General features: G+C 52.6%; 95 protein-coding genes and 1 tRNA gene (1 of these 96 cut by a window edge). 38 read left to right on the top strand and 58 right to left on the bottom strand.

Translation table 11 applies throughout. From position 1 onward, the window contains the following. Positions 1-1,775 carry the 5' portion of a DNA polymerase domain-containing protein gene (locus tag IE065_RS07860; RefSeq protein ID WP_200163166.1) on the bottom strand. It extends 394 nt beyond the left edge of the window, so 1,775 of the gene's 2,169 nt are visible here — the first part of the coding sequence; its start codon is at positions 1,773-1,775; its stop codon lies off the left edge, out of view. Positions 1,776-1,867: 92 nt separating this feature from the next. On the opposite strand from IE065_RS07860, the gene dapF reads away from it, so the two are divergent. From dapF to trxA (IE065_RS07880), 4 genes are read left to right on the top strand one after another with little or no spacing between them, the layout of a single operon-like run. Then, complete coding sequence (gene dapF / locus IE065_RS07865; protein WP_189513636.1) at positions 1,868-2,722, top strand: diaminopimelate epimerase; 855 nt, start codon at positions 1,868-1,870, stop codon at positions 2,720-2,722. A gap of 51 nt (positions 2,723-2,773) precedes the next feature. Then, on the top strand, positions 2,774-3,022 hold the full coding sequence (locus tag IE065_RS07870; RefSeq protein ID WP_189513638.1) for a hypothetical protein: 249 nt from the start codon (positions 2,774-2,776) through the stop codon (positions 3,020-3,022). A 58-nt stretch (positions 3,023-3,080) separates the two neighbouring features. Next, a complete protein-coding gene (locus IE065_RS18200; protein WP_189513641.1) occupies positions 3,081-4,076 on the top strand; it encodes a hypothetical protein in 996 nt (331 codons plus the stop codon). Positions 4,077-4,106: 30 nt separating this feature from the next. Next, entirely contained in the window at positions 4,107-4,439 is a 333-nt protein-coding gene (trxA, locus tag IE065_RS07880; RefSeq protein ID WP_189513643.1) for a thioredoxin, read from the top strand. A 60-nt stretch (positions 4,440-4,499) separates the two neighbouring features. Here trxA (IE065_RS07880) and IE065_RS07885 read toward each other — a convergent pair whose 3' ends face one another. The 7 genes from IE065_RS07885 to ilvE form a co-directional block, all read right to left on the bottom strand. After that, a complete protein-coding gene (locus tag IE065_RS07885; RefSeq protein WP_189513645.1) occupies positions 4,500-5,372 on the bottom strand; it encodes a 1,4-dihydroxy-2-naphthoate polyprenyltransferase in 873 nt (290 codons plus the stop codon). A gap of 18 nt (positions 5,373-5,390) precedes the next feature. Beyond that, complete coding sequence (locus IE065_RS07890; protein WP_189513647.1) at positions 5,391-6,341, bottom strand: PulJ/GspJ family protein; 951 nt, start codon at positions 6,339-6,341, stop codon at positions 5,391-5,393. Between the two features lie 8 nt (positions 6,342-6,349). Then, a complete protein-coding gene (locus tag IE065_RS07895; RefSeq protein WP_189513649.1) occupies positions 6,350-6,961 on the bottom strand; it encodes a type IV pilus modification PilV family protein in 612 nt (203 codons plus the stop codon). Positions 6,962-6,969: 8 nt separating this feature from the next. Then, positions 6,970-7,707, bottom strand: coding sequence for a prepilin-type N-terminal cleavage/methylation domain-containing protein (locus IE065_RS07900; protein ID WP_189513650.1), 738 nt, complete (start codon positions 7,705-7,707; stop codon positions 6,970-6,972). Next, positions 7,679-8,275, bottom strand: coding sequence for a type II secretion system protein (locus IE065_RS07905; RefSeq protein ID WP_189513652.1), 597 nt, complete (start codon positions 8,273-8,275; stop codon positions 7,679-7,681). Before IE065_RS07905 ends, IE065_RS07900 begins: the two co-directional genes overlap by 29 nt. Positions 8,276-8,281: 6 nt before the next feature. Then, positions 8,282-8,890, bottom strand: coding sequence for a prepilin-type N-terminal cleavage/methylation domain-containing protein (locus IE065_RS07910; RefSeq protein WP_189513654.1), 609 nt, complete (start codon positions 8,888-8,890; stop codon positions 8,282-8,284). A gap of 108 nt (positions 8,891-8,998) precedes the next feature. Beyond that, on the bottom strand, positions 8,999-9,865 hold the full coding sequence (gene ilvE, locus IE065_RS07915) for a branched-chain-amino-acid transaminase (protein WP_189513656.1): 867 nt from the start codon (positions 9,863-9,865) through the stop codon (positions 8,999-9,001). Between the two features lie 124 nt (positions 9,866-9,989). On the opposite strand from ilvE, the gene IE065_RS07920 reads away from it, so the two are divergent. Then, the gene (locus IE065_RS07920) at positions 9,990-10,424 is read left to right on the top strand and encodes a hypothetical protein (RefSeq protein WP_189513658.1); all 435 of its coding nucleotides are present in this window, start codon (positions 9,990-9,992) and stop codon (positions 10,422-10,424) included. 22 nt (positions 10,425-10,446) lie between these two features. On the opposite strand, the gene IE065_RS07925 is transcribed toward IE065_RS07920, so the two are convergent. Continuing rightward, positions 10,447-11,103, bottom strand: a complete 657-nt coding sequence (locus IE065_RS07925; RefSeq protein WP_189513660.1) for a GOLPH3/VPS74 family protein — start codon at positions 11,101-11,103, stop codon at positions 10,447-10,449. Between the two features lie 181 nt (positions 11,104-11,284). Between IE065_RS07925 and IE065_RS07930 the strand changes: the two genes are divergently transcribed. The 7 genes from IE065_RS07930 (at position 11,285) to gap (ending at position 17,829) form a co-directional block, all read left to right on the top strand. After that, the gene (locus IE065_RS07930) at positions 11,285-12,481 is read left to right on the top strand and encodes a saccharopine dehydrogenase family protein (RefSeq protein ID WP_189513923.1); all 1,197 of its coding nucleotides are present in this window, start codon (positions 11,285-11,287) and stop codon (positions 12,479-12,481) included. A 12-nt stretch (positions 12,482-12,493) separates the two neighbouring features. After that, positions 12,494-13,132, top strand: a complete 639-nt coding sequence (locus IE065_RS07935; RefSeq protein ID WP_189513662.1) for a DUF1499 domain-containing protein — start codon at positions 12,494-12,496, stop codon at positions 13,130-13,132. Positions 13,133-13,239: 107 nt separating this feature from the next. Continuing rightward, positions 13,240-14,457 (top strand): carboxynorspermidine decarboxylase, encoded by a 1,218-nt coding sequence (gene nspC / locus IE065_RS07940; RefSeq protein WP_189513664.1) that lies wholly within the window; start codon positions 13,240-13,242, stop codon positions 14,455-14,457. Positions 14,458-14,509: 52 nt separating this feature from the next. Beyond that, on the top strand, positions 14,510-15,022 hold the full coding sequence (locus IE065_RS07945; RefSeq protein WP_189513667.1) for a superoxide dismutase [Ni]: 513 nt from the start codon (positions 14,510-14,512) through the stop codon (positions 15,020-15,022). 70 nt (positions 15,023-15,092) lie between these two features. After that, positions 15,093-16,016, top strand: a complete 924-nt coding sequence (locus IE065_RS07950; protein ID WP_189513669.1) for a tetratricopeptide repeat protein — start codon at positions 15,093-15,095, stop codon at positions 16,014-16,016. 111 nt (positions 16,017-16,127) lie between these two features. Next, entirely contained in the window at positions 16,128-16,589 is a 462-nt protein-coding gene (locus IE065_RS07955) for a hypothetical protein (RefSeq protein WP_189513672.1), read from the top strand. 214 nt (positions 16,590-16,803) lie between these two features. After that, positions 16,804-17,829: a type I glyceraldehyde-3-phosphate dehydrogenase gene (gene gap / locus IE065_RS07960; protein WP_189513675.1), complete on the top strand. Its 1,026-nt coding sequence runs from the start codon at positions 16,804-16,806 to the stop codon at positions 17,827-17,829. Positions 17,830-17,984: 155 nt separating this feature from the next. On the opposite strand, the gene hemB is transcribed toward gap, so the two are convergent. Further along, positions 17,985-18,995, bottom strand: a complete 1,011-nt coding sequence (gene hemB / locus IE065_RS07965; protein WP_189513678.1) for a porphobilinogen synthase — start codon at positions 18,993-18,995, stop codon at positions 17,985-17,987. Between the two features lie 91 nt (positions 18,996-19,086). Further along, positions 19,087-20,502: a glycoside hydrolase family 16 protein gene (locus IE065_RS07970; RefSeq protein ID WP_189513680.1), complete on the bottom strand. Its 1,416-nt coding sequence runs from the start codon at positions 20,500-20,502 to the stop codon at positions 19,087-19,089. A 301-nt stretch (positions 20,503-20,803) separates the two neighbouring features. Between IE065_RS07970 and cysS the strand changes: the two genes are divergently transcribed. Continuing rightward, complete coding sequence (cysS, locus tag IE065_RS07975) at positions 20,804-22,297, top strand: cysteine--tRNA ligase (protein ID WP_189513682.1); 1,494 nt, start codon at positions 20,804-20,806, stop codon at positions 22,295-22,297. 125 nt (positions 22,298-22,422) lie between these two features. Then, a complete protein-coding gene (locus IE065_RS07980; protein ID WP_189513684.1) occupies positions 22,423-23,214 on the top strand; it encodes a cyclic nucleotide-binding domain-containing protein in 792 nt (263 codons plus the stop codon). A 92-nt stretch (positions 23,215-23,306) separates the two neighbouring features. On the opposite strand, the gene IE065_RS07985 is transcribed toward IE065_RS07980, so the two are convergent. The 19 genes from IE065_RS07985 to IE065_RS08075 all read right to left on the bottom strand — a co-directional run bounded on the left by IE065_RS07985 (position 23,307) and on the right by IE065_RS08075 (position 39,008). Then, complete coding sequence (locus IE065_RS07985) at positions 23,307-23,900, bottom strand: histidine phosphatase family protein (RefSeq protein WP_200163169.1); 594 nt, start codon at positions 23,898-23,900, stop codon at positions 23,307-23,309. Between the two features lie 80 nt (positions 23,901-23,980). Beyond that, positions 23,981-25,759 carry an ABC transporter ATP-binding protein gene (locus IE065_RS07990; protein ID WP_189513686.1) on the bottom strand — a complete coding sequence of 593 codons (1,779 nt, stop codon included), beginning with the start codon at positions 25,757-25,759 and terminating at the stop codon, positions 23,981-23,983. A gap of 52 nt (positions 25,760-25,811) precedes the next feature. Continuing rightward, positions 25,812-26,747 carry a glycosyltransferase family 9 protein gene (locus tag IE065_RS07995; RefSeq protein WP_189513688.1) on the bottom strand — a complete coding sequence of 312 codons (936 nt, stop codon included), beginning with the start codon at positions 26,745-26,747 and terminating at the stop codon, positions 25,812-25,814. A 5-nt stretch (positions 26,748-26,752) separates the two neighbouring features. Beyond that, positions 26,753-27,910, bottom strand: a complete 1,158-nt coding sequence (dprA, locus tag IE065_RS08000) for a DNA-processing protein DprA (protein ID WP_189513690.1) — start codon at positions 27,908-27,910, stop codon at positions 26,753-26,755. Positions 27,911-27,916: 6 nt separating this feature from the next. Next, positions 27,917-28,309: an META domain-containing protein gene (locus tag IE065_RS08005; RefSeq protein WP_189513692.1), complete on the bottom strand. Its 393-nt coding sequence runs from the start codon at positions 28,307-28,309 to the stop codon at positions 27,917-27,919. Positions 28,310-28,335: 26 nt separating this feature from the next. Next, entirely contained in the window at positions 28,336-29,883 is a 1,548-nt protein-coding gene (locus IE065_RS08010) for an NAD(P)H-hydrate dehydratase (protein ID WP_189513694.1), read from the bottom strand. A 1-nt stretch (position 29,884) separates the two neighbouring features. After that, complete coding sequence (acpS, locus tag IE065_RS08015; RefSeq protein ID WP_189513696.1) at positions 29,885-30,298, bottom strand: holo-ACP synthase; 414 nt, start codon at positions 30,296-30,298, stop codon at positions 29,885-29,887. After that, complete coding sequence (locus tag IE065_RS08020) at positions 30,295-31,059, bottom strand: pyridoxine 5'-phosphate synthase (protein ID WP_189513698.1); 765 nt, start codon at positions 31,057-31,059, stop codon at positions 30,295-30,297. Before IE065_RS08020 ends, acpS begins: the two co-directional genes overlap by 4 nt. 57 nt (positions 31,060-31,116) lie before the next feature. After that, positions 31,117-31,869 carry a ribonuclease HII gene (locus IE065_RS08025; RefSeq protein WP_189513700.1) on the bottom strand — a complete coding sequence of 251 codons (753 nt, stop codon included), beginning with the start codon at positions 31,867-31,869 and terminating at the stop codon, positions 31,117-31,119. Between the two features lie 16 nt (positions 31,870-31,885). After that, complete coding sequence (locus IE065_RS08030; RefSeq protein WP_189513702.1) at positions 31,886-32,644, bottom strand: sulfite exporter TauE/SafE family protein; 759 nt, start codon at positions 32,642-32,644, stop codon at positions 31,886-31,888. Positions 32,645-32,660: 16 nt separating this feature from the next. Continuing rightward, positions 32,661-33,734 carry a GTP 3',8-cyclase MoaA gene (moaA, locus tag IE065_RS08035; RefSeq protein ID WP_189513704.1) on the bottom strand — a complete coding sequence of 358 codons (1,074 nt, stop codon included), beginning with the start codon at positions 33,732-33,734 and terminating at the stop codon, positions 32,661-32,663. Next, positions 33,731-34,189 carry a molybdenum cofactor biosynthesis protein MoaE gene (locus tag IE065_RS08040; protein ID WP_189513706.1) on the bottom strand — a complete coding sequence of 153 codons (459 nt, stop codon included), beginning with the start codon at positions 34,187-34,189 and terminating at the stop codon, positions 33,731-33,733. The genes moaA and IE065_RS08040 overlap by 4 nt, the downstream gene beginning before the upstream one ends. Before the next feature lie 2 nt (positions 34,190-34,191). Next, complete coding sequence (locus IE065_RS08045) at positions 34,192-34,434, bottom strand: MoaD/ThiS family protein (RefSeq protein WP_189513708.1); 243 nt, start codon at positions 34,432-34,434, stop codon at positions 34,192-34,194. Further along, positions 34,431-35,054, bottom strand: a complete 624-nt coding sequence (mobA, locus tag IE065_RS08050) for a molybdenum cofactor guanylyltransferase (protein ID WP_189513710.1) — start codon at positions 35,052-35,054, stop codon at positions 34,431-34,433. Before mobA ends, IE065_RS08045 begins: the two co-directional genes overlap by 4 nt. After that, positions 35,051-35,533, bottom strand: a complete 483-nt coding sequence (gene moaC, locus IE065_RS08055; protein WP_200163171.1) for a cyclic pyranopterin monophosphate synthase MoaC — start codon at positions 35,531-35,533, stop codon at positions 35,051-35,053. Before moaC ends, mobA begins: the two co-directional genes overlap by 4 nt. Further along, on the bottom strand, positions 35,530-36,732 hold the full coding sequence (locus tag IE065_RS08060) for a molybdopterin molybdotransferase MoeA (RefSeq protein ID WP_189513714.1): 1,203 nt from the start codon (positions 36,730-36,732) through the stop codon (positions 35,530-35,532). The genes moaC and IE065_RS08060 overlap by 4 nt, the downstream gene beginning before the upstream one ends. Next, entirely contained in the window at positions 36,729-37,229 is a 501-nt protein-coding gene (locus IE065_RS08065) for an MOSC domain-containing protein (RefSeq protein WP_189513716.1), read from the bottom strand. Before IE065_RS08065 ends, IE065_RS08060 begins: the two co-directional genes overlap by 4 nt. Before the next feature lie 204 nt (positions 37,230-37,433). Further along, complete coding sequence (locus IE065_RS08070; RefSeq protein WP_189513719.1) at positions 37,434-38,762, bottom strand: alginate export family protein; 1,329 nt, start codon at positions 38,760-38,762, stop codon at positions 37,434-37,436. A 102-nt stretch (positions 38,763-38,864) separates the two neighbouring features. Next, positions 38,865-39,008: a hypothetical protein gene (locus IE065_RS08075; protein WP_189513721.1), complete on the bottom strand. Its 144-nt coding sequence runs from the start codon at positions 39,006-39,008 to the stop codon at positions 38,865-38,867. A 115-nt stretch (positions 39,009-39,123) separates the two neighbouring features. Between IE065_RS08075 and IE065_RS08080 the strand changes: the two genes are divergently transcribed. Then, positions 39,124-39,879, top strand: a complete 756-nt coding sequence (locus IE065_RS08080; protein ID WP_189513929.1) for an exodeoxyribonuclease III — start codon at positions 39,124-39,126, stop codon at positions 39,877-39,879. Positions 39,880-39,908: 29 nt separating this feature from the next. On the opposite strand, the gene IE065_RS08085 is transcribed toward IE065_RS08080, so the two are convergent. Genes IE065_RS08085 through IE065_RS08095 form a run of 3 tightly spaced genes read right to left on the bottom strand, consistent with a single transcriptional unit; the run spans position 39,909 to position 42,395 of the window. Continuing rightward, positions 39,909-40,553, bottom strand: coding sequence for a PqiC family protein (locus IE065_RS08085; RefSeq protein ID WP_189513722.1), 645 nt, complete (start codon positions 40,551-40,553; stop codon positions 39,909-39,911). Between the two features lie 2 nt (positions 40,554-40,555). Then, positions 40,556-41,560 carry an MlaD family protein gene (locus IE065_RS08090; protein ID WP_189513724.1) on the bottom strand — a complete coding sequence of 335 codons (1,005 nt, stop codon included), beginning with the start codon at positions 41,558-41,560 and terminating at the stop codon, positions 40,556-40,558. A 58-nt stretch (positions 41,561-41,618) separates the two neighbouring features. Further along, a complete protein-coding gene (locus tag IE065_RS08095) occupies positions 41,619-42,395 on the bottom strand; it encodes an ABC transporter ATP-binding protein (RefSeq protein WP_189513726.1) in 777 nt (258 codons plus the stop codon). A gap of 131 nt (positions 42,396-42,526) precedes the next feature. Between IE065_RS08095 and IE065_RS08100 the strand changes: the two genes are divergently transcribed. The 9 genes from IE065_RS08100 to IE065_RS08140 all read left to right on the top strand — a co-directional run bounded on the left by IE065_RS08100 (position 42,527) and on the right by IE065_RS08140 (position 50,382). After that, positions 42,527-42,880 (top strand): lycopene cyclase domain-containing protein, encoded by a 354-nt coding sequence (locus IE065_RS08100; RefSeq protein ID WP_189513728.1) that lies wholly within the window; start codon positions 42,527-42,529, stop codon positions 42,878-42,880. A 62-nt stretch (positions 42,881-42,942) separates the two neighbouring features. Next, entirely contained in the window at positions 42,943-43,410 is a 468-nt protein-coding gene (locus IE065_RS08105) for a hypothetical protein (RefSeq protein ID WP_194500015.1), read from the top strand. Positions 43,411-43,539: 129 nt separating this feature from the next. Next, positions 43,540-43,959: a DUF5069 domain-containing protein gene (locus IE065_RS08110; protein WP_189513734.1), complete on the top strand. Its 420-nt coding sequence runs from the start codon at positions 43,540-43,542 to the stop codon at positions 43,957-43,959. Continuing rightward, positions 43,956-44,606 (top strand): lipoyl(octanoyl) transferase LipB, encoded by a 651-nt coding sequence (lipB, locus tag IE065_RS08115; protein WP_189513736.1) that lies wholly within the window; start codon positions 43,956-43,958, stop codon positions 44,604-44,606. Before IE065_RS08110 ends, lipB begins: the two co-directional genes overlap by 4 nt. 677 nt (positions 44,607-45,283) lie before the next feature. After that, the gene (locus IE065_RS08120) at positions 45,284-46,732 is read left to right on the top strand and encodes an efflux RND transporter periplasmic adaptor subunit (protein WP_189513738.1); all 1,449 of its coding nucleotides are present in this window, start codon (positions 45,284-45,286) and stop codon (positions 46,730-46,732) included. Positions 46,733-46,743: 11 nt separating this feature from the next. Beyond that, complete coding sequence (locus IE065_RS08125; RefSeq protein ID WP_189513740.1) at positions 46,744-47,499, top strand: ABC transporter ATP-binding protein; 756 nt, start codon at positions 46,744-46,746, stop codon at positions 47,497-47,499. Between the two features lie 4 nt (positions 47,500-47,503). Next, the gene (locus tag IE065_RS08130; RefSeq protein ID WP_189513742.1) at positions 47,504-48,652 is read left to right on the top strand and encodes an ABC transporter permease; all 1,149 of its coding nucleotides are present in this window, start codon (positions 47,504-47,506) and stop codon (positions 48,650-48,652) included. Between the two features lie 6 nt (positions 48,653-48,658). After that, positions 48,659-49,807, top strand: a complete 1,149-nt coding sequence (locus tag IE065_RS08135) for an ABC transporter permease (RefSeq protein ID WP_189513744.1) — start codon at positions 48,659-48,661, stop codon at positions 49,805-49,807. Next, positions 49,804-50,382, top strand: coding sequence for a hypothetical protein (locus IE065_RS08140; protein ID WP_189513746.1), 579 nt, complete (start codon positions 49,804-49,806; stop codon positions 50,380-50,382). Before IE065_RS08135 ends, IE065_RS08140 begins: the two co-directional genes overlap by 4 nt. Positions 50,383-50,444: 62 nt before the next feature. On the opposite strand, the gene IE065_RS08145 is transcribed toward IE065_RS08140, so the two are convergent. The 4 genes from IE065_RS08145 to IE065_RS08160 all read right to left on the bottom strand — a co-directional run bounded on the left by IE065_RS08145 (position 50,445) and on the right by IE065_RS08160 (position 55,198). After that, a tRNA-His gene (locus tag IE065_RS08145) sits at positions 50,445-50,521 on the bottom strand. Positions 50,522-50,718: 197 nt separating this feature from the next. Further along, a complete protein-coding gene (locus IE065_RS08150) occupies positions 50,719-51,888 on the bottom strand; it encodes an endo-1,3-alpha-glucanase family glycosylhydrolase (protein ID WP_189513747.1) in 1,170 nt (389 codons plus the stop codon). A gap of 162 nt (positions 51,889-52,050) precedes the next feature. Continuing rightward, the gene (locus IE065_RS08155; RefSeq protein WP_189513749.1) at positions 52,051-52,617 is read right to left on the bottom strand and encodes a hypothetical protein; all 567 of its coding nucleotides are present in this window, start codon (positions 52,615-52,617) and stop codon (positions 52,051-52,053) included. 82 nt (positions 52,618-52,699) lie between these two features. After that, a complete protein-coding gene (locus tag IE065_RS08160; RefSeq protein ID WP_189513751.1) occupies positions 52,700-55,198 on the bottom strand; it encodes a beta-mannosidase in 2,499 nt (832 codons plus the stop codon). Between the two features lie 164 nt (positions 55,199-55,362). Here IE065_RS08160 and IE065_RS08165 point away from each other — a divergent pair, with 164 nt between their 5' ends. Further along, a complete protein-coding gene (locus IE065_RS08165; RefSeq protein ID WP_189513753.1) occupies positions 55,363-56,421 on the top strand; it encodes a LacI family DNA-binding transcriptional regulator in 1,059 nt (352 codons plus the stop codon). Positions 56,422-56,588: 167 nt separating this feature from the next. Beyond that, positions 56,589-58,970, top strand: a complete 2,382-nt coding sequence (locus tag IE065_RS08170; protein WP_189513755.1) for a glycoside hydrolase family 31 protein — start codon at positions 56,589-56,591, stop codon at positions 58,968-58,970. Positions 58,971-59,033: 63 nt separating this feature from the next. Here the strand turns inward: IE065_RS08170 and IE065_RS08175 are convergent, their stop codons facing one another. The 5 genes from IE065_RS08175 to metK form a co-directional block, all read right to left on the bottom strand. Continuing rightward, complete coding sequence (locus IE065_RS08175) at positions 59,034-59,816, bottom strand: endonuclease/exonuclease/phosphatase family protein (protein WP_189513758.1); 783 nt, start codon at positions 59,814-59,816, stop codon at positions 59,034-59,036. 118 nt (positions 59,817-59,934) lie between these two features. Next, positions 59,935-60,789 (bottom strand): HAD family hydrolase, encoded by an 855-nt coding sequence (locus tag IE065_RS08180; protein ID WP_189513760.1) that lies wholly within the window; start codon positions 60,787-60,789, stop codon positions 59,935-59,937. Positions 60,790-60,922: 133 nt separating this feature from the next. Continuing rightward, the gene (locus IE065_RS08185; protein ID WP_189513762.1) at positions 60,923-62,110 is read right to left on the bottom strand and encodes a DUF3095 family protein; all 1,188 of its coding nucleotides are present in this window, start codon (positions 62,108-62,110) and stop codon (positions 60,923-60,925) included. A 197-nt stretch (positions 62,111-62,307) separates the two neighbouring features. Then, positions 62,308-63,747, bottom strand: coding sequence for an adenosylhomocysteinase (ahcY, locus tag IE065_RS08190; protein WP_189513764.1), 1,440 nt, complete (start codon positions 63,745-63,747; stop codon positions 62,308-62,310). Between the two features lie 52 nt (positions 63,748-63,799). Beyond that, positions 63,800-64,972, bottom strand: coding sequence for a methionine adenosyltransferase (gene metK / locus IE065_RS08195; protein WP_189513766.1), 1,173 nt, complete (start codon positions 64,970-64,972; stop codon positions 63,800-63,802). A 427-nt stretch (positions 64,973-65,399) separates the two neighbouring features. Here metK and ispG point away from each other — a divergent pair, with 427 nt between their 5' ends. Beyond that, positions 65,400-67,445, top strand: a complete 2,046-nt coding sequence (gene ispG, locus IE065_RS08200; RefSeq protein WP_189513769.1) for a (E)-4-hydroxy-3-methylbut-2-enyl-diphosphate synthase — start codon at positions 65,400-65,402, stop codon at positions 67,443-67,445. Positions 67,446-67,836: 391 nt separating this feature from the next. Here the strand turns inward: ispG and IE065_RS08205 are convergent, their stop codons facing one another. Next, a complete protein-coding gene (locus IE065_RS08205; RefSeq protein ID WP_189513772.1) occupies positions 67,837-68,211 on the bottom strand; it encodes an NADH-quinone oxidoreductase subunit A in 375 nt (124 codons plus the stop codon). Positions 68,212-68,304: 93 nt separating this feature from the next. Between IE065_RS08205 and tmk the strand changes: the two genes are divergently transcribed. After that, on the top strand, positions 68,305-68,946 hold the full coding sequence (gene tmk / locus IE065_RS08210; RefSeq protein WP_189513775.1) for a dTMP kinase: 642 nt from the start codon (positions 68,305-68,307) through the stop codon (positions 68,944-68,946). 27 nt (positions 68,947-68,973) lie between these two features. Here the strand turns inward: tmk and IE065_RS08215 are convergent, their stop codons facing one another. From IE065_RS08215 to IE065_RS18265, 8 genes are all read right to left on the bottom strand, one after another. Beyond that, complete coding sequence (locus tag IE065_RS08215) at positions 68,974-69,987, bottom strand: calcium/sodium antiporter (protein ID WP_189513778.1); 1,014 nt, start codon at positions 69,985-69,987, stop codon at positions 68,974-68,976. 158 nt (positions 69,988-70,145) lie between these two features. Then, positions 70,146-71,303, bottom strand: a complete 1,158-nt coding sequence (locus IE065_RS08220) for a cysteine desulfurase family protein (protein WP_189513780.1) — start codon at positions 71,301-71,303, stop codon at positions 70,146-70,148. Continuing rightward, positions 71,304-72,086 carry a Cell division protein CpoB gene (locus tag IE065_RS08225; RefSeq protein ID WP_189513783.1) on the bottom strand — a complete coding sequence of 261 codons (783 nt, stop codon included), beginning with the start codon at positions 72,084-72,086 and terminating at the stop codon, positions 71,304-71,306. Positions 72,087-72,167: 81 nt separating this feature from the next. Further along, the gene (locus tag IE065_RS08230) at positions 72,168-74,456 is read right to left on the bottom strand and encodes a monovalent cation:proton antiporter family protein (protein ID WP_189513786.1); all 2,289 of its coding nucleotides are present in this window, start codon (positions 74,454-74,456) and stop codon (positions 72,168-72,170) included. 464 nt (positions 74,457-74,920) lie between these two features. Further along, entirely contained in the window at positions 74,921-75,247 is a 327-nt protein-coding gene (gene trxA / locus IE065_RS08235; protein WP_189513789.1) for a thioredoxin, read from the bottom strand. Positions 75,248-75,408: 161 nt separating this feature from the next. After that, a complete protein-coding gene (locus tag IE065_RS08240) occupies positions 75,409-76,203 on the bottom strand; it encodes an enoyl-ACP reductase FabI (protein ID WP_189513792.1) in 795 nt (264 codons plus the stop codon). A gap of 10 nt (positions 76,204-76,213) precedes the next feature. Further along, positions 76,214-76,633 (bottom strand): ATP-binding protein, encoded by a 420-nt coding sequence (locus IE065_RS08245; RefSeq protein ID WP_189513795.1) that lies wholly within the window; start codon positions 76,631-76,633, stop codon positions 76,214-76,216. Positions 76,634-76,672: 39 nt separating this feature from the next. Further along, positions 76,673-77,842, bottom strand: a complete 1,170-nt coding sequence (locus IE065_RS18265) for a fused response regulator/phosphatase (protein WP_189513798.1) — start codon at positions 77,840-77,842, stop codon at positions 76,673-76,675. 319 nt (positions 77,843-78,161) lie between these two features. Here IE065_RS18265 and IE065_RS08255 point away from each other — a divergent pair, with 319 nt between their 5' ends. Further along, complete coding sequence (locus tag IE065_RS08255; protein WP_189513800.1) at positions 78,162-78,527, top strand: hypothetical protein; 366 nt, start codon at positions 78,162-78,164, stop codon at positions 78,525-78,527. A gap of 68 nt (positions 78,528-78,595) precedes the next feature. Here the strand turns inward: IE065_RS08255 and trxC are convergent, their stop codons facing one another. Together trxC and IE065_RS08265 are read right to left on the bottom strand one after the other, a co-directional pair. Beyond that, positions 78,596-79,051 (bottom strand): thioredoxin TrxC, encoded by a 456-nt coding sequence (gene trxC / locus IE065_RS08260; protein WP_189513802.1) that lies wholly within the window; start codon positions 79,049-79,051, stop codon positions 78,596-78,598. 81 nt (positions 79,052-79,132) lie between these two features. Further along, positions 79,133-79,633, bottom strand: a complete 501-nt coding sequence (locus IE065_RS08265) for an NYN domain-containing protein (protein ID WP_189513804.1) — start codon at positions 79,631-79,633, stop codon at positions 79,133-79,135. Positions 79,634-79,723: 90 nt separating this feature from the next. Here IE065_RS08265 and IE065_RS08270 point away from each other — a divergent pair, with 90 nt between their 5' ends. The 7 genes from IE065_RS08270 to IE065_RS08300 all read left to right on the top strand — a co-directional run bounded on the left by IE065_RS08270 (position 79,724) and on the right by IE065_RS08300 (position 85,856). Continuing rightward, on the top strand, positions 79,724-80,260 hold the full coding sequence (locus IE065_RS08270; protein WP_189513806.1) for a bifunctional pyr operon transcriptional regulator/uracil phosphoribosyltransferase PyrR: 537 nt from the start codon (positions 79,724-79,726) through the stop codon (positions 80,258-80,260). Beyond that, positions 80,257-81,210: an aspartate carbamoyltransferase catalytic subunit gene (locus IE065_RS08275; protein ID WP_189513810.1), complete on the top strand. Its 954-nt coding sequence runs from the start codon at positions 80,257-80,259 to the stop codon at positions 81,208-81,210. Before IE065_RS08270 ends, IE065_RS08275 begins: the two co-directional genes overlap by 4 nt. Then, entirely contained in the window at positions 81,207-82,490 is a 1,284-nt protein-coding gene (locus IE065_RS08280) for a dihydroorotase (protein ID WP_189513814.1), read from the top strand. Before IE065_RS08275 ends, IE065_RS08280 begins: the two co-directional genes overlap by 4 nt. 26 nt (positions 82,491-82,516) lie before the next feature. Next, the gene (locus tag IE065_RS08285) at positions 82,517-83,377 is read left to right on the top strand and encodes a CPBP family intramembrane glutamic endopeptidase (protein WP_189513817.1); all 861 of its coding nucleotides are present in this window, start codon (positions 82,517-82,519) and stop codon (positions 83,375-83,377) included. Between the two features lie 6 nt (positions 83,378-83,383). After that, on the top strand, positions 83,384-84,361 hold the full coding sequence (gene thiL, locus IE065_RS08290; protein WP_189513820.1) for a thiamine-phosphate kinase: 978 nt from the start codon (positions 83,384-83,386) through the stop codon (positions 84,359-84,361). Positions 84,362-84,411: 50 nt separating this feature from the next. Further along, the gene (locus IE065_RS08295; protein WP_189513823.1) at positions 84,412-85,065 is read left to right on the top strand and encodes an HAD family hydrolase; all 654 of its coding nucleotides are present in this window, start codon (positions 84,412-84,414) and stop codon (positions 85,063-85,065) included. A 113-nt stretch (positions 85,066-85,178) separates the two neighbouring features. Further along, positions 85,179-85,856, top strand: coding sequence for an FKBP-type peptidyl-prolyl cis-trans isomerase (locus tag IE065_RS08300; RefSeq protein ID WP_189513826.1), 678 nt, complete (start codon positions 85,179-85,181; stop codon positions 85,854-85,856). An 87-nt stretch (positions 85,857-85,943) separates the two neighbouring features. Here the strand turns inward: IE065_RS08300 and IE065_RS08305 are convergent, their stop codons facing one another. From IE065_RS08305 to IE065_RS08325, 5 genes are all read right to left on the bottom strand, one after another. Next, a complete protein-coding gene (locus IE065_RS08305; protein WP_189513829.1) occupies positions 85,944-86,681 on the bottom strand; it encodes a PP2C family protein-serine/threonine phosphatase in 738 nt (245 codons plus the stop codon). A 123-nt stretch (positions 86,682-86,804) separates the two neighbouring features. After that, positions 86,805-88,877, bottom strand: coding sequence for an ATP-dependent DNA helicase (locus IE065_RS08310; protein WP_189513832.1), 2,073 nt, complete (start codon positions 88,875-88,877; stop codon positions 86,805-86,807). An 88-nt stretch (positions 88,878-88,965) separates the two neighbouring features. Beyond that, the gene (locus IE065_RS08315; protein WP_189513835.1) at positions 88,966-89,925 is read right to left on the bottom strand and encodes a hypothetical protein; all 960 of its coding nucleotides are present in this window, start codon (positions 89,923-89,925) and stop codon (positions 88,966-88,968) included. Positions 89,926-89,968: 43 nt separating this feature from the next. Continuing rightward, positions 89,969-91,423, bottom strand: coding sequence for an MBOAT family O-acyltransferase (locus IE065_RS08320; RefSeq protein WP_189513838.1), 1,455 nt, complete (start codon positions 91,421-91,423; stop codon positions 89,969-89,971). A 126-nt stretch (positions 91,424-91,549) separates the two neighbouring features. After that, positions 91,550-92,551 carry a hypothetical protein gene (locus IE065_RS08325; RefSeq protein WP_189513843.1) on the bottom strand — a complete coding sequence of 334 codons (1,002 nt, stop codon included), beginning with the start codon at positions 92,549-92,551 and terminating at the stop codon, positions 91,550-91,552. A 177-nt stretch (positions 92,552-92,728) separates the two neighbouring features. Here IE065_RS08325 and IE065_RS08330 point away from each other — a divergent pair, with 177 nt between their 5' ends. Next, on the top strand, positions 92,729-94,693 hold the full coding sequence (locus IE065_RS08330) for an NAD(+) synthase (protein WP_189513846.1): 1,965 nt from the start codon (positions 92,729-92,731) through the stop codon (positions 94,691-94,693). Positions 94,694-95,239: 546 nt separating this feature from the next. Next, the coding region (locus IE065_RS18360) for a hypothetical protein (RefSeq protein ID WP_425491891.1) at positions 95,240-95,349 on the top strand (110 nt) is incomplete at its 3' end.

The raw sequence follows: 95,349 nt of genomic DNA on the forward strand, positions 1-95,349 counted from the left end.
TCCTCATCGGCCCCCAACCGAGCGTAGATCAAGCTGTTCGTCAGCTGCTTAAGATAGGGTTCCATACCGCGTGAGCGCAGCGCAGACCCTGCAATGCTGACCTTCTTGCCGTCGTAAAGTGCGTAGTTCTTCGCTTTGTAGCAGAACATGGCCTCATAGCGGCCATCAAACTCCAGTTCGATCCCCTCTGGCAGCACACGGCTCACTTTGCCTAGCAAAACATCCGGCTCGTTCCAGTCTGATTCCGAGGATAGATAAATGCCGTCCGTATCGGCCTCTAATACCACACAGCCTAAACGCTCGAATTCGGCGATCAGGATCTGCATCAAGTCTCGTCCCTGCTTAGTGACTTCTGCGGCGAGGTCGCCATCGGCAAAACGTGCACCGCCAAAGCCCAGATAGCCATAGAAAGAATTGATCAGGATCTTATAGCTGGCTTGCCGTGCGGAGTATTCCTGACGGAGAACCGGGTCCGTTTCTTCGCGGGACAATTTCTTGTAGCGGAGGCGGTAATCGCGCAGCTCGGTCAGCAGCGGAATGAAGACGCCCAGCGAATCGTTTTTTGGATTTCGGTTGAGGTGCAGGAGCAGGCTCGGGTAAAGCGAAGCCACGTCGAAATGCAGCACATGGTGGTAAACACCCTGCACAAAACTGCGGCTGAAAGCGCCGGCGTAGGGCTTGACCTCGGGCGGCGCAGGGATCGCGTGTCCGGCGTGGTAGTATTTCTCCAGAAAAAGCAAGTCGACCTTGGCGCCAGTGCCTCGAAGACAGGCCTCTTGCAGGGTCATCGGAAACACCTGCACCTGCGCAATGTAGGTCGGCAATAGAAGCTCTGCGATGCCCTTCGTCTCGCGTAAGTCGTCCAACAGGTAACTGCGGAAGAGTTCGCGATCCTCGTTGAACATTACTTGAATTTTCTCCGGGGCTAAATAGGTTCGTTCGTCGGCGTCAGTTGTCACCGACAGGTAACGTGCGGCGGCCTTAAGCGTATAGGACGGCAGGTCGCGAGTGGAGACGTCAAAAAGTTGGATGGCCAGAAAGGTGTCGAATACCGTCCGCCCAGGCAGATCACAGCGTGTGAAATCGATCCAGCGTTCGGCAATGCGTATTCGGCTGTTGCGGAAAATCGCCTCTTGGCCAAAGCGCCCCCAGGCACATGGCACCTTGAAACGGCGACTGCGCGTCTTCAGGTAGTCTAAGTCGAACTTGAAGATATTGTGCCCTTCAATGACGTCTGGATCGAGCTCAGCCAGTGCGTCGTTTAGCGTCACCAACAGCGCCCGCTCGGCGTCATCATCAAAGGATTCCAGCTCAAGCAAGCGTGTTTCTTCGCCGAATCGCAGCCCAATCGCGATGACGCGGTCGTTCTTTTTACGGGCATTCGGGAACACGCCTGGCTCCTCACTGTGGGTTTCGATATCCAGTTGCAGACGCCGAACCTGACTGAACGTCATCCCATGGAAGAGCCGCTTCCCGCTGGCCAAGAGATATTGGTGTTCCAAAGGCCTCAGCCACTCAGCCTTCATTTCGCTCCGGTTCGCTTTAACGAACTCCGTTAACTCACTCGGCAGGGAGAACGTTTTTCGCCAAGCGAAGGCCCCGTCTCCGTCCAAGGTCTCTGCACCTGGTGCATCGGCGCTAAGCCAGAGATAAGGTGAAAAAGTTTCGGCGTTGTCTTGGCGCGGGCCATTACCATCCGCCATCGCAGCATGGGCTTGGCCATCGGCAGCCACCCAGACACCGGTCACAGGAATTTGCTTTTGCGGATCGCTCACACAGCAACCAAAGTCCAGCAAGACGTGCGCGTCCAGCGGATAAGTTTGACAGACGCATCATTGCGACCTGAATTTTCCGATTTTCGCGATCCATGAAATTTCACAAATACCACGCACTCGGCAACGACTACCTGGTCCTCGACCCAGCAGACGGTGCCCCTCTCCCCCCCCCCCAGCAAATCGTTGCGATCTGCCATCGTAATTTTGGGCTCGGCTCCGATGGCATCCTTTATGGCCCCCTCCCCACAGATCGAGCCGATTTCGGCCTCCAAATCTGGAACCCGGACGGCTCCGAGGCAGAAAAGAGCGGCAACGGCCTGCGCATTTTCTCCAAGTATCTATTTGACCAAGGAAAAGTCGGCGAACAGCCCTTTACCATCGATACGCTAGGCGGCGTGGTCACTGTCGAGATACATCAAGGCGGCAACTCAATCGAAGTCGAGATGGGCAAAGTCTCCTTTCACAGTGAGAAAATCCCGGTTACTGGCCCCCCTCGCGAGGTTCTCAACGAAGAAGTCGAAATCAATGGCCAAGTCTATCGCTACTACGCAGCTACGATCGGCAACCCTCATGTGGTGCTCCCCATAGACAGTCATTCTCCAAAACTCGCTTGTGAGCTGGGCCCAGTGCTCGAAAAAATGACTGCGCGCTTTCCCAACCGCACGAATGTCCAGCTCCTGCAAATAGTCGATCGAAATAACATCAAAATCGAAATCTGGGAGCGAGGCGCTGGCTACACACTGGCCTCGGGATCCAGTAGCAGCGCCGCGGCTGCTGTTGCCCATAAAATGGGTGCCTGTGATGAGAGCATACTCGTTCATTGCCCTGGGGGAGACATCCAGATCAATATTGGCGAGGATTATGCCGTTACCATGACTGGGCCCGCCACCCGAGTCGGCGAATTTTTGATGGACGACGAAGTTATGAACCAAGTCATTCCCAGCTAAGAGCTTGCGTAAATCATCAGATGACACATGATTAATGTATAGAACATCGCCATGAAACCAATTTCAGACACCAAGAAGAAAGCTGCAATCCTCGGCGTAGGCCTCGATGCAAAGGACGGCCATAAGCGTATTACACAGGCTGAAAAGTTCGCTGTCGTCGGCGGTTCTGAGGAAACCCATGACCGCATGACCGAAACTCTGGTTAAAACTTTTGAAGACTTGAAGCGCCGTGGCCGTGAGCTCGAAAACGCCCCATCAAGCGAAGTTGCGGAACTAATTCATAAAAACACCCCACGCTGAGCGTTTATGCACCCTCCAAGCGCTTGACAAGCGCCTAACACTTTGAAAATGTTTGCCCATGAGTGACTCCAACCCGGATAAGCCTACCCCTGAATCGGATAAAGAACGCCTAGCAAAAATCGCTGCGAGCCTACCCGGTGAGGTCGTTTCTCGAGAAGCTGCCTTCCCGAAAAAGCGTCAGCGCCCTAAGGCACGCCTACCCGAATCAGTCCGTGCCAAGATTGAAACTGAAGCCACAGAAGAGGCCGCGAAGGACAAAGAGTCCGATGGTCCTAAGGCACCCGCTGAAAAACCCAAATTTAAGGTAACACGCTCCCCCTTTGCTCCCCGCATCGATCAGGTCGCGAAATCAACCTCTCCCATGGGAGACTCATGGGGTGACGAAGAAGAAGCCGACGAGCCAAAATCCGCTTCCAAACCTCAGCCTGAAGTTGCTAAGAAAGCAGAACCGGCAGTTGAGAAAAAGCCAGAGCCTATTGTTCAGAAGAAAGCGGAGCCAGAAGCAGCTAAGCCAGAGCTCAAGCCTCTCCCTCGCCCCATGCCGACCAAGCTGGAGGTGACACGGGCACCAATCAAGCCTGAAGCTCAGGACGAGCCCAAGCCAACGGCTGCTAAGAAAGAAGGCACCAAGCTCACGCCACTAGGCGCTCCGGCTCAATTGACTCCTGCGGCAAAGAAAGAAGAAGCCACCAAGCCAGCTCCAGTTGTCGAAAAGCCTGCAGCAAAGTCTGCGGAGCCAGTCAAATTACCCACAACTGTAAAGCAGGCTGGACCAACCAAATTGCCTGTAGCCGTACAGCCAGCAGCCAAGAAAGTCGAGCCAGTAGCCGGTTCACAAAAACCAACCCCCTTACCTTCACCTTCCTCTCCTAAGCTATCAGGCGGCCCTTCCCGCACAGCACCACGCCCCAAGGCTGCACCCGCTCCGGGTCGCCAAGTCGTGGTCGAGGAAGAAACAGAAAGCGTCAGCATTATCTGGGTGGCATTTGACGCTGTTGCCGCCGTTGCTTCACTCGCATTCGCAGCCCTCGTATTTATGAATATGGGCGGGTAAGGAATCCGGCGAAACCTCGACAAACATTCCATGGCAACATCAGAAAAAGTTAAAGAACTCACTACAGACACGTTTGAAAGCGTCGTCCTAAAATCAAGCACACCTGTGCTCGTCGATTTCTGGGCACCTTGGTGCGGTCCCTGCAAAATGCTGGCTCCCATCCTCGAGGAAATTGCCTCCGAGATGGCTGATCGTATCCAAATCGCCAAAGTCGATGTGGAAGAGAACACCGATGTAGCGGCCCAATATCAGGTCAACCGTCTGCCAACCATGCTCTTCTTCAAAGATGGCAAAGTGGTTGATCAAATTATCGGTTGGTCCAGCAAGCCCGAGCTAAGCGCTCGCTTGGAGGCTTTGATTTAATTCAACGAGTCCTATTTCACTAAGTCCCGCTAACCAATTTGGTTTGCGGGATTTTTTTGATTATAAAACAAGACCGATTGAAAGTAATCCGCTATAAAAGAGCAGCATCTTGGCCGTCTGAGCCAACACCAACTGAAAATCAGCGCGGGTTTTAGAGCGTTTGAGCAGAAGACAGAGGAAGACCCCGAGTGGTGTCATCGCCAGCGGTAGGAGCACAGTCCAGGCATATCCAGCGATCACCAACATGGCTGGCACAGCCATTGCCAAAAGGACACTGACAACATATTGCCACCATGCTGCGGAACGGCCCCATCGCACGACAAGGGTGCGTTTTCCTGCAGCGCGGTCTGTTTCCACATCTCGGTAATTATTGATTACTAATAGATTAGTTGAAAGAGCGCCGACACCTGCACCAAGCATCCACGCAACGCTCGAGAAAGCACCAGCTTGCACATAATAGGTAAAACCCACAGCTACTAGGCCAAAGAAAATGAATACGAATACATCGCCCAAGCCATTATAGCCTAATGGGTACGGTCCGCCAGTATAGGTAATTGCGCAAAAGATACTAACGAGCCCAACAAGGACCAACCAAGCCCCCCCCCAGTAGACAAGGAACATGCCAACAAGAAAAGCGAGCGTGAGCACCACAATGGTTGCATACCGCATCGCCTTGGGAGAAATTAAACCAGCAGCAACTGCGCGAGTTGGCCCAATCCGTTGTTCATTGTCTGCGCCCTGAACAAAATCAAAATAGTCGTTTGCGAAATTAGTGCCAATCTGAATCAGGAGGGCAAAGGCCAAACAAATAAATGCTGGAGTGGCTGCAAACTGACCGTCGTGGGCAGCTAATGCAGTGCCCACCAACACAGGAGCAATGGCAGCCGGCAAAGTCTTAGGGCGCGCCGCCAGTATCCAGACACCAATCTTCATTCAGATAAGTAAATCCGCTTAAAGCGGCTTAGCCATAATCTGGATCCGGCGGGAAAAAGTTGTGCCGTATTGAGCCACGAGTTCATTCCATTCTGTGGCATCCGTTGATTGGCTTTCAACAATAGCCAACCCCTCGGGAGACATCACTGTGATTGCAATGTCCACATATTCCAATGGACCAATCGCAGTTGGGGCATCTGGAACATTTAAACGATCTGTATAAGTAAAACTCAGTGGATCGCCATCGGCTTCACCATTGCTGGTAATAGCTCTGGGCGCATTTGTAACCGAATTATAATACCAGAAAACAATATCCAAATCGACAACGTTGGCAGAAAGGAAATTCTCTGATTTTCCAATTACCTTTTCAATGCCATCCGCATTGACTGCGACTTCAATTCCAGCTTCATTCCAGTATTTGGATTCATTCATTAAGGAACGTAAATCATCTGCTGAACCAGTGTTATCGGGGCTCATAACATCATTGAAAGTATGTTGAGAATCGATTACGAACCGATATAGGCCAAACAGTGGAAATGCCTCATCATCTGGATCTACTGGATTCTGATAAAGGACGCGGTAACTGACAGCACAAATATCCCCATAGATTGGAGTATTAGAACTCGTATAGCGCGGTCTGTCTTCTACCCTCGCCATGAAATACATCTCTGGCATTGCAGGAAGAGCCCCAGTGTAGTCGCTTAAGTCCTTCTCGTCAGGTTTATTATAATCGACCTTCACCCAACAAAAGGGACGATTTCTTAAGACCATAGTCTCAAAGTCGTTAGCCAGAAGGTCCAACGCCACACGGGCCTCATAATTTGAGTTAAGCTTGCCAGTGGAGCGATTCCAGACGCTTAGCACATTAGTGGTGAGGCTCAAAACGACCAAGATGACCACCGACATAATTGCAGTGGCGGCCAGTACTTCGATCAGTGTAAAACCGCGGGCTATTTTCGAGTGTTTCATAAGTGGAATCAACGAAGCTTGGCGGTTGTGTAGATGAAGAGTGGGTCGACCGTATTGACCATGGTCTTAAATTCTTCTATCGATTTATTCTCCAAATCAGAGGCGGGAACAGCATATATTGAAACTAGAATCGGAAAATGTCCCTGATTACTAACGTCGCTAAAGTCGTATGTTGAGGTGCCGCCTTGCATCCCCTGCTCCAGTGCTACAACAAACGCAGAACCTTCTGACAAAGTGATATCGAAATCATTTAAATTTTCTTTAAACGTCGGAATTAACGGCGAATTGACATCCTTACGCTCATTCCAAAAAAACAGTAAGCTTGGTGTATTGGCCGTAGGTGGCGTAAGCGTGGCAGCAAACTCACCAAAGCGGGTTGCTGGGTCACTCAGCCCTGCATATGCATCATAAATCTCATCAGTCATGAGTGCAGTGTTGAGGCGCGTACGAACACCATTGGCCTCATTACTGTCTACAACGTCACGAACAGAAGACATCGTAGGCCCAAACAAACCAAGCAGGGCTAGGATGGAAACTGATAGCACGCCCACAGCCAACACGACTTCAAAAAGTGAAAATCCTGGGGTGTGAGCTCGACTGGTATTGGGGCAAAACTTCATTTGGGCGTTTAGTTTGAAAGAGCGGTTTTTATTTGGTCATAATCGCTGAGAGGCAATACGCCACCGATTCTACGAATAACAAAACCCGCAGTGGAAAATTCATTCTCAATAACGATATTGGGAGTATCTCCCGAAGGAGGTCCAGGTCGACCGGAAGCAACGACGAATGTCAGACCAGCAAAGCTCTGTCCAGTATCACTTCTAGCAGAGCCGCTACTGTCGAATGAGTAATAATACCAAGTGTCTTTGTCTCCACTGCTCACAGGGTATGCAATGGATTCCTTTGGCGCGTCTTCACTCTCCATAATTGGCCCAGATACGGCATCGCCTTTAGTTACCATCGAACCAACCGCGCCATCAGGGATGTAATAGGTACCAGCAGGCAGATAAACGCCCGAATTGGCTCCAACCCACTCACTGTTTTCTTCGTCCCAATAAACAACGCCCATGTAGCGTAAATATTTGGCTTCTTGGTCTGCGCCATCGCCACCAGCGTAGATAATAACCCGTGCTTCGGTCCGACGCATCGAGGCCACGGTACGAGCAGCTTGGAAAACACCCGTTGCGGCGCTTTGTGCAGCACGTAAAGATGAGCCTTCGTTCGGCTTCAAGCTTACACCAATAATGGCGGCCATAATGCCGATAATTGCAACAACCGCTAAAAGCTCAACGAGGGAAAAGCCGCTTCGGCGGATAATTTTGCCATTAAAACTCATATTATTGCCAGCTCCAGATCGTTTCGCCATCTTCAACGCCATCTTCCTGCACCCAGATTGCGACTTTCGCGCGAAGATCACCACCATTAGTAGGCTTTGCTTGCTCAGGGAAACTCCCAGAATCAATCATCCCATCACCGTCATGGTCGACCATAATGTAAATTTCTGGATTATCAAACGCGTCAACCAAGAGGTCAGGATCATCTACTTTAAATTCCGCCTCACCAAATGAATAAAAACCAATATTTTTACGGTTATAGGTACTACGATCATTACCAGTCAAGCGGGCACCATCCTTGTCTCTTCCTGAGAGCGCCTTGATGAATTCATCGGTATAACTATCAACGGTAATTGGGCCACCATCACTATTAAGAGAGCCTAATTCTGGATAGTAGCCATATTCGGCCTTGTAAGCTTCAAGAGCAGTTGCCCAGCCATTGAACTGTGCACGTGATTGAGCTTTGAGAGCTGATTTTTTTGCGCCGCCAACGACCGGAATCAGGATACCTGCCAAGATACCAATAATGGCGATCACGGTTAAAAGTTCGACAAGGGTAAAGCCGGGGTGACGGTGGAGAGGGGTGAGTTGCTTCTTCATAATGTTTTAAAATTCAAATCCGAAGACCATATTATCGACATTCTTTTCTTCGGCGTCTTCAAAGTAATCCTGAGATATATTTCCTTCGCTTAGACCTGTCGAGCTATCGGCACCATCAGCACCAACGGAGAGGAGGATGAAGCCAGTGTATGCCCAATTTCCACCACCTGACGGCTTATAATAGTATTCATAGGGCTGGCCCCAAGGATCGGAGAAATACTCAGCACCATCCCCGTCTTTCATGACGGTAAGTTTGGACGCATCGATGAATGGAATCTCGCTGCCTGGCTCATCAACTTTGGCTTTACCCGCTTCACTACCTGGCACCATTTTTAATTCACCGACTAGGTGCTTGTAGAGTTCAGTGCCACCTGTGTCAGCGCCCAGCCATGGATAATCACCGAGCTTCATTCGGTAATTTTCGAGCGCCAAGCCAAGCGTTTGAAGCTCGGACTGGGCTTTTGAGCGCGCCTGCTTAACTGCAATGCCTCGGCTCAATCCAAAAACGAACCCGGAAAGAATCAGTATGATTGCGAGCACAACCAGTAACTCCACGAGAGTGAAGCCATTACGGGTTGTTGGACGATGCTGGGGAACGGGGCGGTTATAAAGCATGGTTGATCAACTAGGTTGCGTAGCTAGAGCGCAAGTGTCAAATCTAACTACGTGTACTCATATATCACGCATGGTGCAGGATTGCACCGTTGGTGCCTGAGGGGTGGGCTAGATCTTGGTCCCGTCAACTGACACCCGCGCTTTGAAAGCGTTGAGAACCTGATGGGTTATTTCGCCTGGCTTACCATCACCAATTTCGCGACCGTCAATTTCCACCACGGGAACCACTTCAGCGGCCGTTCCAGTCAAGAAACATTCCTTTGAAATCCATAAGTCATAGCGCGTCAAATTTGTCTCAACCAATTGAAGTCCAAGCTCTTGTGATATTTCAAACACGGCTTGGCGCGTAATTCCGGTGAGTGATCCAGAGCTAACTGGGGGCGTAAAGAGCTTACCATGCTGGACAATGAACACGTTGTCGCCAGTGCACTCGGCCACATAGCCTTGGTCGTTGAGCATAAACGCCTCCACGTAGCCCAAATGGCCCGCTTCGATCTTGGCTAGAATATTGTTCAAGTAGTTCAGGCTCTTGATCATCGGCGGCAGTGCGGCTGGCCCTAGACGCCGGGTCGCCACCGTGATAACCTTCAGTCCTTCAGTATAGAACTCCTTGGGGTACAACTGGATCTGATCCGCTATAATGATCAATTGAGGACGTTCGCAGCTTTTGGGCGACAAGCCTAAGGAACCTACGCCGCGAGAAACAATCAGGCGGATGTAGCCATTGGTCAGGCCATTGACACGACAAGACTCGCAGACCGCTTCCGCGATCTCAGCCCGTGACCAGGGCATCGTTAGCATGATCGCACGCGCAGAAAACTCCAGACGCTCCAAATGTTCGTCTAGCTTGAAGATATTGCCATTGTATAGGCGAATACCCTCAAAAATGCCGTCCCCGTAAAGGAAACCGTGATCAAAAACAGAAACCTTGGCGTCAGCCTGGTCTACAAATTCACCGTTGATGTATACTTTCATCGCAAAGAAGGCAGTCGATAGCGTGTCCAACGAGCTTTGTCTAGAATTTCCCGTAATATCGCGAATAATTCCTCATTCTCGCCTTGATTGCCAAGCCATCCTTTTAATATACTGTGTTTCTAGTATGCGAAAAGGGATTTACTGGTTTTTAACAATGGCTGGCGCGGTGATGATCGCGCCATCGGCATTACATGCTCAGGTAGCAGAAGCTGCTAGCGTTGTTGATTACAACCCCAACATTCGCCTTCAGGCCTTTTTCGAGGCATTGCCAAGCGAAATGCAAGAGCGCATCAGCAATTATCGAATCAAGGCAACCGAGGTAGAAGCCGAGGTCGCCGAGTACAATGAGCGTCCTCTCACTGGGTTGCCTCCATCGTCCTTTAAGTCGGCCCAGCGCAAGCGCATGAAAATTGAAGCACAAATGGCTGGCCTTCGCTTAGAGCAAAAAGCAATTGCTAAGGATTACTACGACCTCCTTGCTGGTGGTTGGGAACCACCAAATAATTCAAACATCGTCCGCCTTCTCGTCGCATCGTCCGATGAGCATCCAACTGGCTAAACGATTGGCGGAGGCGTCTGCCTCACATGCCTGAATAAGCCATCACCTCAAGCAAGGCTTGCTGGATTTTATTAACCGCCTGGCTCAACGCTTGGCCCACAAAGTCCATCTTGGCAATCGTTTCGATTCGGGCGCGGTGCTGCTCCAGTTCGTGTTCAGAGAACACGACGCTGCTCAGGTCACAAGCATTCATCAGGCAAATAACAACGACATCACGCGGATCGGGTATGGCCTCATGATCAAGCACAACCTCACGGATGCGCAATTTGACCTCCTGTTCCTCCCGATCATCAATAACCGGGTAGCGGCGCTCCTTGAGCACAAAAAGGAACCGGTGCTCCTCCTGCTGAAGAATGCCACGCTCTTTGAGCTCGTCAAACAAACGAGATTTCCAGGTATCAATATCCGCCGTTACAGCATTTAGTGCACGCTGGATGCTCAACGGACTTTCTTCGGGGATTTTCGCCAAGACATCGTCGAGCAATTGATCGCCCATTTTCTCACGTGAAAGCACCTGCAAGCTCTTGTCGTCAGTATCAATTACATTGCTGAAAGCCAACTCCATGATCAAGCCACCGGCAATTGCCAGATTCAGTGAACCTTCGGGCAGCGCATGGAGTTTGCCGGACTTGTCGTCCAAGGCGAGCAACAGAATTTCTTCGGCGAATCGTAGAGACATGCAATCAGCATGAGCAACTTTACCCTTGGGCGGAAGCTCAAAACACGGCCAGAGTCGAAGTTATCTGAAAGCGGTCTGGTACCATTCATCAACTGCATAAGCGCAATACTAAGATTATTACTCGTAGAAACTCCGGTCAGATTTTCTTGTGCCCAGCGGAAAAATCTCCCTCACTGACGGCATGGCAAAAGTCATTATTGTAGGAGCAGGCGGCGTAGGTAACGTCGTCGCCCATAAATGCGCGCAAGCGTCCGACGTTTTCACCGAAATCGTGCTGGCCTCCCGCACCCTTTCCAAATGCGAAGCCATTGCGGCAGATATCCTAGCCAAGCAGGGTCGTTCCATCCGCGTGGCCAAGATTGACGCCGACGATGTGGCCGCAACAACGCAGTTTCTACTCGATGAGAAGCCAGATTTGCTGCTGAACATCGCCCTGCCCTATCAGGATTTACCACTCATGGACGCCTGTCTCGCTGCTGGTGTGGACTATCTGGACACCGCCAACTACGAACCGCCAGAAGAAGCGAAGTTTGAGTATAAATGGCAATGGGCCTACCGCGAGAAATTCGAGCAAGCCGGGCGCATGGCGCTCCTCGGCAGCGGCTTCGACCCCGGCGTCACCAACGTATTCTGTGCCTACGCGCAAAAACATTACTTCGACGAGATCGAGACAATCGACATCCTCGACGCCAATGCGGGCAACCACGGCTACCATTTTGCGACGAACTTCAACCCGGAAATCAATATCCGCGAGATCACGCAGAATGGTCGTTATTGGGAGGAAGGCCAGTGGAAGGAAATCGAGGCCATGAGCGTACACCAGACTTACGATTTTCCCGTCGTCGGCCAACAAGAGGCATATCTGCTTTACCACGAGGAGCTTGAGTCGCTCTGCCAGAATATTAAAGGTCTCAAGCGCATCCGCTTCTGGATGACTTTTTCTGAAAAATACCTGACACACCTGAAGGTGCTGGAGAACGTTGGTATGACCTCCATTGAGCCGATTGATTTCAATGGCCAACAAATTGCGCCGATTGAATTCCTCCGCGCAGTTCTGCCCGACCCAGCGTCTCTCGGTCCTCGCACCAAAGGCAAAACCTGCATCGGCTGCGACATCGTCGGCATGAAGGACGGCAAAAAGAAGCGCATCTTCATCTACAATGTCTGCGACCACGAGGAATGCTTCGCCGAAGTATCCAGCCAAGCCATTAGCTACACAACCGGTGTTCCAGCCATGATCGGCGGCATGATGATCCTTTCCGGAAAATGGCGTCAGGACGGCGTGTGGAATATGGAACAGCTTGATCCTGATCCCTTTATGGAACAACTGAACCTGCGTGGCCTTCCCTGGCAGGTGCAGGAGCTTCCACTGGGGTGATAGCTGTTCCCCGTGGAACCATCTCGCAGCAAAGGTAAGAAGCGTAAACGAAGCAAAAGTTCGCGCTCTGATAAGCGTCCCCTCACCAAAGAGGCGAAGGTACGGCATGTCAGTGTACATTCTGCGCTGTTGAGCCGACTGACCCCAAGTGGAAAGGTACGGCCGCTTACTTTCTTGGAAAGGACGCTGCTCTATCTGTTCGGCATTATTTGTCTGGCCGCTATCATCGTGACACTACTTGTCTGGAAATCACGCAGCACCCCACAGCTTGAGTGGGCTGACCTCGGTAACCTGCCTACCATCGAAGACCATGCACTTGGCGTAAGTAGTGAAGTCAGCCCCGATGATCCTGCCTACATTGAGCCACTTCTCTGCCGCGGGCATGCGAATTACGCATTGGAGAAAATTGAAGAAATTCTCAGCACTGACAAAGCCTTCCTTAATGTCCGTCGCAATGAAACACAGTTGCAAGCCATCGCTATTTCGCCGTGGTTAGGTCTCCAAGACGACATACTGTTTCAAGCAAGGACGGACCCTGAGCGCCTGGAAATCTACGCGGCTTCACGCGCTGGCCCAATGGACCTCGGGGCCAATCGAAAAAGAATTGAAGAACTGCGCGAACTCTTGCGCCAATTGCACGTCGTAAAATAGCATGACCTTCCCGCATATAAGTTAATGCTCAAATGGAATCAACTGGTTGATTTAATTCTTTAACCACGCTAACGCCTTAAATCACCCAATTTGCCCCCCCCCTCTCTATGTCGCAAGATCCTACACCGCCACTCACGCCTGAACGCCTGCAAGCCCTGCGAGATATTCCTGTCGCCGAGACTCCGTCGCCGTGCTTTGTCATCAACCTCGACCGACTGGAGGACAACTGCCGCATCCTCGCCAGTGTCCGCGAACGCACGGACGCAAAAGTCCTGCTCGCACAAAAGGGCTTCTCCATGCACGCGACTTATCCTCTGCTCGCACGCTACCTCGACGGCTCCACCGCTAGTGGCCTGCACGAAGCGCTACTTGCCAAAGAATACTTTGGCAAAGAGGTCCACGTTTATTCAGCAGCCTTTAAGGAAAATGAGATCGCTGCATTGGGCCGTTTCGCGCATACGCTCGTCTTTAATTCCGTCCGCCAATGGCGACGCCACCAGCCAGCATTGGATGCATTGCAACGCAAAGTCGAACTCGGCCTCCGCGTTAATCCTGAGCATTCTGAAGTCGAAACCGACCTCTACAACCCAGCCTCGCCGTGCTCTCGCCTTGGCATCACTCGCGCCGAACTTGACCGCCAAATGGCGGAAGCTGGCCTTGCCGATTTAAGCGGCCTCGATGGCCTGCATTTTCACGCTCTTTGTGAGCAGGACGCCGACGCGCTGGAAGGTGTCGCCCACGCCTTCGCGGACAAATTTGGCGACTTGATTGAATCAACGAAATTGAAATGGCTGAACTTCGGCGGCGGACATCACATCACCCGTCCTGGCTATGACCTCGACCGCCTCTGCCGCGTCGTCACGGAGTTCAAGGAACGTTACGGCCTAGACATTTATCTAGAACCCGGCGAAGCCGTTGCCCTGCATACTGGCGTGCTCATTGCGACTGTGCTGGACGTCCTAGAGGCCAATGGCGTACAAAATGCGATCCTTGATGTCTCCGCGACTTGCCACATGCCCGACGTCTTGGAGATGCCTTACCGGCCCAATATCTTAGATGCCGGCCTCCCCCAAGAGCGCACGCACACCTATCGCTTGGGCGGCCCCAGTTGCCTCGCAGGAGATGTCATTGGGGACTATAGTTTCGATGCGCCGCTTGAGATAGGCCAGCGCCTTGTTTTCCTCGACATGGCCCACTACACAATGGTCAAGACCTCAACTTTCAACGGTGTCCCCTTGCCTTCTCTCGCCACTTATAGCGAGCGTGACGGGCTGCGAGTCGTCCGAAAATTCGGCTACCGCGATTTTGCCGAGCGACTGAGTTGAAAATGCTGAAAGCATTTTGACTTTCCACGGAGTCTGATTGAAACTCGTTGGCATGAAGACAAACACCATCGCTCAATCATTCCTTTCCATATTCGTCGTTGCCGCGGCGTTGTTGTTCGCACCTGCGAACGCATCAGCACATTGCCAGATCCCATGCGGGATATACGACGACAGCGCAGAACTCAACAGGATGCTACTTGATGCAACCACGATTAAAAAATCCGTAACTGAGATCAACAATCTGGCTGGCAAAACCGACCCGCAATCCGTCAATCAGCTTGTGCGCTGGGTCAACAACAAGGACGCACATGCCGATAAGGTGATCGACTCGATCAGCAATTATTTTCTCTGCCAGCGAGTGAAGACCTCGCAAGACGATTACACCGAGCGCTTGATCAAACACCACGCCGTGATGGTCGCGGCAATGCAGGCTAAGCAAAACGCCGACCAAGCACACGCCGAAGCCCTCGAAAAAGCAATCATGGCGCTGCGCGTGTATTATCCTGAGCACGACCACGCAGCGGAGAAGAGCACAGCACACGACCATGCTGGCCACTCACACTAAACATCTATCTAAAGCAGGAAGTTCGGTAAGGCAGGAAAGCCTGTGGTAAGCATATCGTCCTTACTTTGTCTTGCAACCGGAGCAGGTCTCAGGCTTCGCTGAGGGGATGGATTTTTCGCGCGCAAAGTCGCAACTGCCGCTGGCTGCGTTTTTCTGGCTGATCTCAGCAAGCTTTTATGAGTTCTGGCAAGCTGGTTCGCCGGTGGAAAGCACCCTGCTCCCCCCGTTGGCGATGGGCGAACGCGTGTTGCTGGCACCATACCTGATGCTAGAACAGCTTGGGTTTTGGCTATGGCCGATGGCACGCGAGCCGCTAACCTTTACCCTCGTGCCCAGCGCAATTCTCCGCGAAGGGCTGTTTTACTGGCTGATTCTAGTACTGGTGATCCGGTTCAGTTGGCGGCTCCGACGGATTGAGCCGTGGATATTTTTCGGGATCGTTATTTCGCTCGTGGCGCTGATTCCTTTTAGCGGCGTTGTCCCGGGCTGGTTGCAGCCGTTTAGCTTCACGCCACTGATTGGCTGCGGTGTAGGCATGTCGATGCTCTTTGCCACATTGATGATCAGGGGTGCTCAGTCTTGGGGCCAGCCCGCAGAAAAACAAAATGTTCGTTCTCAAATGCATCAGCACCTCTGGCGTTTGGTCGGCCTGCTGGTAGTCATCTGGACCGGTGCAATGACCTTGAACCTGATCAACGTGGCCGGACGGACTTGGGAAGCGCGCATTGCAGCGCAACACACCGAGCGGCCCGATGTATACGTTGCCGTAGAAATTGCGCGTCAGCTAGGCGTGGCCGGACAATCTGCCAAAGCTGAGGCTTTGATCCTACGTTGCGGTCAGGCTGCACCCTGGTATGCCGAAATTCCAGTGGTCAAAGCCGAGCTACTCCTAGCACAAGACGAGACCGCCGCCGCCCGCGTCCATCTGGAAAAAGCGATGGTGCTGAACCCCGGACATCAGCACGCTGCGGAATTGTTGAACGCCGTGCAGTAAGTCTGTCGCCAAGATGAGCGCGATCACGAAAGCTTCCGGCCAAAATATTGATTTGCCGCAAACGAACTGGATAGCGAATATAGGAATCCTCATTCCAAACAGTCACATCAGATGAAATATCTAAGCTTACTCGCTTTACTCGCCTTTGCCGTACCGCTCTTCGCACAAGACGATAAGGACACTGAGGACAGTCTCGCCATGATACTGCCTGAAGGGCGTTATCTGCTGACCTACTCAGACGCCAAGCCTGACTTGGAGAATTGGACCACTTCACCATCGATAAATTACGTCGATGTTATCCACGGGCCTAATGGGATTAATATAAATTTCTACAACCAAACAGTCCCTGTTCAGTATTATAAATCCAATTCGAGTAGCAGAGTTGTAAGCAGCAGCATCAGTTTTATCTCTTTGCCTACGGGGGATAGCGTAGTTCCAGTTACTACGGTCTACTCAGGAAAGCCATTGGGAAACCATTCTGGCACTGTTTTGGGACGCGCATGGCGAATCATCGGAGGCCGACCAGCCACCGCCAGTGAATTGATTTTCCGACTGGAGAAAATTAAGGAATGAACATCTTAGGACCAAAGTTACTTTAATTTTTCTAATACAAGTATTGACTTATATTAGATTCCTTAAATCATTCATTCTATAAGCTTCTGGCTGGGTTCATTCAGTAACCAAATCCGAATAACGCTTGCCACGGAGCGATTTCGGGCTTTCCTTCCCCCTTTGCTCACCACAGGGCTATTCTTTCTTTCAATCAGAACCAACAAAAACAGACATCATGGCAGTAAAAGTAGGTATCAACGGCTTCGGCCGTATCGGACGCTTGGTATTCCGCGCACTGGCCGACAAGGGATTGCTCGGCACAGAATTTGAAGTCGTTGCAATCAACGACCTCGTCCCCGCGGACAATCTGGCTTACCTCCTCAAGTACGACTCCATTCAGGGCCGTTTCAATGGCACCGTGGAAGCGCCCGACGCAGACACGCTCATCGTCAATGGTATGACGATCAAGAGCCTTTCCGTTCGCGAAGGCCCAGCCGCCCTCCCTTGGAAAGAACTTGGCGTAGACATCGTCATCGAATCGACCGGTTTGTTCGTTGAGGACAAGAAGGCCCAAGGCCACCTCGATGCAGGTGCCAAGAAGGTCATCATTTCCGCGCCTGGTAAGGGTGACGGCGTGAAGACTGTCGTTCTCGGTGTTAACTGCGACACGCTGACCGCCGCTGACAACATCATTTCCAACGCCAGTTGCACGACTAATTGCTTGGCTCCAATCACCAAGGTGATCTTGGACAACTTCGGCATCGTCGAAGGTCTGATGACCACTGTCCACAGCTACACCGCAACTCAGAAGACAGTTGACGGCCCAAGCATGAAGGACTGGAAGGGTGGCCGCAGCGCTGCAATCAACATCATCCCATCGACTACTGGTGCTGCCAAGGCTGTTGGCCTCGTGCTTCCAGAAGTTAAGGGTAAGTTGACTGGTATGGCCTTCCGCGTTCCGACTCCAACCGTATCGGTTGTCGACCTGACCGTGAAGACTGCCAAGAAGACCTCTTACGAGGAAATCTGCAAGAAGATGAAGGAAGCTTCCGAAGGCAGCCTCAAGGGCATCTTGGGCTACACCGAAGACGAAGTGGTCTCGAGCGACTTTATCCACTGCGATCTGTCGTCGATCTTCGACGCTGGCAGCGGCCTCGGTCTCTCGGACGACTTCTTCAAGCTCGTCTCCTGGTATGACAACGAGTGGGGGTACTCCAACCGTTGCGTTGAACTCCTCCAGAAGGTCTCCGGCCTGCTTTAATTAAGCATCCAGCAATTTCAAAAGCCGCTCCCATTTGGGGGGCGGTTTTTTTGTGCCCAAAGCATCAAACAGAAATCATTACATAGGACATTGTATCTCCATTTCAATGCCCCCCCCGCATGGTAGGCTTTCCCCTATTAACTTTGGCAACTACTCTATTTCCCGGCGGCGATTTCTTTAGCGAAGTATGTCAAAATCATATCCGCGCCAGCACGTTTGATACCGAGTAGGCTTTCGTCGCGGGTACGCTTATAATCAAGCCAGCCAAGCTGGGCAGCGGCATGAATCTGGGAATACTCACCAGACACCTGATAGGCGGCTACCGGTAGCGATGTGCGCTGACGGAGCTCACGAATAATGTCCAAATACGCCCCAGCAGGCTTAACCATGAGCACGTCTGCGCCCTCAGCTTCGTCTAGCTCGGTTTCGATGATGGCGGCGCGTCGATTGGCCGGATCGCATTGGTATGTCTGCTTACCAAGCAAATTCGTACCCGCCGCCTGCGCACTGCCCACCGCGTCGCGAAACGGACCATAGTAGGCAGAATTAAACTTTGCCGAGTAGGCCATGATTGCGGTGTCGGTGAGGCCCGCCTCGTCGAGTGCCACGCGAATTGCCCCAATCCGGCCATCCATCATGTCAGACGGGGCCACAAAGTCCGCACCTGCCTCAGCGTTGAGTTTTGCCATCTCACATAGGATCGCGACCGTCTCGTCGTTAGCGACATCCTGCCCGTCAGCCGTTAACACACCGTCGTGACCGTGGTTGGTGTAGGGATCGAGCGCGACGTCGGTAATAATAGCCAGCTCTGGAACAGCAGCTTTGACCGACCTTACTGCACGCAGCACCAATGTGTCCGGATTCAACGCCCCCCCCCCCTCTGCGGTCTTCAGAGAGGAATCTAGTTTCGGGAAAATTGCCACGCCTGGTATGCCTAAATCTCGCAGCGCCAAGCACTCATCAATGAGCCCTTTGATCGTTAGCCGTGATTGGCCTGGCATTGAGGCAATAGGCTCGGGCTCGCCGTTCCCATCAATTACGAACAGGGGGTGGATCAAATTGCTGGGGCGCACTACAGTTTCCCGCACGAGGCGGCGGATGGCATCCGTCCGTCGAAGGCGACGCGGGCGATAGGTCAAATTGAGACGGGCTTCGGATTCGCTCATATTCGCGCATGCTAGGCACTCATGCAGGGGCGGCGAGTCATTATTTATTGGGTTTTCTGATGTCAGGGTCGAAAAGTGCGCATTATGAATGCTACTCAGCTCGCCACACTTTGATGGACTGAATAGTCATATCACCAGAACCGTCCTCGTATGGAGAATCGATCTTTGCCTTAACGGCGACATTCGTGAGTGGATACCAATTCTCGCCCTTGAAGGGATTGGCGTAACTCATCGTTTCAACGTCATCGACAAACATGGTGATCCATTCTTCGTCCACCGTGACCGCAAATCGGTGGAACTCGCTGTCCAGCGTGTTCGGTAGACCAAAGACGCCCATAGACATCCGCATGGCGGGGCGCGTAAATGTGCGCCTCAGATGCTCACCGCCATGAAGATTGGAGGATAGATCGGATGCAAATTTCCATTCCCCGTTGTAGCCAAAGCCTTCGTAAACATCAATCTCTGGCGGCCATCCACCAGTCGGCAAAAGCCATAATGCGGGCCAGGAACCAAAGCGGTTCGGCATTTTGACCACCCACTCGACGCTCCCATATTTGAATTGCGATTCCGGCGTGCGGTGTCCCGAGAGCATGACCGCAAGAAAGGGATACTCAACCGCTGGCGTGCCAACCTTAACTGGTTCCTCAAGACGCCTTGAGGAGAGAACCAAACCGTCCTCAGTGCGTTGGAAACCGCCATACTCGATTTCGCCGTAATAGCCAGTCTCTCCATTACCCACTTGCGTCCGGCCATGCGCCAGCGCAGTGGAAAAGCTGTTCGCACCTCCACGGTCGTCAAACTGCAAAGTCTCACCGGTCTCGGAATAGCAAAGCTCGCCCAAAGGCTTGAATTTTTCACCTTTGCGCCCTCCTTCGATCGGCTCATTGACGGCATCCACAGCAGCTGTAATGAGGATACCGCCGCCAGCGCGGTAGGCACCATCAGGAACCGATGGTTGCACGGCGCGTACATTGTTGCCCTCGCTCATCTCTCGAACGTTAAAACTCACTGTTTTTGTCAGCGGGTCGCCCGGGTAAAATATAACGGATTTCGTTTTGTCAGGATTCGCGCGCCCCCCCTGACCATCGTACACTCGGACATAGGCGATAACAGTATTCGGGCTTTCCCGGTCAAGCGTCACCGGCACATGCACTTCCTTGGCATTGACGGGCACTTCGAAACTCTTGATCTCAACCTTTGCTGCTGTCGGGTATTTTTTGCCATTCTGGTAAATATCTTCAGGCTCCTGAATCACACCGATATATTGATCGAGCTGACTACTGATACGTCCCACGGCGCGATTTGCCTCCGATACGTCTTGTTGAATCTCCGGCGTTGGTCCATTTTCGATAACACGACCAAGGGATTTTTCGGCAATTTCTGCATCATTGCGGAGCGCCTGTGCTTGCTCAAGCGTCATCTGCTGAGCGGCAAGATTCTGAGTGAGGCTTATAATCGAAAACAGTATGAGAACCGCGATCTGCTTGGTATGGGAATTTTTCTTCATTTTGATTTTTTAGGGGGCAACGTGAACTTCACGCGTCTAAACCTTAACACATTTATCTTAAAGCGTTAGGTCTAGATCTGATCGCATCATTGGCAATTACAGACAAGTCGCCTCAGATGAGCAGCGTCACCGGCATTCCCTGATCTCGAAAGGCGCATTTATATTCCTCGGGGCAATGCACAATGGACCGCCCCCCCCCCATCGGTTGGCTACGACAGCGGTTTCGGCTCCACCCCGAGAGAGCAAAGCTACTATTTCGGGATTGAATCAACGGGAGAATTCCATGTTTTAGACGCTTCACATGGCCATAGAACTACACGATACACTCACCCGCACCCGGAAAACGCTCGTCCCCTCGGACGGTCAGACCTACCGGTTTTATTGCTGCGGACCCACAGTCTATGGCCCGGCGCACATCGGAAACTTCCGTGCCTTCGTTGCACAGGATGTGCTACGCCGCGTGCTGGAAACAGATTTTCTGGCCCATACAGCCGCAGACGCTCCTCCAATCGTGCTTAAGCACGTGCGTAATATAACCGACGTCGACGATAAGACCATCCGTACCAGTCAGGAACGCGGCGAAACATTGACCGCGTTTACCCAGCGCTGGACGGAAAAATTCCACACCGACTGCGCCGCACTGAATTGCTTAACGCCTGACGTCGAGCCACGCGCGACCGCGCATATTCCGCAGCAAGTCGCGCTCGTGGAAAATCTGCTAGCAGGCGGTTTTGCCTACGTTGGCGGCGATGGATCGGTGTATTTTAAGGTGTCCGCTTGCTCGCACTATGGCGAACTGTCTCATCTCGACCGCGATCAGCTCCAAACACAGACCGAGAACAGCGCGGGCCAAGCCAACGATGCTGACGAATACGACCGTGAATCCGTGAGTGACTTTGCTCTATGGAAGGCGCACAAACCCGAGGACGGTGACAACCAATGGCCCGGACCAAAGAATCCTGCCACCGGTGAGTCAATCAATGGACGCCCTGGCTGGCACCTCGAATGTTCTGCAATGAGCACGGCCTATCTTGGGGAATCTTTCGATCTGCATGGGGGGGGGGTAGACTTGTGCTTTCCGCACCACGAAAACGAGATTGCCCAGAGCGAATCCGCCAGTGGACAACGTCCGTTTTGCCATCATTGGTTCCACAACGCACACTTGATGGTCGAGGGCAAAAAGATGTCCAAGAGTCTTGGAAACCTCTACACACTTGAGGAGCTCGACGCACAGGGTTACAGCGCACAGGCGGTCCGCTATGTGCTGATCAACGGCCACTATCGCTCGCAGCTCAACTTTACCTTCAACGGACTAACCGCCGCCGCGAGCGCCTTGGCCAAGCTCGAAAAGGCACTTAAGCCTATCTTGGACATTATTGGTATGACGCCCGAGGAGTTCCGTGAACTGTGCGGCAAGCCCAGTGCAATGACAGTAACAGGCATGTTTGTTCGCGCATGGGAGCACCTAAGCGACGACCTGAACGTCCCTGGTGCCTTGGGTGACATCTTTAGCTGCGTAGGTGACCTCAACGACCCCAGCTACAGCAAGAGCGCCATCGTCGGCCAACTTCGTTCCCTCGCAGGGCTACTCTACTGCCTTGGGCTGGAGTTGTATACGACCCCGGAAGCGCCGATTGTCGAAGCGCCGGAGCACGTCATCCAGCTTGCTGCACAGCGTTGGGAGGCCAAACAAAGTCGTGACTTCACAGCTGCAGACGCCCTGCGCGCCGAAATCCAAGCAGCCGGATGGATTGTCCTTGATCGCAAAGATGGCTACGATCTTTCGCCAGCATAACGGCGAGGGGGGGCATAATTGCCTGCCAAATAGTTAAAATAGTTAATATCTGAGGCTTAATCTAGGGTCAAAAAGACCTAGGACGGGATTGCACCCTGCATTGCGATAATGATAAAACGTGCTCAATGGAAAGGAGACGCTACGTTGCAGGGTCAGTCATCTTTCGCCAAGGCGATGAATCACAGGATGTTTACCGGATCGTCACTGGCACGGTACAAGTAGGCATTACCCAACAAAGTGGCGGTAACCTCATTTTGGCCACCTTGTCCGAAGAAGACATTTTCGGTGAAATGGCGATGATCGATGAAAGCCCGCGGTCAGCGACCGTCACGGCACTGGAGGACTGCGATGTCGAAGTCATGGCACCAGCTGATTTTACGGCCAACTTTTTCAATAACCCCGTGGTCATGGCACCCTATTTATCGTGCCTCATTGATCGCGTTCGCACGAGTAACGAAAAAATCTACGATCTGTCGCAAAAACTCGCAGAGCGATCGCAGTCCATGCGCCCGACGATTCCCCAGCGCAGCCAGAGCTCACTCTTTGGTACCGGTCTGGCCCTTCTACCAAAAACACCATTGGCGCAGCGAACGTTACCAAAGCCACGCGTGCCGATCAGTAAATTCCCCTACCGTATTGGACGCTCGGGCACAACCGGACCGGACATTCTCCAGAAAAACGACCTTTCGCTCGTCAATGTTGATCCCAGCCAAGTAGCCAAAAGCCATATCTCTATTGAGCAAGAAGACGGCGCGATTTGGGTTCGAGACCGTAAAACACGCCGTGGCACTATCGTCAATGGCAAGCGACTCCACCTTGACAATGGATCACTCGTTTGCCGCCTCTCGCGTAAGACCAATGAAATCATTTTGGGCGACGAGAAAAGCCCTGCGGTCTATGAGTTACGGATGCTTTAGCTGAGTAAAAACAGAGGCGAATCCTCAATTCACCTGATCGACACTACGTCTGAGTGGCTAACCAGCATTCCACCGCGTCAACAGTGAATCACTTAGAAACGGATGCACGGCTCGTTTAGATTGTGCTCATATCCCAAGACCACCACCGCGGCGGTAGAAAGCACAAAAAACGATCCCGAATGAACGGGCTGGCCGAGCCAACGCGCCATCACTACGCGCAAGAAATGACCATGTGAAAAAACAAATGCCTCTGGCGCTGATAACGCCCGAAGCCGAGTAATGACACGGTCGGCACGAGCCTCGACATCTACAATAGATTCTCCGCCCGGCGAGCCATCATTAAAAATGTTCCAATCTGGCCGTGACGCTTGGATTTCTTTGGTAGTCAGGCCTTCGTAGTCACCGTAATCCCACTCCATCAGATCATCAAGGAGCGTAATCCGCTCGCTGCCAGTGGCAATTTCGCAGGTTTCGTGAGCGCGCTTGAGCGGACTGCTAAAAACATGCTCTGGCATCGGGCAACTACCGGAACCAACCGTGCGATCAGCCAGCCGCTGGCGCACATGCTCGGCTTCGGTTCGGCCGCCATCGGTTAGTGGCAAGTCAGTCCGACCAGTGTGTTGCCGACTAATCGTCCACGCTGTCTCACCGTGCCGCGCCAAGTATATTCGTGGGGAATCGCTCACAATGCGGACACTGACGATTTGCCGAAAAAGTTGAAAGGAAAAAGAAACGCCCGCCTATACGAACAAATGAAGCCAGTTCGTTATCTGTCGGCGACTTTTTCGCGCGTAAATTCCTCGTCCTCGTATTCCTGAATGACGTCAACTTGGTGGAGCCAAAGATTGGCGTAGCGACCATTGTTGAGCAGCAATTCGTCGTGAGTACCTTGCTCTAGGATTCCGCCATTCTCAAGGACGACGATTTGGTCTGCCTTGCGAATGGTTGATAACCGGTGGGCGATAACAAGCACCGTACGCTCACTCATCAGATTCTCCAAAGCGTGCTGAATTTGCCGCTCGGTAATGGTGTCCACACTCGCTGTTGCCTCGTCTAAAATGACCATCGGCGGATTCTTGAGCAACACGCGTGCAATCGTCAGCCGCTGTTTCTCACCTTGCGACAGGCGAATACCTTTTTCCCCGATATTGGTGTCCACTCCGTCAGGCATCTTTTGCACAAAGTCCCACGCGGATGAGCCTCTCAGCGCACGCTCAATTTCGTCAGCAGTCGCGTCTTCTTTGGCGAGTAAAAGGTTTTCGCGGACAGTTCCTTCGAACAAAAACGGGTCCTGCGCCACATGGCCAATCTGCTGATGCAAGTCATGCAGTGAGAATTCGCGAATGTCAGCACCATTGATCGTTACCACGCCTTTGGTTGTGTCATAGGATCGCATCGCCAGATTGGCGATGGTGCTCTTACCCGCTCCGGTGTGGCCAACCAAAGCCGTCACCTTGCCCGGTGCAAGCGTCAGATTGAAGTCCTGCAACACGGGTGGGCGTTCTGGGTATTGGAAGGTAACATTGCGAAAATCAAACTCCAACAAGCCCTCGGGGAATGCCTTGGGGTGGGCTGGATCTTCCACGTCGATCTTGGCGTCTAGTACCTCGAAAACACGCTCACCACTCGCCTTTCCAGCGACAATCAAATGATTCAATTGATGCAATTGGCCGATCGGCATGTAGATCATATTGGCTAGCATCAAAAAGGCGACCATGGCTGGAAAACCGAAGTCCGATGCATCGTTCAGAATCAGATACCCGCCGACGCCGATAACGCTCACCGTGCCCAAGTTGGTCAAGAAATTGGTGCCTGGGTTATACACGGCCCATCGATACATAGCTGCGAGCATTCGATTGCGCAGTGTATCGGCCCGTTGATAAAAACGAGCGCTCTCTCGTTTCTGCAAGCCAAAGGTCTGTATCAGTCGATTACCCTGAATATCTTCAACAAGGAGACTATTGAGGTCGCCGGAAGCCACACGAACTTTCTTCCAATATTTTCGTCCATGCTTCGCATAAAAGTAACCTAAAACAAGCAAGATGGGCACAGGTAAGAATACAAACCAGGCCAGAAATGCGTTTTTGGAAAATAACACAATAGTCACACCAATCAGCATGACCAAGGCGCGCGTGCCGATCTCGGTCCCATCTAATAAAGCACGCTCCACATTGTTGACGTCTTCGATGACTCGAGAGGAAATTTCACCGCTTTTCCGCTGATCATAGAAAGAGACCGGTAGTTGAAGGAGTTTGGCGTGAATCTCGCCTCGCATATCCATCAACACCTTCTGCTCCAGAGTATTGTTCAGAATAACTCGAAGTCCGTTTGCCATTTCGCTACCAAAATACAAAAGCGCGATTGTCCCAATGCCCATCCAGAGCTTGCTGATCGCTGCACTGTCCTGTACACCTTCCAGAATAGACTGGATTTGATTCGGGATCCAAATCTGAAGCCCAGTCATAGCAATTGCCAAGGCAAGTGTCCCAAAAAAGAGCCCGGGATAGCGGAAAAGATACTTAGATACGCGCCAGATAACATTCATCGACCAACAACTTGAGGCGCGTTTCGCCAAAGCGCAAGCGAGGAGGTAATTATCAGGCGAACGACAATAATGCGTCGATTTCAGCCAAGACCGCAGCCGGCGTCAATGCGCTCAGTATGCCTTCAGGAGCCTCAATAACAGCATTTGTCGGCGCATCCAGTGGATAAGGCCCGAAGCGCGTGGCCAAGGTTGGCCCGAAAATGCCCAAGACCGGCTGTCCCATTGCCGCCGCCAAATGCATCGGCCCGCTGTCGTTGCAAACCGTGAGCCGGGCACCGGAAATAAGCTGCGGCAGAGCGTCTAGTGCCGTCTGACCCGTTAGATTGAGGAAACGCTCAGACGGCCAATTCTCCAAACCAGCCGTTTCCACATCCCCACCCCACACGACCGCCGGACCGCCACGCGCAATCAAAGCATCCGTCAGCTCAATGAATCTAGGCCACTCCTTTTCTGCGCGACGACTGCCAGGGAAAAAAAGCAAGTAATCGGATGGCAATGCAGGCATGGGCTTCTCCGGCAGAGCGAATGTCAATTGGCCCTTTAGCTCGTTGCCCAGGCCCAGAACGGGCAGAAATTCACGCAGAATATCGACTGCATGTGCCTCTTCGTACGGCGGAAACTTGACCAATTTCCCGCAAGCTAAGTGGCTTCCCTCGCGTGCATCTTGGCGGCCAATCCGACGTTTTCGCGGCGTTTTGGAAAAATAAGCGATCACCCCACTGCGGGCCAGCCCTTGCATGTCAAGAACCCAATCATACGGCTCGTCTCGAATATCCTGAATGAGCTGTCCAAAGGCACCCAGACCCGCCCCACGATAGAACGGCAGCACACGCTCGACCGTGTCGCACGCCCGAACCAGTGGCGCAAAAATGTCCCGCGCGATCCAGTCAATCTGCACCCCAATCATCTGTTGGCGAATAGACTCCGCGACCAGTAAACCATGGATGATGTCTCCCAAAGAAGACGGCTTAATGACCAGAATTCTCATCAACTTCACATCCGACGTTCGTAGGCACCATCTGCCCGCTTACCCACGCGACGTTTTAATTCGAGCATGAGAAGCGTGGCGGAAACCGCATGCGCTGGTAACCCGGTTCGAGCAATGAGAGCATCGCGGGTCAGCGCATCACCATCAACGAGCGGGGTAAACACTGTGCGTTCGTCTTCATTCAAATCCTTGAGCTGGTTGTCTCGTTGCTCATCACTCATTGTCATACTGACGCCAGAATCGTCTTCGAGCATAAGCTCCTGCTGCTGAGTGCCACCGTAGGCCAGCTCACTGATCAAATCATCAATACTGGTCAGCAAAATGGCACCGTCTCGGATCAACTGATGACACCCTGCGCTGCTCGGCTGGTCAATGCGACCTGGCACAGCAAACAGCGGGCGGTTCTGCTCCATCGTAAAACGCGCAGTGATCATGCTGCCACCGGAAGTATCCGATTCCACCACAATCGTGGCCGCTGCCATGCCAGCAATTAAGCGGTTGCGCATGGGAAAGGTTGTCTTGCTGGCACGAGTGCCAAATGGCAGTTCGCTAATTAGCACGCCACGTTCGGCAATGGCCTTGTAGAGCTCGATATTTTCGGGCGGATAAACGATGTCCACCCCGCAACCTAGAACCGCTGCGGTGTCGCCTCCAACGTCAACGACGCCTTGGTGAGCATCTGTGTCAATGCCACGCGCCAGCCCACTGACCACACAAAATCCGATGCGAACGAGATCCTGGGCCAACCGTTTCGCAATGCTTCGCCCATAGAGCGTCGTCCGACGACTGCCCACAATGGCCACGGTTTTGATCGCCGGGCGCAGAGGCCCGATCATGTAAAGGCCCAGCGGCGGATCGTAGATTTTTTTGAGCGGCTTCGGGTAGTCGCTATCCGTTACCGCAACGAAGCTGGCACCCGCCTTGGCCAAACGCTCTTCTTCGCGGGCCAGATTAAAATGCTTCTCCCAGTTGCGAATGATGTCCGCCGTATCTTCGCCAATGCGCTCCACACGTCTCAATGCAGAAGTACTGGCATTCAGAATCGCATTGGGGTCATTGTTAAATTCATCCAGCAAACGCCGCAGCGTGACCGGGCCCAAGCGTGGCAAGCCATTCAGTGCTAAGAGTGCCTGAGTATTCGTCAAGGGCGCAGAAAGGCTCATAAAAGGCTATTTTCCGCTTGGCTTAAAGGTAACCACCATATCCCCCTTGGTGAACACCAAAGTGTTGCCATCTTCCGTCATCGTGGAGCCCTCCAAGGACTTGACCAACTTGGATTCAAAATCCATTTCATGCTCTGGGCCACCACGTCGTGTAACAATCATCGGACCAACTTTGCCGAATTGCACAGAAGCTTGCCAGAGATTGATTGGCCCCGCTCCATAAATGTCCTTATCCGTTAAAGTCAGCGTCACTTCTCCGATCTCAGGAGCGGCTCCATTGATGCTGATCAGAACATATTCGCCACGGCTCACGCCCTTGCTACTCGCGCAGCCAGAGGTGAACAGCAAACCCAGAAATGCTAAAAACAGTAAAGTCGTAAAGTGACGTTGATGTTTCATTTGATGTATCATTTTTAAATCTTTCTTTATGCCAAACGTAAAACAGGAGATAAATACTGCAACAGATCTGTGGTAGCAACTGAAACCGCGCCACGCTCTCGGGCCATCAAGTTTGCCGCCATCCCGTGCCAGACTACGCCAGCCCCTGCCGCTCGGAAGGCATCATCTGGCCATTGCGCCAGTAAACCACCCATTAAGCCGCCGAGTAAATCTCCACTACCACCGCGCGCCAACACCGGCCCACCAAAAGTCGAGGCATGCACGAATTTGCCGTCGGTAACACGTGTCAACGGCCCTTTCAGCACGGTGATTACGTTGTGTTTGTGGGCAAACCAAGTCAGCGCCTCACGGTCGTAGACGGCTGAATCTCGCCCGCTTAGCCGCATAAATTCGCCTGCGTGCGGAGTGATGATTACCGGTCCTTTATTGCTACCCCTCTCGGACACAACATCCAACACCGACGGGAACAGTGCGTCGGCGTCTAACACTATGGGCAAGGAGACCTCGGCCACGATTTCTTCGATCAAAGTGCGAGACTCTCGCTCATGTCCGAAACCGGAGCCGCAAAGTAGCGCAGTAGCACGGGGTAATTTCTCTCGTAGCAGGTACCAACCCTCTAGTGCCAAACCGCCATCCGGCGTCTCCGGCCACGGCGTCCACATAACCTCAGGTAGTTGTGCCGCTAACTGCGGCGCAATGCTCTCCGGGGCAAAAGCGGTCACTAGCCCGACACCGCTACGTACCGCAGCCATGGCGTTCATCAACAAAGCACCGGGCATATTTCGCGACCCGGCGACAATGAACAGATGCCCGAACTTTCGCTTGTCGGATGCTGCGGGACGCCAATCGCGCAAGGCGCTCAATACTTCGTGGGTGAGCACGTCTTCGCAGCTTGCTTGCGGCCCGAGATAAAGCTCCTCGAAAAAGCCAATATCCAGATACTTCAGTCGGCCCACACGATCAGCTTGTTTGGGATCGATGGCTGGTGTCTTGAGTATGCCCGTTGCGTAAGTAAAGTCCGCCCGAAAAGCATTCTCATCTCCTAGTCCACTGGGTAAATCCACCGCCACCCGAAAGCGAATGCTTCGATGCTGGTTGACCATGCTCAGCAGTTGTTGAGCATTCTCACGAAGCGGCGGCCTAAACTGCATACCCAGCAGGCCATCGAGGCAGAATTCAAAATCCAGATTCGCTATCTTCAGTATAGAAATTGTCTGCGTGTGGTCGCGTTGCTCCAATAAATCCCAAGCCCTGCGCGTCAACGTACGGCATTCCTTTTTATCAATCAATGGCAGGATAAAAATTTCCGCCTCTGGGCGTAGGTGGGCAATTTCATCCGCCGCCAGTAGCGCATCGCCTCCGTTGTGGCCCTTGCCCACCAACACCAACACCCGGGGCTTGCGATGCGCGTGCGAATGCATGTGCGCGATTTCGCAAAAGTCATCCAACGCCGCTCGCCCAAGCGAACGCCCGGCTTTATTCATTGCGGTCCACTCCGCTTCCTTGCCAGCCAACAAGGATTTCTCCCAAGCCAGAGCTTCTTCGCAGGTTAATATTGGATGCGCGTACAGCATATTAATGTGGATTGTGGACGACCACCGCAAAGGCCATCGCTTGGTTAGCCGTGTGCGACAGCGAAAGTAACACATCAGTTCCGCCCAGCTTTTTCAGTAATGCGCGACCTTGTTCGTCGAGCTCGGCAATCGGCTCCCCTTGCTCGCCCTTGACGACGCTGAGGGATTGTAGGCCGAACTCACGCCCAATACCTGTGCCAAAGGCCTTGGAGACGGCTTCCTTCGCCGCAAATCGAGCCGCCAGCGACGGATAGGGATTCTTCATCGCCATGCAATAGCTACGCTCCACCGCCGTATAAATACGGTCCAGGCAGCGTTCGCCGTGGCGTTCGTGCATCTGCTTAATGCGCTCGATGTCGACGAGATCACAGCCGATGCCCAGCACGGCACCTTGGATGCGCGTGGGATCGATCATCGAATAATATTATTCATCCGCGCCTTCATCTCACGGACGGCTTCCTCCACGCCAACGAACAGCGAGCGGCTAACAATGCTGTGCCCGATGTTCATCTCGTGTAACCATGGAATTTCCCGTGCGTGGCGAACATTGGTGTAGTTAATGCCATGGCCAGCGTTCACCTTGATGCCAGCATCATGGGCGCGGACGGCACCGTGTTTGAGCTTGGTCAACTCAGCCTCCATATTTGAGCCATAATAGGCGTTGGCAAAGGAGCCCGTGTGCAATTCCACGTATTCGGCACCCAATTCGGCAGCCATGTCAATCTGCGCTGGCTCGGGATCAATAAAAAGGCTCGTAGCAATGCCGTTTTCCTTCATCGCCGCAATAACTGTCTCCACTCGGTTACGATGCGCGACGACGTCTAAACCGCCTTCGGTGGTGACCTCTTCACGACTTTCGGGCACGAGCAGCACGACGGCGGGCTTTACCTCGATTGCAACGCGTGTCATCTCGTCATTGGCAGCCATTTCCAAGTTCATCGGGACCTGAATCATCTCAATCATACGATAGACATCGCTGTCTTGGATATGGCGACGATCCTCGCGCAAATGCAGGGTAATCGCGTCGGCACCAGCGCGTTGAGCGGCTAGAGCGAAGTCCACGGGATCGGGTTCCACCATCAGTCCGCGATCCAGTGAATTCTCGCGATAACGTGCTTGGCGAACGGTGGCGCTGTGGTCGATATTAACGCCCAATAAAACGTGCTTTGTGCTCATGTAAGTCAGGGTTTTGAAACGCAATAACCTACGCCAAGGTCAGCCCGTTCGCAAAGATTAAAACAACTCTGCCTGATCGTTTTGTGCGGGCAGCACCAACTTGCGTAAGAAGAGGCTTCGATGATGTGGTGAAGGACCATGCGCCCGTAGGGCCTCCAAGTGCCGAGGAGCGCCGTAGCCCTTGTGTTGATCATAGCCAAACCGCCCATCTTCCTCGTGAAGTTGAACCATCAGTCGGTCACGCGTCACCTTGGCCACCACCGACGCCATGGCAATGGCCAAGCTTTTGCCATCACCGCCCACCACTGCGGTATGTTGCCATGGAAAGGGCTTCAGCGGACGGCCATCCACTAAAACCAGCGGATACGTCGCCGAATTACTTGCTGGCTTCAGTAAATCCCCCCCCCCCTGCCCGGCCACGAGCAGCTCAATTTCCAACGCCGCCAAGGCGCGCTGCATGGCAAGGCGCGTGGCACCCAGGATATTTAGTGCGGCAATTTCCTCTACACTTGCCACACCAGGCGCAGCGACGATCCATCTATCGGCACGCCACTGTTCAATAAGTAAAAATTGTTCCTCGCGCTCCGCTGCTTTCAGTTGTTTCGAATCATTGATCGTGCGGCTGTTGCGGCGAAATGAGCTAATCGTGTAAGACGCAGCGGGAATATGCGCCACCGCCGCGACCACTGGGCCTGCTAAAGCACCCCGTCCCGCCTCGTCCACCCCAACCACGCCCGGACATGCCGATTCGCGCAAATGCCGCTGATCGAATTGCCATAGTGGGTGTCCACGGGTGGATTTTCTGGCCATACATTGACCCTATGTTTCAAGCTCTCAACAGCAAGCGTAACCACAGCCTGATTGCCACCAAAAGCACAACGAGGGCCGTGATCATGCGGATTTTCTCTGCGGGCAATTTCTTTACTAAATGTTGGGTTCCCAAACGCCCGCCCACCAGCACCGCCAAAGGGCAAAGCCATAGCAGATAGGTTGGCATTTGTTCCAGTCCGGCCACGCCCTTTGTCAATTGCCCCGCCAACCCAGTCGCACTGTTTAGAGCAATGAAGACCGCGGCCGCCGAACAAATCGCACGCGCCTTTTCCCAACGTAGCAAATGTAGCGCAGGCGACAAAAAGATACCACCGCCAATGCCTGATAGTCCAGACACCAGCCCTAGACCAACACCGAGCAAAAACAACTTCACCTTGGGCCAATGCGCCGGAGTTGAGCTTTCCTCTGTTGACTTCGGTTGATAAAAAAGCGCGAGACCAGCAACAGTCAAAGTGAGCGTCAAAACCCAGAGAAATGCCGTTCCTGAAAGCCGCCAAGCTCCGCCAATAAACGCCGCGGGCATAGAACCAACCAATAGTGGCGCGAGCATGGTCCAACGCACATGCTTCGCTCGATGTAACAACCAAGCCCCCTGCCCCGACACAATCAGATTGCAACTGAGTGAAATGACCGGAATCACTGTCAGCGGCAGACCAACAATCGCAAGTAGTGCGATGTAAGTTGAGCCGCCGCCGAAACCAGCTAACGCATAAAGAAACGCGACCCCGAGAAATGCAATGGGTAACCAGAACATTATTTACCAGTGACGTTTAACCGCCCAAGCGCCACATTTCCTCGGGCGCATTACTAGAGCCAGCCCCATGGGGATGTGCTGTGCGCGTTTCAGAATACTGGTCATCGCGGTGCAACCACAGATTCCGGAGCATCGGGCCAATGTCTTCCTCGCTAGCCAGCAGCGGCTTTAGGTCAACGCCCTTGCTCGCAAAGAGGCAGGTAAATAATTCACCTTCCGCAGAAACTCGCGCCCGCGTACAACTGCCACAAAATGGTGCGCTAACCGACTCAATAAAGCCGACCTCCACGTCCGTCCCGACATAGCGATATCGCCGCGCAACTTCGCCGAAAACCTTTGCTGGAAGAGGCTCCAGCTCACCCAATTCACGAAGCTGCTCACGAATTTCAGCACCGCTCATGACATCTTCGCGCCGCCAGCCATTTGTCGTTCCCACATCCATGTATTCGATGTAGCGCAAGCTGAACCCTCGTTCAAAACTGGCTCTCGCCAAAGGTAAAATCTCCGATTCATTGACGCCACGCTTGATTACGGCATTCAGCTTTACGCCCAAGCCTGCCTCCCGTGCGGCTTCCGCCGCCAGTAGCACTCTTTGCGGGCTAAAAGCACGGCCCGCCATGCGTTCGGCCACAGCAGCATCCAACGCATCCAAGCTGATATTCACGCGATCGAGCCCAGCTTCATGCAGTGCGGAAGCCATCGCTTCAAGGCGAAGCCCATTCGTCGTCAACGCTAGGTCAATCGTCGGGTGTGCTGCACGTAGTTGGGCAATAAATCCATCCAGACCTGGCCGTAACAAGGGCTCACCGCCGGTCAATCGGACCTTTTCCACACCGAAACTGACGAAGCCATCGACGATGCGTGCCAACTGCTCGTAGCTAAGCAATTCATCGATGCGCCGGAAATGAAAATCTTCGCCAAACAACTCCTTCGGCAGACAATACTGACAACGCAAATTACAACGATCGATAATCGACAAACGTAGATCGCGAAGAAAACGCCCACGTCGATCAGCTACGTCAGTCGCTTTCGATACTTTGTCTGGCAACGTTTCCTTGTCCTGCAAAGCAAATGTCGAATCCGAGATCATGTCTGCACTTCAGTTTCCGCAACGTGGCGATGATCACAATGGCAGGCGGTCGGATCTACCCATTCATTGCTTCTGTCGGTGTAGAACTCATGCTTCCAAATTGGGACCGTGGCCTTGATTTCGTCGATGATGAAACGACAGGCTTCAAAAGCTTGGTCGCGGTGCACCGAACAGACGCCAACCCAAACAGCGAGCTCACCGGGCACGAGCTCGCCAATGCGGTGCTCAGCTCTTACGCCCAACAAATCGAACTGCTCCTGCGCCGCATCGAGAACGGCAGCGCCTTGCGTCAATGCCAGCTTAGCATAGGCCTCATATTCCAAACGCTCCACTCCGCGCCCCAAATGATGATTGCGCACCCAACCTTCAAAACTACAAAAGCCGCCTGCATCCAGACGCAATAGTGACTGGCGTAACGGCTCTACGGCGATTGCTTTGTGTGACAAAGTAAACATAATCAACCTCCAGACATCGGGGGCATGATCGCCAACACATCGCCATCATCAAACGATTCATCAGCAGCACAAAATGCGTCGTTACGTGCGAAACGCACCTTATTCAGGGATAATGTCCATGTATGCTGTTGCTTGAGTTCTGCAAAAAGTTCCTGCAGTGAGCTTACATCCGTTTCCCAACGTTCTTCGGCGCATCCGGCCTGTGCAGACAACTGCGCGAAATAAAGCATCGTCACACTTTTCATGCCTGAGCCTCCGCACGCCGTAGCGCATAAAGCCGCTCAAATTCCTCCGGCGTGTTAGCGTTTTCTAGCGCGATTGGATTTAGCAATTTCAGCAAACGCACGTCATCCCCCCCCTCAATAAGCACCTTGCGTGGACACCGCCGATTCGCCGCCAAGCTGGCTTCGAATTCCTTCTGGGCAGCAGGCTCATAAATGGCACAAAGCGGTTCCGGCAGACCATCATTCGCGCTAGTGTAAGCAGTCGCCCAATATCCGTCGTCACGCTGATCAAGCAGTGATTGCAAAGTGGCGACATCCAGCATCGGTAGATCGCACGCAACGATGAGAAGCGCGTGATCGGGAAACTGCCGCCAAGCGCTCAGGAAACCTGATAGCGGCCCTACATCGGCAATTTGATCACGGATGAGCAAAAACTCGCCTGTAATAAAGTCGGGGAGTTTCTGGTCGACTCTCACGGAAATCGCCACATCTAGGCCAAGCCCGCGTAATAACTCCGCCTGGCAACGCCAGAGCGACTGGCCGCCCCACCGAAGACTGGCTTTATCCTGCCCCATACGGCGACTCTGACCGCCAGCCAAGACGACGGCGATTAAGGGCGGACTCTGTGGTACAGCACTCATTCCGCAAGGTAATCCTGTTTGCCACCGGTCTTACTAATCAGACGCGTGCGCTGAATTTCAATACCGTGACCAAGGGCCTTCGTCATATCGTATATGGTCAAAGCTGCGGCAGTAACACCGGTCAATGCCTCCATTTCAACTCCAGTACGAGCAGTCGTTTTCACACTGCAGCGGACGACTAACTGAGGTAAATCAGGACTCGGCGTGATCTCAAACGAACAACCGTCAATGGGCAGCGGATGGCAAAATGGGACCCATTGGCTGGTTTGCTTGACCCCCATCGTTCCAGCCACGCGGGCGACATCGAGCAAGGCCCCCTTTTTCGTCGTGAAACCGTTGTCCACCAGATGCACCCATGCATCTCTCGGAAAGACGACTACGGCTTCGGCCACGGCGACGCGAGTGGTGATTGCTTTTTCCGCAATATCGACCATACGAGGGCGGGCGGATTCGTCGAGATGTGTGAGACCTTCGTTCATGATGACCATCGATAGAATGGAGCTTCGAAACCCGCTGTCCACTCCGAACAATCCGCGGATAATTCGATAAAACCGTCGGTTCCACAGAGGCGTGCATAATCGCCTGAATTATTCACGGGCATAGGAAAAGCCAAACGGTCGGACTCCAGCCTAACCGATAAGAACCAAGTCAGCGGTGGCGCAAACGAAACGGCTTGCCCAAGCGAGACATGTGGCACTGATTTCGGCGCACCACCCTCGCGCTGCCTTAAATAAGGTAGCACATAGCGGTGCAAGCCGACCAATGCCGAAACGGGGTTACCGGGCAGCGCAAAAATCACTCTCCCGTCAGACGTCAACCAGACCCCCATCGGTTTACCAGGGCGTTGATACACACCGTGAAAAATACATTCGGCAACCTCGTCCAGTGCTGTGGGAATCCAATCCCGCTGGCCTTTGGAAACGGCACCAGCAATCACCACGACATCCGAACGGGACAGCACAACGCGAAGACGTTCACGACCATGCACGGCATCATCGGGCCAGTGATCAATATCACCAACGTGATACTTAGCCAATGCAAGTGCCGATTCCAATGTCGTCGCATTCGAAGCACGAATTTGGTGTGGCAACGGTGTCTGATCGACGGCAACCAGCTCATCGCCCGTGCCGACCACGGTAATGCGCGGGCGCGGGCTGACTAAGACTTCGGTGTAGCCACAAGACGCTGCAACCCCCATTTCGACTGGCCCGAGAAGCGATCCAGCGCCGACTAGCTTACTTTTAGCCGCAAAGTCTGAACCCAGCCGATGTATAAACTCACCAAGCTCAACCTCATCGCTGGCCAACAGCTTCAATACGTCGCCATTGCGCTCGGTGTCTTCGTAAGGGACAATCGTATCGGCCCCCAATGGCAAAGGTGCGCCAGTCATGATTTCCATGGCAGCGTTGGATGCCGCACCTAATTTCCCCGTTGCTTCGCCAGCAAACGTTTGTCCGCAGATTTGAAATTCGCCGCCGCATTCAGCAATCGCTTTGTATCGTATTGCATAGCCGTCCATCATAACGCGATCAAAGGGTGGGAGCGGTCGATCTGCCAAAACATCTTCACGTAGCACGCGCCCAGCTGCCTTGCTAAGCGGGCATTTAATTGCCGGAGCGAGTTGAACAATTGCCGCAATACGGGCATCTGCTTCGGCCACGCTGATGAGTTCGGTCATGGCAACACCTCCAGTTCGCATACGCCAAGTTGAAGCGTTCCGGATTCGATGATGCGGCAACGTAAGCCCCCCCGCCCTTTCAGCCACTCAAAGGTACCAGGTACAACGGCTTCGTCCATCCAATAGCATGGGGTACACTCTTCACTCCCGGAAAAAGTCACTTCGCCGATTCGGAACTTTTTGCCAATGAGTGCATTAAGATCGACGTTCTTGATCAAAACATTGCGGCGAAAACTGGAGCGATCCAGTGAAGGCAAGTTAAAGGCTAGCTTCAACCCATCCGCTACTGAGCCATCGAAAAAAGTGATCTGCCCCTTAAAGTCCTCTTTATAGTCGTAGTAGCGATCATCCGCGATGCCATGGCCAGCGTGGCACTCAATCGCGTTCTGCGGTGCCATACCGTTGTCGAGACGTCCTAGGCCATGGCGGCCCTTGAAGTCGTGCCCCGGTGATATCCAGATACCGGTGACCTCAACAGTGATGCGTTCTACGTGCATGAAAGAAAAAAAAGTGATCAGGGAAGAAGTAAGACGCATCAGTAAGATAGTTTTACTCAATATGCAAATATTGCCGTAAGACGATGCGCGGCCTTTTTCGTTATGGGGTAGTGAAGCATTTTTAGAAAAAAGCTGCCGACAGTAATCTGTCGGCAGCCCTCTCTAACCAAAGACCATTGATCATGATGGCCTAACAAACCAATACTAGAGTTTGAAATCGAGTTGCACCCAAACCTTGGTGACGTCCGAGCCTAGGAGACCGTTGGCGGTTGGACCGCCATGACCATCGTAGTAAGCAAACTTGACCAAGGCAGTCAGATTTTCGGTGATCGGGCGCTTGAGTCCAACGTCGAATTCCTGACCATAGTTTCGGCCGGTATTAGCAGCGGTGAAGTAGTGGTAAGCCCCGTTTAAACCGAACTTGTACGGGAGTTTGAAGTTAAAGTAGGCGTAATAGTCCTGTAGTCCCCCCCCGGTCCCCGTAGAAGGCGTGGTCAGGAATACATCGGCCCAACCGTTAAACTTATGCAACGTGGCCAGAGGCGTCTGGAAAGCACGGGTGCTGTTGCCGCCAAGGTTTTCAAAGCCGAAGCCGACTTCGTAGCCATCGTAATTGATGCCCAGAATTGCATGCCAATAGTTAAACCAAAAGTCGACATTACCCGCTGCTGATGAGCCAGAGTTGTCCGTTTGGAAGGCGTATTCCGCCCGAATCGGCATCGTCAGCTTATCGGCGAGTGGGATCTTACCATCGTAAAACAATCCTGCCGTGCTGCCAGAAAGCGCTGGTGCCCCATCAAGGTCGATGTAGTAAAAATAAGCGCCGAGCTGCCCGTATGGGATTCCATCGTAATGTAAATTCACGAAGTGATTATTGGCTAGAAAACGCTCCTGATTTTGCACAGGGGCATAGACGCCGAAGATTCGATTTACGCGCCAGTCCCAGGCGTAGGAAATCCAAGTGTCTTCGATAATTTCCGTGGTGAAGCGGACCGCGTCAAAGGTCTGCTCATTCTGGCGCCAAGCCACCGCACCAACGTAACGCTGATTGTCGATATTGATCTCCTGACGCCCACCCTTGACCTCGCTATTAAAGGCCTTGAAGCCGATAAATAGCTGGTTGAGTTCGTTATTGCGCGGGTCCGCGATGACAGTCTTGGCCGCAGGAAACTGTGGGACAGGAAACGCTCGGTAATCCTGATAATTGATGGCCCAAGTGTTCTCAAACTCGCCAACGAAATAGAGTCCGTAAAGCTTTGGTGTCTCATATCCAATGCGCGTGCGCAGCGTGAAAGCATTGGAATTCTCCAAGCCTTCCTGTGAGGCAAATTCGTAGCGGAGGCGTTGATTATACAGCAAACGGCCCTGCAAGGCTGGCTCGCCAGCAAAACCGAGAACTTCCCGCCCGAGTTCAGTGTTTGGCTTAGCGTTTTCCCATTCAGGCGGCGCTTCGCCAAAATCAAAGAAATCGGCCGAGAGCATGTTCGCGCTGATCAGGGCCAGCGTCGTAATTAACTTTAATTGATGTTTCATGAGTCAGTTAGCATTTAGAATCAGTTGAACAAAGATGAACGAACGACGCCAATTCAGCCTTGCTCATGCCAACCGGTGCCAATGAAGCAATTAACACAGTGATTAAAAGTCATTCCACCCATGAAGCAAATTCATGTAAAAATCCGCCAGCGAAATGAAAACCTGCTCGCCAACCGTAAATTGGCTTTCCAATACGATATTTAGCATCGATGAAACAAAGCCCCAGCTTTCATCAGAATTGCTCATGCCGTCGATGAATCACATTTGGAGAATAATTTGACCCGCCAGCTTACTTAATCTTTTGTGGAACTTAGAATTACAGATCAGATTGAAGCAATAATTGACCAATATGAGCCAACGCATCGAAATCATCTCCTGGAATGTGAACGGCCTCCGGGCGGTCCTCAAAAAGGGATTCCTAGACTTCCTCAATCAACGTAAGCCCGACGTCCTGTGCTTGCAGGAAATCAAGGCCAACGAAGACCAAATACCCAAATTGGAATTGCCCTATGAGCGGCAATGCTATCATAGCGCAGACAAAGCTGGCTACTCGGGCACTGCTACATTTTCCACCGTCAGCATGGTTGGCCACTCAACGGGACTGCCGGAGCATCCTCCTGAAGGGCGCATTTTGACAATCGAATACGACGCATTCTATCTCGTGAACGTTTACGTGCCCAATTCGCAGGATGAGCTACGTCGCCTAGATTACCGGACCAAGCAGTTTGACCCAGAATTTCGCCAGTATCTCAAGGCACTCGATGCAGTGAAACCAGTGATCGTTTGCGGTGACTTTAATGTAGCCCATGAAGATATCGACATTGCCCGGCCCAAACAAAATCGGAAATCAGCTGGTTTTACTGATGAGGAACGAGAGCAATTCACCCATCATTTAGACGCTGGGCTTGTCGATGTATTCCGTCTTCAGCACCCTGATGAAGCAGAGCATTACACTTGGTGGAGCTATCGGGGGGGTGCCCGCGGCCGCAATGTCGGATGGCGGATTGATTACTTCCTCGTTTCCGAACGGCTCGTGCCGCATGTCGAAAAAGCCGAGATCCTCAGCGAGGTCATGGGCAGCGACCACTGCCCCATATCCCTTACGCTAACAATATAAAGTTGTGAGCAGAAATTAAACGGAGCTGGTTATTTCCCGGCTTCGGCTTTCACCTTTTGGTCAACCTCAGCGATGTCCTTGGCAGCAGCTCGAGAAAACTGCGCCAGCGTGTCACTCATCGCAACAACCGCATTGTCAGGTGTCAACGACTTGCCGCTGGAGTCCTTAAAGCATGCTTCTTGGATCATGTATGTGGTCTGATTCTTCGAGTCAGCAATCCGATAAATGATGCAAAGCTCCGCGACGTTGTCTTTGCCAGCGGCAAAATCAGTTACCACAGCGCTCACCATGTATTTACGCGGAAATGGCTGCATCCATGGAAAAGAGGTCACTTTTCCCGAACCAAGCAATTCGGTTAAATTCTGGCGCACGACACGCGTAACGCCAGCACTGATCGGCTCAGCCCAACGGGCAAATTCATTATAAGTCACTTCGTTAGTGTTCACCCGAAAAGTTAATTGCGGGCGATCCAGAAAGCCTGGGATTTCCACTTGAGAAACGCCCACGTTCGGCGGATCATTTTCAAACACGGGGAGTGGTTCAGTGCTCATCGGCATCGCCGTCAGAACATAAAATTTGGACGGCGTGGACTTTTGGGCGATGGTGCAACCGCTAAGCAGCAGCAGGCAGGCTGCTAGTAGAGGTAAGAAAATGTTTAAGGTCGTGGCTCTCATTATTATTGTTCCTGCTTGCCAGTAAGAAGCGCACTGGGATTCCGCTCAAGGTAATCCGCCAACACTCGCATGGAGCGCATAGCCCCGGCGAGTTCGGACAGCGCACTAGTCAATTCATAGCGTAGTGGTGAATCTGGGGCGACCATGTTGTCTGCATCTGCCGCCAACATACTGAACTTATCGAGCGTATCTCGCGCGCTGACTAGTGTAAGGTTAACATTCTCCACAAGCACGCCCATGTCACCGTCTAGATTATTGATGAGGCCCTGAAGGTCGTCCAATGTCTTGTCCAAATTCGCGAATGCTTTTTTGAGGTCTTCGTTAGTGGCAAGCTCTTCAATCGACTTCAAAGTCTGCTTCGCCTGATCGCTCAACCCTTTAAAGTCTACTTGGCCAATGCCCTTATCGAGCTTTGCTAAGGTGTCATTAAGTCTCCTCCCCATCGAGGCAAAATCGATCTGCGAAATCTGGTTAACCATTTTCGACACCTTCTTAATTATTTCCGTGAGCCCCGATTGCAGCGTCGGGATTTCCAAATATTCTGGGCTATCATTTTGGATCTGGTGAAAAACCGGTGGCGGTGCAGGCGTCACGTAATTCAATTCCACAAAGAGCAGACCCGTCACAAAACTGGCTTGCTGCAATGTCGCCCGCAAACCAGCGTTTATTTGCTCAGTCAATACATTGGAGTCATCCAGTTCAATATCTACGCCCAGAGTCGTCCGCAACCGCGTGAGGTCAATTTCGATGATAACGGGAATGCTGGACGAGTCTTCCTCCTGATTAAAGCGGATCAGGATTTCTTTCACTTGGCCGATGGGCACTCCCTTAAACTTGACTGGGGCACCAGTGGCGAGGCCGTTGACCGAATCTTCGAAGTAGAGAACAAACTCCCCCTGTTGCTTCAGAAAACTGCCGGAGCCAAAAACAACGAGTGCTGCGGTGGCCAAAACAATGGCTACCATTACAAAACTCCCAATAACTGCAGGATTAGCTTTCTTGCTCATAGACAACTGGCTGCGAAATTAATATCCATCGTTCACTTGGCAAAGGTTTTCCCAAAAATTATCCAACTGCCACAGGGGCAGCATTCTCACCTCGCAAAAGGAAAGTGCGAACGGCCTCAAAGTCGCTGTGATCACGCATCTTAAGCGGATTGTCGACTTCCAACTGATAACGCGTTTTGGCGTCTAGGAAGATCGCGCGGTCGGCAATGGCGAAGATGCTCGCCAGCTCATGTGTGACCACCACAAACGTCGCCCCGAGTGAGTCCCGCAGCTCCAAAATGAGGTCGTCCAGCAGTCGTGAGCTTATGGGGTCCAGACCGGCAGAAGGTTCGTCAAAGAACAAAACATCGGGGTCCAACGCCATGGCGCGCGCCAAACCAGCACGCTTGCACATGCCGCCGGAAATCTCAGCCGGGTAAAAATCTTCAAATCCACGCAGACCAACCAAAGAGAGCTTATAGCTGGCCACTTCACGGATTTCTTTTTGTGAAAGCGTTGTAAACTCGCCCAGTGGCAGGCCTACGTTTTCTGCCAGCGTCATTGAGCTCCAAAGCGCCCCCCCCTGATAGGTGACGCCAAAGCCCTGAAGCATCTTCTTCTTCACATCGTCATCGGCCTGGGTAAAATTTTCGCCGTCGTAATAAATTTCTCCCTTCGCTGGCTCAATAATACCAATCAAGTGCTTGAGCAGCGTGCTCTTCCCGCAACCTGATCCCCCCATAATCACGAAAACTTCGCCCTTACGCACCTCGAAATTAAGGTCGTTCATGACCACGAAGTTGCCGTAGGCCATGTCCAAATGTTCAACGCGTATTTTCGGTTCCTCGCTTGCCATAGCAATAGTAGGCGGCCAACATCACTTTTAACCTCCTGCAAGGCAAGGCTTTTGATAAGGTAATTGACTTAATGGAAGCCCCTGCTGCTCTCGTTAATCCGCCAACAAGCTAGAATCCAAGAACACCCACCGTGACCTATTGGGGCTACCATCTGATCTTCACCCTGCCGCTGCTGACCGCGCTGCTGGTGTGGAACCGTGACCGCCTGCGCCGCGCGCATTGGGTCTGTATGGCCATCGTATGCGCAATCGCCTTTATCTTCACGACACCGTGGGATAACTACGCCGTATGGCTCGGCATTTGGGGCTTTGGCGACAACGTTAGCCTCGGCTATCCAGCCGCTGGGCTGGCCACCTCTCCCACCAACCCCGATGGCCTTACCTGGCTCGGCCATATTCCGTTCGAGGAGTATTCATTCTTCCTCATTGAGTCGATCATGGTCTGCTTGCTAGCCATCCGTTTTTTGCCCAAATCAAAGGTATGACTTGCCATTCAGCTAGTCACTCACAGGCTTTTCGCCTTTAACCAATCTCCACTCTGTGAATTATGGGACTATTCGATAAAGTAAAATCCATGAAGGACGCCGTTACCGGTGGTGCCGCCAAGGTCTATGTCCAGGCCGACGCCCCTTCCCTCAGCCAACCCTTCACCGTGACTATCCGCGCCAGTTCCACCGGCGGAGATGTCAAATTCAGCCGCGTCTATCTTGAAGTCAAAGGCGTCGAACTAATCGACCTGCGCGACAGCGTGAGCTTCCATCACAACGGCGAGCGGCACAATGAGTCGGTACACATTAAAAAGTCCTCCACTACATTTTCGCAGGAGTACAATGTGGCACCCGAAGGCGTCATTTCCGGTGGCGAAAGCGAAGGCTGGACTTTCGACGTCACCCTCCCCGCTGGTGCCATGCCGACTTTTCGCGGAAAGTTTTCTCGTCACTACTACAGCGTCCGCGCCGGCCTTGACTGTTTCGGCAATGACCCCGACTCGGGCTGGATCGAGCTGCACATGTAGCCCCCCCTCTGCATCACGGGGTTAGGTCTTGCGCTATTGGAGCTATTCGTTTGAAAACGGCGAGTAACTAAGAAAACTGCTGCCAAAGTAGATTAATTGGACTCTGACTGGCTTAAACTGAACCCGCCAATGAACCTCCCCGCCCCACGCGACACACTCTTCGGCTGCATGTGGCTGCCGCGCATCCGCGCCAAAGCCCAGCAATATAAGACGGGCAAATTGCCTGAAATATACGCCCGTCCGTTTTGCATCCCACCAGCTGTCGATGGTCAGTTCCTCGCGCACTTTCAGCTCGATAAAGACGCCATCCTCGACGCCTGCGATCTGCCCGACGCCGACTTCGAGGCTTGGTTCCGCGCCCTCCCCAACAACAGCGACGCCCATATCGCCAAGTGGAACGAAATCGCAGTCAACCTCGGACGCCCAGGCTACCCAATGGCCGAGCGACTCCCTTGGGCCATAAGCGAGTACTACCAGCACATCGCTCACCTCAACCCACAAACCGTCTTTGCGACGCTTGAAGCTGACGAAGGAATCGCGCACTCATGACCATTGCCCTCCAAGATTGGGGACGCACGCGTTATCGTGAAGCCTATGACAAACAGCTCACGCTCGTTCAGCAGCGACGAGACAATCTTATTGGCGATACATTGGTCTTCACCGAGCATGAACCCGTCTATACCATTGGCCGACGCCGCGATGCCCGCCAAAATCTACTCCTCGACGCGCAGGCCCTTGCCGAACGCGGCATTGACCTAGTCGAAACCACCCGCGGCGGCGACATTACTTACCACGGCCCAGGCCAACTCGTCGGCTACGCAATTATTTCGCTTGATCACCGTCGTGACCTTCATCAATTCCTCCGTGACATCGAGCAAGCCCTGATCAACGCCCTCGGCACGCTCGGCTTGGCGGCAGATCGGCGTAAGGGCCTCACTGGCATCTGGCTGGAGCAGCGCAAAATTGCCGCCATCGGCATCGCTGTGTCCCGTTGGGTTAGCTACCACGGCTTCGCGCTCAACGTGGATCCCAACTTAGCAGATTTCGGCGGTATCATTCCGTGCGGCATCACCTCCACCGAGGGCAGCGTCACGAGTCTCTCTGCCGAGCTAAACGACCTCTATCCATCCATGAACGAGGTCAAGTCCGTCGTCTTCGCCGAGTTCAAAAAGACCTTCGTCGAAGTTTCAGATTAAACACATAGCGCTTCCTTCTGGCCCAGACTAACCTACTCCCGTCAAAGCGAGCCACCGTAGTGTCCGTATTTTTTTGTCTGAGAATGATCAAATCACGAGGAATAACAAAAGATGAAAAAAGCCACGTCGTGCATCAATGAGGTGAACGACTCTGGCCAATTATCTTGACAATACCACCCCTTCAGAAGCTTTACTCATGCCGTGCATTTAAAGCATTGGATACTGGCATTCATGTTCACTTTCGCCGTTCTTGCAGGCGAAGGCATGAGCGTATGCATGGCTAGTACATCCTGCGAAGTAACGGTCTCCTTGGCCAATCATAGAGGCTGTTGCAATCAGCCCCCCCCCATAGAGGCCAGCGAATGCTGCGTTAAAATCGAGCAATCGCTTCCAGATGCTTTACCATCTGTTTCGATTACGAATATTTCGCAGAACAATGTGTATGTTTACTTGGCACCTTGCCAATGGCTGGGAATGCATAGGCCTGTTTTCCGCAATTTAGTTGTAGCTCGACCACCGCCTAAAATCAAAGTCAAGTCAGTCGGGACGGCTCCGCCAATGAGACAAGTATGGCTCTTGTGATTCGATAACGTAAAACCGCGCAGCACCCTCTGCAGTTTTTTACATGCCCAGTTCCAAGCAGATCGGGCACTACTATCGAATCAAAACAACAGAGCATGTCACTCAATACATTGGCTTCAACTCAAGGTCCGGACGATTCCGAGCCTCCAAAATCATCACCTGCAAGTGTGCATCGAGATCGCCTACTGGCCTGGCTTCCCTTGTACATCATACTCGCCTTTCTAGGTTTGGGCTGGATTCTATTTGGCGAGCTCATCACACCGGCACGCTCCGTGCAAATCGTTACAGTAGTAACGCAAGCGGCAGAGCAAACCACTGGCACCGATGCGTATTCATCCACAACGTCCGATGCCTCCGCAGATCCTTACGCGGGCGAACGTCTGTTCCAAGCTTCCGGTTGGATTGAGGCAGCCCCATTACCAACCCGTGCAACCGCTTTGTTAGATGGTATCGTCGACGAGGTCTTCGTGCTTGAGGGGGATCGTGTCAGCAAAGATCAACTACTGGCCACACTGATATCCGAGGACGCTGAAATTGAATTACTGGAGGCTCAAGCCCTTCTAGCCGAAGCAGAGGCAGACGTGAAACGTGAAAATGCCCTGTTGGGTCAGTCGAAAGCAGAACTCAATACCCACTCGCTTGAAGTTGCAGCCTCAGAGGCGAAGCTCAAGGAGTTACGGGATGACGAACAGAGGTTTCTGCAGGCAGGCAAACAGGCATTCTCAGCCCGGGATATTGATCACGCCACCTTGCGAGTTCAAACTCGCGAGGCAGAAATCGTAGCACTTGAAGCACAACAATCGGAATTATCCACAGAAGTAGAAGCGCAAGCACTTGCAGTAGAAACAGCTAAACATCGCGTTAAAGCAGCACAGGCGGCACTTCAGCGTGCCGAGTTGGACTGTAGCCGTACGGAAATCCGTAGTCCAATAGATGGTGTGGTTCAGAAATTATTCGTGGCTCCAGGACAAAAGCGCCTCATCGGTATGGATGACCCCGAATCGGCAACCATCGCCATCCTTTATCAACCCGAACACCTGCAAGCGCGAATCGATGTCCCGTTGGATAAAGCCGCGCTGTTGTCTTTAAATCAGCCAGTTATTCTCAGAAGCAATCTGCTGCCCAACCGCGAGTTTCAAGGGGTTCTGACCCGTATTGCAGGCATGGCAGATATCCAGCGCAATACCCTCCAAACCAAAGTTGCGATACACAACCCCGACCCGCTGCTGCGACCCGACATGCTTTGCCGTACGGAATTTTTGTCTATTCCGCGTTCCGGCCAAAAACAAATCAACACTCGAAACGGGCCCATTATCCTCTTTGTTCCGGAGAATGCCTTAATGAATCGCAATGACATGGAGGCCGAAGTGTGGACGCTGGATTCCAACGGTGAAAATGCTCAAAAACGCACGGTACGTCTGGGCACAATAACGCGAGATAAATTCGTACAAATCACAGAGGGCTTGAATCCTGGCGACCCTGTAATCCTGTCTGCACCGACCGACCTTGAGGCAGGTGAGCGCGTGAGAGTATCCAATCCCTAATTACAAATTCAATGACAGTTTTCAATCCACCCACAAGCAGTGATCCACACGGGAAAGAGGTCTTCATTCGCTGCCGAAATGTGTCGAAATCCTATCGTAAAGGCAAAACAATCGTCACACCGCTAGAAGCTCTGGATCTGGATGTCGGGCGTGGAGAATTCCTCGCTCTAATGGGCCCCTCTGGGTCAGGTAAAACAACTCTGTTGAACCTCATCGCAGGCATAGACTCCCCTACAACTGGTGAACTGTGGGTGGATAAGCAGAATCTTGCTTCTCTTAAGCGTGGTCAACTGACCGCCTGGCGGGCCAAGCATTGCGGCTATATTTTCCAGCTTTACCATTTGGTTCCCATCTTGACGGCCTTTGAGAATGTGGAGCTTCCCCTCCTCCTTGATCGCTCTCTTTCGCGCAAAGAACGACATAGTAAAGTCGCCGCTGCGCTTGACCTAGTCGGCCTAGCCAATCGCGCTGATCATCGCCCAACCGAACTATCAGGAGGCCAAGAGCAGCGCGTCGCCATTGCGCGAGCTATTGTAACCAATCCCGGGCTGCTTGTGGCAGACGAGCCCACAGGCGACTTGGACCGAAAATCAGCGACCCAAGTTCTGGATTTGCTGCGCGAATTCTCATCGGAGTACCGGAAAACGATTGTCATGGTCACACATGACGCTGTCGCAGCCAATGCCGCCCAACGCACTCTGCATCTGGAAAAGGGACAACTCGTCGAGCAGGTGCAAATAACTACGAGTGAACCAACTGAAGTCTAATAGTATGAAGTGGTTAGCTTTGCCAGGAATCTCTCTCAAGCAAATTACGCGCCATCGATTTCGTAGTGCGCTAACCGTTGCCGGGGTTGCCACAGGAATGTTCCTCTACACGGCAGTACAAACGATGCAACACTCTCTGGCCGCCGTAACGCAGTCCGGGGCCGATGACAACACGCTGATAGTCTATCGTGAAAACCGTTTTTGCCCGACCACATCCCGCTTACCCGAACACTATCTTTTAGACATTCAACGAATCGAAGGCGTCTCGGAAGTCATCCCCATACAGGTAGCCGTAAACAACTGCGGGGCCAGCCTAGATGTGATTACTTTTCGCGGCGTACCACCCGAAAGCTTGGCAGAGTATAACCCCGCTCTGACGGTTGCTGAAGGTTCTTTCGAACAATGGAGGGGCCGCACAGATGGCGCACTGGTCGGGGAAAACTTTGCACGTCGACGTGGTTTGTCTCCTGGAGACACCTTCGAGGCTGTCGGCGTCCGAGTGTATGTCGCGGGAATCGTGCATTCCCCCCTAACACAGGATAATAACGTCGCCTACGTCCATCTATCCTTCCTGCAACAATCCTCTAGAGTCGGCTTGGGTGTCGTCACACAGTTTAACGTCCGCGTGGACAACCCCGAACTCCTGCATAGTGTGGCTCGCCGAATCGATGAGTTGTTCGCCTCCGATGCAGCCCCAACCAACACACGCCCCGAAAAAGCTTTTTTTGCCCAGACTGCCCGAGACTTAATTGAGATGATTGCCTTTACCCGTTGGCTTGGGCTTGGAGCCGTATTGGCAGTGCTTGGACTGGTGGCAAATGCACTTTTACTCGCCGCGAGAGGTCGTATCAAAGAAGGTGCGATCTTGCAAACACTGGGCTTTCCACGGATCGCAGTCGGCCTGATCATGATATGGGAGGGAGCAATTCTTGGACTTCTCGGCGGAATGGCTGGGTGCCTCAGCGCTGTCTGTTTTTTTCGCTTCAAGAGTTTTACGCTGGGGAACGAAGGACTAACCCTCGCGCTGGTACCCAATTGGAATGTGACTGTGAGTGGTTTGGTTCTGGCGATCACGCTTGGCCTTATCGCTTCAGTATGGCCTGCCATCGTAGCTTCCACCAAGCCTGTTGTGAGTTCACTACGCCAAGGCTGATTCATTATGTTACCCATTTCCTACGCAATTCGTAATCTCCTCCGTGACCCGGGGCGTCTCCTCCAGAAAGTTGGAGGCGCGGGTATTGTCGTCTTTCTCGTATTTGCTGCCGGAGCATTCAACCAAGGTATGCATCGCATTTTGAGTGCCAGCGGATCTCCGCAAAATGTAATTTTACTCGGGGCAGGTTCCGAAGAAAGTGTCGAGCGTAGCGAGGTCCCGATACAAGCGGAAACATTGGCTGCTGCTGGCATCCAAGACATCACCACCCGTCTGGGTGTGTCGGCAGTCTCCGGTGAAGTTCATTACATGGCTGAAGTCATATTTCCAACGGGCCATAAGGCACAGGCACTTCTGCGCGGCGTTACACCCACTGCGTTTGAAGTACACCGTTCCGTCCGAATCCTCAAAGGCAAATATCCCAAACCCGGTGAAGTACTGGTGGGCAAATTGGCCCACCATAATCTGGGAGTCTCAGCTGAGATGTTGAGCCCCGGTCAAACGATCAAATTTGAAGGACAATCATTTACGGTCGCAGGCATTTTTACTGCTCCCGGCACCGTAATGGAGTCAGAGCTATGGTTTGATCGTAATGACCTCATGACCTTAACACAACGTGAGCAGCTATCCTGTGTAGTCGTCCGGCTGGAATCTCCAGAATCTTACGCCTCCGCCGACCTGTTCAGTAAACAACGCCTCGATTTGGAACTTTCGGCCATTCGCGAATCTGACTATTATGCAAAACTATCCGCTTTCTACGCCCCCATACGTACAATGACTTGGCTGACAGCTGCCTTGATAGCAGCCGGGGCTATTTTTGGAGGCTTGAATATGCAATACGCCGCTTTTGCTTCCCGCATTCGTGAGTTGGCTACTTTGCAAGCAATTGGCTATTCACGCCCAGCGATATATCTCTCCCTTGTCGAAGAAAGCCTACTCGCCACTTTACTGGGCACCTTACTGGCCGTGGCCATGGTGCTAATTTTCCTTGAAGGCCAAACCCTAAACTTCTCCATGGGCGTCTTTCGACTCACCCTTTCGGGCGAAATTGCCCTAGCTGGGCTGCTCACAGGTCTACTGCTAGGTATCATCGGCTCTATCACTCCCGCAATCCGCTGTCTCGGAACTTCTCTCCCTTCTGCTTTACGATCTTGAACCCAACTATCGAACTTATGATAACAAAAAATACATTATTCAACGTGACGACGTTTATTCTGGTCTCACTATTCTTAACGGCTTGTGGAAAGCAGGAGGAAAGCACGAATGCAGGTTTGCAAAATAACGGGGCCGAGGAAACCGCGACATTAATTCGATTGGCCACAGTTCCAAGCTCAGCGATTAGTGTTGGGCAAGCACGTAAGACTGCCCATCCCGGCCAAAAAATTGCTGTTAGTGGTCAAATAGGTGGTACGCGGAGCCCCATTGCCGAAGAGTACGCTTCCTTTGTCATCACCGATTCTGTCATTCTGTTCTGCAATGAAATCGGTGATGAAGGTTGCGAAACACCTTGGGATGCCTGTTGTGAAGATGCCGACAAATTGGCAGAACATCGAGCCAGCGTGCTTTTCCTGAACGACAATGGACAACCGCTGAATTTGAACATGAAACAACAGCCCGGCCTTTCAGAACTCGATTATGTCACCGTCACTGGCATTGTAGCTCCGGGATCGACGCCAGATAATTTAATTATCCACGCCAACGGACTTTATACAGAGCCAACTAAGCTGTAATCCAGTTCTGCACTTGAGCAACTCTGGTTCTGACGGTCATTGGTTTGGACCGTAATTGAAATTGGGGTGGAAGACGGGACTCGAACCCGCGACCCTCGGCACCACAAGCCGATGCTCTAACCAACTGAGCTACGTCCACCAATAAAGAGAGACAAAGGAACCTGTTAATTGAGGTATGTCAACTCTGGTTTATGGATTTTTTGAGTTTATTTCCAACCCAGTTCAAGCGTTCAACTCTAGGATCGGTTTTTGATTACCAATGGACTTACAGCGTTACCAAAAAACGCCTTCAAAACAGAATTGTCAGCTCCTCAAAGCTACAGGTATTTTTGGCGACTACTGTTTAGGATAGCCATCATAGCTCTCTGCTTCCGTGAGCATTTCGTCTAATTGTGCGCTACTGGCGTTTTTGAGATATTCTTTAAGCGGCAGTCGGTTATCACTCAAGTCCACCACTCTCCCAGTTCGCTCGCCGATCCAAGTTTCCAGCGAATCAAGATAAAGATAGCCTTCATCCAGTGATGGCTCAATCGCGGTCCCTTCGTTAAAGTCATTCCAAGTGACTACTTGGATAATCTCAGGGTTTCCTTCAAATGCCATATCGAATGTCTTTTTCAGAATTGAGTCGCCGTCACGAGGAGTAACCCGCGGGCCATGCCCCCACCCGTTTACGCCACTATCATCAAATCCAGGCGCAACCATGGTCATGAAGAACCCCAACCGATCAGCATCCACCAAATCACGTGAATACTCTGAAAAATCTTTAACGTAAGACTCATCAGGAGTCCACCAGACGTAGGCCCCCTCAATATCTGGGTGATACTCAGGATTCAAGTTTTGGCGGGCATAAGTGACTGGTTGGCGCAATGCGCCAAAGATCTCATTCCATTCATCTGGCAGTATATTCTGTTTACCCAACTCCCCTTCACCCCAGAAATTAAATTGATAAATAAACGGCTTTTTCCCGCGATGTAAATAAGCTGGGTGGTCTGCGTATTTTTCTAAGATGTAATTGAGATCATCCTTGGCTGAGTTAACGATATCGTTCCGATTTTTGGGATTTCGATATGGTGGCCAGTTAAGCTTTTCCTCATAGCAAATCGCGAGCTTGAGTCCCGCATTTTGGGCCTCTTCCAAGAGCATCGGAACGAGTTCGTCCGTATCGCTCCCCGGACCGTACCAAATAATAAATACGATATCAATGCCGGCAGCTTTCGCCGTTTGAAAATGATATCGGACGACCTCTTCATTATCAGAGCTATAGGCTCCAATGAGCGGGTATTGGACAGCTGCAATATCGCGTCTCCGCTCGGAATCACGTATTTCAGGATCACGCTTAACCTCGCTGCCTGACCATGCCCAATGAGACCACTTGGGATTCGACCGCTGACTACTATGCGGGTTATTAAACCAAGGCATGTAGTGCATTGCAATGAGCGGAGTTTCATTGCCAGGCTCCCAAATGCAAACCTGGTCTAATGAAGAACGCGAGGCGCTGTCTGGCATTGCGTAATCGTTGCCGTCAACAAGATCTTCTCTTCCACAACCTAACAGGCTCAGTGAAATTGAGCATACCAATAGGATGTGGGCGTTGATAGCCACATGATGAAACATTAAAACGTCGCGGGCAACAATTTGCCTACTATTATAAGCCGGATTGGATCGTTTTTAAGCGTGTAGCCGACGACGCCAGATTACGATGGCTCCCATCAGAAATCCACCAAAGAGTGCGTAGTGTGATGGCTCTGGAACTGCGGCAAATTCGCTAAATTCAAAGCCGCTGGCCGTCTCACCCTGCAAACGCACGCGCAATTGGTAGGTGGCCGCTGTCGGGAATCCTTCGGAAATTGCAAAATCAGCAATATTTGCCGAAGTGAAAGACGTGCTGTCGCTAAATCCGAAGAGTGTCCGTTCTGCTTGGAATACACCTCCGCCATCAAAGAATAAAATAAAGGCGCTCCATTGACCGTCTGTGATCGCCGCATTTGGGGTAATTTCCAAAACGCTCTGCGCATCACCGAAGTCCAAAGAAAAACGAGTCGTGCCATCGATCAACCAGTCCAAGCCTGCGTCGCCGACTGAATCGGTGCGGCTAAGGGTAAGGATATTACTACTGGTGGCAATGGACGCATTGCCAAAGACATTTAAATTGTTGGTGTTGGCAAAGTCGTCAGTAAACGGAGAGCCAAAGCTTACATGAGCGACTGCAAGTGCAGCAAGTAGGGTTATTTTCATAGTATTTATAGGGATATATTAGAGTTATTTGTTCGTTTTAAACATACACTAAAAAATTCGAAAATCTATCCTTTTTATTCAATTAGTGATCATAGGTGTCAAAATAGGATAAACTTTCTAAAGCGCTTGTAAAATCATGCTCCAACTCATCGCTGCAAACTTCGATAATCACCGACTTTTCCTCGCCTGGAAATAGATCGAATGCATTGTCTGAGGCTCTGAAATCATGGCCACTACTCAGCTTGAAAAACACCTGATAGGCAATCACGTCACAAGAAACAGTCACTTCGACGCGACGGCCATCGAGCTGCTTCATGTTTAACGTAAGCTCTGGTCGCTTGAACTCTAGACGACGTGGCGCACTGAAGAAAGTCGTATTCTCACTGGCTTCATAACCTAGCGCCGATAGCCGGGTGCGCAAAACCAGGTCATCTCGACCATAGCTCTTGATTTGCTCACTCGCATCGATTGTGTCAACCACACTGGGATGTCCGGGAGTGAGGGTGAGCGACTGCGTTCCACTAAGCAGAACTCTGTTTTGACTGACACTCCAGAGAGTCCATTCAAGTACTCCCTTGGTCTCTTTAGGACCATCAAACACCGCGTGGATTTCCATCTTGTCGATGGTACTGTTGCGGTAGTTATTACTGACGTAGACCGACTCTTCGCCAAGGCGTTTTACTGAAACCAACAGAGGCGCAAAGAAACGACGGGCAGCATAATGAAGCACCTTCCAGCGTCCCCCAAAATCTAAACTCGACCAGGAAGCCACCGGCCAACAATCATTCAGTTGCCAATAAAGTGCGCCCATCGTCCGCGGCATATTGCGGCGCATATGCTCAATCCCAAAACGCAGGCAGTAGGCCTGATTCAACTGAGAGAGATAAACCTGTGACGGATAATCCTTGGGGAATCGATATAACGTGGACAGGTAATGGAAAATCGTCTCGTTGCCGCCACCGTTCTTCTGGTGGTTATCCATCTCTGGACTGTAGAGGTTGGTGCTCTTCGTAAAAGTCGCGGCGGTTTCCGGCCACGGATACGACTGCATCCCAAACTCGGAGAAGAAGCGGTGCTCCAGCTTTTCGTATGCTTCAACGGGTTGGCGTGCATGCCAGACTCCCCAATAATGAGTGTCACCAGACTCTGGATTATCCGGAAAACCCATGGGATCTTGAGGGTTCCAACCAGAGGTCGGCCAGTAAGCTAGATTAGGCGCATGTTTCTCAACCACCTTGGGCAACAGATCATGGAACAGGGCCTCGTAATCCTCTGTTAATTGAGGATCATCGCGCATGCGTTCCCAGTGCATTTGCACGATTTCGTTATTCCCGCATAGCAGGACCAAATTGCTGAAATTCCTTAATCGGCGCACTTGTGCCGTTGCCTCATCTTCCACGGTCTCGAGAAAATTTTCGTCGCCCGGATAGGTCCAACAAGCGAACATGAAGTCCTGCCAAACCATTAACCCAAGCTTCAAGCACTGCTCGTAAAAGGCGTCGTCTTCATATATCCCGCCGCCCCATACGCGGATCATGTTCATGTTGGCGGCTTTGGCCGACTCCAGCGCATCCATTGCCAAATCCTTGCCCTCATTGACAAAGCTGTGGGCTGGAATCCAATTCGCACCCTTGGCAAAAACCGGAATCCCATTAACTACAAACTGAAAACTCTCGCCCCATTCGTCATCATGGCGGTCAAGCCTTGCATCGCAAAGTCCCAACAATTGATTGCGCTCTTCGATGACATCGCCACGGCTCAGTAGCTCGATTTTGAGCGTGTAAACTGGCTGATCTCCATGTCCGTTCGGAAACCAGATTTTCGGGTCATCAACTGAGAGTTCGAGAGGCTCACCGGCAGTCGCGGAGATCTCAACCACGGTTTCTCCCTCGTAAGCCAACTGTGCTCGCACGGAACAGTTTTCAATCGAGCCCGCCAGTTCGGGTTCAATCGTAACCACAACCTTATCATCCTTATGCATTTGCGAAACCCGATGCCCATCAAGGCGGCAGTCCTCCCAAGCTTCAATACGAATTGGACGCCATATGCCGCTCGTAGCGAATCGTGGGCCCCAATCCCAGCCAAATGAACATTGCTGCTTGCGGATGTACTGCCTGCCCCCAATGGGATCACATGCCACAGGTGTCAGGGCCCCACCTTCACAGGCTCGCAGATAGATCATTGGATTACGGAAGTGAATCAGTAATTCGTTCTGACCAGCCTTGAGGAGCGATTTTACGTCACATCGAATCGGGACAAACATATTCTGAGTTTCTGCAATGATAACACCGTTCAGAGAGACGGTCGCCAATGTATCAAGCCCCTCCGCAAACAGATCCACATGTTGTGATGCGAGTAACTCTTCGGAAATATGAAAATCTAGCGCATACTCCCAATCTTCTTCTTCAATCCACTGCAATCTTGCCTCATTGGTGCCCCAGAATGGATCAGGAATCAGTCCGTTTCGGTAAAGGTCGGTATGCACACAACCTGGAATCGCTGCGTCGAAGAACTGATCTTCTCCGACTTTTCGAAAACGCCACCCTGATTCCAATGGAATTTGGGCTGATCGCAGAGTCATTGGATTAAGCACAGACTGCATAGGGCATTGGGTAAAAGAGAATAGGGAAGTGTTTTGGTCGTTAGAAAACAGGCTACACTTAAAGCTCATTTTTTAAAGCCGCTGCTTACTTTACGTAAACTGGGACATTGCACTTTGGCGGAAAATGTCGTTTACTCAGATCAATGAGTAAAAAGCCCAGCATGCAGGACATCGCCAAGCTGCTCAACGTGTCAAAAATGACCGTCTCGCTGGCACTGCGCAACCATCCCAGTATTCCAGAGGCCACTCGCACACTCGTCGAAGATAAAGCCAATGAACTTGGCTATCAACGAAACCAGGAGCTTTCCAAGTATATGGCGGCGATGAGACGGGACCGCTCAGAGTCTAATAAACTGCCAATCGCCTATATCACCACCGGAGAAACTCCCGATACCTGGAAAAAATCTCACACGCAGGTCCTCTACCGCAAGGGCGCACACGAACAGGCCGATGCCTACGGTTATTATTTGGACGAATTCTGGATCGATGAGCCAGGCATGACTGCTCAGCGACTGAGTAAAATCCTCTGGAGTCGCGGCATACATGGTGTTCTCGTCCATCCATTTAACCGCAGAATCGACCCAGAATTGGCTGCTTGCAGCTTGAGCTTGGACTGGGACCAGTTTTCCACTGTCGTAATGAGCGACACCCTTTTACGCCCGGTGTTGAACCGCGTAATCCACGCTCACTATGAGTCTATGATGACGACCATGAATAGACTGGTCGAGCTCGGCTACCGCCGCATTGGTTATTGCATGTCCGAGCAGAATGACTTGGTAACCAACCGCCGTTGGCACGCCGCTTATCTTGTCTATTTACAGACTCACCAGGTCTCAGGCCTTGCCCCAATACCATCACTGGTTGAACCGGAGATCGATCAACATTTGCTCAAAAAGTGGTTAGACAAACACCGTATCGATGCATTTGTCAGTGCCTCTCCCAATATTCTTAATACCGTCCAACCACTTGGGCTGAAGCTCGGGCAAGATATTGCCTATGCCGATCTTGATCTCGACATGCAATCACCATCCCATGCGGGCATTAGCGGCATTGATCAGAATTCACTTCACTTTGGGCATGCCGCAGTCGATCTTGTGATTAACGGTATCCTAAAGAACGAACACGGCTTGCCACAAAATCCGATGACCATGCAAATCGAAGGCGCGTGGTGCGATCGAGGCACGACTCCGAGCAAAAAGTAGGTGCATTCCAGACGACACGAAGTGTGGGGTGATGACTTTACGTAAAGCCCTAGGACGTTTGTCTTTCTAAACTGTAAGTAGATTTTGGATTAGAAGCTGCGAGACGCCTTGCATCCGACAAATAGAGGATCACAAACAGCATTTAGAGCGTCCGGAGCCACTTAGTCATGGACTTTAGTAAAATCCCACCCGCCTGTAATTTCATTTACAGCAAAGAAGAAACTCCCCTGTTAGCCTGTGCTGACTCCCCCTACGAAACAAGCCTCGAGGCATTGGGAGGCGATGTGTTTCGCTACAGCATCAAGGGAGCCTCATGGCCGCAGAAAAGCCAAGCCACACTGGACACAGCTTCCTTTAACGACGCTCCATCCTCATCAGTAGCGACCGTAGACAAGGCGGGCGCGCTTCATTTTTCCTATAAAGGCGAAGTTTTACTAAATTCAATGCTGGGCCAAGCTTTTGGGGTCTTGGGGAAAAAATGGCTGCTTGGATTTCAGCACAACGAATCCATGCGTCTCTACGGCTTGGGAGAAAAGAATACTGGTCTTGAGAAAACCGGTCAGATCACAAAATTCTGGAACACGGACACCATGGCCGACTTTGGCCCGATACGTGTCCAGCACGAGTCGACCGACCCCTTCTACGTTACCATTCCCTACCTGTTAATTCAGCAACCAAATGGTTGCATTGGCATCCTGTTAAACAACCCGATGCCAACATTTATGAATTTGGCCGCCAAGGAGCACATCGCAAACTTAGCCGATGCCAAAGATAACGAACAGCCCAGCATCACAATGGGAGCCTATGGCGGCGCGCCAGAGTTCTATTTCATAATGGGCGATGATGTGCGCACGGTGACCCGCAAGCTGATGCGCCTTTCCGGCCCCCCCCCCCTCCCCCCCCTCTGGGCAATCGGCTATCAGCAGTCCCGCTGGGGATACCGCGATCTGAGTGACCTGGAAGAACTTGACCAGAAGTTCAATGAGTTAGGCATCCCCTGTGACGGCTTGTGGCTCGATATCGACTACATGGACGCCTACAAAGTATTCACGGTCAATGAGTCAATTGCCCGTGACTACCAAACGCGCATCAGTGCACTTCAAGCCAAAGGCCGCAAAATTGTCCCCATCATTGACCCGGGCGTTAAATATTTACCCGGCTATGATGTCTTCGATAGCGGACATCAGGCCAATGCATTTTGCCGAACGGAGGAGGGAAACACCTACTCCGGTTTTGTCTGGCCAGGGCGAACGGCATTCCCCGACTTCTCAATGTCACACGCCAGAAAATGGTGGTCAGATCAAGTAAAGGCATTCACCGACAAGTACCAGTTTGATGGATATTGGTTGGACATGAATGACCCTTCGACCGGATCTGCCGAGCTGGAAGATATGCGCTTCAATGACGGTCAAGACGACCATCAGACCTACCATAATCAGTATGCGCTCGGCATGCAGCAGGCAACGGCAGAGGGCCTCATGCGCTCACGCCCACAGCAACGCCCCTTTCTCATCAGCCGTAGCGGATACATCAGCAGTTCTCGACACTCGGCGATTTGGACCGGTGACAACTGGTCAAACTACTTCCATCTGCGAGAGGGCATAGCCGTCTCCTTAAACCTCTCCCTCTCAGGTATTCCGTTCAACGGACCTGATGTGCCCGGATTTGAAGGTGAAGCCAGCCCGGAACTTGCAGTTGACTGGCATAAAGCTGGGTTCCTCTTTCCATTCTTCCGTAATCACAGCGCCATGGCTTCCCCACGGCAGGAACCTTGGCAATTCGAGCAGCCGTATCGCGACATCATTGTGCATTACATTCGCCTGCGATACAAGTTACTCCCCTACCTCTATCAGTTGTTCATTCAGCAGACGGAAGTAGGCGACCCTCTGCTACGTCCTGTTTTTTACGAGTATCCCGATGAGATTAAGCGATTCCAGCGTGTGAGCGATCAGTTCATGGTTGGGCCATCCATCCTACAGGCACCCAAGGTTCACGAAACTGAGGCCAAACGCTGCGTGCAACTGCCCGATTGCGGCTGGTACGATGCAACACAAGGCAAATGGTACCAAGGTGAAGAGTCTATTACCATTACTCATGAGTTAGCCTCAACGCCATTGTTCTTCCGTGAAGGGAGCCTTGTGCCAATGAGTGTGGGGGAAGCAAAGAGTGCGAAGAAAGAGCTATACGACATAGAGATCCACGTATTTAAAAGAAAGCACGACACCTCACGCTCGACGTTTGAATATCGCTTTGATGATGGAGAAACTGTCAATGGCCCCGCTAGTTGTGTGTATTTGGCTGCCCACTGCGAAGACGATATTTTGGTGGTTGAAGTGACCCAATGCCAGCTGGATTACTTGCCACTGACGATTCGGTTAGTCTGTCATGATTCACTCGCTGAGGTCATCATTAAGCAGAACCAGAATGAGGAGCATTACCAACTCATCCCATCGACGGTAACATTTACCGGTAAGCCAATTAACTGCACGCAAACTGAGGCAATACTTCTGAGTTCACATCCCATGCCTCTTGTAGCATCCACCCGCTAACCCAAGTCGTGCCAACTTCAAGTTCGACGTGCGCATTTACAAAGCACACATCTATCAGATAACCTATTCGCCGAGTGAAAACTCAAGGAGCACAGGCTTATGATCTGACAGGAATCCTGGGAGCACTTCACAGCGTTGCATTTTGTAAGGTTCAGGCAGGAAAATAAAATCGATCACCTTGCTCGGCAAATGCGTGGGGAAGGTCTTTTGGTTCTTGGGGAATAGTTGGTATTCACGATGAGCAAGAATGTGCTGAAACAAGTGGTTTACAGCATCGGCTTTAGGCGCAGATCTGCTGTTAAAATCGCCACAGATGATCGGTGCGAGGGGTGCACCATCCTTACCACGATGGGAATGAGTAATTAGATAATCAATAATCTGCTCAACCTGCTCCAACCGACGTTTACGCGAACGGAAATCCAGGTGCGCATTAAGCAACGGCAACGTATGGCCTTTGTAGTCGATCTCGGCATAAAGGAAGCCCTTCTCTCCTAGAGTCGCCTCTCCAAAGGCCTGATTATGCCAATGCTCTAACGGATGGCGCGAGAGAATCGCATTGCCGTAGGCCAGTGGGCGCTTGCCCTCCCGGCGATTCGTCACTCCGAGCTCGGCATGTTCAAAGCCAGCTGCAGTCTGGATTTCATGCAGCAGATTGATGTTCCAGTTCCAGTGCGAGTCCTCGTCCACCTCTTGCAAAGCGACAACATCTGCATCCACCTTGGCCATTAGCTCGCCGATGGCGTGCAGGTTCTTGCGGATGCGCTGCGGAGAGCTGAACTTCTGGTAAAGCGACAGCCCGCGGCCGTGCGCAATGTTAAAGGTTATGAGCTTTAAGGTGTCAGCCACGGTGGATAGATATGAAGAAAGCGCCGCTCAACGCAAACTGTTGCTGCCTTCGGCAGAATAATGAGCGCCACGAAAACCGCCCCCGCCGAGTAACGTGGCGCGTTTCATCATGCTTTTATCACTTGGTCAGACACTCTGGAATCTGCTCCAACTCAGTGACGATAACGTCTGGCTTTACATCCTTACAGTCAGGGTCGTCTTCACGAAGACGCAGTGAGCGCTTATCACCGGCAAAGAGCGCCGTTTTGAAGCCGAGTTTCTGAGCAGGCCAAATGTCATTGCGCATATCGTTACCGATGATGAGTGTTTCTTCTGGCTTGATGCCGTCCAAGGCCTGAAGACGATCCATAGCGACTTGGTAGAGCTCGATGCCGGGCTTGGCGAAGTGATGGTCGTAGGAGTAAACGCAAAGCACTTCTTCAACGCCGAGATCATGCGGACCGTCTTCAAAAAAGGCGTCAAAGAGCAACGGAGTGAAGGCTTGGGCATTGGATATCAGACCAAGGCTCTTACCCTTATCCAAGCAACTTTCGAAAACATCAAGTACGCCAGGCATCGGATAGACTGGATTGACCCGCACCTCAAACAACGTAGCGAGCTGCATCAGGTTGTTCCGGGTCGTGCGGCCGCGGAGAAGTTCATAGGCTTCGAGCTGCCCGATTAAGTCTTCCCACACGCCAATGATGTCCACCTCTGGGAACGGCGTGCCTTGGTCTCGGCGGATGTCCTGCTCGGCTTTAATCGTGTCCATAAAGAGCTCATTGATGGGAGTCTTCTGGTCTTGCAACAGGAAGCCGACTTCCTCCATGGACTTACGGATGAGCACTTCTCTCTCCTTGCTCTTCTCGTTGGCGACGAGGGAAATGTCCCCCACCCCGCTCTGGAATAACGTACCATATATGTCGAACAACACAGCGCGGATGTTCTTCAACGGCTTGATTTTGGGTTTCACGCCGGTGGGCACAGGCGCCATCTCGGGGGAATTGTGACGGATTATGTCTACGGGTTTCAGCTTGTAAGCCATGGGGGAGACTAAAGCGCCCCCTCGCTCGCTCGGCAACGGGAAATTGCGCTAAAATTAACCTACCTGAAGAAATCGGCCAAGCCTAGCTCTCGGCCAATTTCTTCATGGAAGCCTTCATTTCCTTGGCGGCGAGGGCATAGCCGCCAGCGGCTCCATCCACAAAGTGTAAATGCTCGCGCTCGTAATTATCAATAACGCAGGTCATAATGGCAGCATTGGAAACGTGGTGACCAAACACCAGCTCCTCCGGAGCAAATTGTTCTCTCACCGCATCCAGTAACTTGATTCGCTGCTCTGCCGTTCCAGACAGCACAAAGCGCAGGCAGTCATCTATTTTGCGATAATCAGCATGGGCAATGAGGTCCTCTTTATAATGGCTCCAGTCTGCCCCGGCAAATTTCAATCCGTGCTTCATGATGAATCGACCCACCGCAATTTGTAGTCGGAGATATTTGCCATAGCTCCAACGCTTAATCGAGTTTTGACCAAAGGTCCGCACATAATGCTCCACTTTAACCAACGCAGATTTACGGGCCAATTTTAGCCCCCCCATATGCAAAGGGTGCGCCTCCTCATCATCGCCATAGATGTCCTCCACCAAAACGATCAGACGACGTAGGATTGATGCGCGACGTTGCTCGCTGCCAAGTGCGCGGAAAATATAGGCAACAGTCTCTCCATGACGGCTCGGTATATTTTCCCAACGGCATTCCAAGCCAGTAAAATCTGCCTGACTCGCTCCCAACTCATTAATTCTATAGGGGTTGTCCGGTCGTGGGTCTTTGACCATCCGATCCGCTTCTTCTAACCCACCGCCGAGAAACATCGTCTGCGTAACCCAATCCGAGAGTTTTAGTCGAGCGACACGCACTTCGCGCCCCTGTGCGATGATGTCAGCGTGGGGCACCATACCGATCCGCAACTCCAAATTGAAATCCTTTTGGGCCATGCGACGACTGGCGCGAAGTACGTTCTCCACCTCCCCTCGACGCTCTGGCGGCAGGCAAAATGTCGCTCCATCACCGCCAAACACAAAGGGGATTTCCTCAGGTTTATGCAAATTACGCACTGCCGCGATCGCTGCCACCCCAACGCCATTGACTTCCTTGTAACGACCTTGGGCTAGATTTTCCGTCGAGCCCTTTACATCGGTCAGTGCAATGATCCAATCCTTCGGCAAGCGACGATAAACACCTGGGTCCACCGCATCACGCATCGAATGGATCAGCGGCAGACGCTCAACAAAGGTCATAGGAGATACAGAAGACACGATCGATTAAGGAACCTTGCAGTGATCGGAAACGCGAGCCGATTTTTAGCCAGTCGTTCCACGAGAGATTAAGGCCAACTCAAGGAATGGCTGAATACGTAAAGCGCTTGAAGTCGCCAGCTCCAAAGAAAGATAGACAACAAAACAGCCGCCCCATTGGGGCGGCTGTCGATAAAATCTATGCGAGCTGAATCGGCCTAGTAACGGTAATGATCAGGCTTGTAAGGGCCTTCGACCGGAACGCCGATATAGTCAGCTTGTTCCTGAGTCAGCTTGGTCAGCTTGCAACCAATCTTCTGCAAGTGCAAGCGGGCGACTTCTTCGTCGAGTCTCTTCGGCAAGATGTAAACACCTGGCTTGTAGGTTTCGACGTTTTTCCAGAGTTCAACTTGGGCGAGCACCTGATTCGTGAAGCTGTTAGACATCACGAAGGACGGGTGACCCGTTGCGCAACCGAGGTTGACCAGACGGCCCTTGGCCAGCAGGTAAATGCTGTTGCCGCCGGGGAAGCTGAACTTATCCACTGCGCCAACGTTATCGGGCTTGATCTCTTCGTGCTCGACGCCAGGCATGTCGCTGAGCTTGTCGACTTCGATTTCGTTGTCGAAATGGCCAATGTTGCAGACGATAGCCTGGTCCTTCATCTTGGACATTTGATCGGCGCTAATGATGCCGTAGTTACCCGTGGTGGTGACGTAGATATCGCCCCAGCCGAGAGTGTCGTCAACGGTCAGAACGCGGAAGCCTTCCATCGCAGCTTGCAGTGCGCAAATCGGGTCAACTTCAGTAACGACCACCTGAGCGCCCTGAGCGCGCATGGCTTGGGCGCAGCCCTTGCCAACGTCACCATAACCACAAATGACCGCAACTTTGCCAGAGATCATCACATCAGTTGCACGCTTGATGCCGTCCACGAGGGACTCACGGCAGCCATAAAGGTTGTCGAACTTGCTCTTGGTAACGGAGTCGTTGACGTTGATCGCCGGCACGAGGAGCTTGCCCTTCTTGTGCATTTCGTAGAGACGGTGAACACCAGTGGTCGTTTCTTCCGAAACGCCCTTCCAGTCTTCCATAACACCGTGCCAGTGGTTTGGCTTAGCGGCGTGAATTTTCTTCAGCAGGCTCTTGATCACTGCTTCTTCCATGCTACCGGAAGCCGTTTCAATCCACTTGTCACCATTCTCAAGCTCGAAGCCCTTGTGAATAAGAAGCGTTGCGTCACCACCGTCGTCGACGATAAGCTGTGGGCCGGAGCCGTCAGGCCAAGTCAACGCTTGCTCAGTGCACCACCAGTATTCTTCGAGCGTTTCACCCTTCCAAGCAAAGACCGGCACGCCGAGATTTTTGGCGACATAAGCCGCCGCATGATCTTGCGTCGAATAGATGTTGCAGGAGCACCAGCGCACGTCCGCGCCGAGTTCCTTAAGCGTTTCAACTAGGACCGCAGTCTGAATCGTCATGTGCAATGAGCCCATGATACGAACGCCCTTCAGTGGCTGTTCACCAGCGTACTTCTCGCGAGTTGCCATCAGACCGGGCATCTCGTATTGCGCGATCTCAACTTCCTTACGGCCAAAGTCGGCCAAGGTGATGTCTTTGACTTTATAGTCAGCGGTGGTTTCGGTAATTGTGCTCATAATTGGTATGTTATTGGCCCACGAAGGAGCGCTAAGTTTTTCTTCGTATTCGCTAACCGATTGCCTTCTTGAGTTCCTCGGCCTTGGCAGTGCATTCCCAAGGAAGACCTGCCTTCGCAAAATGGCCATAGTGAGTGGTTTCGCGGTAGATCGGACGGAGCAGATCAAGCTGCTTCACGATGTCCGCTGGCTTGAAGCTGAAAACTTCCTTGACGGCCTTAACGATGGCGGCTTCATCAACTTTTTCTGTGCCGAATGCGTCAATGTGAATGCTGGTTGGGTGTGGATAGCCAATTGCGTAGGCGACCTGTAGCTCGACTTTGTCAGCGAGGCCAGCAGCTACGATATTCTTGGCAACCCAGCGGCACATATATGCAGCTGAACGGTCGACCTTCGAGGGGTCCTTGCCGGAGAAAGCACCGCCGCCGTGGCGACCATAACCACCGTAAGTATCGACAATGATCTTACGCCCCGTGAGGCCAGCGTCCCCTTGTGGTCCGCCAATAACGAAGCGGCCTGTAGGGTTGATCAGGAACTGCGTATCGCCGTCCAACATGTCCGCGGGCAGTTCCTTCTTAATGACGTTCTCGATCAAGAATTCCTTGATCTCAGGTAGCTCGACCGCAGCGGCGTGCTGCGTGGAAATAACGACATTGTTAATCTTAACTGGCTTGCCGTTTTCGTAAGAAACCGCGACTTGGCTTTTACAGTCCGGACGGAGCCATGCTGCAGGGCTGTTCGGGGCCTTGCGGATTTCCGCCATTTTGCGGAGCAGACGGTGGGCATACATGACCGCTGCAGGCATCAGCTCAGGCGTCTCAGTGCAGGCAATGCCAAACATGATACCTTGGTCGCCAGCGCCTTGCTCGGCGGTGTCCTTACCAGAGGCGGCAGCGGCGTCCACGCCTTGGGCGATGTCCTGCGACTGCTTCGTCAGATAGTTGTTAATGAAGACTTCGTCCGCATGAAAGACGTCATCATTGTTAATGTAGCCAATGTCACGAATCGCTTCGCGAATGACCGAATTATAGTCGAACTTGGCACCCGTGGTGATTTCACCAGCCACATTGACGACGTTGCTCTTAACGAGCGTTTCGCACGCCACGCGGCTTTTTGGGTCCTGCGCCAAGCAGGCGTCAAGGATGCTGTCCGAAATATAGTCAGCAACTTTATCAGGGTGACCTTCACCCACTGACTCCGAGGAAAAGTGGTAAGACTTGCTCATAAGAATTCAGCAAAGTGCCACAGCGCGTCAAAAAATCAAGCCATTAAATCAATATATCTGGATTTGTTGATAAGAACTTCTCTGGCTATATGAAATTGCCATTTCATCACGGCTGATTTCGCTTCTACAAATGTAAAAAGATCAATGCTGGCGACTTTGCTCTGGGAGGCTCCTCTCTGGCCGCAAACAGAGTTCGATAGATTATTTTATGTAAGCGCCTTCCCAACCCAGACAATCGTCCTCGAATCTGACTGAGGAAGTATTGTCAGTGGCGAATCTTCAGTAAATGAAGTACCGCCGGAGAGTTGACGAATACTGGTTATTGCCCCCCCCTGACGATTTCCAAAATCGTTCGAGGAAGTCCTTGCCTTTCCGTTTGTAATTTTGCTGGAAGGCTGTTCTAGTGGCGCATTTGAATTTGTCCAATATGCAGCCCTATTGCCATTCACGTTTCAAAGCAGTTCGTCGCGTCACGCGCGAAGTGATGGTTGGTCCCGTCGGTGTCGGCGGCAACAACCCGATCCGCACCCAATCCATGACTACCAGCCTGACGCCCGACGTCGAGGCCACCGTCAAGCAATGCATTCGCCTCGCCGAAGCTGGTTGTGAAATCGTCCGGATCACTGCGCCCAATAAAGCCGCTGCCGAGGCCCTTGGCCCAATCCGCAAGCAGTTCTCAGCCGCGGGTTTTGCCAACGTCCCGCTGGTCGCCGACATTCACTTCCTGCCCAGCGCTGCAATGGTCGCCGTGGAGCACGTGGAGAAGATCCGCGTCAACCCGGGCAACTACGCCGACAAGAAGAAATTTGCCGTTCTCGAATACACGGACAAAGCCTACGAGGAAGAGATGGAGCGCCTCCACGAATCCTTTACGCCGCTCGTCCTGCGCGCTAAGGAACTTGGTCGCGCCCTACGTATTGGCACCAATCATGGCAGCCTCTCAGACCGCATCATGAACCGCTATGGCGACACGCCGATGGGCATGGTCGAGTCCGCACTGGAGTTCATCCGCATCGCCGAAAGCCACAATTTCCACAACATCATCCTGTCGATGAAGGCCAGCAACCCGAAGGTCATGATTCAGGCCTACCGGATGGTCGTCGATAAAATGAATGACGAGGGCATGAACTACCCGCTCCACCTCGGCGTGACCGAGGCAGGCGAAGGCGAAGACGCCCGCATCAAGAGTGCAGTCGGCATTGGTGCCCTGCTCTATGATGGCCTTGGCGACACTATCCGTGTCTCGCTGACCGAAGACCCATGGTTTGAAGTGCCCGTCTGCCAAGAACTTGTTAAACGCGCGCATGCCCACTGGGAACAGTCCGCTACTCTGCCCGACACCAAACGCCACGAAGACCACGCCAGCTTTTACGAATACAAGCGCCGCGAAATCATTGATCTCTCGTTCGGCGAAGACGCCCCCTTGGGTCCGCTCCAGCCACCACGTGTCATCACAACCGCAGGACGACCGCTCAGCGAGCATGCGCAGATCATTAAGGATGTACTTAACGTCAATCGCAAGTTCAAGGACGCCAAGGTCGAAGGCCTGTTGATCCGCGTCGAAAACGACGACGACCTGCCGCACTTGGCACAATTGCAAAAAGTCCTCTCGCCCACGATTGAGGCCATCGTGGTGGAGTGCAGTCAAAACGTTTCCCCGCAAGCATTGGAGGACTTCAACTGGAGCGATCAGCTCCGTTGGATGTTTGTCTGCAATTTCAAGGAAGACTGCCTCAAGCACGCTCACGAATGGGCCGTAAAGCACAACTTCCTCCTCGCACTGGACACAAGCGCACATCAAGTGCTTGAGTGGAAAGACACCATCCAGGAACTCGGTGACGAACACTTCGTTTTCACCCGCACTGGCGTGCCAGAAGACACCCACCCGACTGGTGCCTATCGCGCCTTGGGAGACGCGCTCAAAGAAATCGGCTCCAAGTCCCCTCTCTGGATTCGCGTCACCCCGGCAATGCAAGTGCTGGAAGAAACAGGATTCGGCAACCAGCTCATCGAAGCGTCCATGGTCGCGGGCAGCTTATTTGTTGACGGCCTCGGCGACTTGATTTCCATCGAAAACGTTGACCAATTTGACCAGCGCACCGCCCTCGCCTACAACCTCCTCCAAGGTGCCCGCATGCGTGCTACGAAGACGGAGTTTGTCGCCTGCCCAAGCTGCGGCCGTACATTGTTCGACCTTCAGGAGGTCACCCAGCGCATCAAGAGTCGCACGGGCCACCTGAAGGGCGTCACGATCGCCGTCATGGGCTGCATCGTCAACGGCCCCGGCGAGATGGCCGACGCCGACTTCGGCTACGTCGGCGGCGCGCCAAACAAGATCAATCTCTACGTCGGCAAGGAGTGCGTGAAGTTCAACATCCCTGAAGCCGAATCCCTCGACCGCCTCGTCGACCTCATTTCCGAGCACGGCAAATGGGTCGAGCCGGAGGTCATCGCCGAGACAGCAGAAGTATAGCGATAGCTACTGGAGGAGACCCATGAATGCTTGCCCGGTTTGTAATCGTAATCTCCAATATGCGAAATCTTTGTTTACGCATAATAGCAAAGATTATTGTAGCCAAGATTGCCTAAGTAAAATCACTGGCGAAGCTTCACTCAGTAGTCAGTCAGCAGGATTTCGCGAAGACTCCGCAAAAACGAAGTATCTTTTACACATGCTATGCGGCATCGCTATTTCCCTGGCAGGCGTTGCGTGGCTGATATTTACAATACTAAACCCAGCCAACCAGGGAAATTGGCGACTATTTATTCCAATAGTCGGCGGAGTTATCTATTTTGGCAAATCGCTGGAAAAATACCGGCGATATTGATGGGGCATGAGTGAAGGAAAAATTCCTTCACTCAACTTACCGCTCCCACTCGAGGCCTTTTTTCTTCATCTCATAGACGAGGCCCAACGTCAGGACGCCAAGGAAGAAAAAGATCGGCCAAACGCTCAAAATACCGACAGACAAGAGTTCGCGGTAAATCAGCACCCACGGAATCATGAACACCATCTCGATGTCGAAGAGGATGAAGAGCATCGCCACGACATAGAACTTCACGCTGAACTTCGGGTGTGGCTTGCTTTCTTCGAGCATGCCGCACTCGTAAGCAGAGTCCGAGGCGTAGTTGCCGCGGGCGCGCTGTCCAAAGATATGGCTCGCAATCAAGATCGCCGCAGCAATCACGGCGGCCAGCAGTAGCTGAATCATTACGGGCAGGTAATCTACCAATTCCATACGTGAAAGCAAAGCGACTGACGCGGGCAACGCAAGCGGCTTTTACGCCGATTTCAGTTGTGACGAACTCTCTCAGATGTTTTCTTTCCATACATGTCTGATACTGGCGGAATCCTGATCTCCTTTGAAGGCTCGGAAGGCAGCGGCAAAAGCACCCAAATCGCCCGACTTGCAAAACATCTCGAACTAGCCGGACGCGAGGTCCTGCGCACACGTGAACCCGGAGGCACAGCCTTGGGTGAACAAATCCGCCACCTGCTCAAACACGCCGATGCTGGTTTTGGCATGTGTCCAGAAGCCGAGTTACTACTTTTTGCCGCTAGTCGCGCCCAGCTCGTCCGCGAGGTCATCCTTCCAGCCTTGGATGCTGGCAAAGTGATCCTCTGCGACCGTTTCCTGGACTCGACCACCGTCTATCAGGGCGTTGCCCGTCAGCTCTCTGAAGACCCGGTTCAGGCGATCAATGGCTTCGCTGTGGGCAGTGCAATGCCGCACCTCACGATCGTTGTCGACGTGCCAGCAGAGGTTGGTATGGAGCGCATCCAGAAGCGTGCTAGCGATTTGCCGGATCGCATGGAGCAGGAAAATATCGAATTCTATCAGCGAGTCCGCCAAGGCTATCTGCTTCTGGCCGATCAAATGCCTGAGCGTTTTTTCGTGGTTGATGGAACACTCGATATCGACTCTGTCGGTGAATTAATTTGGGCCGAGATCAACGAACACTTCTTTGCCTGATCCGCTCCGTATGGACGCACACTTAGTCTAGATACCGGGCAGAATTTTGCCCATCTGAGAAGCCGAAGACAGCGCAATGATCACAAAATAAAGGATCACTAGGAAACCGCCTTCCAGCCGCGTCACTTTACGCTCAGTATAAAAGGCAAACCACAACAGCAGCGTCAGCAGCACCATCGATGGAAATTCAATGACGAACAAACGGCGTTCGACTTGCAGCGGGTAAAAGGTCGAAACCGAGCCGCCAATGAGCAGCATATTGAAAATATTACTGCCCACAATGTTACCGGCAATAATGTCGCTCTGCTTACGCAAAGCCGCCGCAACCGACGCCGCCAGCTCCGGCAAGCTAGTGCCAAGCGCGACAAGCGTCAGGCCAATGAGCACCTGACTAACCCCCATTCGCGTTGCGATCTGCACCGAACTGCCCACGAGAAATTCTGCCCCCAAGGCCAGAAATACTGCGCCAATCAAGACAAAGCTCAGACATTTTGCAACGGACGTGATCGGGTCCTTCAGTTCCTCGGTCAGTTCCTCATTCTCAGTCGGGCCGGAACGTTTCGCCTGAAAAACCATAAAAAAGAGATAGCCCGCAGTTCCAGCCAGCAAGAGTAAGCCTTCCAAGCGCCCAATTTCCCCAGCAGCGAGGAATCCGCCCATGCTCATCAGCGTAAACATCACCGTGACAATGACCAGCAGCGGCACCTCTTGCTTGATCAAACGGTTCTGAATCGTAATGGGGTAAATCAACGCAGCAATCCCAAGGATGAGGCCTGCATTGCCCAAATTACTGCCGACAATATTGCCAATTGCCAGCCCGCTATTGCCACCTTTTGCCGCAATGAACGCCGTGATCATTTCGGGCATCGACGTCGAAATCGATACGATCGTCAGACCAACCACAACCGGATTTATCTTGAGTAATAGCGCCAGACTAGCGGCACCGCGCGCCAACCAATCACCTCCCAAACATAGTAGTACAAGACCAACTATCAGGAAGAAGGAAAGTAACAGTATGGAGAATGACTCGTAGGCAATCACTAGATAGATGACTAATAAACTAGAAGCGGAGAATCAAGGGGGCGTCAGAATCAATTGCAAGCGGAATGCGTAGCAAGTTAATTGGCATTACAAAAAGGAATGACATACATACGGCTTTATCCACAGGAAGTAAAATGATTTCCGTCAGGCTAACTTTGCTAAAGCTTGATTACAAGTGGGTTGCCGTCACCACCGTCCATCCCTGGAAGCAATTCTACAAGTGCAGCAGCCAGGGAATTCCACGCCTCCCAATTCGTGCTCGGCAATGCAGAAATACGGATCGTTCGGCGCGCTTCTTCGGCAGTTACACCCATCGCAGCCAATACGTGTGAGGGGCCGTCCTTGCCAGTGGCGCAAGCAGAACCCGTGGAGACCAGAAAACCGCGCTGATCAAGCCTCCGCACCCAACGTGTGTTTTCGCCAACTGGTAGGCACAAACTACTCGTGTTGGACAAGCGTGCCTCTCCAGCACCCCAGATTTTCAAGTCAGAGATCGCCTTGCTCAATAAAGCCTCAAATCGGTCTCGGGCATCGCCGTTGTCTGCCTGTACCCCGACACGTTGTGCCTCACTCGCCTGTAAGGCGGCGACCATGGACGCGATTGATGGGTAATTTTCCGTTCCAGCCCGGTGATCATTCTCCTGCGCCCCACCCCGTTGACCGCAAAAACCAGAAAGTCCCGAAGAAACCAACAGAAACCCCGTCCCTTTGGGCCCGCCGAACTTATGTCCACAGGCGGTGACAAAATCAGCACTGGCCAACCCTTCAAGTGCTTCCTTGCCCACCCACTGAGTCGCGTCAATGTGGAGCGTCGCCCGATACTGACGACAAACCTCAATTGCCTCCTGCCAAGGCTGGATCACGCCCGTTTCATTATTCGCCGCCATCAGGGAGACCAGCCCCCCCCCCCTTTTTTCAAGCAGCTCGACCAGCGATTTCATTGAAACACACCCCGATTTTTCTACCGGCAAAATCACCAATTGCCCCCCCACACAGTTAGCCCGTGCGTTTTCTAAAACACTGGGATGCTCGATTGCCGATACGATAACCCGGCTTTCAGGAGAAATCCGCCGCCAATAAGCAAGCACGTCGCGGTTCCCCTCTGTCGCGCCAGAATTAAACACCACGGACTCTGCTGTCGCGCCAAACAAAGCCGCAAGTTCCGCTCGGGCATTCTCCAGAAGCACATGCACACGTGCCGACGCACGCGACGGGCTGGACGGGTTGTGCCAATGCTGGTCTGTCGCCTCCAGCCATGCCGCCCGCGCTTCTGGGCAAAGTGGCGTGGTGGCGTTGGCGTCGAAGTAATGGCTCACCTACTCCGGGATTTTAAGGTTTTGCCCGACCTGGAGCGCATTGGGGTTGGGCAGCAGATCACGATTGGCCTGAAAGATGTCCTGCCAACGGCCCGATTCGCCATAGACCTTTGTGCTAATGCGCGTTAAGGTATCCCCTGTCACGACCGTGTATTGCCGGGTAGTCCCATTAGCGGGTGAGCGCTGTGTGCTGTTAGTAGCCGTATTGGTCGGTGTTCGCTGAGTCGTTGTTGAGCCAGACCGTTGCGAAGGGCTGTAGGCAACGCGGCTTGCGGCATCCTGCCCAGACCCAGCCTGCGATGCGACACTCTGCCGCAAGGTCGCTAGCTGCCGCTTAAGGTCTTGATTTTCCTCTCGGACAGCCTCCAGCATTTCCAGTAAATCCAGTCGATCCATTGCTGAATCGTAAGGTTGGCCAGGAAGCTGTCGGGCAAAGTCTTTGCGAGCGCTCTCAATCATCTGCTTAGCCTTCTCTGCCTCGGGTGTCGCTGGCTCAAGCTCGATGTAACGCCGTAGATGGTAGATTGAGGCCACAGGATCGCCGATGTGCTGTTGATAGAGAATACCTGCCTCCAAATGCGATTCTGGTGCGTCTGGGCGTTTCTCGATCACTTTCAGGAATGCAGACAGCGCTTCTCCCTGACGACCTTCGCGAAGTAGGCGCTGCCCACGTTGGAAGTGCTTTTCATCGGTTTCGTTCACCACGCCGCCGCTCTGGGAATCGCACCCCGTCCAAAAGATACAGATAGCCAAAAATGTAAGAATCAACCCGCAACGACTCATAGGGAGTTTCTGCCAGATGCACCCGCCTACAGGCAAGCAGGGAATGCATTCTTCCAAAGTCTCCTGCGTTCAAGATAGACTCTAGCCCTCTGCTGATTCCAGCTTCTGAATCGCGCTGGCCTCGCCAATGACATACAAGACGTCGGACGCGTGGATAATCTCCTCAGACGCCGGACTAGTGATACGCCGCTCTCCGCGCTGGATGCCCAGCACCGTCACGCCGTGCTTTTGGCGCAGATCAGCACTCGCCAGCGTTTCATCTACCAACTTGGACTCGCGGGAAATATAGAGCTTTTCAATCCGCAAGCTGGGCGCTGCATGGCTAATGATTGGCGAGCTGCCTGCAGCGGTTAACAAACGCCGGGCCTCCTGGGTTTGCCGGTTACTGCCGAAAACATACCAGTGATCGCCAGGGAAGATAATTTCGTCAGGATCGATGTCGTAGAGTACTTGTCCGGCGCGAGCGAGCGCAACAGCACTAGCGCCCGTAGTCGGGCGCAACGCAGTTCCGCGGAGCGTTGTACCGCAGCACATCGCCCCCGGCGGCACCGTAATTTCCTCCACCGCAACAGGCCAAGGATAGCGTTTTTCAATTTCCTCCAAAGTGCTCTCGCGGCGGCTTGATTCCTCATCAACCACGCGCTGATTAAAGCTCTCCATAAAGAGATACTCCAGTTGGCTGTTGAACCGAATAATCCGTTTCCAGAAAAAGAGTGCGCTCGCCACAATCAGCAAAAGAAAGCCTGCTAGCGCAGTGCCCGATGGCAAATACTGCGCGGCAGCTGATAGGTAAAAACCACCCATTAGAAGGGAGACCGCCAACACGATAATCCCATTAAAAATATTGCGCACGCGTCCACGGATGAAGGACCGCGTCGCGCCCGTCGACAACAGCGAGTCGAGCACCATCATCACAGTCGCATTCAAATTACGAATCATCGCCGTGATAAAAGGCAGGCTGAGGGCACCCGCCGCCAGCCACACCGCCAACCCAAGGCCCATCGCCAAAGATGGGTCCGACACTCGAGCTTTCACTTGGCCATTGCCTACATATGCAATCAGCACGAAGGCATTGAGCAGCAAGAAATTTAGCAGGATCTGCAGCAGAGGCCTTTTGATCAGCTTCAGCAATATCGCACGTTCCGCACGTGTGCCGATATGGTCCAGTAAATTGCGGTAGAATTCGCCGACGGTTGATAAACCACTGGGCATACGGCGGGCCAACCAAGCATGCAGTGGGTCAGCCTTCTTTGCCAAAATAATACTTCCGCCTGTGCTCAAGACGGATACGCCAACCGCGATCGACATCAGCGAATCATCCGTCACACCTAGCTGTTGACCAAGTGCCGCAATAATAAACGAGAATTCACCGATCTGCGATTTCACCGTGGCAGCGCGCAAGGCCGTATCCGTCCGTTGGCCAGTCAAAAAGAACCCCAACCAGACGGAGATGACCTTCAGCGGCTGCATCGCGAGCGTCAGTAGGATGATGACCAAGCCGTTGTCATATAAGGTCTCGGGGTCTATCAGCATGCCAGCAGACACAAAGAACACCGCGCAAAAAATGTTTCGCAGAGGCTCAGTTGTGTGCTCAATGTCTTCAGTCAGCTTTGACTGCGAAAGAATGGATCCCGCCAAAAATGCCCCCAATGCAACTGAAAGGCCCCAGAGCTCTGCGAGGTAGCATAGGCCAAGCATCAGTGCGACGACACAAATAGTCACCAGCTCTTTATTACCATGGCTCTCCAACGCATTGAGCAGTCGCGGCGCAAACAGCTTGCCCACGAAGTAAAAGAACACAACGAACAGGCAGATCAAAAAAGTCACGCCTCCAACCGCCGTCCAGTTCAAGTTGCCCGTCACCGCGACCCCGGAAAGGATGACCAACAGCGCAATTGCCAAAATGTCTTCCAGAATCAGCACTCCAACGGCAAGCTGAGCATGTGGCTTCTGAAAACGCCCGAGATCTTTGAGGATCGCCACCGTTACCATTGATGAACTAATCGCCAAAATCGAGCCCAAGAACAGCCCCTGAACGACTCCCCAGCCCAATAATGGTGCTGCCTGAGACCCAATAAAGAGCATCAGCACTGTTTGGAAAATGATCGCAAGGAGCGCTGGCCCCAGCACGGCACGCAGTCGCCTCAAATCGAATTCCAGCCCCAAAGAAAACATCAAAAAGACGACCCCAAGCTCACTCAGAGCCTGAATGGTCTTCAAATCGTGCACCGGAGACTGTGTCCACAAGTTCGGCCCAACAAGGAAACCGCTCAGCAGATACCCCAGAAACACAGGCAGCTTCAGGCGTTTGAAGAGCAAGGTCACCCCGGCGGCGCACATCAGCACAATCGCCAAGTCGTTAATTAACACAGGTGCGTGGCTCTCCAAACTCACTCGCAATAAAGTGCGCTTCCGCGGGAAAACGCGCAACTGTGAAACTGCAAAACGTCATCAAATGACGAATACAGTCACACTATAAATAAAATGCCGCTCTCCCTACCCCTAGGGAGAGCGGCTTCTCGTATATTCCCCAATAATCTCTAGAATGAACTAGAGAAAGTAATGTGATCAATCGTTACAGTTAGGCGATAACACCCATGAGGCAAGTTGGAAAACATCCATTTTTTAAACTATTTTAACAAATGCATGCTCATGTAATTCTTATACAATTTCCGCTAACGGATATACCAAAGGGCTTGAATTAAAACCGCCGTTTGTATCGCCATTAAATCACTGCCCCAAATATGAAACAGCAATAATGGCAAAATTGCGCCCGTAGTACCGAATAGGAAAACACAACTGACGAGCCAATCATTGGCCGTCCATGAACCAAATCATAGATCGGCAGAGTCGATCCAATCGAGCATCGCCTGTTTTGGCTTAGCTCCAATCAACATGTCGACTTTTTCACCGTTGCGAAGCGCAACAAAGGTCGGAGCACCGCGGATGCCGAACTTTGCGGCTAGATCAGGCTCAGCAGAGGCATCCACCTTGACGATCTTCACTTGGTCTGCGCGTTCCGCCGCAATTTCGTCCAACACTGGCTCCATCGCCTTGCACGGCATGCACCATGGTGAGAAGAAGTCGATAACGACCAGCTGCGACGCCTGTTCGACTTCGGTTGCATAGGTATCTTTGGTTACGATGGTCAGTGCACTCATATTAGAATTCTTAAAAAAATGGTTATCCTTCGCCTATTGAGTAATCAAACCCGCAAAAGCGACTAAGTTATCACTGATTGAGCAATTCCTTGGCCAGTGCAAGTTGAATTGGCAATTTAGGGCCGCAACGAGTCCTTAGAATTCTAGCTAATCAGTCCAAATCAAAGCTTTGTCGCCGCGCTTACGACAGACTTTTCAAAATAGTTTAGATCCATCCCTTGATTGACCACAATGCTCTGCGCATTAATGCCGCTGCTTGCTGGGCTGAGGAGAAATACCGCCGCGTTGGCGACCTCCTGAGTCGTGATTGCCTTTCCGCGCAAAGTCAGCTTCTCGGCAAAAAGATAATTTTCTAAGTAACCTGGAATACCAGCGCTCGCGCTTGTCTTCAGCGGGCCTGCGTTGACGGTATTAAAACGCACCTGCGTGTCGGCGCTAAAGGACTTCGCTAGAAAGCGGGATGAACTCTCCAAGGCAGCCTTTATCGGCGACATATAACCGTAGTTTTCCGCGAGCACTTGGCTGGAAATACCGATGGCTACTACCGAGGCGTCAGGCTTGAGCAGCGGCTTAAAAGCGCGAGAAATCTCCACCAGCGAAAAGCTAGAGATTGCCGTGGCCTGGAGGAAGTCTGCACGCTCGGTTTCATGAAAAGGTCGTATGCCCGCACTGTAATTGGCGTAAGCAATGGCATGCACAATTCCGTCAAATGCCCCCCCCCCTTTCAGCGATTCTGCCAGTGCGGTAATTTCGTCTTCACGCTCGACGTCACAAATATGCATTGGCCGGTCCCCCATCAGCTTGGCGAGCGAGCCGCGCCGCGCTTCAGAGCGAACACTGTAGACAACTTCAGCGCCCTCGCGCTCAAGCGTTTGGCCAATGGCCCAAGCAACGCTTTTTCGGTTGGCGACGCCAAAAATCAAGTAGCGCCGGTTAGCAAAATCAAGGAATGACATAGGAGAGAATTTAATCAGGCAGCTCGACGTTTTTCTTTCTCATGGTGAGCCGATTGTAGCCTTCCATGCGTTGATAATCGAGCTCATCCATCATCTGCTTGAGAAAGAAAATGCCCAAGCCTCCGATCTCGCGGTCTTCTATAGATGTCTCCAAGTCCGGATCTTTGGAATCGGTGAGAGGATTGAACGCCTTCCCGTTATCCACCATGGTCGCGACAATCATTTCGCCGTCACGATGTATCTCTAGGTAAATATCGTGCTCGGTAACATCCTCAAACCCATAGGATATGATGTTTGTCAGAATCTCATCCAGACACAGGTTGAAGGCATGGATGATGGCGGGATTGACATCATTTTCGTCCCCAAAAGTCTCGAGGTTCTGAGCGAGTGTCTCAAGTTCCGAAAGTTCGTTGCGATAGGAAAAGCGCATTAGGGTAAAATATCGACCTACGATGTTGATAGTTAACGCTTATTTAAAGATCACCTCGACCAAGGAGTAATCGTCCTCAAAGGCATCCCGGCCTTGTTGTTCTCGTACCCAGTCAACCATCGCGTCGACCTTGGTTGCGCCACTCGGTGCCACAGCCTCAAGTTGAACTGCAAATTCGTCATCGGTCATCATGCCGCGACCATCCGGGTAATCTACTTCGTAAACGCCGTCACTAAAGACATACAGCTTGTCGCCAGACTGGATAGTCACGCTGTCATTGCTGAAAATCGTGCCCGGCATGCCACCAACAATCATGCCTGGTGTTGCCAAGCGTTGAAGTGGTGCACCGTCGCGGATAAGCACCGAGGCCGGGTGTCCACCTGAACTGTAAACCAGCTCCCGAGTGGTCTTATTATAGACCCCATACCACATCGTGAAGTACATGTCGTTGTGCTTCTCCATATCGAAGGCTTCATTGAGCCCACTCAAAACTGCACCAGGATCATGAAAATCCACCCCGCGCAACGACTGCGAACGCATCACATTAATCGCCGACACCGAATGCAGAGCAGCACCCACGCCATGGCCACACACATCCAGCAGGTAGATTGCAAAATGCTCATCATCCAGCCAATGATAGCCAAAAGTGTCACCAGCCAGATCTGTTGAGGCAATGAAGACCCAATCTGTCTTAACGATGTCGTCCTCGTGCTTTTCGGGGAACAAAGATTGCACGTAACGGGCGGCTTCATCCAGCTCAGCTTGTAATGCGGCCTGAGCGGCGTTTCGCTCTAATAGACGAATGTAGCCGGTCGAGTGATAACGGATGCGGGCGATTACCTCAAGCTTGTCTGGCAGCTTGACCATGTAGTCGTTGGCACCCAATTCAAAGGCCTTCTTCTTCGTCTCTGGATCTTCCTTGGAAGAGAGCACAATGATCGGCACGTCCTTAAGCTGTGGCTTGGCGCGGTAAAACTTGACCAATGTCAGGCCATCAACATCGGGCATTACGAGATCTTGGAGGATGACTGTCGGCTGGATGCTCACTGCAGCCTCGATTGCCTTCATCGGCTCAGTAATCGAGTGAAATTCGATGCCAGGCTCGTCGGCCAACATACGGCGCACAGCCTCACAAACCATGCCCTGGTCATCGACCATCAACACTTTAATTTTAAAATCCTGTTTCGCGGCTTCGAGGGCTTCACTCATAGTAAATAGTAGCGCCAACATAGCGAGCGGCGACGCCAGCACAAGCGTTCAGTCAGAAAATGAGCATATAAAAAGCTGAATTACTCCTCCGCCAATGAGCAAAAATACACTGCCAGTAGTCAGAAGGCCTCAATGGCATAGATAGTGCTCCTAACCCCCATATTTCGTAAAACTGACCACTCAATTGACTACATTTAGGGCAAATCCTTCGGTTTTAACGCTTTCTTGACCAAAAACAATTTGACGAATCGCCGTTTTCATATGATTGTATGCCTCAACGGCGTCTCGCCTGAGAGACTAACGCAAAATAACTAAGATCATGCCAGCAACACTCGACACACCTAAAGCCCGTCAGGCTCCCAAGGCCAAGACGTCCCCGAAGCTCGCCGACCTCATTGACCGCATTGACGACCTTGGTGAATGGCCAATCACCAAATGTGATGAAGCCAACGTGCCGCTGAATATCGTGATCAGTGAGCCAGATGAGTTCAATGCCCGTTGGACCCTCCTCGCAGACAATTTTAAACCACGTAGTGCCACGATTGACATCGAGACCTACGAGGTGGAAGCCGATAATAAAGAAGACCTGCTCGCGCTCGTTAACGAGATCATTCTCCCGCTTTACCGCGCCGCAGTCCATCAGCTCGAAAACAAGGGCACCTGCTTCTTCTGGAGCAAAGGCTAAACGAATTTCAGGTGTGTGTGTTATTTTGGGCGGCGTGCTTCGTAATGGGGCACGCCGTTTTTTTGCGTTTAATCGAGCTTCGACATTTCTTCTCGCAGCCACTCCTGAAATTGATGCTTGGGCAACGCGCCCGCCATTTGCGCGACTAGTTTTCCTTGATAGAACAACATGAGTGTTGGAATCGAGCGAATCTGAAAACGCGCCGCCGTCTGCTGATTGGCCTCCGTATCCAGCTTGAGAAAGATTGCCTCGGTGGACATCTCTGCGGCCACTTCACTAAAGGTCGGCGCGAAGTTGAGACACGGGCCGCACCACGGTGCCCAGCAATCCACCACCACTGGCAAGCTACTTTTCTCAAGGATACGGCTAATACTTTGGTCAGTGGCGTTAATCGGCTGACCAGTCACCAGCGGGTTCCGGCATTTGCCGCAAACGGGGTTATCGCTCAACTTTTCCGAAGGTACACGATTAATAGCGCTGCAACTTGGGCAGACGATTTGCAATGAAGATGTGTTTTCTGACATAAATTTGAGTTTTCCAGCTTGGTTCATCGAGTCTCGGAAGCCAATCCGATAATGGCGCTCCAACCTTCCTGTGATTACAGCTTACTTCAGCCCGTCCAGCGCATCCCAAGGGTTGGATTCCTTCCAGGCGAGACGGACGGCTTTTTGTTTTTGAGTAATCGTTTGCCGGCTACGCCCTTCACAACGCTTTATCCAATCCGCCAGTTCTTCTGGCCGAATCGCAAACCCGCCAGAGGCCCGAATCGATTCAGCAATCAGATTATCCCGACTTACGACTGTGCAAGTTCCGGGTATTTTCGCATTCTTCACAATTTGCTCGATCAGACCATCGGCTGAAAGGTCAGACGGCGAGTAAAGCACCGCGAAAGTGCGAATCTCACCCGGGTATTGGACATCAACCATCGCCCCACGCCCATCGAAGACAGTCGTCACTCGATAGTTGTCGATGTCATGAATCACGCGTACCGCCTCCACCAATTGGTCACAGGTTCCCGCCGGGTCTCGTTTAAAGCGGACGGCAAAATCAGGCCATTGGTGGATGACATTATACCCGTCAATCAAGAGATGGTTTTGCCCCGCCATTTGCCCTACGTTTCCTATTCGGAAGGAAAAGGCAACTCTCACGTAAAAACCATTGCGCGCGACGACACCGCCTTGCAAACTCCCCCGCCAATGGAAACCCAACGACGTATTGGCCCGGACGAAATCGACACTGCCATCCAAAGCATCGTCGATCAAATCGTCGTTCTTGAGCCTGAGCCGTCCAAACTGATCGTGGTCGGCGTTGCCAATGGCGGCGTACCCTTCGGTCAGATACTCGCAAAACGTCTCTCTGAAAGGTATGGATCCGAGATTCCACTCGGTCAGGTTAACATCACTTTCCACCGTGACGATCTTGGGCAAAACTCTGTTTTACCTGAAAAATTTCGTACTTCCCTCCCCGTAGAGCCTGATGGCCACATCGTCATTCTCGCGGATGACGTCATCTTCTCAGGCCGATCGGTGCGAGCAGCCTTAGCGGAATTGTTTGACTTGGGTCGCCCAGACTCTGTTCGCTTGGCAATACTCTTCGACCGTGGTTCCCGCCGATTACCAATTCAGCCCGACGTCATCGGATTCCAGGAAAACGTTGATGCGTCACAGCGCGTCAAGGTGCTACTGGACCCCACGAATGCGTCTCGGAACGAAATATCTCTTTCATCCAAATGAGCACTGAGCCAGAATGGAACCGCAAAGACCTCGTCGGCATTGAGGACCTCAGCCGAGAGGAATTGGAAATGATTTACGCCAAGGCCGAGGAGTTAAAACCGACGCTGAAGCGCTCTCAAAAGAAGCAACCGATCCTCCGCGGTTATACCGTTGTGAATCTCTTTATGGAACCCAGCACGCGCACGCGGTTGGCCTTCGAGATAGCCGCGACCCGCCTCAGCGCTGATGTCATCACGGTTTCAGGCAATGCGAGTAGTCTGGTGAAAGGCGAAAGCTTGCGAGACACCGCGATGAATATCCAGGCGCTCAATGCGGACATCATCATCATGCGGCACTCGGCCGCAGGCTCAGCCCGCTATCTATCCCGGTGCATCGACATTCCTGTAATCAATGCTGGCGACGGCGCTCATGAGCACCCAACGCAGGCCTTGCTCGACACGTTCACTTTGCGCGAAAAACTTGGCAAAGACCTGCGCGGCGTCAAAGTCACAATTTTAGGAGATATTCTCTTTAGCCGCGTCGCACGGTCAAACATTTGGGCACTGCGTAAGCTCGGTGCCGAGGTCACTCTGGCTGGCCCATCAACGCTAGTCCCAAAGCAATTTGAGCACTTCGGGGTAACAGTCATTCATGACCTCCGCGAAGCCCTTCGCGATGCCGACGCGGTCATGCTGCTGCGCATTCAGCACGAACGCCAATCCTCCACCCACTTTCCGTCACTGGGGGAATACACGAGCATGTTCGGGCTCAATGAAAAGCGCGCAAACTGGCTCAAGCCGGGCGCGATCATCATGCACCCAGGCCCCATTAACCGTGGCGTCGAGCTGGATTCGGTATTAGCGGATTCCAAGCGCTCCGTCATCCTTGAACAGGTCACCAACGGCATTGCCGTGCGTATGGCTGTACTTTACCTTTGCGCGCATTACGCCGCGAAACATCGACTGGCATGAGTGTTGTCTGGATAAAAAACGGTCGCGTAATCGACCCTGCCAATCAGCGGGACGAGATAGGCGATGTCTATGCAGTCGACGGTAAAATCGTCGAATCCCTAAGCAGTCAGCAAAAACAACAGGCAGAGACTTTTGACGCTCAAGGCCTAACCGTCAGCCCAGGCTTTATTGACCTGCATTGCCACTTGCGGGAGCCTGGCGACCGCCACAAGGAAACCATTGCCTCGGGCAGTCGGGCAGCAGCCAAGGGCGGGTTTACCACCGTGCTCTGCATGTCCAACACCAAGCCGCCAGCGGACAGCGTCGGCGCGATCCGGCAAATTGTCGACCTGATCGATCGAGATTCCATCATCAACGTCCTGCCAACCGGCTGTCTAACCATGAACCGCGAGGGCAAAGCCTTGGCACCGATTGGCTCACTCAAGCAAGCCGGTGCTGTTGCGATAAGCGATGGCGGGCATTGCGTGCAGAACAACGAAATCATGCGGCGCGGCGTCGAATATGCATCCATGTTTGATTTAGTCGTCTTGGATCATTGCGAAGACGCCAACCAAACGGATGGCTGCGTAATGAACGAAGGCCTCTGGGCCCTGAGACTCGGCCTCCGCGGGATGCCAAGCGCCGCTGAGGACATCATGGTTTCGCGCAATGTTATCTTGTCATCTCATTATGGTGCACGGATTCACCTGCAACACATCAGCTCAGCCTATGCGGTGGACGTGATTCGCCGGGCCAAGCAACGCGGGGTTAAGATAACCGCCGAAGCCACACCGCACCACATTTCGCTGACCGAAGCCTCGCTCAAAGACTACAATACCAGCTTCAAAGTCGTGCCGCCACTGCGCACAGAAGCTGACCGCCAGGCACTAATCGAAGGCCTGATGGATGGAACAATCGATTGCATCGCCACAGCCCACGCCCCGCACACTGAAATCGAGAAGGACAAGGAATTTGATTACGCGCCATTTGGCATGAATGGCTTGGAAACCGCACTCTCGGTCTGCCTCGACACCCTCGTCCGCTCCAAACTCGTTGACCTATCCACCCTGATCGGCTACCTGACGCATCGTGCCGCCGCCGTGCTTAACCTCGACTGCGGAACACTTAGCCCAGGCACCTCGGCAGACGTCACGATCTTCGACCCAGAGGAAAGTTGGCAGGTAACGCCAGATACGCTGGCCAGCCTATCACATAATTCTCCATGGCTCAACCTAACCTTGCGAGGTAAGGTCAAGGCGACCTATTATGCAGGCAAGCGGGTTTATCCCTTCGCTGACTAGCGGACGACGAACACACGCTTCTACGCATGGCGCTCGTCATTTACTTCTGGATTATTCTAATCGCTGGTTTTGTCTTGTTGGTGCAAGATTCGCGCGAAGAATCCCGTACGCCAGCCCGTAATCCCCTGCCCGCCTGGAATGCAGATATTCTCGAATTCCTGCTGTTCGTATCAATGCTGCTGTTCCTCTATGCAGGACTCGGCGGGCTCGTGGCAATCGCCACCGAAGATTGGCGAGCCAATCCGATCTTGAAACCGTGGCGCACGCCCATGGTCGCCCTAGGTTCACAAGCGGGTATGCTGCTGACGGTGCTATTTCTCTTTCACCCGAGCTTCAAGAGACTGATATCGTTCGACGCGCCCGAGAAAATCTTTTCGTTTAGCCCTCTCAGGCTGGGCTTCGGCGAATACTTCAAGCACGGATTGTTCGCTGCGCTCGCTGCGTTGCCACTCATCATGGCGATAGGCAAAGGTTGGGAATCGCTACTCATGTGGCTCGAGGATCTCGGTTTTCATGTCGCTTTGAATCGTCAGGATTTACTCGACCTGTTCGCCAATGAATCCGGAGTCGCAGTTTCGATTACGATGATCGTCCTAGCCGTTGTCGTGGCCCCCATAACGGAGGAAATCGTTTTCCGCGGCGCGCTTTACCGCTACCTAAAGGGACGTTTCTCGCCACGAAGCGCCATGGTCTTCAGCTCGTTATGCTTCGCCCTCATTCATTGGAACTTACTGGCCGCAATGCCACTGTTCCTGCTTGGCATGTTGCTCTGTAGAGCGTATGAAAAAAGCCAGAACATACTCGTCCCGATCTGTTTTCACGCTCTCTTTAACGCGAACACAATCGCCACGCTCATTCTGGCTTCCCAAGTAGACGCCATACCTTAACCACCAGTGACTCCATTTACCGACCAGAAAGCCGACCAAATCGCCACACTCGGCGAAAATGGACTGATTGAAAAAATCACACGATGGATGGAGCCAATCTCCCCCCCCCCTCCTTTCGGTATTGGCGATGATTGTGCTGTAATGGATTCCGGGGACGTTGGCACCCTGCTGGTCACCGTAGACGCCCTGATCTGGAATGAGCACTTTGACGACACCTTCACCCCGCAAGAAGCAGGCGCAAAACTCATCAAACGAAACCTGAGCGACATTGCTGCGATGGGCGGTGCTCCGGCTGGTGCCGTCATTGCGTTGACCTTGTCTGATGACGTTAGTGTCAGCTGGCTAGAAGGCTTTTATGCAGGCATTCGTGAAACGGCGCAAAAGTGGGGGTTCCTCATTGTCGGAGGAGATGTTACCCGTGGCGGTGCGAGCAATTTTTTCGGCTCCCACCTCACCTTGATGGGCAGTGCCGCGCGCGCAATTCGCCGTAACGGCGGTCAACAAGCTGGTGACTACATTTTGGTCACTGGTGACCTTGGCGGCAGTCGTCACGGTAAAGAAAAGACCTTTTCGCCACGTATAACTGAAGGCCAATGGCTCGCCGAGCAAAGCGTCGTCAAGGCAATGATTGATGTAACTGACGGTCTAGCCAAGGACCTCCCCGCGCTCTTACCAAAAGGAACCTGCGCCCGGCTGAACATCGATCGATTGCCCATTAGTCAGGATGCCTGTAAGAAATCTGAATCCTCCGGTAAAACACCACTCACGCATGCCTTGGGCGATGGAGAAGATTACGAGCTGCTCATCATCCTCGACCAGAACACCGACCCTGAGCTCTTGCTTGAAGAATGGACGCGCTTCCACAAATCCTCGCTCACTCTCATTGGACGTATCGCCGAATCAGACGAAAGCACGGAACGTCGCTTGATCGACCACGCCACCGATCAGATAATCACCGACGAAGCGTTTCAGCATTTTCGCTAGCCTGTATTTTGATCTAGCCCCGCCTGCGGACCATCGCTAACCCATATGCCATGAATATTGGTGCGATTTTTGACTGGGACGGCGTCGTGATTGACTCCTCGGCCGCGCATGAGCGTAGCTGGGAACTACTCGCGGAGGAAAAAGGCCTCTTTTTGCCCGAGGATCATTTTAAAAAAGGCTTTGGGCGCAAAAATCAGTTCATCATCCCGAATCTACTTGATTGGGCACACCAACCGGAGGAAATCGAGGCCCTCAGCTATCGCAAAGAAGAACTCTACCGCGAAATTATCAAGGAAAAGGGCATTGAGGCACTGCCCGGTGTTCGTGAGCTACTTCAATTCTTCAAGGAAAAGAAAATTCCCTGCGTCGTGGGCACATCGACTCCACGCATCAATGCTGAAACCATCATGGACGTAATTGGCGTCCGGGAGTACTTCGTCGACATCACCTCGGCGGAAGATGTCAATCACGGCAAACCTGATCCCGAAGTATTCCTGATAGCGGCGCGTAAGATTAATCGCGAACCCGCACGTTGCCTCGTATTTGAAGACGCACACTACGGAATCGAAGCGGGGCTGCGTGGCGGCATGAAGGTCGTCGCCGTCGCCACAACCCACCCAATCAGTGACTTACATGAGGCTCACATGCGTGTCAATCGGCTCAGTGACTTGAATTATGACGCAATGCTCGCACTCGTAGAGTGATTTTTACCGGGAACAAAATACGCCCCTGAGCCTCTTATACGAACATTCAACCAATAAATCTAGGCCGGGAATTCAATTGACCTCCCCGCCGCAATATCAAATATCGCCCGCTTATGATTAAAAAGCACCTACGTCCCCTCGCGGCTGCCGCATTGCTTTCCTTGCCCCTGTCCGTCATGGCGCAGGACACTAGCAGCGCTGCCGACTTGAAAATCATTGAAAACTTTGGGTGGTTCGTCACCGAAAGCACCCAAAAACTAGAACTGACTCAAGCAGAGAAAGACGCCTTCCTCAAAGGTGTTAAAACTGCCTTGAGCGGCACCGGCGGCCCTGAAGACAAGACTGCCGCTGCCACTGAAGTCCAACAGTATCTCCAAGGACGCTTTAATAAAATGCAAACAGCAGCATCCTCAGACTTCTTTGCTGAACTAGCAAAGAACCCAAAAATCAAGCAAAGCCCCAGTGGTCTCTACTACGAGATCATCGAAGAAGGTGATGCAGAACGTGCAAGCGCCGACGACTCCGTGAAGGTGCATTACAAAGGCAGCCTGATCGATGGTACCGAATTCGATAGCTCCTACAACCGCGGTCAGCCAGCCACGTTCCCTGTGAGCGGTGTTGTTAAAGGCTTTGGCGAAGGCGTACAGCTCGTTGGCCCTGGTGGCAAAGTAAAGCTCTACATCCCAGGTAATCTCGGATACGGCCCAAATCCACCACGTGGCAGCCAAATTCCACCAAACGGTACGCTGGTCTTTGAAGTCGAGATGATCGACATCAATCCTGAGTCCTAAAACGGCAATCAGTTAACTTTTAAAGCGGCTCCCAATGGGGGCCGCTTTTTTGTTAGCTAACTCTACGACTCGTTTAGCAATCTGCCCTTACTCGTCGAAGAAGATCGAGATCGCAGTAACGTTGTCCGGCCCACCACGCTGATTGGCAGTGTCGATGATGTACTGAACTAATTCCTTCGGTGATTCCGCAGCGAGTATCTTCTCATGCACCTCATCCATTTCCATGGTTTTAGTGACACCATCTGAAAATAGAACTGCGCGCTCACCCGGCTCTATCACGTCTTCGTAGGCGTCCACCTTGATCGTGGCCAACTGGCCGATGCAACGTGTGAGTGTGTGGGAAAAATACTCCGGAATATAGGCATGCTCTCCTGGACGTAGACGATCCAACATATCCTGAGCCATAGTGTGGTCACGCGTGACCTGACGCCAGGAATCAGGGCCAAAAACGACCAAACCAGTGTCTCCCACGTGTCCAATATGAAAGCGATCCTGCCGGAACTGTGCCACAGTAAGCGTCGTGCCAATACCCATATCAGCACTAATCGTGCGTCCCTTTTCAAAAACGCGCGTATTTACGCGCTCAAACATACGGGCAAAGTCCACCGGTGTGCCTGGAGCTAAATCAGCCAGATACTCGGCAATAACCTCTGTAGCTAAACCTGAAGCAACGGATCCTTCCGGCAATCCACCAAGGCCATCGGCCACAGCAAATAATTGAAATGCATCAGATACAAAATAACTGTCTTCATTTTCGCTGCGCATCAGACCTTGATCGGTCTGGCCAAAGGCGCGAATAGAAAAGCTGGATACGGAACTAGACATAACGTTTACACTCGCTGCGCTGTACGCACATCGTGTTTAGAATCAATCTTCTAGACCATTAACGGCAGAAAGTAAAGACGCTGAAACCTTGGAATGAAATAAATGAGTGATATTTAATAAATGCTACTCAGCCACCAAAGTCTGCGAACGATCTGCTCTACAGAATTTTGTGTATTGGCGTTTAGGCAAAGCAGCTAGAAAGTAACGACCATATTCCTTATGAAGGATTCGGCTATCCAATACGATTAATCGCCCCCGATCCGAATGCTTACGGAGCAAACGCCCTACTCCCTGCCGAAAACGGGTAACTGCGTCCGGTAGGGTCAATTCCGCAAAGGGGCTCCCCCCCTGCTGCCGAATCCACTCCGAACGCGCCTCCAGCACAGGATGCGTTGGCACGTCGAAAGGCAACCGGGTGATGATCACCTGCGATAAGGCTTCTCCTGGCGCATCAAAGCCCGTCCAGAAGCTTTCCGTGCCAAAAAGCACCCCATTACCCGCCTCCATGAACTGAGACTTAATTTCGGCCCGAGACAAACCCTGCCCCTGCATCAGCAACGGGCGGCCAGCTTTTGCGAAAACAGGCCCCAACTGCTCACCAACGGCCCGCAAATCGGCATAACTCGTAAACAGCACTAAGGTACCGCCGGTGATCGTTTTCACGCTGTGAGCAATGGTCTCAGCCATGAATTTACGATCCAATTGCCCCTCCCCCTTCCGGGGCTGAGGGGCATCTTCCGCAATGAAAATCTGAAGATTGTTTTCGAAATCAAAGGGAGACGTCTCCAACGAAAAATCTTCCCCATCAGCACCCGAACGACGGGCGAAAGGTGACATATCCCCCCCCGTAGCCAACGTTGCGCTGGTCATAAGCACGGAAGTCCCACGGCGAAAGAGCGTGGTCCGTAGCGCTTCGGCAACATCCAAGGGGGCCGAACGCACCTGGACAATTGATTTCTTCCGCCCAGCCAATTCCAGCCAATAAACGTGCTTATCGCCATGCTTGAGGTCCAGAGCATGCTGAAGACCAGTCAGCATCTCTTGGAGGCGACGACGATGATCGCCAAGCTCGTCCTTGAGATTCCCGTCTTCGACATTCGTACGAAGAACACCCAAACGATCAGCCACTCGGCCCAAGGGACGGTGTAGCACTGGCTCAGCCCAATCCGCTTCATGTAGACGAACGATGTCCTGACGACGCAGTAACCGCGAACGCAAGTCATTGAAAAAGCCTTCGCTCGCAGCCAACGCCTCCGTCACGGCGCGATGATCCTGCATATTGCCAACCTTGGCTAGCAGCCCCTTACCCTTCTTCCGAGTGGGGTTATAGAGCAACTTCAGCGCACGATCCACACTGTAGCTGCTAACTCCCAGACCATAATGATCAGTAGCGATATTCGGCACGGTGTGCGCTTCATCGAGCACGACATAGTCCTCTGGGTAAAGCACACCAGCGCCATCACCGGGTGCCAACCCCGCAGCAATCAAGCTGAACAGCAGACTATGGTTCAACACCACAAGTTGCGACTCGCGCCGGGCTTGTTGCGCACGTCGGTAGAAGCAAGTCTCCGGCGAGCAATTTTTCTTGTTACATGCCGACGAATCCGCATTCACCCAGTCCCAAACTTCGGGGTCTGGCGCGGGGGACAACTCATCGCGCAGGCCCGCCTTCGTTAGAGTCGACCAATCGGCAATTCGTAAAAGATCCTCCTCCTGAGTCCCGCCGAAAAGATCGCTCTTGGTGGCAATTGCCCGGCTCAGTCGATGTCCACAGAGATAATTACCCCGACCGACCAGCAACGTGGCCTTGAAATTACGAAAATCCGCCAGTTCGGGAATCTGTTGAAAGAGCGTCCGCACCAAAGGAATGTCGCTGCTAAGCAGCTGTTGCTGGAGCGCAATGGTGTGAGTGGACACGAGAAAAGGTCGTTTTGAGACAACGGCGCGTAAGATGCCAGGCACAAGGTAGGCCAAGGATTTCCCCACTCCGGTTCCCGCCTCAAACAAGAGCGAGCGGTCACTGACAAAATTTCGGATAACCGCCTGCGCCATCGCCTCCTGCTGTGGGCGGTGCTCCAACCCAAGTTGAGTCGCCAACCAGCCATCCGGCGCAAACACGCGATCACACGCCGCCACCAAGGCCGATGCATATTCAGCAGCGGCCGGAGCGTCAGCGTTTTCCCGAAAGGAGATCATTACAGGGCATTCTCAACCAACGTATGACCGCCGCCAAGGAAAAGGCGTCGAAATTCTCCACCAGTCGCAATTGAGTAAGGATTCAGCTTCAATTCTGTTGCGAGCTATTGAGCTGTTCCTTGAGTGCTTCAATCAAGCGAGCGGTACGGGCGCGAGCGCCAGCCTCCTTCATGTGGTAAGGCGTGTCGTAGAAGTTCTCCTCGGGCTGCACGGCGTCAACTGGTTCATTGAGGATTGGAAATTCCAACTCCTCGTGCATGAGCTCGGCAAAAGCATTCATTTTCTCGCCGTGAATGGCGTAAGATTCCTCACTCACGTCTGGGAACAGAAAGAAAACCTGCGCCCCGCGCTCCTGCCATTCCTCGGCAAAACGATTCAAGTCCCCGATCACGTCGCGGGCGTAATCGAAGTCGCCGAACTCCATGTCCTTGATCGTCAGCGAACGGCCTTCTGGCGTTTCCAAGCCGTAGTGGGCGTAAATATCGCCGTATTCATTGTAGCTGTTGCGGGCGTAGGGATGCTCGTAATCGCGGTCTAGCGGGTTGAAGGCGATTTTACGCGCATGGCGCATTGAGTCTTTGAACAGGATAAAGGCGTTGTCCGTGAAAAATTTCCCGTCCCGCCAATCAAGGCTGAGAAAGACACTCGGCTCTTGTGAACTCAGCAGAAACAGGAACTCATTCACCAGATTTCGGGTAAACATTTCGTAGACGAAACAAATCACGACGACGTCGCCTGCGTGCACCTCATCATCAACGACGCCAATCAGCACGCGGTGGCCAAAGCCTGCGGCGAGACCTGCATTGATCGGGTGACGATCGGGAAAAGCCTTCTCAATTTCCGGAGAAACAATCCCAAATGGAGACCCTGAATCACCCACCACAATGATTCGCTCGCCCGGCGTTTCCTTTAGGTTTCGCTTTTTATCGATGATCGCCGCCATCGGATCCTTCTCAAAGTGGACATTGAAAAAGAGCCCCAGCAACACGGTCATGATCAACAACTGGATCGCCGCGAAGCACACGAAGGTGGCAATAAAGCGCTTCATCGAGCAGAAGATGGCATAATCCAGTTAACGAAAACTACGGCGCTTAGAACTGGAAATAAATGAATGGACTGTCGGGACGCGGCAGGAAGTAAAAACAGCTCCACAGCATAACCGTGTATATCGCCCAACGCAGCGGCCGATAGATTTTATCCAGCGTGAGCGGATTTTCGTGCGCCCGCTGTACCCATTCAAAAATCACCAGCCCACCAATGAACAACAGTGCCTTCAATGCGCTCCAGGAATCCGGATGCAGAGCTGGGTTATCCGCCGAAAAGACGGTAAACATGCGCTTCAGGATATCCAACGACGCAGAAAGTGTTGGCGAGGCGAAGAACACCCAAGCAACCTGCATCCCCACATACATCAGTATCATATTAAGCAAAACTCGCGGCTTCGGGAAAAGCCCCGGCCCACCCGGAATATCGTCCGCACGGACCTTCTTCTTGTTCTTCTTGGGCCAAATATACATTGGCAGGAATGCTAGGCCATTAAGGAAGCCCCAGATGATGTAGTTCCAAGCCGCCCCGTGCCAAAGACCACTCACCGAGAACACGATGATCGTATTGATAATGACCACGCGCATCGGGCCACGGCTACCCCCCAGTGGAATGAACACGTAGTCCCGGAACCAAGTCGACAATGAGATGTGCCAGCGACGCCAGAACTCGGCGATGTCTTGTGAGAAATACGGGTAGGCGAAATTGCGCATCAGCTCAAAGCCAAGCAAGCGGGAGACGCCCTTCGCGATATGAGAATAGGCCGAGAAATCGCAGTAGATTTGGAAAGCAAATGCCGTCGTTGCCAGCCAGAGCCAAGGTGAGCTGTAGTCGTCGTAACGTGGGTAAATACTCTGCACGACGAGCCCCATGTTGTCCGCAATGACCATCTTCTTGAAGAAACCCCATAGGATTTCCCGGCAACCAGCAGCCGCGAGCGGGTAGCTGAATTTGCGATCCGCCATAAACTGCGGGAGCAACTGCGAGGCACGTTCAATTGGACCAGCCACCAACTGTGGAAAGAAAGAAACGAAGGCGAGGAACGCAATCGGGTCACGCTCAGACTTCATTTGTCGGCGGTAGATGTCGATCGTGTAAGACATCGTCTGGAACGTATAGAACGAGATACCGACCGGCAGCACGATATCCAGCGTCATGTCGCCCAAATGGACACCAGCGGAACCCGCCGCGGTCTGTAAGCTACTGGCGAAGAAATTGAAATACTTGAAGAAGCCTAGCATCCCCAAGTTGGCCAGAATACTGACCGTGAGCCAGGCTCGCCGCACACCCTGCTTCTCGCTCTTGTCGATCATGATGCCCGACGTAAAGTCGATAACGCTCGAAATAACGATCAGCGATAGGAAGCGCCAATCCCACCATCCGTAAAAGACGTAGCTGGCGACGAGAATCAGGAAATTCTGGGGGCTTCGGCGGCGCAGTAACCAGTACAGCGAAAACACCAGCGTCAGAAACAGGATAAACGTGAGGGATGTGAAGACCATTGGTTATCAGCTTTATAAGTCCACGTCTCGTGCATTCGGTTCCCCGCGTACCTGAGCCAGGATTAATAAAAAACCTTTCTAGAAACGGAAAAGGGTCGCTTGGAGCAAGTCATTTCTGGACGTATCCTATGCCAGTAAGGAGTCAAGCAGGCGTCCACCCGCCATCCAACGGGCCTGACGGGACTCCTCCAGCGCGCATTGTTCGGCACGATAAGTCTCTTCAAAAGCGGCTCGAGCTTCGGGTTCGTCGTACTGTGGGCAACGACAATCGTTAAAATCCAGCACTCGACCAGTGTTCTCAGCAATCAAATTCGAGATCCTCTTACGATAGGCCTCGTCTCGCGATAATCGATCAACTGAGACCACTAGATCCGCATGTGGTAGCGCCGCCCCATAGGACAAGAGGTAGACCAAACAAAAGGCTTCCCGGAGCAGCTCAAGATTGTCCGCATATTGTTCTCGGAATAGATTACAGGCCCGCCCGTAGGTGTAGAATGGCCCCTTAATTTTCAGCTTTGGCAAGTGATACTTGAGCGCCAGAGCGTCCAGCGCTGGCACGTCACGACATAGCGCCGCCAGCATCACATATTGCACCGCAAAGTAGGCATTGGTTTTGTCTCTAAGCTGAGTGTAGCTTGACCAGAAGGCGTCAAATGGCTCCCGCAACAGCACAATATGATAGCCACCTAAATTCCGCAGCAACTCCACCCTCCCCAGTGATCTGACAAAGCCCAGCACTGGCTGTGATTGAAAACGGTCGCCAGCATGGTCAATCAGGCTCCTCAAATAGCGCAATTGCCCGCGGTCCTTCGGGTCGAACCAGTAATTCAGCGGATATCGGATGTCGAAATGCCGAATGCCCGGGCTTTCAATGTCCCCTGGCACGATCAAATCGCGGTATGGCCCGTAATAACTCTGCTCCTGATTCGGGTGGTTTAGCTCCTCCCGACGCTTTTGATCATCTTCATCGGCCATCTTTTGGTCGATCAGCCGCAAGTGCTCATTAAAAGGCTCTGTAAACCCAACCACGCCCGGCTCCTGCACGAATTTCTCCATGAAATACGTACTGGCGCAGCGCCAGAGACTGTGGATAAACACCGGACGGGAGCAAAGTTCGAGATCAGCCATAACAGGTAGCGGGCAAATACATAGCAGGAATAACACCCTCGTCACAAGCCTGCGTTTCGTCTGGTCAAATCGCCGGAAATGACTGGTGATAAGAACGCGAAACAGAATATTATTCTCCCAACTACTTGACCTTGACCAACCTCCGATTAATAGTGTAAAAAAATACACATTAAACCAATGCCCACCAACCCAGAAGATTACGGTTTCCTCCGCGTCGCGCTCGTATCCCCCGAGTTGCGGGTGGCCGATGTACCGTTTAACACCCAGCAAATACTCGCCGCGTGGAAAAACGCAGCGGACTCCGGGGCACGACTCATCGTGTTTCCTGAGCTTTGCTTGACGGGTTACTCCTGCGCAGACCTCTTCTATGATCGGACGCTGCGGGCAGCCGCGTGGGACGCCCTACAGGACCTTCGAGACGCCTCGGTGGACTTCCCTGCCGCCGCCGTCGTTGGTCTGCCGGTTGCTACCCAAAGCCGCCTCTTTAACGTGGCTGCACTCATCGCAGGCGGGCAAATATTGGGCTTTGTCCCCAAGACACATCTGCCGAACTACGGCGAATTTTACGAGCAGCGCTGGTTCTCCTCGGCCACGGAACTCATGGCAGATACCCTCGACTGCGATGATGAATGGATTCCTATTGGGACAGACCTTATCTTCCACATCGACGGCAAGCCGGACTACACGCTGGCAATTGAAATCTGCGAAGACCTGTGGGCCGTCGAACCACCCAGCGGCAAACACGCGCTTGCGGGGGCCAATGTGATCGTCAACCCCTCCGCCAGTAACGAACTACTTGGCAAAGCTGACTACCGACGCTCACTCGTTAGCCAGCAATCGGCCCGCAGCTTTACGGCATACCTTTACGCCAGCGCCGGACCGGGCGAGTCGACCACCGACGTCGTTTATTCGGGCCACTGCATTGCCGCGGAAAACGGCCACATTCTTGCTGAAAGCGAACGCTTCAACTTCGAAACGCAAAGTTTGACCGTGGACATCGATTTGGAGCACATGACTCAGGACCGATTACGCAACAGCAGCTTCGCCGAGTCGATGGCTGGCCGCGATTATCGCCTGATCAGTGTCTCGATCCCCGAAGCCCCCGAGCCCCCCCCCCTTCCGCTGCAACGCAGAGTCCCCTCCCTCCCCTTCGTTCCGAGCGACATGGTTCGCCGCGCAGAGCGTTGCCGCGAAATCTTCGCCATACAGGCTACTGGCCTCGCCAAGCGACTCCGCCACACTGGCTCGAAGCGCATCATTCTTGGTGTCTCGGGCGGGCTGGATTCGACCCTGGCCCTGCTCGCTGCCGTGCACGCCTTTGACAAGCTGGGGCTCGACCGCAAAGGCATCCTCTCGGTCACCATGCCAGGCTTTGGCACGACGGGGCGAACGAAGAACAACGCCACCAAGCTCGCGGAAGTTCTTGGCACGGAGTTGCGCACGATTTCAATTGAGGCCGCCAGTCGCCAACACTTTGCCGACATTGGTCACGATGAAGCCGTGCACGACGTCGTTTACGAAAACACTCAAGCCCGCGAACGTACGCAAATCCTCATGAACCTTGCGAACAAAGAAGGCGGCTTCGTCCTCGGCACTGGCGACCTCTCGGAAGCCGCGCTTGGCTGGTGCACCTACGCGGGTGACCACATTTCGATGTATCACGTCAACGTCGGTGTGCCGAAAACGCTCGTGCGCTACATCGTCGATTGGTGCGCAGACGAATTGTTTGCCGACGTCGCGCAGGCGATCTTGCACGACATTGCCGATACACCGATTTCGCCCGAACTCTTGCCACTGACCGACGATGGCCAACTGCAACAGAAGACCGAAGAAACCGTCGGCCCCTATGAGCTACACGACTTCTTCCTCTACCAAATTGTGCGTTTCGGCTACGCGCCGCGCAAAGTGCTCTTCCTAGCCACACAAGCCTTTGCTGAGACTTATGACGCGGCTACGATCAAGCGTTGGCTAGCGACCTTTTACCGGCGATTTTTCTCGCAGCAGTTCAAGCGCTCGTGCTTCCCCGACGGGCCAAAAGTCGGCACCGTTTCGCTATCGCCCCGAGGCGACTGGCGCATGCCAAGTGATGCATCCGCAACCATTTGGCTGCGTGAAGTGGAGGCTTGGGAGGCCCCAAAATGAGCCTGCTGCTCGACCTCTCACACACCAGCCACTACCCCGGCCATTCTGGCATCCAGCGGGTCTGTCGTGCCGCCTACCCAGAGTTTAAAAAACTCAGCCCAGTCACCCCCCTGTGCTACGATCATCACGTCCGCGTATGGCGTCATTTACAGCCAGCCGAGCAAGCGCTGGTCGAGTGGTCCGACCCCAAAGCCCAGGCACCGGCAAAGCGATCCACACTCCAGGTGAAAACCGCCCGGATACTCAATCAGCTGGGCCTGCCCTGTGGCTATGAGACCGTCAACGCGCACGACCGCCAATCTGCCACGGGCTTCTTCGCCCCCGAGTGGTTTGGCCCCGACCAATACAGCGGCTACCAGAAGCTCTTTCCGCAAATCAAAGCGCCCAAAATGGCGCTTATCCACGACCTGATCGCGATTCACTTACCGCAATTTCTGCCCAAGGTGACTGTCGAGCGCTACCCAGCCTACCTGGACCACCTGCGCCTATTCGACGGCATCGTGGCGAACTCCTACGCAACCAAGACTGATCTGGAGGGCTATTGGCATGAGCACGGCGTCAAGAATCACCCACCCATTTTCGCCGCACCGCTTGGCGTCGATTTCGATCTCCCCCCCCCCCTCTCTGCGACTGAGCCAACACCCCAAAGCCCCCCC

The organism is Cerasicoccus arenae (assembly GCF_014651635.1).
Classification (GTDB): domain Bacteria; phylum Verrucomicrobiota; class Verrucomicrobiia; order Opitutales; family Cerasicoccaceae; genus Cerasicoccus; species Cerasicoccus arenae.

Bases quoted from the DNA above. Each gene is read 5' to 3' on its own strand.
- IE065_RS08280 (WP_189513814.1), top strand. From the start codon at position 81,207: ATGAGTGTTGTCTGGATAAAAAACGGTCGCGTAATCGACCCTGCCAAT.
- IE065_RS08170 (WP_189513755.1), top strand. From the start codon at position 56,589: ATGGACTTTAGTAAAATCCCACCCGCCTGTAATTTCATTTACAGCAAA.
- IE065_RS07900 (WP_189513650.1), bottom strand. From the start codon at position 7,707: ATGGCGAAACGATCTGGAGCTGGCAATAATATGAGTTTTAATGGCAAA.
- IE065_RS08075 (WP_189513721.1), bottom strand. From the start codon at position 39,008: ATGAGCAATTCTGATGAAAGCTGGGGCTTTGTTTCATCGATGCTAAAT.
- IE065_RS08270 (WP_189513806.1), top strand. From the start codon at position 79,724: ATGGAAACCCAACGACGTATTGGCCCGGACGAAATCGACACTGCCATC.
- IE065_RS08285 (WP_189513817.1), top strand. From the start codon at position 82,517: ATGGCGCTCGTCATTTACTTCTGGATTATTCTAATCGCTGGTTTTGTC.
- IE065_RS07885 (WP_189513645.1), bottom strand. From the start codon at position 5,372: ATGAAGATTGGTGTCTGGATACTGGCGGCGCGCCCTAAGACTTTGCCG.
- dapF (WP_189513636.1), top strand. From the start codon at position 1,868: ATGAAATTTCACAAATACCACGCACTCGGCAACGACTACCTGGTCCTC.
- IE065_RS18200 (WP_189513641.1), top strand. From the start codon at position 3,081: ATGAGTGACTCCAACCCGGATAAGCCTACCCCTGAATCGGATAAAGAA.
- IE065_RS08155 (WP_189513749.1), bottom strand. From the start codon at position 52,617: ATGAAAATAACCCTACTTGCTGCACTTGCAGTCGCTCATGTAAGCTTT.
- nspC (WP_189513664.1), top strand. From the start codon at position 13,240: ATGTCGCAAGATCCTACACCGCCACTCACGCCTGAACGCCTGCAAGCC.
- IE065_RS08310 (WP_189513832.1), bottom strand. From the start codon at position 88,877: ATGATCTCCTTTCGGGAAAACGCTGACGCTCCGGCCGCTGCTGAATAT.
- ispG (WP_189513769.1), top strand. From the start codon at position 65,400: ATGCAGCCCTATTGCCATTCACGTTTCAAAGCAGTTCGTCGCGTCACG.
- dprA (WP_189513690.1), bottom strand. From the start codon at position 27,910: ATGAGCCTTTCTGCGCCCTTGACGAATACTCAGGCACTCTTAGCACTG.
- IE065_RS08240 (WP_189513792.1), bottom strand. From the start codon at position 76,203: ATGTCATTCCTTGATTTTGCTAACCGGCGCTACTTGATTTTTGGCGTC.
- mobA (WP_189513710.1), bottom strand. From the start codon at position 35,054: ATGAGTGCTGTACCACAGAGTCCGCCCTTAATCGCCGTCGTCTTGGCT.
- IE065_RS08320 (WP_189513838.1), bottom strand. From the start codon at position 91,423: ATGGTCTTCACATCCCTCACGTTTATCCTGTTTCTGACGCTGGTGTTT.
- IE065_RS08070 (WP_189513719.1), bottom strand. From the start codon at position 38,762: ATGAAACATCAATTAAAGTTAATTACGACGCTGGCCCTGATCAGCGCG.
- acpS (WP_189513696.1), bottom strand. From the start codon at position 30,298: ATGATCGATCCCACGCGCATCCAAGGTGCCGTGCTGGGCATCGGCTGT.
- IE065_RS08165 (WP_189513753.1), top strand. From the start codon at position 55,363: ATGAGTAAAAAGCCCAGCATGCAGGACATCGCCAAGCTGCTCAACGTG.
- ahcY (WP_189513764.1), bottom strand. From the start codon at position 63,747: ATGAGCACAATTACCGAAACCACCGCTGACTATAAAGTCAAAGACATC.
- IE065_RS08150 (WP_189513747.1), bottom strand. From the start codon at position 51,888: ATGCCAGACAGCGCCTCGCGTTCTTCATTAGACCAGGTTTGCATTTGG.
- IE065_RS07970 (WP_189513680.1), bottom strand. From the start codon at position 20,502: ATGAAGAAAAATTCCCATACCAAGCAGATCGCGGTTCTCATACTGTTT.
- IE065_RS08255 (WP_189513800.1), top strand. From the start codon at position 78,162: ATGCCAGCAACACTCGACACACCTAAAGCCCGTCAGGCTCCCAAGGCC.
- trxA (WP_189513789.1), bottom strand. From the start codon at position 75,247: ATGAGTGCACTGACCATCGTAACCAAAGATACCTATGCAACCGAAGTC.
- trxA (WP_189513643.1), top strand. From the start codon at position 4,107: ATGGCAACATCAGAAAAAGTTAAAGAACTCACTACAGACACGTTTGAA.
- IE065_RS08085 (WP_189513722.1), bottom strand. From the start codon at position 40,553: ATGAGAGCCACGACCTTAAACATTTTCTTACCTCTACTAGCAGCCTGC.
- IE065_RS07870 (WP_189513638.1), top strand. From the start codon at position 2,774: ATGAAACCAATTTCAGACACCAAGAAGAAAGCTGCAATCCTCGGCGTA.
- ilvE (WP_189513656.1), bottom strand. From the start codon at position 9,865: ATGAAAGTATACATCAACGGTGAATTTGTAGACCAGGCTGACGCCAAG.
- IE065_RS08045 (WP_189513708.1), bottom strand. From the start codon at position 34,434: ATGAAAAGTGTGACGATGCTTTATTTCGCGCAGTTGTCTGCACAGGCC.
- IE065_RS07995 (WP_189513688.1), bottom strand. From the start codon at position 26,747: ATGAGAATTCTGGTCATTAAGCCGTCTTCTTTGGGAGACATCATCCAT.
- hemB (WP_189513678.1), bottom strand. From the start codon at position 18,995: ATGAGCGAATCCGAAGCCCGTCTCAATTTGACCTATCGCCCGCGTCGC.
- IE065_RS08130 (WP_189513742.1), top strand. From the start codon at position 47,504: ATGAAGTGGTTAGCTTTGCCAGGAATCTCTCTCAAGCAAATTACGCGC.
- IE065_RS08205 (WP_189513772.1), bottom strand. From the start codon at position 68,211: ATGGAATTGGTAGATTACCTGCCCGTAATGATTCAGCTACTGCTGGCC.
- IE065_RS07930 (WP_189513923.1), top strand. From the start codon at position 11,285: ATGGCAAAAGTCATTATTGTAGGAGCAGGCGGCGTAGGTAACGTCGTC.
- IE065_RS08330 (WP_189513846.1), top strand. From the start codon at position 92,729: ATGCCCACCAACCCAGAAGATTACGGTTTCCTCCGCGTCGCGCTCGTA.
- lipB (WP_189513736.1), top strand. From the start codon at position 43,956: ATGACCATTGCCCTCCAAGATTGGGGACGCACGCGTTATCGTGAAGCC.
- cysS (WP_189513682.1), top strand. From the start codon at position 20,804: ATGGCCATAGAACTACACGATACACTCACCCGCACCCGGAAAACGCTC.
- gap (WP_189513675.1), top strand. From the start codon at position 16,804: ATGGCAGTAAAAGTAGGTATCAACGGCTTCGGCCGTATCGGACGCTTG.
- IE065_RS07980 (WP_189513684.1), top strand. From the start codon at position 22,423: ATGGAAAGGAGACGCTACGTTGCAGGGTCAGTCATCTTTCGCCAAGGC.
- IE065_RS07925 (WP_189513660.1), bottom strand. From the start codon at position 11,103: ATGTCTCTACGATTCGCCGAAGAAATTCTGTTGCTCGCCTTGGACGAC.
- IE065_RS07890 (WP_189513647.1), bottom strand. From the start codon at position 6,341: ATGAAACACTCGAAAATAGCCCGCGGTTTTACACTGATCGAAGTACTG.
- IE065_RS08125 (WP_189513740.1), top strand. From the start codon at position 46,744: ATGACAGTTTTCAATCCACCCACAAGCAGTGATCCACACGGGAAAGAG.
- IE065_RS08315 (WP_189513835.1), bottom strand. From the start codon at position 89,925: ATGAAGCGCTTTATTGCCACCTTCGTGTGCTTCGCGGCGATCCAGTTG.
- IE065_RS07910 (WP_189513654.1), bottom strand. From the start codon at position 8,890: ATGCTTTATAACCGCCCCGTTCCCCAGCATCGTCCAACAACCCGTAAT.
- IE065_RS08300 (WP_189513826.1), top strand. From the start codon at position 85,179: ATGATTAAAAAGCACCTACGTCCCCTCGCGGCTGCCGCATTGCTTTCC.
- IE065_RS08010 (WP_189513694.1), bottom strand. From the start codon at position 29,883: ATGCTGTACGCGCATCCAATATTAACCTGCGAAGAAGCTCTGGCTTGG.
- IE065_RS08030 (WP_189513702.1), bottom strand. From the start codon at position 32,644: ATGTTCTGGTTACCCATTGCATTTCTCGGGGTCGCGTTTCTTTATGCG.
- IE065_RS08135 (WP_189513744.1), top strand. From the start codon at position 48,659: ATGTTACCCATTTCCTACGCAATTCGTAATCTCCTCCGTGACCCGGGG.
- IE065_RS07905 (WP_189513652.1), bottom strand. From the start codon at position 8,275: ATGAAGAAGCAACTCACCCCTCTCCACCGTCACCCCGGCTTTACCCTT.
- IE065_RS07920 (WP_189513658.1), top strand. From the start codon at position 9,990: ATGCGAAAAGGGATTTACTGGTTTTTAACAATGGCTGGCGCGGTGATG.
- IE065_RS07955 (WP_189513672.1), top strand. From the start codon at position 16,128: ATGAAATATCTAAGCTTACTCGCTTTACTCGCCTTTGCCGTACCGCTC.
- IE065_RS18265 (WP_189513798.1), bottom strand. From the start codon at position 77,842: ATGAGTGAAGCCCTCGAAGCCGCGAAACAGGATTTTAAAATTAAAGTG.
- IE065_RS08005 (WP_189513692.1), bottom strand. From the start codon at position 28,309: ATGAAACATCAACGTCACTTTACGACTTTACTGTTTTTAGCATTTCTG.
- IE065_RS08245 (WP_189513795.1), bottom strand. From the start codon at position 76,633: ATGCGCTTTTCCTATCGCAACGAACTTTCGGAACTTGAGACACTCGCT.
- IE065_RS08275 (WP_189513810.1), top strand. From the start codon at position 80,257: ATGAGCACTGAGCCAGAATGGAACCGCAAAGACCTCGTCGGCATTGAG.
- IE065_RS08105 (WP_194500015.1), top strand. From the start codon at position 42,943: ATGGGACTATTCGATAAAGTAAAATCCATGAAGGACGCCGTTACCGGT.
- IE065_RS08065 (WP_189513716.1), bottom strand. From the start codon at position 37,229: ATGCACGTAGAACGCATCACTGTTGAGGTCACCGGTATCTGGATATCA.
- IE065_RS08305 (WP_189513829.1), bottom strand. From the start codon at position 86,681: ATGTCTAGTTCCGTATCCAGCTTTTCTATTCGCGCCTTTGGCCAGACC.
- IE065_RS08110 (WP_189513734.1), top strand. From the start codon at position 43,540: ATGAACCTCCCCGCCCCACGCGACACACTCTTCGGCTGCATGTGGCTG.
- IE065_RS08040 (WP_189513706.1), bottom strand. From the start codon at position 34,189: ATGTTTACTTTGTCACACAAAGCAATCGCCGTAGAGCCGTTACGCCAG.
- tmk (WP_189513775.1), top strand. From the start codon at position 68,305: ATGTCTGATACTGGCGGAATCCTGATCTCCTTTGAAGGCTCGGAAGGC.
- IE065_RS08180 (WP_189513760.1), bottom strand. From the start codon at position 60,789: ATGGCGCCTGTGCCCACCGGCGTGAAACCCAAAATCAAGCCGTTGAAG.
- IE065_RS08060 (WP_189513714.1), bottom strand. From the start codon at position 36,732: ATGACCGAACTCATCAGCGTGGCCGAAGCAGATGCCCGTATTGCGGCA.
- metK (WP_189513766.1), bottom strand. From the start codon at position 64,972: ATGAGCAAGTCTTACCACTTTTCCTCGGAGTCAGTGGGTGAAGGTCAC.
- IE065_RS07990 (WP_189513686.1), bottom strand. From the start codon at position 25,759: ATGAATGTTATCTGGCGCGTATCTAAGTATCTTTTCCGCTATCCCGGG.
- IE065_RS08095 (WP_189513726.1), bottom strand. From the start codon at position 42,395: ATGGCAAGCGAGGAACCGAAAATACGCGTTGAACATTTGGACATGGCC.
- IE065_RS08120 (WP_189513738.1), top strand. From the start codon at position 45,284: ATGTCACTCAATACATTGGCTTCAACTCAAGGTCCGGACGATTCCGAG.
- IE065_RS08160 (WP_189513751.1), bottom strand. From the start codon at position 55,198: ATGACTCTGCGATCAGCCCAAATTCCATTGGAATCAGGGTGGCGTTTT.
- trxC (WP_189513802.1), bottom strand. From the start codon at position 79,051: ATGTCAGAAAACACATCTTCATTGCAAATCGTCTGCCCAAGTTGCAGC.
- moaC (WP_200163171.1), bottom strand. From the start codon at position 35,533: ATGAACGAAGGTCTCACACATCTCGACGAATCCGCCCGCCCTCGTATG.
- IE065_RS07895 (WP_189513649.1), bottom strand. From the start codon at position 6,961: ATGAAGTTTTGCCCCAATACCAGTCGAGCTCACACCCCAGGATTTTCA.
- IE065_RS08090 (WP_189513724.1), bottom strand. From the start codon at position 41,560: ATGAGCAAGAAAGCTAATCCTGCAGTTATTGGGAGTTTTGTAATGGTA.
- IE065_RS07945 (WP_189513667.1), top strand. From the start codon at position 14,510: ATGAAGACAAACACCATCGCTCAATCATTCCTTTCCATATTCGTCGTT.
- IE065_RS08295 (WP_189513823.1), top strand. From the start codon at position 84,412: ATGAATATTGGTGCGATTTTTGACTGGGACGGCGTCGTGATTGACTCC.
- IE065_RS08265 (WP_189513804.1), bottom strand. From the start codon at position 79,633: ATGGCGGGGCAAAACCATCTCTTGATTGACGGGTATAATGTCATCCAC.
- IE065_RS08025 (WP_189513700.1), bottom strand. From the start codon at position 31,869: ATGGCCAGAAAATCCACCCGTGGACACCCACTATGGCAATTCGATCAG.
- IE065_RS08225 (WP_189513783.1), bottom strand. From the start codon at position 72,086: ATGAGTCGTTGCGGGTTGATTCTTACATTTTTGGCTATCTGTATCTTT.
- moaA (WP_189513704.1), bottom strand. From the start codon at position 33,734: ATGATCTCGGATTCGACATTTGCTTTGCAGGACAAGGAAACGTTGCCA.
- IE065_RS08325 (WP_189513843.1), bottom strand. From the start codon at position 92,551: ATGGCTGATCTCGAACTTTGCTCCCGTCCGGTGTTTATCCACAGTCTC.
- IE065_RS08020 (WP_189513698.1), bottom strand. From the start codon at position 31,059: ATGAGCACAAAGCACGTTTTATTGGGCGTTAATATCGACCACAGCGCC.